Here is a 115343-nt window from a genome sequence, read left to right on the forward strand (position 1 = left end):
GGGAGATTCGGAGGTTGGCTGAGTGAGACCCTTTTCAAAATCTGCGGAGAAACCCCCGATGAAAGCCCTCACATGGCAGAGCAGGGGTAAAATCTCCTGCGAGACCGTCCCCGATCCCAAGATCGAGCATGGCCGCGACGTCATCATCAAGGTGACCGCTTGCGCGATCTGCGGCTCCGACCTCCACCTCATGGGCGGCTTCATGCCCACGATGGAGTGTGGCGACGTCCTCGGCCACGAGACCATGGGCGAGGTCATCGAGGTCGGACGCGACAACCAGAAGCTCAAGGTCGGCGACCGCATCGTGGTGCCCTTCACCATCTGCTGCGGCGAGTGTCGGCAGTGCAAATGGGGCAACTGGAGCTGCTGCGAGCGCACCAACCCGAACGGCAAGCTGCAGGCGGAAACCTACGGCTATCCGCTCGCCGGCCTGTTCGGGTTCTCGCACATCACGGGGGGCTTCGCCGGTGGGCAGGCCGAGTACCTGCGGGTGCCCTACGCCGATGTCGGCCCCATCGTGGTGCCGGAGGGGCTCACCGACGAGCAGGTGCTGTTCCTCAGCGACATCTTCCCGACGGCCTACCAGGCCGCCGAGCACTGCGACATCGGCCCGGAAGACACGGTGGCGATCTGGGGCTGCGGTCCGGTCGGCGTGCTCGCGGTCAAGTGCTGCCTGATGCTGGGCGCCAAGCGCGTCATTGCCATCGACAGCGTCCCCGAGCGCCTGGCTCTCGCGCGGCAGGCGGGTGCCGAGACCATCGATCTGGCCACCGAGAACATCCAGGACACGCTCATGGAGATGACCCACGGCCTGGGTCCCGACTCGGTCATCGAGGCGGTCGGCATGGAGTCCCACGGCGCCGACACGACGCTGCAGAAGGTCTCCTCCGCCATCATGGAGCACACCGTCAGCCTGGAGCGCCCCTTCGCGCTGAACCAGGCGATCCTGGCCTGCCGTCCCGGCGGCAACGTCTCGATGCCGGGCGTCTTCGCCGGTCCGGTCGGTCCCGTCGCCCTGGGCGTCCTGATGAACAAGGGGCTGACCCTGAAGACAGGCCAGACTCACATGGTGCGCTACATGAAACCGCTGATGGAGCGCATCCAGAACGGTGACATCGATCCGTCCTTCATCATCAGCCATCGCTCCAGCAACCTGGAGGACGGCCCGGCCCTGTACGAGATGTTCCGGGACAAGAAGGACAACTGCACCAAGGTCGTGTTCAAGCCGCACGGTTGAGCAGCCATCGACGGGGCCGGAGCGCCGACGCCATGCGTGCCGGTCCCGAACCAATAAGAACAAGCGGAAGGAAACCGAATGCCGAACTCCACCTTCGATGAGCGCAACATCACGTGGCGGACGTTGGATTGGCTCCCGCACATCGCGTTTTTCGTCTACAAAGTCGACGAGGAGAACCGCATCGTCGACGTCGTGTTCAAGTTCGCGGCGAACCAGCGGGTGATGCTCCATCGGCACAAGTGCCCCTACGTCACCCTCGTGATGCAGGGCGAGCTTCGGTTCTACGGTGAGACTGGCGAGCCGAAAGAAGTTCGCCCCACCGGCAGCTTCGTCTCCGGCGCAGCGAACGGCGAACCGCACATGGAAGGCGGCGGCGATCAGGACGCCATCGTGTTTTTCAGCAACCGCAACATCGAGGACGCGCTCTACGAGTTCCTCGATGAGAGCGGAAACCCGGTCCAGGTCCTTGGTATCGCGGACTTCAAGGCTCAGCTCGAAGACCAGATTGCGACGGGAACGTTTGCGAAGGTCGCGGCCCGAGCGGCGTAGACGTCTCCCCCGTGAAGGGTCCGGCGCTGCGGTCGAGGGGCCAGCGGACAGGCTGCCCATATGGATGGCGTGGCCTGTCCTGCAGCGGGCCGAGAAATCATGCGGGCGAGCGGCTGGCCCGAGGTGTCGGCCTTGCGCGCCTTGGTGCCAACCAGGGTGCGCCTGGTGTTTGGCCGAGCGGGGCTATCGGCTGAGAACGTCGAAGCGTGGGGCCGCGGCGTTCGCGAGGCGGATCCACCGCATCCCCATCGGAGGGGCCGATCCGGGAATCTCGTAGCGCCTGCGCGCTCGGAAGGCCGGTGCGGTGACGGGCCTGTTCAGCGATGCGGCCGACCTGCTTCGGGCCGCAGGCGATGCGGCGGTGGATTCCGGCGGAGGGACCGACACGCCGCGGAGGCCTTCGCTGTGCGGATGGCACATTCCGACGGTCGGCAACGGACGGGGCAGACCTTTATGGACAAGGCCTTTATCGACCAGGCCATCATCGTCATGGCATGGGCGGGGCTGCCGCAATGGAGCCGGTGACCGCAGGCCGCCAGACACCTTTCACGAGGGGGATCGGCGCCGGCACGCCAGGAAGACACGCGCGCCGGATGCGAAGCTCGAACAGCTTCGCGGTCAGCTCGAAGAATTCCTTCTCTTCCTGCACCACATCGCAGGAAACCTCGATCGCATCCAAGATATCGCGGATAAGCTGGGAAATTTCTCCTTCACTTTTTTCAATTTGGCGATCCAAGTCCCAGGCCCGATCTGCGTTGTTCATGCTGATCTCCCATGCCTCGCCAATCGATCAACGTCGAGCCAAATCACCCCACTGTTCGCGTGAGCGTTTCACAGTTTTTGGACGGAAGGAACTGCAATTTTTGCAGATCAGCAAAGTGGGTGAACAGCGGCTGACACTGAAACATAGATCAATTTTGAGGCGCAGAGATGATCTGCCGTGGATAGTGCCTCAAGATGCAGCCGACGAGCACTTGCTCAACTCGGTGATGTATCGTTCGCGACATACACCTGACACGTAAGCGGCGCGGCTTTCGCCCCGCCACTGACCGTCCGAGATCCTGCAAGGGGCCGCTCGAGCCGACAGGCCAATCGTTAAAGAGGACCCGCTCCGGTCAAGAGTCGGCGCGGATCACCGAAGGCAGATCGGTGGGTTCGAGCCGTTACAGGCCCAGGAAGGCGTTGGCCGAGCCGACGATGGTGAAGACGAGCCCACCCGCGAAGACGGCGATCATGGCGTAGGAGAAGCCTCTCAGCAGCATGCCGGTGTCCCCCCTTCCCGCGATCAGCAGCGGTTCCCGCCCGAGGTCTGGCCGTATTGCTGGGTGGGGAAGTTCTGCTGGTTGGCGTTGCCCTCGGCGGCCGAGCTCATCGCACAACGATCGGGATTGCGCGGCGGCGCGAAGCGGCGGCCGTCCAGAGATCCGGTGGTCTCAACGTCGTAGGGCGCGAACGTGGTGTAACGAGAGGGGCTGTCGTAAGCGATCGCGGACGAAATCGAGGCAACGCCAATGACAAGGGCGGCGGCGAGGGCGGCGATACGGATCTTCATTGAGACCGACGCGCGCCTTTACAGCACGAACCAAGTCACCGGATCATTTCTATTTGTCTGAAAGAAATGTAGGGAGCCCTTGTCATTCTCGACGTGCCAGGAGACACGTGATGCGCCGGATGAAACACGGATGAGGGACATCTGGTTTCGGCTCTTGTGGTACGGACCGTGAAAAAGATTGTCTAAAGGCCTGCTTTCGAACAAGGTAGACCAGCGCCGGTGTTCGGGCCGATCGTGGTTCAGGTGGCAGGGCTGGCGGAAGTCCGCGAGGTTTCCAGGCCCTTGGTTCGCCGTGTCGTGATCGCGATGCCCGGTGGCCAAGACCCCGCGCGTGGTTCGGACGGTATCCGACGCGCATGTGGGATCGCGATCCCGGTCCGTCTCATCCACCATGAGACTGCGGTTCTATTTTCCCGACAGAAACGAGGCGTCTCGACGTTGCTCGAACCACGCCTCGCGAGGATGCCGGGAAAACGACCGCATCCGAGACACGTCAATAAATAAGACCAATGCCTGACTCGGACGGCTTGCAAACGCTCGCTGGCTGCAGACGGAACGTCAGGACCTAGCATTCCCGAAATCGACCGGCATGCTGTGCGACGATCACATTGCAATGATGTCGGGGATTGTGTTCTAAGCTACGGCGCAACCTTTCCGGTCGAGGCTGCTTAGGTCGACATACTGAGCGCGGGGCATGGCCCAGGAGGGCACATGCTCAATCCGTTCATCCAGAAGCTCGGACGCCGCTTTGCACTCTCCGAGTCTGACGAGCAGGCTCTCAGGAGCGCGAGCGCACACCTTCGTGGGGTTCACGCCCGCACCACCCTCATCTCGGAGGGGGACGTGCCGGATCACGTCCACCTCATCCAGAGTGGGTTTGCCTGCCGCTACAAGGTTCTTCCCGGCGGCGGACGGTCGATCGTCGCCTTTCTGATCCCCGGAGACTTCTGCGACCTGAACGTCTCGATCCTCGGCGCGATGGACCACTGCATCGGAACGATCAGTTCCTGCGACGTGGTGCGGATCCCTCGCTCGGTCGTGAACGATCTCACCGCACGTCACCCGGCCTTGAACCGCGCCCTGCAGTGGGCTGGCCTGGTCGACGAGGCGATCCTCCGGGAGTGGCTGGTTTGCATGGGTCGGCGTTCGGCCGACCGGCAAGTCGCGCATCTGTTCTGTGAGCTCCTGATCCGTCTGCAGACGGTCGGGCTCGCCACGGACAACAGCTACCCGTTCCCTCTCACCCAGCTCGACCTCGGTGATGCCATGGGGCTCTCGAACGTGCACATCAACCGTGTGCTGCAGGAGTTGCGGGGCCTGGGGCTGGTCATCATCAAGGAGCGGCGGGTGACCCTACCGAACGTTGCCGCCATCCAGGGCTATGCGGGCTTCAATCCGAACTACCTTCACCTGCACCCGAAGGCCCCCCCCGCACCCGGCGTTGTAGGGCGTCAGCGGCATCCTCAGGGACAAGACGTCACACCCATTTGTTAAATCTTTGGTCGGGCGCGTGGCCTATGCTGCACCGTATCGCGGCCATGTTGTCCCGGCCTTCCGCGCCTGTGAGACCCCGTGTGCTCCCGCCTGCTGCGCGTGGAGAACGCCGTGCCTCGCTACTTCTTCGATATTCACGACGGCAAGACGACGCGCGATGACGAGGGCATGGACCTTCGCGGCCCTGAGGAGGCAGCTCAGTATGCCAAATCGGTCCTGCCGGGGATCGTCGCACACGAGGTCCCCAAGGATGGCGAACACCAGGCCTTCTCGGTGCTCGTGACGGACGAGGACGGGCATCCGATCTACTCGGCCGCCATGACCTACACGGGCACCTGGCTGATCCGATGAACAGGGTCTCGCACGCCGAGTGAAACGCCGTGCCACGCCGCAGCGGTGTACGACGCCCACGGCGATCCGGTGCTGAAGGAGCCCGTTTTCGCCTCCAGGCGACGCGGAACAAGGCATGAGCCCTTGCCGAGGTCGGCCGCCGACCTGGGGGACAGCCTGCGGCGCGTTCATCCGATCGGATCGCTCCATCCCTCTCGATCTGCGCCGAGGGACAGTCGCGGCCGCGCATCCTGTCGCAGAAACATCAGTCGATCATCCAGCCTCCCCGACAGAGAAATTTGAAACAAACAACACCGGCATCGTATCGCGTTCGTCATGCATGACCTTGCACGCGAAACGCCGCCCGTCCGCCTGTGTTGGTGGAGTGAAGCGCTGCGGTCTCGCGCATCGGGTGCTGAGACGAAGCATTGATTGAACCACGCAGCAAACGCCGGCGTCGACTTGATCTTTCGTTTGGCAGAGTCTCTATTTCTTCTTTCAGCCCGCGCTGGCAATCGCTTTAGAACTCTCCGGCCAACCCCGCGCGGACACCCTGCTGATTGGCCTGGCTGTAGCTGTAGCCGGCCGTCAGCGCGATCGGGATCGTGGTATCCAGCCGATGCGCCAGCCCGACTCCTCCGGCCCACTCGCCCCGGAACGTGGCGCCGTTGAGCGTCCAGCTTGTCTTGCCGGGCTGCGACGGCATGGAGGCCGAGGTCATCGCCATGGCGGCAGCGATGCCTTGGCGCGCTTCGCGCCGCGTTGCCGTGGCGTACTGGCCGATGCCGTTGATCTGCGCCCCCAGGGTCTCAACCTGGTTCGCCAAGCCTGCGATATGGCCAGGTCCATAGTCGGAGGTCGCCAGGTTGCCGGCGGCATCGGCGGTCACGAACGCGGTGGCGCCCGTCTGGACCGCCCTGCTCTGCGAAGAGCCGACCCCGGCCAAGGTGTAGCTGCTGCGCTGCGAGCCGATGGCGATCTGATTGGCCCGAGCCGTGGCGACACCCGCACCGATCGCGATGGCATTGTCCTGCTTCGCCACGGCCCCCCGTCCCAGGGCGATCGCGTCGGAGCCTTGCGCGCTCGCATTCATCCCGACGGCCGTGGCGCCCGCGCCAGCGGCATTTGCCGAGCGGCCAAGGGCCGTGCTGTTCTCCGCCGTCGCGCTGGCGAAGGCACCGAAGGCCGAGGCTTCGTTCCCGCTGGCCAGCGTGTTGTAGCCGACGGCCGTGGTCGGGTCCGCGATCGCCCGTGCCCCGTAGCCGATGGCCGTCGATCCATCCCAGGTCGCCTGAGCCGCCGTGCCGATGGCGGTGGTCGCGGCAGCCATCGCCTGGCTGCCTTGTCCGAAGGCTGCGCTGTCGGCGCCGCTGGCGAGGCTGCTCGCACCGACGGCCGTCGTCCGGTCCCCTGCCGCCGCGCTGTCATGGCCGATGCTGGTCGTGCCTTCGCCCCGTGAGGTGGTCATGGAGCCCACGGCAACGCTCGCGACCCCCACGGCCATGGCCCCGTAACCGCTGGCATAGGCATCGGCGCCGGAGGCGACCGGCTTGACCGCGCCACGGGTGTTGTTCGACCGGACCGGGAAGTCCTGAAGCTTGGCTTCGACGGCCTGCGCCGTCGTGTTGAGCTGGCCAAGGTTGACCGCATCACCCGCGGCCTTGCCGTCGGCGACGCCGCTGACCTGCCGCGGCCCCTCCGTGCCGGACACGCTGACGACGATTCCACCGGCCTGTGCCGCGACGGTGACGGCTCCCCCCGAGCCCGTCGGCGACAGGCTCACCGAACCGCCGGAGGTGCTGGATTGGAGAGAGGCCATCTGCTGCGCCACCGCCCCGATGTCCGTGGCGTTGCGGGCCAAAGCCGTATCGACGGCGCTGAGGGCGCTGCCGACATCGGTGTAGGTGCTGCCGCGAATGCTGTAGCTCGGCCGGGTCCAGCCACCGACGGCATCGAAGCGCGCCCCGCCCCCCAGCATGCCGGCAAGCTGGGTGTTCGTGGCAAAGAGCTGCCCGCCGTTGATCGCATCGGTGGAACCGCTGCCGAGGCCGCCCCCGGCGACATTGACGATGCGCCGCTCGGCGCCGACGCGTCCGATCGAGAGCGTGTCCGCCTGATCCGCAAGCGCGCCGTTGCCCAGCGCAACGGCGCGCGCTGCCGTGACCGTCGCCCCCTGGCCGAGCGCGAGGGCATCACGGGCCGTCACGGACGGCGCCGCGAGGCCGGACGGGTTGCTCGTGGCCAGCGGCAGATCGCCGATGCGGGCGCCGACCCCCGTCACCGCCGCATCCAGCTGGGCGAGCGTGACGGCATCGTTGCCGGCGGTTCCCGCGGCCAGCCCCCTCAGCGTCCGGGTGCCCTGCGAACCCGTGAGATCGACGACGTTGCCGCCCGTCCCTGCGGCCACCGTGATGCCGCCGCTGGCCCCGTGCTGTTGCACGAGACCGATCGCGCCATCGTCCAGGCTGCCGCGCAGGGCGGTCAGCGACGTCGAGAGCGCGCTCACCTGCTGGTTCGTGCTGTAGAGCTGGCCGCCATTGACCGCGTCGGTCGACCCCGAGGCGAGCGTGCCGCCGGCCAGGTTCACGATGCGGCGCTCGGCTCCGGGAGCACCGACCGAGACCGTATCCGCCTGCGTCGCGACCGAGCCGCTGCCGAGCGCCACCGAGCGCGCCGCGCCCGCCGCGGCACCGTAGCCCAGTGCAACCGCATCGCCCCCGGTCGCCGCGGCGATCGGCAGACCGGACTGGCCGTTGATGGCGACGCCTGGGGAACTTCCCGTGCTCACGTTCGTCAGGGCCGCGCTGAGCTGGCCGACATTGACGGCATCGTTGGCGCTCAGGCCGGCGGCCACACCGGTGACGCGCCGATCGCCCGCACGCCCCGACAGGCTGATCTGGGTCCCGTTCGTGGTCGCACCGACGCTGAGATCACGGCTCGCCGGATCCTGCTGAACGAGTCCGAGGGTGCCGTCGGCGAGGCCGGTCTGCAGGCTGGAGAGCCCCGCCGACACGCCCGTCAGATGGGTCGTGTTCGCGGTCACCTGCCCCTGGAGGTTCGTGACCGTGATGGCATTGGCCGCGCCGGCGCGCTGGAGGGCCGCGATCCCGGTGCTGTTTCCCTCCGTTCGGGCATCGAGGGCGCCGATGGCGCCCGAGACGGTGCCATAGCCGAGCCCGGCCACCGTGAAGGTCGGACCCGTGAAGGTTCCGGTGGCCGGATCGAAGGCCGCGCCCCCACCCAGAGCTTGACCGACGCCCGTCAGGCCTCCCTGCACGCCCGTGAGCCGTCCGGTGGTCGCCGCCAGGGCTTCGTTCGTGGCATGGAGCTGCCGTCCGGTGACGGCGTCGCTCGAGGCGGCCGTCAACGCCCCATCGCTGACGTTGACGATGCGGCGGGTCGCTCCGGCCGCGCCGACGGACAGGGTATCGGCGCCATCGGCAATCGAGCCGGCGCCGAGGGCGATGCTGCGCGCGCCCGTGGCCTGTGCGCCGTAGCCGACACCGACCGCGTCACGGCCCGTCGCCAGCGGCAGGGCGCCACCCGAGAGATTGTCGCTCGCGAGCGCCGGCGCTCCACCCCCACCGAGGCCGGCCACGAGGGTATTGAGCTGAGCCAGATTGACGGCGTCATTGGCGCCCGTTGCAGCGGCCACGCCGGTCACACGGCGATCGGCACCCCGCCCCCCGACGCTGACGAGGCTCCCGCCGGTATCGCCGGCAACCGTGACGGTTCCTGCGGCACCGGTCTGCTGGACGAGGCCGACGCTGCCGTTGGCCAGCCCGATCTGCAGGTTGGCGAGGCTGTTCGCGGTGCTGGCGACGCCGTTCGCGTTCGTCGTGGTTTGGGCCTGAAGCGTGTTCAGGTTCGCTGTGGCGCTGGCGATCTCGCTCGTCTGGGCATTCACCTGGCCCTGGAGACCGGCGAGACCCACCGTGTTGCCCGCAACCGCCTGGTTCGTCGCGTGGAGCTGCCCACCGTTGATGGCGTCCGTCGAGTTGGCCGCGACGGTGCCGGCCGCCATGCCCGAGACCTGACGGGGTCCCGAGGTCCCGGCCAGGCTGATCCGGCCCCCATCGGTGCCACTGCCGACCGAGATGTCGCGGGTGATCGCGTTCTGCTGGACGAGACCGATCGTTCCCGTCTGGACGCCGACGCGCAGGCTGGTGAGGTCGCCGGCCGTGTTCGTGAGGGACGTCGCCGTCGTGCCCAGCTGCCCCTGCAAGGTCCCCAGCGAGGCATTGAGGGTGGCGACCGTACTCGTGAGCTGGCCCTGCACGCTGGTGATGGCCGCGGTGTTGCCCGCAAGAGCCTGGTTCGCGGCGTTGAGCTGCGCGCCGTTCACCGCATCGGTCGAGCCCGCACTCACGGACCCCGACGCGACACCGCTGAGCTGGCGCGCACCGAGGGTTCCGGCGATGCTCACGCGCGTGCCATCCGTCGCAGCGCCCAGGGTCAGGGTGCGGCTGGTCGGATCCTGGCTGAGGAGCCCCAGGGAACTGCTGCCCACGACGGTCTGCAGGCTGGCGAGGCCGGCGCTGTTCGATGCCAGTTGCTGGTTGGTGGCGTAGAGTTGCGCCCCGTTGACGGCATCCGTCGAACCATTGGCGACGAGACCGGGCGCCAAGCCATGGATTCCGACGGCGCCGAGCATGCCGCCCTTGCTGAGATCGATCGAGGCGGTCGCCGCGCCGCCGCTTCCCGGGACGTACTGGACCGAAAGGGTGTCGAGCGCCCCGAGCGCCCCGCCGACGGATGCGTGCGAGGTCCCGCCGATGCTGTAGCTCGGAGCCTGATAGCTGCCCGTGACCGGATCGAAGCCGGCGCCGCCGCCCAGGGATGACGCGAGGGTCTGGCCGGACGCGCGCAGCTGGGTGAGATTGACGGCATCGTTGCCGTTGAGCCCGGCACTCACGCCCGTCACCCGACGGTCTCCGCTCACCCCCGAGAGGCTCAGCAGCGTCCCGTCGGTCCCCTTGCCGATCGTCACCGTGCGCGTGACGGCATCCTGCTGGACATAGCTGGGCAGGCCCGTGACCTGGTTCTGCAGGCTCTGCAGACCGGCAGCCGTGCTGGTGATCGCCGCGGTGTTGCCGGCCACCCGAAGGTCGAGCGCGCCGAGGGCCTCGCCGACGTTGTTGAAGGAACTGCCCTGGACGGTGAAGCTCGGCGCCGTGAAGAGCCCGGTGGTGGCGTCGAACTTGGCGCCCCCTCCGAGTCCGCTGGCGAGATTGCCGCCGACACTGGAGAGCTGCCGCAGATTGACGGCGTCGGTGGGCTTCGTCCCGCCGGCGACGTTGATGATCTGCCGCTCCGCGCCGGCATCGCCGATCGAGACGGCACCGCTGGTGGAGGCGACCGTGGTCCCGCTGAAGCTCTCGACGGCGCCGCCGAGTCCGGGTCGGTTGGCGACGGATCCGCTGCCGAGGGCGACCGCACCTGCCGCGCCGACGGTCGTTCGCGCCCCCAGGGCGAGGGCGGCGACCGCCGTGCTGTGCGCGTCGGTGCCGAGGGCAATGCCATCATCGGCGCTGACGCTCCCGCGCAGACCGATCGCGAGGGCTTGGTTCGCCGTGACGGTGGCGCTCGAGCCCAGCGCGATCGCGTTGGTCTTGCCTGCGGCCGTGACGGAGCCGCTCCCCAGTGCGACCGATGTGACGTCGCCCGCGCTCGCCGCGCTCCCGGTCAGGCTGCCGAGACCGGTGATGCGGCCGCCACCGATCGCCAGGCCCTTGCTGGAATCGAGGGTCAGGCTGGATGCGCTGAGATTGCAGCCCGCGGGACTGTTGGCGCTGATGAGATTGCCGTTGGCGTCGAGGACACCGACGCGCAGGGTCACATCCGACAGGGGTGCGATGACCCCTTGATTGATGTTGTCGACCAGGCCGGTCAGCGTCGTGCCCACCGCACCGAGCAGCCCCCCCGACGCGATCGGCGTGGGGGACGTGAGATGTGGCAATCGAACGCCGAGTCCGGCGCAGACATCGACCAGGGACGTCGACTGCGCCTGCGCAGATGTGGCGCACAGCAGAGCGATCAAGCTTGTCGATGAGAGGACCGACCCTCGCCAAGAGCCGAGAAGTGCGGTCCGAAAGGCACGTTTCGGGCTCGCACAGCCCGAACGATTTGAACTGATCCACATCATCGCCTGAACCATCGACCGTGATATGATCAATGTTAATAACTCAAGTGGTTAATGGAGTTATAATTCGAGGCGGGGGTCTAAACTATTCGTTCCGGCGTCGAAGGGACTGGTAAGTTTGCAACAGGCAGTCGCTTGTCCTTAGCAAATCTTCATCAGAACGATGTGCGCTGCCTACTAGAAGAGCGCGCTTCAAGCATGGCCGTTGACTGATTTGCGCGCCGAGATTGACCGATTTGTATATTCCAGAAACATCCAAAGAGAGCTATGAAATCAGCCAATGACTCCTGGCTATGAAAACTAAATAAACGATGGCAAATATTCGTCTTGATATAGCCAAGCTGTAATCGTATTTCAGATTAAATTCGGATATTTTGTTTTCAGCTGCCATCGAGTCCCGAGAAGTAAAGTCTAACGGATACTCTAACTGAAATATATATCCTAATATCAAAAAAACGTGATCATGACAATTTGTAATAGTACGGCGTGATTGAGCGTTGTCTTGCTGTTTTCCAATAAAATGTATTTATGCATCCGACCCCGCCGGGACCTTCGCTTCCAGTCGCATGTCCAACCCTCTCGTCCAGAAGCTCGAACACCGCTTTGACCTCTCCGGGGCCGACAGGGCCTGCCTGGAGGGGCTGAAAGCCCATATCGTGTCGGTCCGCGCGCGCAGCAGCATCATCCGGCACGGCGATGCGCCGGATCACGCCCACATCATCCACAGTGGGTTTGCCTGCCGCTACAAAGCCCTGGCCGATGGCGGTCGGTTGATCTTGAGCTTCCTCATTCCCGGAGACATCTGCGATTTCAATGCGCAGGTTCTAGGACCGATGGATTATTCGGTTCGCGCCTTGAGCGACTGCGAAATCATCAAAATCCCACTCAAGGACTTCAATGATCTGACCGCGACCAAGCCGAACCTCGATCACGGCTTTCGCTGGATCAGTCTCATAGACGAGAGCATCTTGCGCGAGTGGCTCGTGCTGGCAAAGTGTCGTTCGGCGGAAAAACAAGTCGCTCATCTGTTCTGTGAATTGCTCGCCCGCCTCGGGGCGGTCGGTCTCACGGAAGGCGATAGATATGGTCTTCCTTTGACGCAAGCCGATATCGGTGACGCAACCGGTCTTTCGACGGTCCATGTCAATCGCATGCTTCAGAGACTGAGGGTCGAAAAACTCGTCGAATTCAAAAACAGGCAAGTCGACATATTAAATCTAAAAGCACTTAAAGATTTTGCAGAGTTCGATGACCAATATCTTCATCTTCGACAGAGACTAGCGCTCATATAGGATTGCCTTGTCGCATCGAAATACCTTCTTTTTTCGAAAGACGGCTTATATCCAAATTTTTATGCGGTCCTTTCAGCGTGGAGGACAATTTCGCATCCAGCCCTGGCGTAGGCTCCGACGAGACCTATGTGCTCCTACCGGATACATCCGGAGGTCCCAGTGCCCCGATACTTCTTTGACACGCATGATCGTGTGATGACGCGCGATGAAGACGGAACGGAACTTGCCGGTCCTGCCGAGGCAGCCCAGGAGGCGAAGAAGTTACTGCCTCTCATCGCAGCCGGTGCGGTGCCGGCAGATGGAGAACGTCAAGCCTTCACGGTGATGGTGACGGATGAGGAAGGTCGTCCGATCTACTCGGCCGCCTTATCGTATGTCGGAACGTGGCTTGTTCGGTGAGGGATCGCAGCCTGCAGGGCCGAGAAGCGCACCGCAGCGGGCGGTCGCGAGGCGGGTGCCGAACCGAAAGCCAAGGAGCGCAGCACGGCCGACGAGGTGCCCGTCCGCGTAGGGGGTTGGCGCTTCAGGATTGAGGTCGGGATCCGGGATGCCTGTCGGCCAGGCTGAGCAGGTCGCCTTCGCCAATGTAAGGAGGTTGCGGGCGCTGGAGATCATGGCCCATTCGCCCCGAACCTGGGCGAACCCGCGCAGCAGGAACTGCCGGACGCTTCTGGCTTGCTGGATTGGTCCGAAAACCGGCTCGACGACCTGCCTTCTCGGGCGGTCGCGGCTCCGGCGGCCAGCGCGCTTCAGGCGTGCGGCCATGGCGCGGAGAGGTTCGACCCGTTGGCAAAGCCGGCATCGCCCGAGACCTCGCGCGGCTTCCGACCGAGATGAGCGCGGACCGCTTCGACGGCGATCCCGCCGTCGCGGTCCTGAAAGCGTACGGGCCTCGGCGATCGCCGTCGAGCAGGAGCGCCACCATCGTACCGGGATGGTCGGGCGGGTCGCCGCGCTCCTCGGTATGGGTGTCGCGGATGGCCGAGAGGTCGAGGGCTTCTCGCCCCGTGTCGCGCTCGAAATGCGCCCTCGGCCCAGGCGGCACGAACTCAATGCGGCGACGGCGGCAGAAGCCGGCCCTGATCGACATTCCACGCCCGAAGCATCTTGGCCTTGGGCCCCGTGAATCACCGCAAAGCGCAGCCATCGAGAGGATTACTCGGGCAGGCTTCCAGGTGGCAAAACTGTCCGCCTTTGGCCTCTGCCAATTTATCCATCGATGAATGGTCCGAATGCATTTGAGGATCGCCTTTTTCCAAGAACAGGCATCCGCGCGCCCCGATCGTCTGGGTCGATGACATCCGTGTTAATGGTCGGATTCATGGCGGGCACTTCCCCGGGCGAAAGTTCCGTTGCCTGCCGCATGTAAGCCGCGTGTCGATCAGAGCAATCGCACTTCGAATGAGCAGGGCATAGAGCTTGCTGATTACGTTTTGAGATGATTTCGAGTGTAGGGTAGGCTGGCTCGCTAACCTACGCTGTCAATGTTCTTTTAAGCGCAGGCGTTTAAGCGATGGGCGACTATCGCATAGGATACGCCGGTGCTTGGACGTCTCAGAGTTGCAGCGACGATCGTCGGGCTCTGCTCGATTTTGACCATCACGCAGGCGCAGGCGGAGGAGCGCGTCCTCAGGCTCGGCTTCCTCTTCGCCCAGAGTTCGCAGCTCGGAGCAGGGGCCGAGCGCTTCTCCAAGGAAGTCGCCAAGCGCACCGGCAACGCGTATCGCGTCGAGCTGTATCCGAACGGCGCGGTCGGTGGCGAAGTCGAGATGGCGGAGGAGCTCCGCCTCGGGCACCTCGATATGGCCTTCATCACGAGTGCGCCCTTCTCCAGCATCATCCCGGAATTCGGGATCTTCGACATCCCGTTCCTGTTTCGCGATGCGGGCCATGCGCACGCCGTCTTCGACGGCGCGGTCGGGCAGGATTACCTGAAGAGGTTCCAGCAAAAGGGCATGATCGCGCTCGCCTGGGGCGAGAACGGCATGCGCCACATCACCAACTCCAAGCACCCGGTCACCAATCCCGAGGACCTGAAAGGCCTCTCGATGCGGGTGCCGCAGTCGGACATCATGCTCACGGGCTTTCGAAGCCTCGGCGTGAAGGCGGAGCCGCTGGCCTTCCCGGCCCTCTACGGCGCTCTGCAATCCGGGCAGTTCGACGGGCAGGAGAACCCGATCGCGGTGATCTCGGCCTCCCATTTCAACAAGGTTCAGAAGCACCTGACCCTGAGCGGCCACGTTTACTCCTGGGCCGTCATGGTCATGTCGAAGACGGCCTGGGATTCCCTGGACCCTGCCGAACAGAAGGCCTTCACCGAGGCGGCCCGGGCCGCCGGCCAGGTGTCCCGCGAGGCGGCCGGGCGCGCCGAACGGGAGGGCGTGGACGAACTGCGCAAGGCCGGGATGAACGTGGTCGCCTCGGTCGATCGCGCCGCCTTCGAACAGAGCCTGCAATCCGTGACCGCCGGATTCAGCGCCAAGTTCGGCGCCGAGACGATCCGCCAGATCAAGTCCATCCGCTGACGCTTTCGAGGCTCCCGCTCATGTTCACGCTCCGCCTCGACCGCCTCTCGGTCTCTCAGCGCATCCTGGCCGGCTTCGCCGTGGTGCTGCTGCTCCTCACCATCTCCGCCCTGACGACCTTCCGCAGCGTCAGCGTGCTCAACGCGGAGATCGAGAGCACCCGCTCCCGCATGCAGGCCGCCGAGGAGGCCAGCGCTTTCGAACTGCTCCTCAACGGGGTGCGGCGCCTGGTGCTCAACTACATGCGCACGGAACAGGGCGACATGCTGAGCGACCTGAAGACCGGTCTCGGCGCCCTGAGGGCTGACAGCGGCGGCCAACCCTCGGGCAGCCAGGATGCGGCGATCAGAAGTCGGGCCCTCGACTACGTCACCGGCACCGACGCACTCGTCGGCGCGATGCAGAAGCGGAAAGCCGCCCTCGGGGATCTGGTCAAGCTCGGTGCAGCGCTCTCCAACGCCGGTTACGCGATGGCGCAGCTCGCCGCGCAGGAACCGGGTCTCGCCGCCGCGACCTTCCGCGCCGACCGGGCCCTTCAGGCCGGCATGAGCGCGGTCTATCTTTTCCGCTCCAGCAACAATCCGGCGGATGCCAGCACGGCCACGGTCGAGTTCGGCCGCTACACCCGGGAACTCCTGGCCCTGTCCCGGCTCGACGAAGCCGGCCTGCTCCAAGCCTCGCTCAAAGTCGCGAACGGGAAGGTCGCAGCCTTCAAGGCGGCCCTCGACGGTGTCCTGCAGGGCGCCGGCGAGGTCGAGGTGGCGTATCAGAACCTGAAGCAGACGGGCGACGCGTTGATCGGCCTGGGCAAGGAGACCCGTGAGCGGGCGGTCCGGGAACAGCAGCAGATCATGGCGGTGATGACCGCGGATGCCAGCCAGCTGAGCCAGCTTGTCATCGGGATCGGTGGCGTGGCCCTGGTGATCGGCGGGCTCCTCGCATGGCGTGTCGGCCGCGGCGTGTCCGGGCCGGTGGCGGCCATGACCGGCGCGATGCAGCGCCTGGCCGCCGGAGACCATGGCGTGGCTGTTCCGGGTTCCCACCGGTCCGACGAGCTCGGTGCCATGGCGCGGGCCGTCCAGGTCTTCAAGGACGCACTCATCGCCAAGGAGCAGGCTGACGCCGCGGCAGCCGAGGAGGCGGATGCGAAGATGCGACGCGCCGACCATCTCGACGCCCTGACGAAGGCGTTCGAGGCGAATGTCTCCGTTCTCACGCAGGGTCTGGCCGGTGCTTCCACCGAGATGGAGGCCACGGCCCAGGGCATGGCAGGCACCGCGGAGCAGACGACCCGGCAATCCGGCACGGCGATGCGGGCCGCCGAACACACCTCCGCGAATGTGCAGACCGTCGCTGCGGCCACGGAGGAAATGTCCGCATCCATCCAGGAAATCACGCAGCAGGCCGGTCAGTCGGCCCGCATCGCGCAGCAGGCAGCTGATGAGGCTCGCCGCACGGACGGACTGGTCCGGCAACTCGCCAGTGCCGCCGAGCGGATCGAGACCGTCGTCGCGATGATCAACAAGATCGCAGGGCACACGAACCTCCTCGCCCTGAATGCCACCATCGAGGCGGCTCGGGCAGGCGAGGCCGGACGGGGCTTTGCCGTGGTCGCGTCCGAGGTGAAGGAACTTGCCGGTCAAACCACGCGCGCGACGGAGGAGATCGCGGGGCAGATTGCGTCCATCCAGGGCGTCACCCAGGCCTCCGTCGCGGCCATCCAGGCCATCGGCAGCACGATCGGGCAGATGGCGGCGGCCTCGAACGCCATCGCGGCTGCCATGGAGCAGCAGGGCGCCGCGACCCAGGAGATTGCCCGAAACGTGCAGCAGGCGGCGAACGGGACCGGCCAGGTCGTCGGTAGCATCAACGATGTGCGCCTGGGCGCCGACTCGACGGGCAGTGCCGCGGCGCAGGTGCTCGGCGCCGCGCAGGAACTCTCCCATCATTCGGAGAGCCTCCGTCACGAGGTCGGAACGTTCCTGATGGCGGTGAAGGCGGCCTGAGGCCCCCCGAAGGCGTCGAACGTTCGAAAGCGTCACATCGGACCGGCTCTTTCGAACGCGACGATCGGTTCAACGCGAACTTGTGAAGGGCGAACACCGCTCGGATGTGGACCGCCGACCCGAGCGGCGGGTTTCCCTGCAACTCCTGAAACAAGGCGGTGCCGTGCCCGATTGGCTGGAACACACGATCTGGTGGCAGGTCTTCCCGCTCGGCTTCGTCGGAGCCGAATCCGAGACCGTCGAGGGCGCTCCCGTCGTGCATCGCCTGGGCCATGTCCAGGCCTGGCTCGACTATGCCGTCGACCTCGGCGCCACGGGGCTGGCCCTCGGACCGGTCTTCGCCGCCTCGACCCATGGCTACGACACGATCGACCCCTTCCGGGTCGATCCGCGGCTCGGCGACGAGGCGGATCTCGTCGCCTTGATCGAGGCCGCCCATGCGCGGGGCCTGCGCGTGCTTCTCGACGGCGTCTTCAACCATGTCGGCCGCGACCATCCCGCCTTCGCCGAGGTTCTGGCGCAAGGGCCGCAGGCGCCCAGGGCCGCGTGGTTCCGGCTGTCCTGGCCCCGGGGCACCGATCCGGGCACGGCGCCGGACTACGCCTGCTTCGAGGGACACCGGCAGCTCGTGACGTTGAACCACGACGCACCCGCCGTAGCCGATTACGTCGTCTCCGTCATGACGCATTGGCTCGCCCTGGGGGTGGATGGCTGGCGCCTCGATGCGGCCTACGCCGTGCCCCGGCGCTTCTGGTCCGACGTCCTGGCGCGTGTGCGGTCGGTCCATCCGGACGCCTACCTCGTCGGCGAGGTCATCCACGGGGATTATGCCGCCATCGTGCGCGACACTGGCCTGGATGCGGTGACCCAGTACGAGCTCTGGAAAGCCATCTGGAGCGCCCTCAACGACCGCAACCTGTTCGAACTGGCCCATGCGCTCGACCGCCACAACGGCTTCCTCGACGCCTTCGTGCCGCTGACCTTCGTGGGCAACCACGACGTCACGCGGATCGCGAGCCGCCTCGCCGACGAGCGCCACCTCCCCCAGGCCCTCGCGATCCTGCTGGTCTGCGGCGGCACACCCTCGATCTATGCGGGCGACGAGCAGGCCTTCCGCGGCGTGAAGGAGGAGCGTGTCGGCGGGGACGATGCGATCCGGCCGGCTTTCCCGGACACGCTTGAGGGGCTCGCCCCCTATGGCTGGCCGATCTACCGTCTGCACCAGACCCTGATCGCCCTGCGGCACCGGCATCCCTGGCTGCACCGCGCCCGCACGCGGACGCTCCACCTGACCAACGAACAGCTCGTGCTCGCGGTGGGTGGCGGAACCCAGCACCTCCTCCTCGCCCTGAACCTCGCCGAGGCCGGCCTGCTCCTGCCGGCGCCGAATGCGCGCATCGTCGAGGCCGGGGAGGCGTCGCTGGCAGCGCCCGGAACGCCGGATGCGCGGGTGAGCCTCGGCCCCCAGGGCTGGGCCGTCCTGGCGATTTGATCTTTGCCGTTCGACAGCCTGGCGTCGCCCAGGACCGGGGGGAACGTGTCGTGAGCACAAAAGAATCCCTCTCGACCCAGAGGGATTCCCGAGGACATCGCGTCCTTCGCGAGGATGACGGTTCGCTGCCAGCGTCAGCGTTCGGCGCGGTCAGCGGCTCGAAGGCGCGTGTCGCGCGACAGCATGCGAAGCTCCCTGTTCCCGCTGGTCGCCCCGACGTCAGCCATGCCGAGTCCGCCCTCGAACAGGCCCGTGACGGCCGCGTGTCGGAGTTCGTGGAGGCGATGGTCGTTGCTGCCCGCGCGCTCGCGCAGGCGCATCCAGGTCTGCTCAGGGCCACCCACGCGCATCGGGAAGAGGCGTTCCGTCGGAAGGGAACGTTCGGCTCGGAGTGTCAGGAGGGCGCTCACGGCACGCGGCGCCAGCGGAACGTGACGCGTGTCGCCGTCCTTGGTCAGAGCGCGGGGTGCAACGCGCTGAACCAGGTCTACGTCGCACCAACGGAGCGACAGACGTTCGCCTCGGCGCTTCGCCGTCGCGATGGCGACGAGGCTCAGCGACTGGAAGCCGGGTGTGCGTAAGACAACGGCACAGAGGCGCCGAAGAGCAATCCATCGGACGAAGACGGATCGGTTCAGGGCAGCGGTTTTGCCTGATCGGACCTTCGTAGCGGCGTTCGATAGGAAGACGACGTGCTTCGCTGCAGCCAAGCTCAGGCCAGCAGGCCTCGGTGCGAGCGAGTGCCCCTGCTGAATAAACCCGTTGTACGCAAGAGGCTTCGGAGTAGGATCAGGAGAAGATCGGTTCTGCGATAGCCTCAATCAGCCACTCGATAATCTGGAGACGCCCCGTGTCCAAGCTGTTTGAAGAACGGGAACGCGCAGCAGAAATGCTTTTTGTTCGTGCGGAAGAAGCGCGATTTATGATGCACTGCCAAGGGGTTAGATCGCTGGCAGCCTATGCGGCACAAAAGCTTGGTATCGATGGGCAGGGTGCAGGTGCATATGCCCAAGAGTTACTGGGCGCATCGGTGCAGGGCCTGCGAGGCGACGCCTTGGTGGAGCGCGTGCAGGCGGACTTAGCGTCGAATGGCATCATCGTGGACCTCGCTGAGCTCCGCCGAGAACTTGCGCGGTCAACCGCCCAAGGCATCTACGACGTTGGTCCTGCAGCCAGAGGAGAGGCACTACCGCATTCATCCAGAGCAGGGGTTGACCCCTCACCGAGATAAGTCACAGCCAAGCCGGACCTGGATACAGAACGATCGCTGCTTCGTTGCCGTGGAAGAGTGAGTCAGACGCCGGCAATATCGTCGGGGTCATTTAGAGCAGCACGCGCGATTGCCTCACGCTAGAACGCCGCTGCCAGAGAACGGCGGACCGGAAGAGGCTGCCCTCTTGATGCAGCAGCAGCGCAGAACTCAATGAGTTCAGGGTCGGGCATGACCACGATCCCGAAGCCGGCGTGGAACGGGCCGGCGTCGAACACGCGCATGGCTATAGCGAGCCCCTCAGGAGCCGACGCTTCGAGACCTTCATCGACCAACCAGAGCCGCAGCCCCGCGACGAGTAAGTCGTCTAACCAAACCCCTGCAGCGTCGTGCCAGCCCGTAACCTGGAAGATCGAGAACGAAGCCGCAGCCATCCGTCGAGCGATCTCGTGGTCGCCGAGATCCAGATGGACAGCCCCGTCCTGGAGGAACCAGTCGTAGACGCGCCTACCGCGCTGATTCGGCTCCATGAGGGCGATGTCGCACAGCATGTCGAACACTGTGCCATCGTCGCGCTGCTTTTGGTCCCACAGATCGAGGTGCTTGGCCGCCCGATCGAAGTCAGGCTTGCGGCAGCAGCTCACGGCTTGGCGGAGCACAGACTGGATCGAAGCTCGGATGAGGTAATACTGCGCGAGGACGGCCTCGCGGGATGCAACCGACTGCGTTCCGTCCACACGGGTTCTCCACGCGCCTGACGGCAACGTGCCGTGAGCGTAGCCCGACGTCTACCGGCAGCGGGTGCAGCGAAAAGCGGAGACATCAGCCGCTCAGCGATCGTGCTTCCGTCACTGAGATTGCTGATCGTAGTGGCGGAGAGGGGGGGATTCGAACCCCCGATGCCCTTGCAGGCATGCCGCATTTCGAGTGCGGTGCATTCAACCGCTCTGCCACCTCTCCGCGAAGGCGCCTCGATGAGACGGGGGGTCACTAGCACGAGTGCTCCGGCTTTCACAAGCGGGGATCGCGGGAAAGCGTGACCGAGGAGAAGACGAGGGAGCCGGCGGTGTCGCGGTTCGGATGCGCCGGGGTCTTCAGCGTTGCTTAACCGGGGCGGTGCGACGGTCTGCGGGACGCGAATCGGAAACCCGTCGGCGACGCCTTGGACGCCGTACGGGGATTGACAGGATCGGGAAGCCCAGGGATGGCATTGGACGCCGCCACTGCCGTCATCGCCGTCCTGGCCGGCTCCGCGCCCCTGCATCTCATCCGCGTCCTGGCCCCCCTCGGCTGCGTGATCCGCCCCGTCAGCGGCCTGCCCCAGGATCTCGCGACCGATCGCGGCCCTCTGCCGGCCTGCGACCTGATCGTCGTCGAGGCGGGCGCCCAGGAGTCCTGCGCAGTGCTCGCGCTGATCGCACGGGTGCGCGGCCTGGGGGCGCAGGCTCGGACGCCCATCCTGCTGATCGCGGCCGACGATGCGCCACCGGTCCGGCGCGCGGCCGCGGCCGCCGGGGCCACCGATCTCATGGCGTATCCGGTCGATCCCTTCGATCTGCGGACCCGGGTTGGCAACCTGATCGAACTCGCCCTCGCCCGCCGGGCCGCCGAGCACCAGGGCCGGCTGGCGGCCCACACCGTCGAGCGGGCCGTCGTCGAGGCCGCAGCCCGGGAGCGGGAGATCATCCGCCGCCTGATGCTGGCCGCGGAGTTCCGCGACGACCAGGCGGGGGGCCACCTGACCCGCGTCGCCGGCTGCGCCATCGCGATCGCCGAGGGCCTCGGCCTCCCGGAGCAGGAGGCGAACGACATCGCCTTCGCGTCGACCATGCACGACATCGGCAAGATCAGCATCCCGGACCATATCCTGATGAAGCCGGGCGCCCTCACCGAGGCCGAGCGCGAGGAGATGAAGCAGCATGCCATGCGGGGCTACCGCATGCTCCATGACAGCCCGTCCCACCTGCTGCAGCTCGCCTCCGACATCGCCCTCACCCATCACGAGCGCTGGGACGGCGAAGGCTACCCCCAGGGCTTGAGGAACACCGAGATTCCCCTGGCCGGCCGGATCATCGCGGTGGCCGACGTGTTCGACGCCCTCATCTCCGAGCGGGTCTACAAGAAGGCCTGGTCCCTGGAGCGGGCTCGCCAGCACATCGAGGCACAGGCCGGGACGCATTTCGATCCCGACTGCGTCGCCGCCTTCGTCTCGCGGTGGACCGACATTGTCGGCCTGATCGCGGAGCATCCGCCCGAGAACGCGGCCGCCTGACCCCGGCCGGACGCCGCGGATCCCGGCTCAGCCGGCGAGACATCACCGGATCCAGAGGGCGACAGAAGGCCGGGATCCTGTTACCGCTGCGGCGAAACAGGCATATACTAGAGGCATCTACGTCCGCTATCCTCGATTGTCCGCAGGGGCGGTCCCCGTCGTCTTGCTGGGACGCCGCGGTCGCGGGCTTCGGGATTTCAGTGGCATGGCATGCATGATGGACGCTTCCCGCGAGACAACCGCGCCCCTCACCGATCCGCTGCTCCTCGACAACCAGCTCTGCTACGCCCTCTACGCGGCCGCCCACCGGATGACGAAGTCCTACCGCCCGATGCTGGAGCGGATGGGCCTGACCTACCCGCAATACCTCGTCCTCCTGGTGCTGTGGGAGACCGACGGCATCACGGTTTCGGAGATCGGGCGGCGCCTGCGCCTGGATTCCGGCACCCTGACCCCTGTCCTGAAACGCCTGGAGGTGGCGGGCTTCCTCGTCCGGAGCCGACGGCGCTCCGATGAGCGCGAGGTCGAGATCGCGCTCACGCCGCGCGGACAGGGGCTCCGGGCCGAGGCGGCCGCCGTGCGAGAATCCGTGATGTGCCAGCTCAACATGTCGGAGCCGGAGGTGCAGGCCATGCGGGCGGACCTGAACGCCCTGATCGAGAACCTCAGTGCGGCCGGGTAACGGACCGGAGCGCCGGCCCCGCACCCCGCCGAGCCGCCGAGCCGCCGAGCCCGGCTTCGGACGCCGCCGCTCCCTGGAAGGCCGGGAATTTTGCCGGATAAGTTTTTCTTGAACCGAACGGGACAGTGCCGTTAAGGCGGTGCTGTCGAGCGCGCGATGCCGCGGACAAGCCCTCGTTCACAACCTGTGCGGGATTGAGCGTATCGTGGATTCCCACCGACCGGTTCAGCAGGCCATCGCGACCCCGTCCCCGGTTCCGACGAACGGATTCCCCGGGCCATGCCCGTCGATCGCTGGCGTGTCCGGGCCAGGACGCATCAGGGTCGAACTTGCCGGTCGGTCCGGCGTTTCCGACCGATGAGTGCGCATGCGGGCGAAGCGGATCTGGCCCCGCGACGGCAGGTTGGTGTTCTGCCGTTCCGGCGAATGCCCGATGGCGGCTTCATGATCATGCTCATCACCTCGCGGGAGAGCCGGCGCTGGGTGATTCCGAAGGGCTGGCCGATGAAGGGGCGCAAGCCCTACGACGCCGCCGCCCGGGAAGCCTACGAGGAAGCCGGCCTCCTCGGCACCGTCGGCAAGCGTCCCCTCGGCTTCTACCTCTACGAGAAGCGCCTGAAGAGCCGCGATGCGGTCCTGTGCCAGGTGAAGGTGTTTCCCCTTGAGGTGCGCAAGCAGCTCAAGCACTGGCCGGAGCGCCATCAGCGCGAGGATCGCTGGTTCAAGCCGTCCGAGGCGGCCGACGCCGTGGCGGAGGCGGGGCTCGCCGCGATCATCCGTGCCGCCTGCAAGCGGGAAACCGGCGCCCTCGCCTGAGACGGGCGGGCGACGTCCCCGCCGCGCCCGTGGGAATTCGGCCACCGACCCGAGAGAAACCGACACAATTCGCTGCGATGCGATTGCCAAGGGGATGATGATCGGCTAATTGCCCGTCCGTCCGGTTCGCACGGCCCTCGCCGCAACCCAGGACGTTTAGCTGCTGTAGCTCAGTGGTAGAGCACCTCATTGGTAATGAGGAGGTCGACAGTTCAATCCTGTCCAGCAGCACCATTATTCTCCAACAAAAACAGCGCGTTCGGGGTGATGGTGCCGACTGCCGCCCGGTCGGGCTTTTTGTCTGGGCAGCACGCGGGCGGTCCAGGTTCGGAACGCGGTTTTCGCACCCTTGCGTCAGCCGCCCGCACGCCCCGTACGACCCTGCTATCGGCCGTTCGAAGCCCCCCGACCGGCAGCGGACGGCGAAAGCGGACACGGGGCGAAGCAGGGTGTAGGACCGTGCATGGGTCTGGAACCGCCGGCCTCGGAGCATTCCCATGAAACGCGCGACCCTATCGCTGATGGCCATCAGCCTGTTCATGGCGGCGCATGCGAGCGCGCAGAGCCTTCAGCCTCCATCCGATGGCCCGAGCACGCGCGAAGCGCCACGCACGAAGCGTGAGCGTGATCTCGGCCTGGACGGGAAGCCACGCGGGCAAAGAGAACTGTCGGCTCCGGACCGGGACGGGTACTCCACCGAGGAGCCCGATGACGAGGAGGACGACGATCTCGGGGAGGCCCTCCGTGGGGCTCAGCCCGCCGAGCCGCAGGCCCGTTGATCGTCTGCGGACCGCATGCGCTCTCCGATCCTCGCCCTGGTACTTGCCGTCGCGATCACTCCCGCCGCCCGCGCTGAGCCGGCATCGACCCTGGCCGGGCTGTGGCAGGCACTCGGCTCGTGTTCGCAGTCGGTGGGGGGCCCGGCAGGCTCGGCCGGCTCAGAGGTCACGGTGCTGCTCAGCATCAGGCGTGATGGCAGCCTCCAGGGGCAACCGCGGATCACGCACGCGAAGCTTACGGGCGACGATGCGGCTCAGAAAGAGTTCCTCGCTGGCGTACTCGGGAGCATCGCGCGGTGTTTCCCGCTCTCGATCACGGACGGTCTCGGCGGTGCCGTCGCGGGGCGCCCCCTTAGCCTGAGGGTCATGAACCGAGCGAGGGAGCGCGGCGCCTGAAACGTTGCCGCATGCACAAGCTTTGCCGACAGCCGCGAAGAGAAGCCGGGCGATGATATCGTAACCATGTCACGCCGCGCATATCGCTATGGAAATCGCCTGCCGCATTGCGGCAGCCTGGGCAGCAAGTCTGGACTGCGGAAGATGCTTCGATACGGCCTCCGGCAGCGGGAGGGCGAAATGGGAAGCGACGTTGAGGCCGATGTCGTGATCGGCTTTCATGCCGCAGCGTATCCGGCATTCGCCAGATCCGAAGCAAAGCGTTCTGAGCGAAACGCAGACGCGCAGGATCCATCTGCCTTACGGTCGCTCGGAGCAGCGCATTCGTCTGGCAGCCCGTCAGCTCCCGCGGATCGTCATGTCCGCGCCGTCGGCAGCTCACTACCCTGCGTCGCCTGGATGTGCGCGTTCAGGAGGTTGTCCGTCCGGTCCGAACCGAGGACGCTGGAATCGCGGCGGAGGGTCTGCTCTCCCGCACGATGGCCGTGTCCCTGTTCCCGAACGGGCTCGGGCAGACCCAGCCGCGCCTCGTCTCCCTCGCGGGGGACACCCTTCCCCCGGGCACCGCGTCGCCGATCGGCTCCGGCGGCCGGGAGATCGCCTACCACCTGAGACAGGGCGCCGCTGCCGCAGCTGCCGGCCGTTCGGGCCTGCGTCGCCACGCAAGGCCCCTTGTGGGCGATGATCCGGGGCGATTTGTCGGAACGCCGCGACGGGGTACTCTCTCGCCAGGGAGATACGCCGATGACCGCCTCAACGACGGCCGCCAGGGCCGCGCCATCGATCTATGACCGGGACCTCGACCGGAACCCGGCGAATTACCAGCCGCTGACGCCCCTGAGCTACCTCGACCGGTCGGCGCGGGTCTTCCCGGATCACTGTGCGGTGATCCACGGCCCCCTGCGGCGCAGCTATGCCGAGCTCTACGCGCGCTGCCGCCGCCTCGGGGCGGCCCTCGCGGCACGCGGCATCGGGCGCGGCGACACCGTCGCGGTCGTTCTTGCCAACACGCCCGAGATGATCGAGGTCCATTACGGGGTGCCGATGACCGGCGCCGTGCTGAACACCCTGAACACCCGCCTGGACGCCGCCGGTCTCGCCTTCTGCCTCGACCACGGCGAGGCCAAGGTGCTGATCACCGACCGGGAATTCTCGAAGGTTGTGGCCCCGGCGCTGGCCCAGGCCCGGGTCAAGCCCCTGGTGATCGACGTCGACGATCCGGAATTCACCGGCCCCGGCACGGCGGTCGGCAGCCTCGGCTACGAGGCCCTGCTGACGGAGGGCGACCCGGCCTGGGACTGGGCGATGCCCGGCGACGAGTGGGACGCGATCTCGCTGAACTACACGTCGGGCACCACCGGCGACCCGAAGGGCGTGGTCTACCACCATCGCGGCGCCGCCCTGCTCTGCCTCGGCAACGTCATCACGGGCAACCTCGGGCAGCACCCGGTCTATCTCTGGACCCTGCCGATGTTCCACTGCAACGGCTGGTGCTTTCCCTGGACCCTCTCGGTGGTCGCCGGCACCCATGTCTGCCTGCGCCAGGTCCGGGCCGGCGCGCTCTTTGCGGCATTGGCCGAGCACGGCGTCACGCATCTGTGCGGCGCGCCGATCGTGATGCAACTCCTCTTGAACGCGCCCGCGGCGGAGCGCCGCCCCCTGCCCCGGCGGGTCGCCTTCCTGACGGCGGCCGCGCCGCCGCCCCAGGCGGTTCTCGGCGCCATGGGGGCCGCCGGCTTCGACGTCACCCACCTGTACGGTCTCACCGAGACCTACGGCCCGGCCGTGGTGAATGCCTGGCACCGGGACTGGGACGCCCTCGACGACGAGGTCCGCGCCGCCAGGATGGCGCGCCAGGGCGTGCGCTATCCCGTGCTCGAGGGCTTCGACATCCGCGATCCCGAGACCTGCGAATCCGTGCCCGCCGACGGCGAGACGATGGGCGAGGCGATGTTCCGCGGCAACGTGGTGATGCGCGGCTACCTGAAGAACCCGAGGGCGACGCAGGCCGCCTTCGCGGGCGGCTGGTTCCGCTCCGGCGACCTCGGGGTCAAGCATCCGGACGGCTACATCCAGCTCAAGGATCGTTCGAAGGACATCATCATCTCGGGCGGTGAGAACATCTCCTCCATCGAGGTGGAGGACGCCCTGTTCCGCCACCCCGCCGTCTCCGCCGCCGCGGTCGTGGCCCGCCCCGACGCGAAGTGGGGTGAGACCCCGATGGCGTTCGTCGAGCTGAAGCCCGATGCCACCGTGGAGGCTGACGTCCTCATCGCCTGGTGCCGCGAGCGGCTGGCCGGCTACAAGCTCCCGCGCCACATCGTGTTCGGAGAGTTGCCGAAGACCTCGACCGGCAAGGTGCAAAAGTACCTGCTGCGGGAACGGGCGAAGGAGACGTGAGCGGGCGACGGCCCCGCCCGTCGCCCGCTCACGGTGGGGCCGCGAACCTGCGATGGACCAGAGCCGCTTCATCCGTCGTCAGGCTGTAGAGCGTCTCGATCGTCCGATCGAGATTGGAGCGAACCTCTCGGAAGCGCTCGATCGCCTCCGCCCGGACCTTCACGCTGGGATTGGCATTGAGGCGCGCACCCAGCTGCATCAGGTGTCCGACCTGGGCGACGATCGCAGCGTGCGTCCGCGCCTCGCCGGCATCTCCGAGGTCGAGCAACTTGATCGGCAGGGCGGCGAGTTCGTTCGTTCCGACATTGTTGTTGGAGCTGGTCAGCTGGAATCGCCATTGCAGCAGCCGGCTGTTCAGGCAGGCGAGGATGTATTCCGGGGACAGATCGCAGGTCGGTGCGACGACGACCGCGTTGGTCGAATCGGCGAAGTACCAGCCCGGCTCCGAGAGGGTCGCGACGATCCGATGCCGCTCGTCGACGCCGGTGATCCTCTGGGTCGCGATGCGCCGGACGCCGACGGCATCCGGCGTGATGTGGGCCTGCTCGTAGCGCGCACGGTCGAACCATTCGACGCGCCCCTGGCTCAGGGTGCGATGGATCGCGTAGGCGGAGACCTCCACGCCCTTCAGGAGCCTGCTGTGTCGGGGATCGTCCGTGATGTAGGCGCGGTAGATCGTCTGGTTGATCTCGCCGCGGGCGATCCGAATCCCCGCGATTCCGTCGAGGCGCGCGACCGAGTTCGCCTGATGCAGCTTCTTGGCCAGCTCCCATGAGGCCTGATCGGTGATCGGGATCGGCAGGCCCAGGGGATCGATGGCCGCCAGTTCGCTCCGTCGCATCGTGACGTCCCGGGAGGGATCGTCGAACGACGCCCGGGGATAGACGTGGAGGCTGATGCGCGGGTTGTGCTTGCGCCGGGACGGCGGGCGCTTGCGGCCTCCGACGACCACCGTCGACAGCTTGGCATCGTAGAAGACGCGATGCTGGCGGATGTCCTTCTGGGGAAAGGCCCGCGCGTTCAGCTCGTCGACCTGATCCAGGACCGCGAGGCGCGTCGTCTTGCAGCTGAAGTCGGCGAGCAGCGCCATGGGCACGATCATGCCCAGGGAACCGTTGTGCCTGACGAGCTGCAGGCTCTGGATCAGGAAGAACCGGAACAGGTTCAGCTTGCCGCCCTTCGCGGCGTCCAGTCGGTCCGTCCGGGCGAGGTAGGCGCGGAAGACGTCGTGGGGCCAGGAGGCTGCGCCGCGCTCCTTCTCGATGACGTCGTAGGGCGGATTGCCGATGACCGCGTCGAACCAGCCGCGGGCACGGACCTCCGGAAACGACAGCTCCCAAGAGAACGGTTTCGCCTCGGTGATCCGCAGGCCGGCCGGCAGAAGCGCGTAGGCATCCTGTCCGACGAGGCTGTTTCCGACATGGATGTTGCCGGTCAGGTCCGGAAGAAACGTCTCGTTCGGGAACAGTACCCTCTGCCGCCCCAGGGTGGATTGGGTCTCGCCCTCGAGGATCTTGAGATAGATCGACATCTCCGAGACTTCGGTGGCCTGGCGATCGATATCGACGCCGAAGATACAATCCTTGGCGATGCGCTTCTTCAGCTCGCTGGTCAGCTTCAGGTCGCCATGGGCGTCGAGATAGACGGATTTGCCGTCCCGCTTGTCCACGTTGAGATGGTAATAGTGGATATGCGCCTGAAAGAGCTTTTCCAGTGCACGGATCAGGAAGGTTCCGGACCCGCAGGCCGGATCGAGGATCCGGATGCGACGCATCTGTTCCGGCGTCTTGCCGTCGAGGAGCGGCGCCAGGGCGCCGTCGACGATGTGGGCGACGATGTGCTCGGGCGTGTAGAAGACGCCGCCCTGCTTCCGGATCTCGGGCTTCGGGGTGACGTTCCCCTGTTCGTCGATGACCGAACCGAGGAAGCGCTCGTAGACCGACCCCAGGATCTCGATCGGTAGGGTGCTGAAGAGATAGGGCGACTCGTCACCGGCCAGATGATCGATGAAATCGGCGAGCCATCGGTCATCGACCACGCAGGACTCGACGAAGTGGGCCGGCGCTCCGGCCCGTCCATAGAGCCCGCCGTTGAAGGCCGCCCGCATGTTCGCCTGGTTGCCGACGATCACGGTCCAAAGCTCGCCCTTCCGGAGTCCGTGCCGTTCCCAGAGCGCCAACGCCTGCCGGAGCGTCTGGAAGGTATCGATGTCGCGGTCCTCGCAGACCCTCTGAAAGATGAGGCGATCGAGGATCACCTGGACGGCCTCGTTGATCGACTCCACGTCCCAGTGCAGGGCTGCGTTGTGCCGGATCAGGGACTTGGCCAGCCGGGCGCGCTCGCCTTCGAGGTATTGCAGGAAATCGGTATCGACGGCCCGGTTGCGGTCCGGCTTGATCAGCCAGAGTTGCCGGTCGGTCCGGGAGGTGACCTTGGGCAGGTTCTGGATGAAGGCTTCCAGGGATCCGGCCGCGACGGCTTGCCGTGACAGCAGGTCCCAGATCTTGGGCGCCGCATCCCGGTAATCCTGGTAGCAGAGGCGCCAGCCCGGCACGACGCTGAACGGCTTCTCCCGACTCGGCTTCCCCCCGACGACGAACAGGTTCAACTCGTCGAAATTCGTCGTCAGGCCGATCCAGAGACGCAGGTTGTAAACGTAGTTCTGCAGCTGGAACCGGTGGTTCTCCAGCTTCTCGGGAAACTTCTTCGCCTCGCAGACGAAGCGATCGAAGCCGCCGATCCGGAAGACGTAATCCGCCTTGCCGTTGATGACGCCGTCATAGGCCCTGTACTCGACCCGCACGTCGCGCATGAAGGGCGGGTCGTCCTTTGTGTTCCTGACGTCCCAGCCCAGGGCCTCGAAGAACGGATCGAGGTACTCGTTCCGCAGCGAGTACTCGTCCAGCCCCTTGCGATATTCCGGACGATACTTCGCGAAGCGCTGGCACAACCGGTCCAGGACGACGAGAAACTGATCGAACTCGCGGCCTCGCTGCAGGTCCATCCGATACACTCCAACGCTTGCGCATCCATCTCGACCGCGTGCTCCGGCGTCATCCGATCGCCGGACCGGCACCGGGGCGAAGACGGACAGGCCCGGCCGCCTGCCGGGCCTGTCCGCACGGCATTGCGGAGCACCACAGCGCGGGCGCCCGCGACTCGCGTCCGAACGGACCGGGCAGACCCGAAGAGGCCGGTCTCCGACCGGGGCGGGATCGAGGTCGTTGCAGGGGCCACCTGGGGAAGGCTGCAGGGCGGGGGCGATCGAAAGCGGGAACGCTGAACATGATCCAACCTAACGTTGGTAATAAATATATTCTAGGTATTATTTTGCGATCCTGAGGCGCCGCCGAGGGCGCGAGAGGCGGGACGGAAAAACGAAAAAAGGCCGGGCTTTCGCCCGGCCTCCCATCGTCTGTGCTTGAGAAGGGTGTGCGTGCTTAGGCGACGCCGCCCGAGCGCTCGAAGCGCTTGCGCTCATTGGGGTCGAGGTAGGTCTTGCGCAGGCGGATCGACTTCGGCGTGACCTCCATCAGCTCGTCGTCCTGGATCCAGGCGAGCGAGCGCTCCAGGGTCATGCGGATCGGCGGCGTCAGGCGCACGGCCTCGTCCTTCGAGGTGGTGCGGATGTTGGTGAGCTTCTTACCCTTGAGCACGTTCACCTCGAGATCGTTCTCGCGGTTGTGCTCGCCGATGATCATGCCCTGGTAAACCTTGGCGCCGGGCTCGATCATCATCGGGCCGCGATCCTCAAGGTTCCACATGGCGTAGGCCACGGCCTCGCCCTTGTCGTTGGAGATCAGCACGCCGTTGCGGCGGCCGGGCATCTCGCCCTTGTAGGGTTCGTAGGCCTTGAACAGACGGTTCATGATCGCGGTGCCGCGCGTATCGGTCATGAGCTCACCCTGGTAGCCGATGAGGCCGCGGGTGGGCGCATGGAAGACGAGGCGCAGGCGGGAGCCGCCCGACGGCTTCATCTCGATCATCTCGGCCTTGCGCTCGGACATCTTCTGCACGACGACGCCGGAATACTCCTCGTCGACGTCGACCACGACCTCCTCGACCGGCTCGAGGACGTTGTCGTTCTCGTCCTTGGAGAGCACCACGCGGGGACGCGAGACGGCGATCTCGAAGCCCTCGCGGCGCATGGTCTCGATCAGGATGGCGAGCTGGAGTTCGCCGCGGCCCGAGACGAAGAACGAATCCTTGTCGGCCGCCTCCTCGATCTTAAGCGTGACGTTGCCCTCGGCCTCCTTGAACAGGCGGTCGCGGATCATGCGGCTCGTGACCTTATCGCCCTCGGTTCCGGCCAGCGGCGAATCATTGACGATGAAGGACATGGTGACGGTGGGCGGATCGATCGGCTGGGCCTGGATCGGGGTCTCGACCTGCGGATCGCAGAAGGTGTCGGCCACGGTGCCCTTCACGAGGCCCGCGATGGAGACGATGTCGCCGGCCTCGCCCACATCGATGGGCGCGCGCTCCAGGCCGCGGAAGGCCAGGATCTTCGAGACGCGACCGGTCTCCACGAGCTTGCCCGTGCGGTCCATGACCTTGATGGCCTGGTTCGGCTTCACGGTGCCGGACGCGATGCGGCCGGTGATGATGCGGCCGAGGAACGGGTTGGCCTCCAGCAGGGTGCCGAGCATCCGGAACGGACCCTCCTCGACCTTGGCCTGGGGCACGTGTTCGAGCACGAGGTCGAACAGCGGGGCGAGGCCCTCGCTCTGGTCGCCGTCGGGCGCCGTCGCCATCCAGCCGGCGCGGCCGGACCCGTAGAGGATCGGGAAGTCGAGCTGCTCGTCGGTGGCGTCCAAGGCCGCGAAGAGGTCGAACACCTCGTTCACCACTTCGGTGATGCGGGCGTCCGGACGGTCGACCTTGTTGATCGCCACGATCGGCTTCAGGCCGATCTTGAGGGCCTTGCCGACCACGAACTTGGTCTGGGGCATCGGGCCCTCGGCCGCGTCGACGAGCACGATCACGCCGTCGACCATCGAGAGGATGCGCTCCACCTCGCCGCCGAAATCGGCGTGACCGGGGGTGTCCACGACGTTGACGCGGGTGTCCTTCCAGACGACCGAGGTCGCCTTGGCCAGGATGGTGATGCCGCGCTCCTTCTCGAGATCGTTCGAGTCCATGGCGCGTTCCTCGACGCGCTGGTTCTCGCGGAACGATCCGGACTGCGACAGCAGCTTGTCGACGAGCGTCGTCTTGCCGTGGTCGACGTGGGCGATGATGGCGATGTTGCGAAGCTTCATAGGGTATCCGGAAGCGAGAAGAGCCCGTCACGCGACGGGCCGCAGGAATGCGGCCGGCTGCGCCGGGTCACGGGATCGAGCTATCGCGTCGCAATATAAGGTGTGAGGCTCCGGGGCAAGGGGCGACCGCCGTCGGACCAAGCATGCCCCACCCCCGTCAGGCGCGGGCGGCCTCCAGGCGCAGGGCCCGACCCCGGTAGCGGCCAAGCGTGGTGACGCATACGAACGAGATCGCCGCGAGCGTGGTGCCGAAGGCGGCGATGGGCCACCAATGGCCCTGGAAGCGCTCGGCCAGGAGGGTGCCGATGATCGGGGTCAGGCCGCCCGCGATCGCGCCGCAGACCTGGTAAGCGACGGAGATTGCCGTGTAGCGCACCCGCGTGGGGAAGGCGCCGGCCACGTAGCCGGCGATGACCGCGTAGAAGGTGGCGCTGCCGAGCACGTTGAGGGCAAGGCCGAGCATCAGGGCGGGGACGGAGCCGAGATCGACCAGGAGGAACAGGGGATAGGGCGCCAGCATCGCCCAGATCAGGGTGCCCTGGAGGAACAGGCGCTCGTTGCGAATCGCCTCGGCGATCCGCGCGCCCACCGGCGTCATCACGAACTGGACGCAGACCGCCACCAGCAGCGCGTCGAGGATCGTTGCCCGGGGCAGGCCGAGATACTGGGTCGTGTAGGTGATCATGAAGGTGTTGAAGAGGTAGACCGATCCGATCGCGAAGGTGTTGGCGCCCGCCGCCAGGGCGAGCGGCGTCAGGCTGGTGGCCAGAACCTCGCGGATCGGGGCCTGGGCCGGGGCGGCCGTCCGGCTCGCGGCGTCTCGATCCTCCTGGAAGTCGGGTGATTCGCCGACGCCGAGGCGGATGAACAGGCCGACAAAGAGCAGCACGACGCTGACGAGGAAGGGCAGGCGCCAGCCCCAGGCGAGGAAGCTCTCCCTGTCCATCAGGCCGGCGAGGCGGAAGGCCAGCAGCGACAGGATCTGCCCGGCCGGGCTGCCGAGCTGGGCGAAAGAGGCGAAGAAGGTCGAGCGCCCCTTTGGGGCATGCTCGGCGGCGAGCAGCACCGCCCCGCCCCACTCGCCGCCGACCGCGATGCCCTGCAGGATGCGCAGGACCACGAGGGCGAGGGGCGCCCAGATGCCGATGCTGGCATAGGTCGGCAGCAGACCGATGCCGGTGGTGGCCAGGCCCATCATCACCAGGGTGACCACCAGCGCCTTCTTGCGCCCGAGCCGGTCACCGACATGTCCGAAGACCAGCCCGCCGAGGGGCCGGGCGAAGAAGCCGACCGCGAAGGTGCCGAAGGCCGCCAGGGTCGCCACGAAGGGCGTCGCCTCGGCGAAGAACAGCGGCCCGAACACCAGGGCGGCGGCCGTGCCGTAGATGAAGAAGTCGTACCACTCGATCGTAGTGCCGACGAAGGCCGCGACGGCGGCCCGGGCCGGCTGGCGCGGCGCGGACTCTGGAATCGAAGGTTCGGACATGCGGTGGTCTCCCGGGCGATCGAGCGGGGCGGAGGGACGGTCCAGCAAGCCCCGGACCGCCCCGCACGCAATGGGGCACACGGTCGAGCCCGATGCCCCGCTCCAACCGATACGCGCCGGGCCCGGCCGCTACTTCGCCGCCACCGGCCGCACGGACCAGGTGGCCCAGTAGACGGGGCGGCCGAACACGCTGGACGCGTTCGCGCCGCCCGGCCCCGGCGCGAGCCGGTCGAGCCAGGTCAGGAAGCCGGCCTTGGCGCGGTAGTTCGTCGGGGTCGCGAGGTTGCCGTACCGGTCCGTCATCCAGAAATGCTGGCCGCGCCCGAAACGGCCCGACCCGTCGCCGCCCGAGCGCAGGCCGAGATAAGCGGTGGAGCGCATGATCGCCTGCGGCTCCGAGAACCAGGTCAGGCCCGCGAGCGAGCCCGGCGCGAGGTCGGCGGTGTACTGCACGCAGATGTCGGCCACGGGACCGTCCATGGTGTTGGCGGGGCGGTTGCAGCGATAGGCCGCCACCCAGCGGTCCATGTCCCGGGCCTTGGCCACCCGCACCAGGCTCTGGGCCGGCAGCGGCTCGGCGACGGTCCGGGCCGGCGACCAGACGCGGTCGGCGGTGAGATCCCGGCTGGTGCGCAGGTAGAGGCCCATTCGCCGGTTCGCCGCCGGCTCGTTGCAGTCCGAGGGCAGCACGTCGGTGTAGTAGTAGTGGTAGACTTGATCGACCACGCTGATCGCGCCGACCAGATCGGTGCGGTCGAAGCCCTGCCCGGCGCAGTTGCCGATGAGCGCCGCCCCGGTCTCGTCGAGGACGGCGCTGGGGCTCGGCGCCTCGGGCGTCCGCGACCGGCCGCGGCGGGAGCGTGCTTCCGGACGGTCCCCGCCGAACGGCGTCCAGACCGTGCCCGCCTCCGTGCGGCCGCGGATGTCGAAGCTGGCGAAGTCCAGCGTGCGGGCCTGGAGCAGCGCGTGCCGGTTGCCGGCCTCGGTGGGCACCGCCGCGAGGAAGAACACGTAGCTGTAGGCATCCCCGCCCCAGGCGCGCCCCGCCACCGTCATCGGATGCCGGGCCGCGATGCCCTCGCCGGCCGGCTCGGGCGCCGGGGCCGGTGCGGGTTCGGCCCGGCGACGGCCGCGGCGGCGTCCGCGCTCCTGGGCGCCGGCGCCCTCCTGGCTGCGGGCGACTTCGCGGGCCATTTCCCACAGGCGCCCCTGGGTCGGCGGCATCGTGGTGGCGAGTTGCTCCGGCATCGCCCCGGAGCGGACCGAGCCGCCGTCGAGGGGGTCGGTGGCACGGCGCGGCGCGCAGGCCCCGTCCGCAGCGCCGCGCCGGGATTTCTTGGCGATCAGGGGCGTCTCGGCCTGGTACACGGCCTGGAGCGGTCCGGTGCCGGGCGTCGTGCGGATCACCTGCACGCCGCTGGCGGATTCACAGGCCGGGGGCGCGAAGAACACCCCTTCGGCCTCGCTCCCCCGGCAGATCTCCAGGGTGCCGCCGCCGGTGACGTAGCAACTCGTATCGGTGGTCTGCGCGCCGGCAGGGCTTGCCGCGAACCCCAGGAGAAGCGGCAGAAACGCCGACGGGACGACCCGCGGGCGAGCCGGCTGACGGGGAACGCCGGAGGGCGCAGCGAGGGGGAAGGTCCGCGGATGTGTCACGGTGGAGAGGGTTAGCGTAGCCCCGCGGTTCGACAAGGCTTCGCCGGGGCGCCATCCACACCGTCGGTCCTCACATTTCCGCGCAGGGTCGCCGGGTCAGCCAGCGTCCCGGGCCTCCGTCCCGCACCACTCGGCGATGAACAGGGCCATCGCGGTGGTGATCCGCTGCACGGAGGCGAGGCTGACGCGCTCGTCGAAGCCGTGGATGTTCTGGCTGATCGGGCCGTAGCAGAGCGCCGGCACCCGGTCGTAGAGGGCGTAGACCCGGGTATCGAGATAGCTCGGCGACATGAAGCTCTGTAGGTCCGCGCCGGTTGCGGTCCGGTGTGCCCGGCCGAGCGCCGCCTCGGCCTCCGATCCCTCCGCCAGGGCGTAGCCCTCGGCGAAGAAGCCGTCGAAGCTGACGCGGGGCGGCGTGTTCGACAGGAAGGCGTCGTCCCGGGCGAAATCGCCGATCGCCTGCTCCACCGCGCGGGCGGCCTCCGCCGCCGAAACGCCCGGATAGAGGGCGATGCGGCAGTCGATCCGGCACCAGGCCGGCACCGAGGAGGCCCAGTCGCCGCCCGCGATCCGGCCGACATTGAGGTTGATGGCGTCGGGCTGGTCGGCGAAGTGGGGATGGGCCGCCTTCTCGGCGTTCCAGCGCGCCTCGAGGGCCCGCAGGGCGCCGATCACCCGATAGGTGGCGTCGATGGCGTTGGCGCCGGCGCCCATCTCGCGGACATGGACCGGACGGCCGCGGACCTCGACGGTGAACCACAGCACCCCGACATTGGCGCGCACGAGTTTCTCGTCTTCGGGCTCGGGGACCAGCACGGCATCGGCGCGGTAGCCGCGCAGATGGGTCATCAGGGCGCCGTTGCCGGTGGATTCCTCCTCGACCACGGATTGCAGGGTGACGGTGGCCGCGGGCTGAAGGCCGATCCGGGCCAGCGCGTCGAGAGCGAACAGGTTGGCGGCGTGGCCCGCCTTCATGTCGGCCGCCCCCCTGCCGTACATCCAGTCGCCGTCAATGACGGGCTCGAAGGGCGGATGGGTCCAGAGATCCGCGGGGCCGGGCGGTACCACGTCGACATGGGCCTGGAGGATCAGCGAGCGCCCGGTCTCGGCCCGCGGCCGATGGATGCCCACGACGAGGGGCGCCTGCGAATGCGCCTCCGACATCGCCGCCCCGCCCGGATGGGCGGCAAGGGCGGCCCCGTCCATGGTGAAGCGGTCGATGGCATAGCCGCGGGCGCGGAAGGCCCGGAAGACGAAATCCTGGATCGCGTGCTCCGCGCCCCGCGTCGACCCGAACCGCACCAGGGCCTGGGTGTGGGCGACCTGCTCGGGAAATCCTGCCGCGACGGCCTCGGCGATGCGGGCGGCAAGGGCGGGATCGAGGGGCATCGGCGCTCCGGCGCTGGCGAGGGGTGCGGCCAGGATAGCGGTGCCGGCCGGTTCAGGCGAGCAGCGCCGCCGCCAGCGCCACGGGCAGGGCAAGCAGCGCCGCCGGGCGGATCCAGGCCGGGCGGTAGGACACCAGCCCGACCACCAGGAGCGCCGCGCCGGTGAGCGAGCCGATCCACTGCACAGGGCCGAAATTCCAGTCCGAGGTGACCACGGCGGCCGCGAAGGAGGCCGCGATGGCGGCCCAGCCGGCGAGCCGCAGCGCCCCGGCGCGGGTCCGCGTCTGGCTGCGCCCGGCGATGGCCCGGTGGTGGCGGTCCATGGCGAGGCAGAGGGCCGCCAGCCCGGCGAAGCTGAGGGCGAGGTTGAGGGCGATGGAGAGCGGCGTCATGCTTCGGCGAAACCTTCGGGCACCCGGGCCGGACCGGGGCGTGCGGCCTGCCGGCGCGCCTCGTAGTCGGAAACCTTGCGCGCCCCGAGGGCCAGGGCGAGGCCCAGCCCCAGCATGGCGGCGTCGAAGGCCAGGAAATCCAGGCCGCGATCCGTGGTCAGCGCGCCGACCACCGGCACGGCGCCGAACAGGAAGCCGGCGGCGAGGCCCAGCTCGGTCCAGGCCCTGCGGTGCGGGCGAAGCAGGGACACGAAGGCAGCCAGCGCCCAGGCGCCGAAGAAGACGCTTCCCTCCCAGGTCGCCCGGTGGGCGAGGTCGACGGGCAGCAGCCGGTTGCCGAGGAGAAACGCCGCCATGCCGATGGGCAGGCCGAGGATCGTCCCGAGGTTGAGGCCGCGCACCAGGCGCAGGCCGAAGCCCGGCGCCTCGCCCGCCTTCGGCGCCCGGGCGACGGTCCAGAGGACGAGGCCCGTGGCGATGGTGGCCGAGCCGAGCAGGCCGCAGAGGAAGAACAGTGCCCGCAGGGCCGTGCTGGCGAAATGCGCCTCGTGCAGGCCCATGAAGCTGGTGAAGACCTGGGCGGCCGGCTTCAAGGGCTCGACCCGCTCGACGACGGTCCCGGAGGTGGCGTCGAAGGCGATCTGCGGATGCTGGTGGGCGAGGCCGTGGGGCTCCTCGAAGACGGCGACCACGGTGGCGTTGGCATCGCCCGGATTGTTGACGATGACCATCTCGAGGGGTTCCGACACCTCGCCCTGAGCCCGGGCCAGCAGCGGCGCCAGCGGCACGGCCTCGCCGGGTCGGCCGGCGGCCGGGCGCCAGGTCGTGGTCTGGGCCGCCTCGACGTAGAAGCGCAGGTCGTCGCCCTTGTAGGCCGCCGTCACGCCCCAGGGCATGTACATCACGCCGAGGGTCACGATCCCCGTATAGGTGATCATCAGGTGGAACGGCAGGGCTAGGACGCCGGTGACGTTGTGGGCGTCGAGCCAGCCGCGCTGGGCCGACTTGTCCCGCCGGAAGGTGAAGAAATCGGCGAAGATGCGTCGATGCGTGACGATGCCGGAGATCAGGGCGATGAGAAGAATCATCGCCGCGGCGCCGACGATCCAGCGGCCGAGGACCGGCATCATCTGGAGCTCGTAATGAAAGCGATAGAAGAAGTCGCCGCCCTGGGTGTCGCGTGCCTTGGTGGGCGCGCCGGTCTCGACGTCGAGCATGGCCTGCCCGAGGGAAGCCTCCAGGCTGTCCATCCAGTAGACGGCGATCATCGGCCGGTCCGGCTGCGGCACGGAGACGTACCAGGCCATGGCCTTCGGCGCATGGGCCTTCAGGTAGGCAACGCCGCGCTCGGCGGCCGGAACCGGATCGGAGGGACCGGCGTGCAACTCCGGGCGCATCCAGAGCGAGAGGTCTGCGCGGTAATAGGTGGCGGTGCCGGTGACGAACACGGCGAACATCACCCACCCGGTGACGAGCCCGGCCCAGGTGTGGAGCCAGGCCATAGACTGGCGAAATCCCTGTCTCATGCGGGCGGTCCCATCGCGACGCCGTCGAGGGCCAGCCAGAGGCCGAGGCCCACCAGCGCGATCGGAAGCCCGAGGCCCAGAGCGGCGCGCAGCAGGGTCCGGGCGGTGAAGACCCAGATCACGGCGCCGGCCAGGATGGCGAAGCTGATCAGGGTCGCGGTGGCCACCGCCTCGGAGCGCACCATCGGCAGGGTCAGCGACAGGAACGCCGTCGCGAGCCCGGCCAGGGCGTATCCGCCGAAGGCCGCCAGCCCCACGCGTGCCGCCACCGCGGAGCGGTAGCGCCAGCCACGTCGCAAGCGGGCCCTGTCGAGGGGACCGGAAATCTCCGTCACGGGCAAACCCTTCGAGACTTACACGGGCGACACCGGTGCGGAGACAGGCCCCGCAACGGCAGGCAAGATCGGCAATCCCGGCCGGGACAAAGCGCCGGCCGAGTCCCCAACGCGTGAGGATCACCCCCGCTATAGCGATCCTGGTCTTGGGCTCGCAAACCCTATGTTATGGAATCATTCCAATTCGACTTTGGGATGCTGCGTCGCGCCTGCGGCAACGTCGCGGTTCGCGCGCCGGCGCGACGGCGCGCAGGACGGTGGCGGCGCGCGGAATTCGTGTTGACGGGCCGCAGGTCGCGCCCTGTGCAACCGGACCGCGGGTTAGGATAAGGTGACGGCCAGCGTCCGCTTCCCGCCCACACCGCCCGAGAACAAGACACCCGATCGTGACCGCAAGCTCCCCCCGTCCCCCGATCCGCTTCCGCGGCCGCTCGTTCATGGCCCTGGTGCTCGCCCCGGTGCTGCCCGTCTCGGACTGGCTCGACGAGCTCGACGCGCTGGCCCGGCGCTCGCCGGCCTTCTTCGTGGGTCGCCCCGTCATCCTCGACGTGGCCGGGCTCGGGCTCGAGCGGGAGGCCCTCGTCGCCCTGGTGGCCGACCTCGCCGCCCGCGACGTGGCCGTGATGGGCATCGAGGGGGCCGATCCGGGCCAGCTCGGGGCCGGCCTGCCCCCGCCCCCGGCGGGCGGGCGCCCGGTCGATGCGGTCCCGACCCCGGAAGCGACGGCGGATGCCGCGCCGGTCGTGCCGTCCGCGCCGGCTCCGTTCCGCTCGCTGATCCTCGATGCGCCCGTGCGCTCCGGGCAGACGATCCTGCACCTGGAGGGCGACATCACCGTGATGGGCTCTGTGGCCTCCGGGGCCGAGGTGATCGCGGGCGGCTCGCTCCACGTCTACGGCGCCCTGCGCGGCCGGGCGATCGCGGGGGCGGCCGGCAACCCGGAGGCGCGCATCACCTGCCGCCGGTTCGAGCCGGAACTCATCGCCATTGACGGGCTCTACCGCACCGCCGACGACCTCGGCCCGGTCCAGCGCGGGTTGCCCGCCCAGGTCCGTCTCGAGGGCGACGCCATCAAGGTGGCCGGTCTGGACTAGGCCCTACCGGCCCGTCCAGGCCGGGGGACGCTTGGCGAGGAACGCCTCCATGCCCTCGCGGAAATCCGCGCTGGTGTAGCAGAGGCGGATCAGGTCGTCGCCGGGACGCTCGTCGCCCGCATCGTCCGCGTCCTGAAGGCGGCGCAGGCCCTCCTTGGTCGCCCGCAGGGTGAGCGGCGCGTGACCGGCCACCAGGGTCGCAAGCTCCGTGGCGCGGGCCGCCAGGGCCTCGGCATCGACCACGACCTCGCCGACGAGCCCGATGGCCAGGGCCTCCTCGGCCCCGACGAGGCGGGCGGTGAAGATCATGTCCTTGACCCGCGCCGGCCCGATCAGGGCGGAGAGCCGCCGCAGGTTGCCCAGCGAGAGGCAGTTGCCCAGGGTCCGGGCGATGGGAAAGCCCAGGCGGGCGTCGCGGGTGGCCAGCCGCAGGTCGCAGGCCGCCGCGATGGCAGCGCCTCCGCCCGTGCAGGCGCCGGCGATCGCCGCGATGGTGGGCACGGACAGGCGCTCCAGCGCGCCCATCACCCGGTCCATGAAGCGCTCGTAGTCGATCGCGTCCTGCGCGCTCGCGAAGCTCCGGAACTGGGCGATGTCGGTGCCGGCCGCGAAGGCCTTCTCGCCCGCACCCGTGATGACCAGGGCCTTGACGCTCCCGTCCGCCTCGAGGCGCGCACAGGCGTCGATCAGGCCCTGGTACATCCCGAAGGTGAGCGCGTTGCGCGCCTGCGGCCGGTTGAGGGTGAGACGCGCGATGCCGCCCTCGACCGTGAAGAGGAGTTCGTCGATCTGGGTCATGCGGGGTCCCTGGGCGCCGGGCGCGGATGCGTGCCCCTTCCTCTCGCCCATCGGGGCCGGGCGGAGCAAGCGGCCGGCCCCCTTCCCGCCTCAGAACACGGACGGCACGAACATCCCGGGCGGCACCGGGTGGCGGGTGTAGTCGTCGTGGCGCTCGCGGTCCGGCAGGTGCACGGGCGGATGCGCGACGTCGCCGTAGGGGATCTGCGTCAGGAGGTGGCTGATGCAGTTGAGGCGGGCGCGCTTCTTGTCGACCGCCTCGACCACCCACCAGGGCGCCTCGGGGATGTGCGTCCGGGCCAGCATGTCCTCCTTCGCCTTGGTGTAGTCCTCCCAGCGGCGGCGGGACTGCACGTCCATCGGCGAGAGCTTCCACTGCTTCAGCGGATCGTGGATGCGCATCTGGAAGCGGAAGGCCTGCTCCTCGTCGGTGATCGAGAACCAGTACTTGAGCACGCTGATCCCGGAGCGGGTCAGCATGCGCTCAAATTCGGGTACGGAGCGGAAGAATTCCTCCACCTCGTCGGGCGAGCAGAACCCCATCACGCGCTCGACGCCGGCGCGGTTGTACCAGGAGCGGTCGAACAGCACGATCTCGCCGCCGGCCGGCAGGTGGGCGACGTAACGCTGAAAGTACCACTGGGTGCGCTCGCGCTCGTTCGGGGCGGGCAGCGCCGTGACGCGGCAGACGCGCGGGTTGAGCCGTTGGGTGATGCGCTTGATCACGCCGCCCTTGCCGGCGGAGTCGCGGCCCTCGAAGATCACCACGACGCGCAGCTTGTGGGCCTGGACCCAGTCCTGCAGGCGCACCAGCTCGTGCTGCAGGCGGAACAGCTCGCGGAAATAGACCTTGCGGTCGAGGCCGGGCGGACGGGCGGGCTGCCCGAGTCCGTCGGCCAGGCGCTCGAGGCGCTCGTCCTCCATCTCGAGCTCGAGTTCCTCGTCGAAATCGTCGGCGACCTCTCGGCGGATCGCCTCGATCTGCGCTGCCCGCTGTCCGCCGTCCATGTGGAAGCCCCGTCCCCGCCGAATTGCCGGCCGCGCTTAGACCACGGCATCATGACAGACTTGATACGACGTGAGGGGCCGGCGACGGTCCGAGGGAACGGGGACCGCACATCGCGGGTTGAACGACAAGCTGCGCCATTTCGCGGGCCGCGAGCCCGGCTCGCCCGGCGCCCCACACATCTAGAGGGTCCACCCATGAGCCTGATCGGACGCATCGTCACCAAGCTCCTCGGCAACGAGGATCGTCCCGTGGTCCGCGACGACCGCAACTACGATTCCGGCACGCCGCTCGGCCGCCTGGTGACCAAGATCCTGCGGAAGTAAGAGCGCTCTCCGGGCGGCCGAGGCCGCCCGGTTTCCAAAGCCCTGGGCGGCTGAGTCCGCCCGGCTCCGGACTGTGCTCGCGGCTCAGGCCGCCCGGCGCTTGGCCTTCTTCTCGCGTCCCTGGCCCGGCGCACGCTGGCCGGCCCGGGTCCGGTCGAGCACGAATTTCGCGTAATCGTCCATGTCGCCCGCAAAGGGCTTGACCGTGTTGTCGGCCGCCAGCCACAGTCGATCCGCCACCAGCTCCATCAGCGAGCGGTCGTGGGTGATGAGGATGACCGCCCCGCCGTAATCGTTCAGCGCGTCGAGGAGCGCCCTCCGGCTGTCGATGTCGAGATGGTTGGTCGGTTCGTCGAGGATGAGCAGGTGCGGCGCCTGCATCGCCACGAGGTTGAGCAGCAGGCGCGCCCGCTCGCCGCCCGAGAGCGCGTCCACCGTCGTCTCCTGCTTGTCGAAGGCAAGGCCGAAGCTTGCGAGCTTGGCGCGCCGGGCCGACTCGCTGTCGTCGGGGCGCTCGCGCCGGATGATCGCGAGCGGCGTGTCCTTCGGGTCGAGGGCCTCGATCTGGTGCTGGTGGAACCAGCCGACCTGCACGCGCCCTTCCCGCACCATGCGCCCGTCCCGCACCGCGAGGGCGCCCGCCGCCATCTTGGCGAAGGTCGACTTGCCCGCGCCGTTGACCCCCAGCAATCCGATGCGGTCGTCGACGTCGAGGGTCAGGTTGAGGTCGCGCAGCACCGGCGCGTCGTCGCCATACGCGATGGTGGCGTCGGTGAGGTGCATCAGGGGCGGAGCCAGCGGCCGCTTCGGCGAGGGCAGGTGGAACGGTGCCACGTGCTCCTCGATGGTGGTGGCGATCGGCTCCAGCTTGGCGAGGCGCTTGACGCGGGACTGCGCCTGGGCGGCCTTCGAGGCCTTCGCCTTGAAACGATCGATGAAGCTCTGCAGGTGCGCGCGCTCCGCCTCCTGCTTCTGCTTGGTCGAGGCCTGGAGACGGGCCTTCTCGGCCCGGCGCTTCTCGAAGTCGTCGTAGCCGCCGGTGTAGAGTTCGAGCTTGCCGCCGGCCACGTGCAGGATCGCGTCCACCGAGTTGTTCAGGAGCTCGCGGTCGTGGCTGATGATCAGGGCCGAGTGCGGGTAGCGCTTCAGGCGCGCCTCCAGCCAGAGGGCGCCCTCGAGATCGAGGTAGTTGGTGGGCTCGTCGAGGAGCAGCATGTCCGGCTCGGCGAAGAGCGCGGCGGCCAGGGCCACGCGCATGCGCCAGCCGCCGGAGAATTCCGCCATCGGCCGGGTGAGGTCCTCCACGGAGAAGCCGAGGCCGGCGAGGATCTCGCCGGCGCGCGCCGGGGCCCGGTCGGCGTCGATCTCGATGAGGCGGGCATAGATCTCGCCCAGGCGCTCGGGCGCGGCGGTCTCGAGCTCGGCGTTCAGGGCCTCGCGCTCCACGTCGGCGGCCAGGATCGTATCGATCAGGCTGACGGGGGTCGCGGGGTGTTCCTGATCGACGGAGGCGACGCGGGCGGTCTTCGGCAGCAGGATGGCGCCCCCGTCCGGCTGCAGTTCACCCAGGATGATCTTGAAGAGCGTCGACTTGCCGACGCCGTTGCGGCCGACGAGCCCGACCTTGGCGCCGGGCGGCACCGCGACGCTGGCGCGATCGAAGAAGCGCCGGCCCCAGGCGCTGAAGGTGAGGTCGTCGATCTGAATCATGCGGGGGGCTCGTCGGGGGCGGGGGCACCGGACGGACCCGGACGCGGGCCGGACCCTATCGCACCGCACCATCCGGCGCGAGGGGTGCGGCACGCAACCAGCCCCCTCGCCCCACGCGCCTCGGGTCGTGCCCGGGCGGGAAACGACCCGGGCGCCGGCCTATTGCGCGGCCACCACCGAGGCCTTCACCAGCGGCGCCACGGGCACGCTCTTGCGCCAGAACGTGCCGGTGCGGCCGGTCTCGTAGCCGGTCTCGTACAGGCTGCGCATGTAGCCGGTGTCGAAGCCGCGGGCCGTGGAGGTGTTGGGCGCGGATTCGTCGATGTAGGCGAGGTTGAAGCCGATGCCGTTGTTGCGGGTGAAGGCATAGGTCGAGGCCAGGGTGGCGCGGCTGCGGGCTCGGCTCGCCGTGGTGAACGCGCGCTCGACGATGGAGAGCGTGTTGTTCTGGGCGAGGTCGAATTCCGGCTCCAGGCGCCCGTTGATGATGACGTAGATGTCCGACTTGGCGCCCGCCTTGAACCGGCCGTCGCGCAGCAGGAACGATTGCGGGAGGGTGAAGACCGGCGTCACCACGGAGCCGTCGACATGCATCTCCTGGAAGGTGCGCTGCGCCGCCTGGACGTCGATGAGCTGCGGCGGGAACACCGCCGGGATGCTGGCCGATGCGGTGAGCACGTCGGTGAAGAGGTCGAGGGCGGCGGGGCCGCCGCTGGTGGCGATGGCACCCATGTTCCAGATCACGGCGCGCTGGGCATCGAGGTTCGTCGTCACCACGAGGAGGCGACGGCCCTTGGCATGCTGGGCGGCGACCGCCGCCAGGAGGTCCGGCGTCACGTAGCGCCGCACGAGGTCCCGCAGGCGCCCGTCCCCGAACAGGCCCGAGCCGAACAGCACGTTGGCAAAGCTCGGCGACTGGACCAGAGTCGAGGCGACGCCACTGGTGTAGATGTCCTTCAGGATGGCGTCGTATTCCGGCCCGACGAAGGCGAAGGGCGCGATCAGGGCACCGGTGGAGACGCCGGAGACCAGGGAGAATTCCGGGCGCTTGCCGGACTCGGTCCAGCCGTTCAGCAGGCCGGCGCCGTAGGCCCCGTCGCCACCACCGCCGGACAGGGCGAGGTAGGCGAACGGAACCCTGCTGTTCTGGGGGCGCGCCGACATCTCGGTGAAGGTCTTCTCCGAGGCATCCGCATAGGCGCGGACGTTCGGATCGAGCCCTGGCAGGACCGCGCCGGCCGCCTCGCTCGCCGTGTAGGGCGTGCGCGGCGTGCTGCCACAGGCCGCGACTTGGCCCGCAACGAGCAGGGCCAGGAACCCCCGGGTCCAACGGCGACGACGCAGGTTCGACATGTCCACAGCCAAGTCCACAGCTTCAATCCCGGAGCCCGACCCCGGCACGACCCTAGCACGGAAAATGAGCTTGGCCGTTGCCGTGTTCCGGCTACGCTTCGCGACGCTGGACCGGTGTGGCATTCGGGCAGCAGCCGCGCGATCCCACGGGATCGTGCGGAAGCATGTCGACGGCCGGAGCCTCCGCGGCCCGGCCCGACATCAAATGAACTTCCTGCGCACACGTCCGTTGGAGCACCATACGGTGACGGTTGACCGTTGCGGTCACGACCCGACGTCCAGTTTCCCTCGCGAAACCTGCTTTCGCCGACCGGTCGCGCTCACGCGGAGCGGCCGTGCCGCCCGCATGTGCCGTCGATGGTCCTGACGATGACGGCGTGAGCAGGACAGTCCCAGGGATCGGTGGCGCGAGGAGGCAGAGGCGATGGAACGAGACGACGCGTGGCACCTGACGGGCGATCTGATGGTCGAGCACGGCAAGGGCGATCCGTTCGCCGCCGCCATCCGGGCCACCCGCATGCCCATGATCGTCACGGACCCGCGCCGCGACGACAATCCGATCGTCTTCGTCAACGATGCCTTCCTGCGCCTCACCGGCTACGAGCGCGGCGAGATCATGGGGCGCAACTGCCGCTTCCTGCAGGGCCCCGACACCGACCCGAACGCGATCCAGCAGCTCCGCGAGGCCGTGGGTGCCCGGCGCGACATTTCCGTCGACATCCTGAACTATCGCAAGGACGGCACCTCGTTCTGGAACGCCCTCTACATGAGTCCGGTCATCACCAAGGGTGGTGACCTGCACTACTTCTTCGCCTCGCAGCTCGACGTCACCGACCGGGTCGACGCGCAGATGCGGACGCAGAACGAGAAGGAGCACTTCGAGCGCGAGGTCGCCAAGCGGACGCGCGAGCTGTCGGACGCCCTGGCGGCCAAGACCATGCTCGTGCACGAGGTCGACCACCGGGTGAAGAACAATCTCCAGATGGTGGCCTCGCTCCTCACGATGCAGACCCGGAGCATCTCGGACCCCACGGCGCGCGAGGCGATGAAGTCGATGCTGACCCGGGTCGAGGCCCTGGGAACGGTGCACAAGCGCCTCTACCAGTCCCATGACGTCGAACGCTTCGACGTGGCCGAGTTCGCCCGCGAGCTCGCCACGGACCTCGTGCGCGGCTCCGGCCGATCCGAGATCAGCCTGCACCTTGACCTGGAGCCCGTGGAGGTCCCGGTGGAGAAGGCACCGCCCGTGGCGCTGATGATGAACGAGCTCATCACCAACGCGCTGAAGCACGCCTTCCCCAGCAACCGGCCGGGACGCCTCTCGATCCGGGTCCAGCCCGATGGACGCTACTTCGGCATCCGGATCATCGACGACGGCATCGGCATGCCCCAGGAGGTCGTCGGCACGCGCTCCTTCGGCAAGCGCCTGATCGAGAGCTTGGCGCGCCAGCTGAATGCCAGTATCGCCTGGCAACCGGGCGATCCCGGAACGTCGATCGACATTCGCCTCCCGCGCGAATCCCCGGGCGCCAAGGACAGCACGTGAGCGAACCCCTCCGGGTACTGATCGCGGAAGACGAGGCGCTCATTCTGATGCAGCTGGAATTCCTCGTGGAGGATGCCGGCCACGTCGTCCTCGGCAGCGCGGCGACCGCCGCGGAGGCGATCGGGATCGCCCGCGAGGTGCGGCCGGATCTCGTTTTCGTCGACCTCCAGCTGCGCGGCGGCTCGTCCGGCATCGACATCGTCCGGGCGTTGCGGGACGATGCCGCCATGATCCTGGTCTTCGTCACCGCCAATGCCCAGCACCTGCCCGAGGGATTCGAAGGGGCTGCCGGCGTGATCGCCAAGCCCTTCACTGAGGCGGTTATCTTCGACACCCTGGCGTATTTCAGCGAGTGCGTGCACGCGCCGCCGCCGCGCTCCCCCCTGCCCCTCGGCCTACGCCTCGCGCCCGCCTATCGCGACGCCCTCGGCGTCTAGGCCGGCTCAGCGGTAGCCGGCCGCCTGCAGCTCGAACAGCTCGGCGTAGCGGCCACCCAGCGCCTGCAGCTCCGCATGACTGCCCGATTCGATGACCCGACCACCGGCAAGGACCAGGATGCGGTCCGCCATGCGCACCGTGGAGAAGCGGTGCGAGATCAGCACCGCCGTGCGCCCGTGGCTCAATTCGCGGAAGCGCTGGAAGACCTCGAACTCGGCCCGGGCATCGAGGGCGGCGGTGGGCTCGTCGAGGATCAGGATCTCGGCTTCGCGCATGTAGGCGCGGGCGATGGCGATCTTCTGCCACTCGCCCCCCGACAGGTCGACGCCCTCGGCGAAGCGCTTGCCCAGCGGCTGGTCGTACTGGAGGGGCAGCCGGCCGATGACGCCGTCGGCGAGGCTGCGCCCGGCCGCACGGGCGATCCGGTCGGGGTCGTCGCGCGCCTCGATGCGGCCCACGGCCACGTTCTCGCGGGCGGTGAAGCTGAAGCGCACGAAATCCTGGAAGATCACGCCGATGCGGCCGCGCAGGTCCTCGAGGTCGTAGGCGGAGAGGGGCCGACCGTCGAGGAGCACGCGGCCCTCCGTCGGGTCGTAGAGCCGGGTGAGCAGCTTGACGATGGTGGTCTTACCGGCGCCGTTCTCCCCCACCAGGGCCAGCACCTCTCCGGCCGCGAGGTGGAAGCTGAGGTCGCGCACCGCCCAGGTGTCGGTGCCGGGATAGCGGAATCCCACCGCCTCGAAGACGATTCCGCTCCGGATCGGACGCGGCAGGGGCGCCGGGTTCGCGGGTGAGCGGATCGCCGGCACCACGGCGAAGAACGAGAACAGATCGTCGAGATACTGTGCCTGGGCGGCGATCTGTGAGAAGCCGAGGAGCAGCCCCTCGATCAGGCCGCGCAGGCGCTGGAAGGAGCCCGCCAGGAAGGCGAGGTCGCCGATGGAGAACTGGCCCGCGGCGGTGCGCCAGACGATGGTGGCGTAGGCGAGATAGTAGGCCAGCGTGCCTAGGGCCGCGAAGGCCCCGCCCCAGCCGGCGCGGCGCAGCGCCAGGGCTCGGTTGTCGGCCACGAGCTTGGACGCCAGCCCCCGGTAGCGCTCGGCGATGTAGCCGTTCAGCCCGAACAGCTTGACCTCTTTGGCGGATTCCACGCTCGCCCCGAGGAAGCGCAGGTAGTCGATCTCGCGCCGCTCGGGCGTCCGGGTCCAGGCCAGCCGATAGCCCTCGCGGTTGAAGTAGGTCTCGTTGAGGAAGGCCGGCACCAGGGCGACCACGAGCAGCAGGATCAGCCCGGGCGCGAAGGCCACGAGGCCCAGCGCGAAGGCCGCGAGGGTGATGAGATCCTGCCCTTGACCGAAGAGCTGGAACAGGAGGTTCGAGCGGCCGGTGACCTGACGGCGGGCCCGCTCGAGGCGGTCCTGCTCCGCGCTGTCCTCGAACTGCTCGAGGTCGAGCTCGGCGGCGTGCCGCATCAGCTTCAGGGTGGCGGACGTGCCGTAGAGGTCGGCCACGAGGCCGTCGACCAGGGTGCTGGCCCGCCCGAGGAGGTCGGCGAGGATGGCGAGGCCGAACTCCGCCGCAACCAGCACGGCGAGGTGCCGCAGGGCGGGATCGGACAGCCAGGCCTCGGGCCCGAGGCCGCCCGGATGCGGCCGGCCATGCTCGGCCACGATCGCGTCGAGGATGAGCTTGGCGAGGTAGAGCATCGCCACGGGCAGGCTCGCCCGCGCCAGACGCAGGCCGAGGCTTACCACGAGCAGGCGGGGGCTCGCGGCATAGACGAGGCGCGCCAGGGCCGGGAGGTGGCGCAGGGCGCCGAGGCGCGCGGAGAGGACGGTCAGAGGGGAGAGACGGTCGGGCATCGGCCGGGACCATGACCGGGAGCGGCACCTCCGTCGATGCCGCAGACGCCGCACCCAGTCGCGCAGATGTCAGCGCGGGACCGACCAACGTCTTCAAGCTCTTGAGGACAGGCGATTCGCCGGCGAGACTTCACTTTATCGCCTATGTTAGGCGTTCATCCTCTTCTCAGGCGCGAGGCCGCCCTCACAATGCTCAGCGGTTCAGCGGTCCTGCGGGTCGGCATTCTCATCGTGGTGGCAGCCGTCCTGGCCGGGATCATCCAAATGCTGCGTCCGCAGGACAGCGGAACGCCGGAGACGCCCATCACCCGGACGGCCCCGGAGACCGGGGCCGCCGGAACCCAGGCGGCGGTGCCGCCGGCCGCGACGCGGCCCGTCTCCCCGGTGGCGCCGGCGCCCCTGCCGCAGGCCGTGCCCGCCCCGGCGCCACAAGCCGCCGTGCCGCCGACGCCCGCGCCCGCACCGAATGCGCCCCTGCCGGTGCCCGCGCCGACGGCGCCGTCGCCCCATTCGCCAGCGCCGAGCGACCCGGCGCCGGCCCTCCCGGACCTCGGGACCGCCTCCCGCCCGACGCCCCCGTCGGCCGGCGAGGAGGCCATCGACACCGCCGCCGAGACGGCCGGGCCGAGGGGCGTCGCGATCGTCGACCTCAACACCGGAACCGTCGCCGAGCTGAACGGCCTCCGGGGCGGCGGCATGATCGGGCGCGCCATCGTGCAGAAGCGGCCCTACGCCTCCGTCGGCGAGCTCCTGTCGAAGCGCGTCCTCAGCCGGGCGGTCTATGAGCGGATCAAGGATCAGGTCACGGTGCGCTGAGCCCCGTTTCGGGTAGCGCGCCACGCGCCGTCTGCCTAAGATACCCCTCCGGCACGCCGGAAAATCGCTTCGATCACCAGGGACGAGCCATGTTTGCGCAAGCCGGGGGCGTTACCTTTCGCGAGGATCTCGGCGTCGAGGAGACCACCGAGACCGACAACATCGTCCGGTGGGACGGCGAGAAGCTCTACGTGGAGCACGACATCTATCACAACGGCCAGCTGGTCCACCGCAAGTACCGCAAGAACGTCAGCGAGGCGGTGGCCCGGGCGCTGCAGACGCTGATCAACCGCGCGCAGCAATAGGCGGCCGGATCCCTGCGCGGGCGCCTCCGGCGCCGGCGCGCTACTTTCCGATCCAGTCGTGCCCCGCCACCACGGCCTCCACGGTGCGGGTCCAGGTGCCGGGCTGGTCCGTGGACCCGGTTCCGAGCGCGCACTGCACCATGACGCTGTCGCTCCAACGCCCGTACTTGTAGCCCACCGCCGGCAAGAGCCCGACGCGGACGAAGCCGCAGGCTTCGTGGAGGCGCAGGGACGCCTCGTTCTGGGCGTCGATGTAACCGATCATCTGCCGGTAGCCGCCCGCCGCGCAGGCCTCGATCAGCGCCGGCAGCAGGCGCCGGCCGATCCCCGCGTTCAGGTGCGCGTGGTGGACGTAGATCGAGTGCTTGAGGGTGTAGCGATAGGCGGGACGCTTGCGGAACGGCACCGCGTAGGCGTAGCCCGCCACGATCCCGTCGCGGTCGGCCACGAGGTGCGGCAGGCGCTTCTTGCGCATGGCCTTCCGACGCTTCTTCAGGTCGTCGGGATGGAGCGGGTCCTCCTCGAAATCCCCGACATCGCCGACGCCGCGCCGGATGTGGTGGGCGTAGATGTCCACCATGTCCGGCACGTCGGCATCCGACGAGGGCCGGATGACGAGGTCGGGATCGCTCTCGGCCACGCCCGCCATCAGCGCCCCTCGCGCATGACGCGGGGCTCTCGCATGACATACGTGTGGAACCGGATCGTGCCGTCCGGATCGACGTCGCGGAACACGCCCTGGATCTCGGCCTCGAAGCCCGGGAACAGGTTCGCGGAGCGCTCGAACATCTTGAAATAGTCCAGCATGGGTTTGGCCCGCTCGTCCAATCGCTCGCCCGGCAGCACCGTGCCGATGCCCGGCGGGTAGACCAGAAGCAAGGTCGTCGCCACGCGGCCCTCGGCTTCGGCGATCGGCACGTAATCGACGTTGTTGCGGGTGAGCTGCTGGACCGCCTCCTTCGGCGTCATCACCATCTCGGGCAGGTGCCCCGGCTCGAACTGCTTGCGCTGGAGCGTGCTGGTGCCGTGCTCGCGATGGAAGGCGTGGAAGTCGGCGCACAGGTCGCGCAGGCGCACGCCCTTGTAGCGGTTGGGCCGGCGCCGGACGAATTCGGGCATCGCCTCCTCCAACGGCACGTTGTCGTCGTGCAGGCGCTTGAAGGCGACCAGCCCCGAGATCAGCGTGCCGGCCTTCGAGGATTCGACGCCCGGCGTCAGCAGGAAGAGCAGCGAGTTGAGGTCGTTCTTCTCCGGCACGATGCGGTTTTCCCGCAGGTACTGCGCCACGATCGGCGCCGGCACCCCGTGCGCGGCATATTCCCCGGTGTGCCGGTTGAAACCCGGGGTCAGCACGGTGAGCTTGTTGGGGTCGGTCATGGCGTAGTCGGGCGCCACGTGGGTGAAGCCGTGCCAGTCGGCGCCGGGTGTCAGTTCCCAGTACTTCACGTTGCCGGCGAGTTCGTCCGTCGACAGGCTTTCCCACGGCACCTTGCCGTCCGGTCCCTCGACCGCGTCCGGCACGAAGGGATCGAAGAACCAGCGCTTGAGCGGATCGCCCTCCTTCTCCTCGAACTCGCGGCGGATAGCGCGGACCTTCTTGCGCCACTCGATGCCGAGGCGGATCGTGTCGTCCCACAGGACGACGCCGGAGCGCCCCTTCATCATCTGCGCGCCGACGTCGAGGGAGGCGAACAGGGGGTAGAACGGCGAGGTCGAGGCGTGGACCAGGAAGGTCTCGTTGAAGCGCCGGTGCTCGATGCGCCGGGTCTGGCCGCGGATATGGCTGTCCTTGGTGTGGATCTGCGAGGCCTGGGAGAAGCTCGCCAATTGCTTGTGGGTCGATTGCGTGGCGATGATGCCCGGCGAGGTCTCGTCGAGGCCCTTCAAGCCCATCGCGAAGCGGCCGGCGAAGAGCGGGTGGAACTTCATGAAGCCCGCCCAGGCCTCGTCGAAGAGGATGTAGTCGCAGAGATGCCCGATCTTATCGAGGATCATCTGCGCGTTGTAGATCGTGCCGTCATAGGTGCACTGCTCGACCACCGCGACGCGGAACGGCCGCTCGCGCCGCCAGGCCTCCGTGTCGGTGATCAGCGGGTTGGTGCGGATCTTCTCGCGGATGCGCGTCTCGTCCAGGGCCTCGTGGTACATCGGGCCGATCAGGCCGTAGGCGTTGCGGTCGGTCTCCAGGAAGACCGGGATCGCACCGCCGAGGAACAGCGCGCCGTGATGCGCGGCCTTGTGGTTGTTGCGGTCGAACAGCACGAGGTCGCCCTCGGCGACCAGGGCCGAGAGCACGATCTTGTTGGAGGCCGAGGTGCCGTTCAGGACGAAGTAGGTCTTCTCCGCCCCGAAGATGACGGCCGCCTCCTTCTGCGCCTTCAGGGCCGGGCCCTCGTGGACGAGGAGATCGCCGAGATCGAGCACCGAGTTGTCGAGGTCGTCGCGGAACACCGCCTCGCCGAGATGCTCGACGAAAATCCGCCCGATCGGCGAGCGGTTGTAGAAGATGCCGCCGTTGTGGCCCGGGCAGGTCCAGAGCTGGTTGCCCTGCTCGGCGTAATCCACCAGCGCGCCGAAGAACGGCGTCTTCAGGGTCTCGGCATACTGCTTCACGCGGCTCACCAGGCCGCGGGCGATGTAGTCCGGGGTTTCTTCCGCCAGGAAGATGTAGCCGTCGATGAAGTCCAGCACCTCGACCGGGATATCCTCCAGGCGCTTGCGGCGGACCATGATGACGATGGGCATCTCCAGCCCGCGCTTGCGCATCAGGTTGATGAGGGCCGCCGCCTTGCCGTCGAGGCCACGCTTGCCCCAGTCCACCACCATGCAGCCGATGGCCGAATCGGTCTGGACCGCGATGGCCGCATCCTCGACGCGGCGGGCCCGCACCACCTCGAAGCCGAGCTTCTCCACGGAGCCGATGATCTGCTGGACGCGCACGCCCTCGAGATCGTCCGGGTCGAAGTTCGGCGCACACATCAGGACGGTGAAGCGGCGAAAGAAGTCCATGCGGAAAAGGCTCCCAGGGGCGTTTGGCGCACCGTTCGCGACGGGACGTGACGCTTCGATGACGATCTTGCGGCAGTCGCGGTGTTTTCAGGCACGCCCCGCCGCGACAGAGAGCCGGCTTACGATCCGCCGCGCCGTTTGACGAGCCCGCGCGGGCGGATCACGCCGTGGATCGCCGGCGCCGCGAGGCCGCAGATCGCGAGGGCGCGGAGCGAGCCGTTCTCGATTTCGCCGATGAACAGCCCCTCGATGGTCGGGCCGAATACGCCGGTGACCCGGGTCGGCGGCGAGACCGGCGCGGTGCGGATCGACAGGGTGACGAGCGGGCGCTTGGTCTCGGCGGCGTTTCACCCGGCGATCTCGTCCCGCGGCAGGCGCGAGCGCCCGGAGAGGACCGGCCGGGCGCGGCGGAGCGAGTCGAGGCGCAGGAAGACCGTACTCAGGCCCGCGAGTTGGCAGTGCTGGCGCACGGATCGCCGGCGGATCGGGGCTGGGGATCGTCGGCGTGGTCCTCGTCGAGTTTCCGGCTCTCAATGGCGTCGAGCGCGTCCGGGAACCGCCGCGCGGAGGCGTCGAGGGAGACGGCGAGGTTCGCAACGAACGTCTCCAGGAGCCCCGCCGGATCGGATCCGCGCCCCCGGCCAATACCGCGTCGCGGGTGGCTTCCGCCGCGGTCGTGGCGTGGCGCCGCCCGCTCAAAAGGAGATGTGGGCGAGCACGCAGAGCGGCCGCCCAGCCGGCTCGTCTTCGATCCAGCCGCCGCATTCGCGCTCTCGGTCGGCGATCACGAGATCGGGATGCAAGACAGAGGAAGCACAGAGGAAGCCGTCTGCGACGGACTCCGGCAGGCGGCGATCAGCATCCAGCAGCCGTCCGTGCCCCTCGGCGTCGACCATGAGCGCGAAGAGCAGGCACGGCGGAGCGGTGGCGTCGGTGGAGAGGCAGTGCATGCGGGCAGCCCTGTTGCCGGCAAATCGCCGAACGTCGCGAGGGCGAATCGCAAGCCTGGGCGACACCGTCATGCCAAGGTGTTCTTCGCTGTTCTGGACGAATCGCGGGGAGCCGGTGGTCAACTAAAGCGAGCAGCGTTCGCGAAGGATCGGCCTATGCCCCAGGATGCGGATACCGTCCATCGAATTTCAATCATCACTAGGAGGAGTGAAGCCAATCATTCTTTACCACCTTCCCCGAATACATGCGCTAGCAGATTTAAGCAGAAGATACGCAATGAATGTTATGAACGGGATCGTGACGATGTAGAACCGGTCGACGTAGATGGAGATCGGAGCAGCGCACCCCTTCGTTGGAACGACCTTGAGCGATCGACCCTCTTTGAGTTGGAGATAGTGACTCTCTGAACCTAACCTAGTATAGACGTTGCAGAGCACTCTTTCTGGGGAATTCGGCTTGTCGAAGATGAGCAGGCCAAAAACACTTCCCTTTCGAATTTCTGATTTGACGATCTGCGCATCTATTTTCGGGTTATTTCGGATAATATATTCCGTACGCAGACCATTAACGACGCCAACGACTAAAAATCCCATTCGAAAAACGCCAATTAGGACAGCGAAAGCGAGACAGACACGCTGTAATGCTGTGAGTTGTTTTGCTCTATCCATCTAAGATTTGGCTCTATCGGCGCGGCAGCTTTAGTGTGGGCGAAAAATATGATCCGGCTGCCGATATGACCTGACGGCTCAAAGTACCATGCCAATATTCAGGCTGAGGCGTTATGGATACGCATTGGGGGTAAAAACTCCACTGCCGAGACGAGGGCCAGAGCCGAGGACGATCCTCAGCGGGCTTTAGCAATCAGCCGAACCGGACCCCGAGGCTTTTTCCGTAGTCAGGATCGGGACACATCCCACGTCCCTTCATGCAGACACGTGAGAAAGTCATCAACACGCGACGCCCGGTGGATGGCCACTTGTTCGCCCGCGACAAACGCCCCGGCATCGGGCTTGCTCCGCGCAAGGCAGAACAGCAGGGCGGCATGGTCGAGAAGCTTTTTCACGCGGGCGCGAGCCTCGCCCTGCTGCTGGCGGTCGCGGTTCTGTTCTCCACCCACCGGCGGGCGATCTCGCCCCGGGTGGTGCTCTCGGCCCTGGCGCTGCAGGTGGCGCTGGGGGCCCTGGTGCTGTTCGTCCCGGCGGGCCGCACCGGCCTCGCCGCGGCGGCGTCCTTCGTCCAGACCGTGCTGAACTACGGCGACCGGGGCACCGCGTTCCTGTTCGGCGGCCTCGTCGAGCCGCGGATGGTCGAATTGTTCGGCGGCAGCGGCTTCATCCTGGCCCTGCGCATCCTGCCGCAGATCCTCTACGTCTCGGCGCTGATCGCGGTGCTCTACCATTTCGGGGTGATGCAGGCGGCCGCGCGCGGCATCGGCGCCGTGCTGCGGCGGCTGATCGGCACCTCGCCGATCGAGACCTTCTCGGCGGTGATCACCATCGCCATCGGCCAGAGCGAGATCGCCGTCGCCCTGCGGCCATTCCTGCTGGCGCTGACCTCGGCCGAACTGTTCGCCGTGATGTCGAGCGGGGCCGCCTCCACGGCGGGCACGATTCTGGCCGGCTACGCGGCTTTGGGCGTTCCGATGGAGTATCTGCTTGCGGCGAGCGTCATGGCGGTGCCGGGCGGCCTGCTCTACGCCAAGATCCTGATGCCGACGACGGAGCCCACGCGGGTGACGACCACACGGGTGACATTCGGCGAGGCGCGGGCTGTCAACGTGATCGAGGCCGCGGCCGACGGCACCCAGAAGGGGCTGGCCGTGGCGGTCTCGGTGGGGGCGATGCTGATCGCCTTCACGGGGCTGATCGCCCTGCTGAACGGGTTCATGGGCTGGGCCGGTGGCCTCGCGGGCTATCCCGCCCTGAGCCTGGAGGGCCTCCTCGGCGCGGTGTTCGCGCCCCTGGCCTGGCTGATGGGCGTGCCCTGGGACCAGGCCGGCCTCGTCGGCGGAGCGCTCGGTCAGAAGATCGCCTTCAACGAGTTCCTGGCCTACGCGCAGCTCTCGCCGGTCCTGAAGGCGGGCAGCCTCGATCCGCGCACGGCCGCGATCCTGTGCTTCGCGCTCTGCGGCTTCGCCAACCTGACCTCGGTGGCGATCCAGCTCGCGAGCCTCGCCAGCCTCGCGCCCGAGCGCAGGGCGGAGATCGCCCGCTTCGGCCTGCGCGCGATCCTGGCCGGCACCCTGTCCAACCTGACGAGCGCGACGCTCGCCGGGTTGTTCATCGGGGCCTGACGGCTGTGCCGGCCGGGATGCTTGCGCGGAGGGTCATGCGGCGGCGAGTTTCGCCGCCTTGACCTTCGCGGGGCCGGCCTTGGCGACGGCCGTGAGCGGCAGCTCGATATCGATGTCGAGGGTCGACATGTCCTGGCCGCGGTCGAGGCGGATCTGGACCTTGTCGCTGTTGACCTCGACGTGCTTGGCGATGACCGCGAGGATCTCCTCGCGCAGCACCATCACGAGATCGGAGCCGCCGACCCCCGCCCGTTCATGGGCGAGGATGAGTTGCAGGCGGTCGCGGGCGACCGGCGCCGAACCGCGCCGGTTGAACATGTTGAGGAGGCTCATGCTGCCCTCCGGGTGAAGAGTTTGTCGAGGAAGGACTTCTTGTCGGTGGGGACCGACATCGGGACCGCATCGCCGTTGAGGCGGCGCACGGCGTCGGTGTAGGCGCGGGCCGGGGCGCAGAGCGGGTTGTTCAGGGTCACCGGGCAACCGACGTTGGAGGCGCGCAGGACTTCCATGCTCTCCGGAATGATGGCGAGCAGCGGGATCGAGAGGATCTCGAGCACGTCCTCGATCTTGAGCATGTCGCCGCGATCGGCCCGGGCAGGGTCGTAGCGGGTGAGGATCAGGTGCTTCTCCATGGTCTCGCCGCGCTCGGCCTTGAGGGTCTTGGAGTCGAGCAGGCCGATGATCCGGTCGGAGTCGCGCACCGAGGAGACCTCGGGGTTGGTGACCACCACCGCCACATCCGCATGGCGCATGGCCAGCGTGGCGCCGCGCTCGATGCCGGCCGGGGAGTCGCAGATCACCCAGTCGAACTTCTCGCGCAGCTCGTCCATGACGCGGGCGACGCCCTCGTCGGTGAGCGCATCCTTGTCGCGGGTCTGCGAGGCGGGCAGCAGGTGGAGCTTGTCCAGGCGCTTGTCGCGGATGAGGGCCTGGTTGAGCTTGGCGTCGCCGTTGACCACGTTGATGAGGTCGTAGACGACGCGCCGCTCGGCGCCCATCACGAGGTCGAGGTTGCGCAGGCCGACATCGAAGTCGACCACCGCCACGCTCTTGCCGGCCTGCGCGAGCGCCGCGCCGAGGGCCGCCGTCGTCGTCGTCTTGCCGACGCCGCCCTTGCCTGATGTCACGACCAGAATTTTGGCCATATGAGCTGTCTCCTCAATCCAAGGATGCGAATTTGATGGCGCCGCCATCGAGCCAGATTTGCACGGCCTTGCCGCGCAAGTGGTTGCCCATCTCCTCGGCCGTACGGACGAGGCGGTCGATGCCGAGAAGCTCGGGCTCGAACTTGCGGCAGCAGATGCGGGCGCGGGGGTTGCGGGCGGCGCCGGCGATGGCCCGGCCGCGCAGCGCGCCGTAGACGTGGATGGAGCCGCCGGCGAGGATCTCCGCGCCGGAGGAGACCGACCCCATGACGGTGACGTCGCCGGTGGGGTGGACGATGGATTGCCCGGACCGGACCGAGCCCTCGATGGTGAGGGACGTCGTGGCCGGCTCGGGCGGTGCCGGCGGCACCGCGGGCTCCGGCTCCGGCTGGGCCGGAATCTCGATCGTGTTCGAGGGCCGTCCCTGGACGAGGAGCGGCGGGCGCCCCGGTCCGAGGAGAGACACGTCCGTACCCTCGATGCCGAGGATGCGGATCTGCCGGCTGCCGAGTTCGGCGAGCAGGCTGTCGAGGTCCGGCGCGGCGGGCGCCAGCGCCGCCACGTCGAGGATCAGGGCGCGCCCGTCGAACAGGGTCGGCGAGCGCTGGAGCGCCTCGTCCAGATCGGCGAGCCAATCGGGAAGCGGTGTCTCCGGGGCCAGCACCAAGGACTTGAAGGCGCGGCCACGAAGCTGAACGGGTCTGCGGGGAGGGCTTGTGTCAGTCACGGGCTCTCGCGATTCCTTACCAGACCATTGATGCCCGGTATGGTTACCGCTTCGTTAACAACCCGTGTTCAAAGGATTAAAGGCGCGCATTTTCCTCTGATCCGATGATCCAGGGATGGGGCACGCGAACAAGCATCGGCCCCGGACGGCGCGCGCGACGGCCTGGGGCCTGTCGCACGCCCCCTCCGGGGCCGGGTCCGGGTGTAAGGGTCGTAGCCCGAGCGACGCCCGCCGTCACCGCGTGGTGGGCAGCAGCCAGTTCGGCAGCCACATGGCGATGCCGGGGACGAGGCAGAGGATCAGGATCGCCACCGCCATCAGGATGACGAAAGGCAGCGTGCCCCAGATGATGTCCTTCAGCGGGATGTCGGGGGCGATGTTCTTGATGACGAAGATGTTCAGGCCCACGGGCGGGTGGATCAAGCCCATCTCCATGGTGATGGTCATCACGACGCCGAACCAGACGAGGTCGAACCCGGCCGCCTTCAGGGGCGGCAGGATGATCGGCGCCGTCATCAGGATGATCGAGACCGGGGGCAGGAAGAAGCCGAGCAGGATCACGAGGCCGAGGATCGTCACCAGCAGCACCCAGGGGGAGAGCTGCATCGCCACGATCGCGGCCGCCGCCGACTGCGAGATGTGCAGGTAGCTCATCACGTAGGCGTACAGGAGCGACATGCCGATGATCAGCATCAGCATGGTCGATTCCCGCAGGGTCGCGGTGAGGATCGGGCTGACGTCGCGCGGGCGCCAGACGCCATAGATGACGGCGATCAGGCCCAGCGCCAGGAGGCCGCCGAGGCCCGCCGTCTCGGACGGGGTGGCGTAGCCGCCGTAGAGCGCCACCATCACGCCCGTGAGCAGGATCACGAAGGGCAGCACCCGCGGCAGCGTCGAGAAGCGCTGACGCATGCTGTAGGTGTCCTCCGCGAGGATCGCCGAAGCGGTGCCGTTCCGTTCGTAGGCGACCTTCGCGGCGGCGTATTCCGCGCGGAACCGGTAGACCGACCAGGCCGCGAACAGGCCGACCAGGAGCAGGCCCGGTCCGATGCCGGCGAGGAACAGGCGTCCCAGCGACTGCTCGGCCGCCACCGCGTAGAGGATCATGGTGATCGAGGGCGGCAGCAGGATGCCGAGGGTACCGCCCGCCGCGATGATGCCGGCGGCGAAGCCCGGCGAGTAGCCGCGCTTGCGCATCTCCGGGATGCCGGCCGAGCCGATGGCCGAGCAGGTGGCCGGGCTCGACCCCGCCATGGCGGCGAAGAGCGCACAGGCGAACACGTTGGCGATGCCGAGGCCGCCGGGGATGCGGTGCATCCAGGCGTGCATGGCCGAATAGAGGTCCTGGCCGGCCTTGGACCGCCCGATCGCCGCGCCCTTCAGAATGAAGAGCGGGATCGACAGCAGGGTGATCGAGGCCATCTCCTCGTAAACGTTCTGCGCCACCGTATCGAGGGAGGCGCCCGGCATGAAGACATACATGAAGGCCAGGGCGACGAAGCCCAGGGCGAAGGCGATGGGGATGCCGGCGAGCATCGCGCTCAGGGTGGCCCCCGCATAGAGGAAGCCGATGGCCGCGACGCTCATGGATGCCTCCCGGTGACCTTCGTGTCCGGCACGGTGTTGGCGAGGGGATCGCCGAGGGGCCGCGTGCCCGTCGGTGTGGCGCCGGACTGCCCCGCTGCATCGCGGTTGAGATCGGCCCCGAGGCCGATCTTGGGGTTCGCCCAGCCTGCCTTCTCGGCGCCGTAGAGGATCTCCTCAACGATCTGCAGGGCGAATTGGAGGCCCAGCAGGGTCATGCCGATCGCCATCAGGATGTAGGGGATCCAGAGCGGCGGCCCCCAGCTCGACTGCGACACCTGCCCGTCGACCCAGGCCTCATGAAGCAGGGTCCAGCTTTTCCAGGCGAAGAACGTCACGAAGACGAAGCTGATCACGTCCGCCACCAGGAGGCGGGCGCGGTTGACCCGCGGCGAGAGCAGGCCGGTCAGCGCCTCGATGGCCACGTGGCCGCGCTTGGCCTGCACGGCGGCGGCCGAGAAGAAGGTGGCGCCAACGATGAGGAACACCGCCATCTCGTCCTGCCAGTCGGTGGGCTCATGCAGGACGTAGCGGATGACGACGCTGTAGCTGAGGACCAGGCAGGCGCAGACGAGCGCGATGCCGCCCAGCAGCATGATGACGTGATTGACGCCCTTCAGGGCCCGGTCGATGGTGCCGAGGAGCCCCGGAACCCGGGGCTCTGCCGTCGTGTGCGTCGCGGCGGCGGCCGAGGCCGCGTCGAAGGCGTGGCTCACGACACCTGCTCCGCCAGCTTGAGGAGCTCGGCGCAGCCGGCCGACTTACCGGCGAAGTCCTTCCAGGCGGTATCCCGGGCGATGTCACGCCACTGGCCCAGGGTCTTCTCGTCGAGGTTCTGGACCTTCGCGCCGGCCTTGGCGAAGATCTCCTCGACCTTGGTGTCGTCCGCCTTGGCCCCGGCCTGCCCGAACGGCTCGAGCTCGGCGCCGATGGTCATGATCAGGTCCTGCTGGTCCTTGGGCAGGCGCTCGAAGGCGAGCTTCGACATCATCAGCGGCTCCAGCATGAACCAGTAGGAGCGCTCGCGGCCCGAGGTCAGGGCCTTGCCCAACTCTTCCAGGCGGAACGAGATCAGGCTGGTGGACGAGGTGATGACCGCGTCGCAGGCGCCCGTCTGCATGGCGGCGTAGGACTCGCTCGAAGGAATGGAGAGCGTGGCGGCGCCGGCCTGCTTCATCATCAGGTCCATCTCGCGCGACCCGCCCCGGACCTTGAGGCCCTTGGCGTCGGCCGGCGCGTAGAGGGGACGCTCCCGGCTGGCGACGCCGCCCGCCTGCCAGACCCAGGAAACGAGGATAATGCCCTTCGCGTCGAGGATCTCGGTGAGCTTGCGGCCCACCGGCGCCTTCTTCCAGGCGATGGCCTGCTCGTAGGAGCTCACCAGCGCCGGCATCAGCCCGATGTTCAGCTCCGGCACCTCGCCGCCCGCGTAGGGCGAGGGGTAGAGCGAGAGGTCGAGGGCGCCCTTCCGCATGGCCGCGAACTGGGCGTTCGTCTTCATCAGCGACGAACCCGGATAGACCTGCACCTCGAGGGCGCCCTTCGAACGCTCGGCCAGGGCCATCGCGAACTTGCGGCACATGCGATCGCGGAAGTCGCCCTCGTCGATGGTGCCGCCGGGGAACTGGTGGGAGAGCTTCAGGGTGGTGGCAGCCTGGGCCCGCGAGCCCAGGGACAGGATGGCTGGGGCGGCGAGGCCGCCGGCAACGAGGGCACGGCGTGTCAGCATCATGGCGTGTCTCTCCCTAGGCCGGACCCCGGCCGCTCGTTTTTGCAGCGCAGCATTTATACTGCACCGCGTGTTCGTTATACATGAAACGACGCCTTGTATATTTTGTCAACGCGATTGAATAATGGTGGACGCCTGATTTTTACGAGTCGGCGGGATTAGGACGGGCCGGGATCTCAGCGCATGAACCAATCGCGCCGCCTCAGGCAGACCATCGAGACCGAGATCGTGGACGGTCGCCTCGCCATCGGCGCGCGCCTGGACGAGACGGAACTCGCGGAGCGATTCGGGGTCTCGCGCACGCCGATCCGCGAGGCGCTGCTGCAACTGGCGATGACGGGCCTCGTGGAGATCAAGCCCCGGCGCGGGGCCATCGTCAGCGCCCCCGACCCGCAGCTCCTGATCGCGATGTTCGAGACCATGGCGGAGATCGAGGCCTCCTGCGGGCGGCTGGCGGCGCGCCGGCTCATCCCCGACGACGAGGCCGCCCTCAAGGCGGCCCTGACGGCCTGCGCCGCCTCGGCCGCGGCCGGCGACCCCGAGACCTATTACGCGGAGAACTACATCTTCCACACGGTGGTGTACCGGGCCTGCCGGAACGGGTTCCTGGAGGAGCAGGCGCGCCAGCTGCACCGGCGGCTGGCGCCCTTCCGCCGACTCCAGCTTCGCGCCCGCAACCGCCTCGGCCAGTCCCTGGCCGAGCACGACGCCATCGTGGCCGCCATCGTGTCGGGCGACGAGACCGCGGCTTCCGACCGGCTGCGGGCGCACGTCATCGTCCAGGGCGACCGCTTCTCGGATCTCGTGGCGGGTCTGCGCTCGATCAACGCCGCGGCCTGACCCTTCGCGGAGGGCCTCGCGCGGATCGCCGCCCGGGGCGACGACACAACCGATGGATGTCGTGGGGCGAAGGGCAAGTCAATCTTAAGGGAGGCCCGCTAATCGAGGAACGCTCTTTCTCGCCAAGCAGCGGTCACCGGCTTTCCCCATGCGCCTCTCTCTCAAGTCGACGCTGATCGGCCTTTTCGGTCTACTGGCGCTCATCACCACCGGGCAGGGCCTCGTCTCGTTGGCGAAGATGGATGCCATCGGCGACCGCATCACGGTCCTGTCCGACAACGCCCTCCCCTCCGTCGATGCCGCCCATGCCATGAACGCCCTGGTGATGCGGATCCGGCTCTGGCAGTTCCGCTACGTCATCGCCGACACCGCCGAGGAGCGCACCAACAGCGTCGCGCAGGCCGCGACCCTGGCCACGGACCTGGAGACCCGGCGCGCGGCCTACGGGACCCTGGTGAGTTCCCGCGCCGAGGGCGCCCTCTACGACGAGGTCAGCGCCAAGCTCGCCCAGATGGGCCAGGATTGGACCCAGCTCCGGGCCATCGACCCCGCCCGGCGCGACGAGGTCCTGACCCTGTTCCGGGGGCCGATGAACGCCAACTATCTCGCCACCAGCGCCAGCATGCGCAAGCTCGTGACGCTCAACGGCGAGGCCGGCGAGGCCGCCAAGGCGGCGGCGCGGGCGGAACAGGCGAGCGCCGTGCGGACCACCCAGGTCACGCTCGGGCTCTCCGTCCTCATGGCACTGGCCGCCATGGCCCACACGATTCGCGGCATCACACGGCCGCTGGGCGCGATGACGGCGGCCATGCGGCGCGTGGCGGACGGCGAGGCCGAGACCGAGATCCCCAGCGTCGGCCGCCAGGACGAGATCGGCGCCATGGCCGACACCCTCGAGACCTTCCGGGCCAACCTCCTGCGCAGCCGCGTCCTCGAGGAGGAGACCCGCCTCGCCCGCGCCGGCGCCGAGGCGCAGCGCAAGGCCGCGATGCGCGAGATGGCCGACGGGTTCGAGGGCGCCGTCGGCGGGATCCTCGACCGGGTGACCGCGGCGGCGGGCCAGTTGCGCGGCACGGCCCAGAGCATGGCGACCACCGCCTCCGAGACCGCCCAGCAATCCGGCACGGTCGCGGCGGCGGCGGATCAGGCGGCCTCCAATGTCGGCATGGTGGCGGCCGCCGCCGAGGAACTCGGGGCCTCGGTCCAGGAAATCGGGCGCCAGGTCGACGGCTCCACGGACCTCGCCCAGCGGGCGGTGGACGAGGCCGCCCGGACCGCGTCGCAGGTCCAGGAACTCAGCGCCGCCGCCGCGCGGATCGGCGACGTCGTCGCCATGATCTCGACCATCGCGGGCCAGACCAACCTGCTGGCCCTCAACGCCACCATCGAGGCGGCGCGGGCCGGGGAGGCCGGTCGCGGCTTCGCCGTGGTGGCGGCCGAGGTGAAGGAACTCGCCAACCAGACGGCGCGGGCCACCGAGGAGATCAGCGGCCAGATCGGCCGCATCCAGGGGTCCACCGGCCAGGCCGTGACCGCGATCGAGGGCATCAGCGGGCGGATCCGCGAGATCAGCCACGTGGCGACCTCGATCGCGGCGGCGGTGGAGGAGCAGGGCGCGGCCACCCAGGAGATCGTGCGCAACGTCAGCGAGGCCGCCACCGGCACCGGCGAGGTCACGACCAACATCGCCGGGGTCGCCGGAGCGGCCGAGGCGACCGGCGCCGCCGCGTCCCAGGTCCTGGCCTCGGCCTCCGAGCTCTCGCACGAAGCGGAGCACCTCGCCCAGGAACTGGCACGCTTCCTCGGCACGGTTCGCGCGGCTTAATCAAATAGAATGTCCCCGCGGGCAATCACTCCAGATCCTCGCGCGGACTCTTTACTTTCCTCGGTTTCGATCGTCCAATAACCCTTGCGGGGCGTACGGAAACGGTCTTGCGAGGGAGGGAACGATGATGACCCGACATCTTCTCGGTGCGGCTCTGGCCGCGTGCCTCGTCCTGCCGGTGGCGGCCCGCGCCGACACCGCCGCCACGGCCGGGCGCAGCGCCGCCGAAACCTGGGACAAGACCTACAACAGCGGCGACATGGACGCCCTGGGCACGCTCTACGCCCCGGACGCGCTGGTGATCCCGAAGGGCGCGGCGATCTCGGGACCGAGCGAGATCAAGACGTTCTTCTCGGGGCTGAAGGCAAAGGGCTTCGACGATCACCGGATCACCGTCCAGTCCGCGCGGGAGACAGGCGACGTCCTGGTGCTGTCCGGGCGCTGGGAGATGAACGGCCCCGGCGAGGGCGGAGCCCGAAAGAAGTTCGAGGGCAACTGGATCAACGTGATGGAGCGCCGCCCCGACGGCTGGCGCACCGTGCTGCACACCTGGAACTAGCGCTCGGAGCGGCGCCGCCCGCGCCCCCCGGCGGATGGCCGGCCGGGACGGGCTGGCGCGAGGACGGATGGCGGCTCAGGCCGCCGACCCGGCCGCCTCGCGGCTGGCGGCGCCGAAATTCTCGGCGATCACCGGGGTCCGGGCCCGGATGTGGGCGCGCATGAGCAGGGCGAGCGCTTCGCCGTCGCGGGCGCGCAGCAGCGTGATCATCCGCTCGTGCTCGGCCACCGACTGCGCCCACTGCTCCGGCGTCTGATGCACGGCGTAGCGCGAGCGCTGGATGCGACCCGAGAGGCTGTCGTAGATGCCCCCGAGGGTGGCGTTGCGGCTGGCCCGCATGATGGCCTCGTGGATCTCCCGGTTGAGGGCGAAGTAGACCCCCTCCTCGCCGGCGCGCCAGGCGGCCACCATGGCCTCGTGGTCGCGGGAGATGCCGTCGATCTCCGCATCGGTGATGATGCGGCAGGCGAGATCGGCGGCGGTGGCCTCCAGGCCGGCAATGACCTCGATCATCTCCTCGATCTCGGACTGCGACAGGCTGGCGACGCGGGCGCCGCGATTGGGCAGCAACTCGAGAAGCCCCTCGGTGGCGAGGATCTTGATCGCCTCGCGCAGGGGCGTGCGGGAGATGCCGAAGCGTTCGGTCAATTCGCTTTCGTTGATCCGCGCCCGCGGCTCCAGCTCACCCGAGCGGATCAGGTCGCGCATTCGGTCGACGACCTCATCGTGCAGATAGCGCCGGTTGATGCCGAGGCCCGGTTCGATCTTGTTCATGGGTCCACGACGTCTGGAAGAGGAATGAAAAATACTCCCTCTGGTAATGCGTCGACTGAGACCTGTCGAGGGAGTGCGGAACTATAGCCCGGTTCCGCGCACAGGCCTCCGGCGAAAGCCAGGCGACCCCACCGGGATGACGGATCCGCGGGTCTTCGAGCCGCCTGCGGCCTCACCCGACACCACCCCGCCCTGATCGGCGGGGGCGTCTCTCAGCGAAGCTCCTCGTGCCAGGTCCGGCCGTCGCGCTCGATCAACGCGATGGCGGCGGTGGGACCCCAGCTTCCGGCGGGATAGGGGCGCGGCGGCTCGGGCCGGTCGGCCCAGGCCTTCAGGAGGGAATCGGCCCAGGCCCAGGCGACCTCGACCTCGTCGCGGCGCATGAACAGCGTGGCGTTGCCGCGCACCACGTCCATGAGCAGGCGCTCGTAGGCATCGGGGTAGCGCTGCTTGAAGGTCTCCTCGAAGGAGATGTCGAGGTTGGTCGGCCGCAGCCGCATCCCGCCCGGACCCGGATCCTTGGTCATGACTTCGAGCTTGATCCCCTCTTCCGGCTGGAGCCGGATGACGAGGCGGTTGGGCTCGCGCCCGAAGGATTCCGCCGGGAAGATCGAGAACGGCGAGGCGCGGAACTGCACCACGATCTCGGACAGCTTCCGCGGCAGGCGCTTGCCGGTGCGCAGGTAGAACGGCACGCCGGCCCAGCGCCAGGACTGAACCTCGAGTTTCAGGGCGACGAAGGTCTCGGTCCGGCTGTCGACGTCTCCGCCGAGATCGGTGCGGTAGCCGTCCACCGGCTGGCTGCCGACGGCGCCGGCCGAGTACTGGCCGCGCACCGTCACGCTCTGCACGTCGTGCGGCGTGATGGGCTTCAGGGCCCGCAGGACCTTCAGCTTCTCGTCGCGCACCGAATTGGCGTCGAGGGAGAGCGGACTCTCCATCGCCATCAGGCAGAGGAGCTGCAGCATATGGTTCTGGACCATGTCGCGCAGCGCGCCCGAGGTGTCGTAGTACCCCGCGCGGCCCTCGACTCCGACGGTCTCGCCCACCGTGATCTGGACGTGGTCGATGACGTCGGCCGTCCAGAGCCGCTCGAAGATGGTGTTGGCAAAGCGCAGGGCTAGCAGGTTCTGCACTGTCTCCTTGCCGAGATAGTGGTCGATGCGGAAGATCTGCTCCTCGGGAAACACCGTGCCGACCGCATCGTTGATGGCGCGAGCCGACTTCAGGTCCTTGCCGATGGGCTTCTCCAGCACGACGCGGGACTTCTCGCCGATCAGGCCGTGCTTGGCGAGATTCTGGCAGATCGAGCCGTAGAGGTCGGGTGAGGTGGCGAGGTAGTAGGGCCGCACCTGGTCCGGGCGCTCGGCGAGCTTGGCGGCCAGATCCTCCCAGCCCTCGTCGCCGGCTCCGTCGACCGCGACGTAATCGAGGTGGTCCAGGAAGGCGGCGAGCTTGTCCTCGCCGATGTCGCCGGCCGGAACGAAGCGCTTGATGGCGTCGCGGGCGCGCTCGCGGAAGGCCTCGGTGGTCATCTCCGAACGCGAGGCGCCGATGATCCGGCTCGTCTCCGGAATCTGTCCGTCCATGAAGCGGTAGAACAGGGCCGGCAGCAGCTTGCGCGTGGTCAGGTCGCCGGTGGCGCCGAAGACGACGCAATCGAAGGAGGCGACGGGGATAATGGTGGCCAAGTGCGGCTCCCGTTCGGTTTGCAAGTCAGGCGGTTCGCGGGTCGGCAAGTCGGCTGGCGAGTCGATTTGCGGGTCGCGACGAATCGCCCCCGGTGTGTCGGCTTCCCCGCGACGCTATGCAAGGCACCCGCCACCCGAGGGGCGTGCGGGAGGGCCCCCCTCCCCGCGCCCGGTCACGATCCGGCGAAACGCGTGAACGCCGCTCCATGGTTCGGATGCCAGCGGGACAGCGCCGGCCGGTTCTCGATGATGTCCCCGGCCGCCCAGGCGATCCGCTTCTCGTCCTGTGCCCGGGTGGTCTCGTTGTCTGGACACAGGATGTAGAAGTCGCCCCGGGCCAGTCCGGCCATCAGGGCATCCACGGTCTCGTCCGGCGTCCAGGCGCCGGCGGGCTTCTCGCTGACCCCGCGGGCCCGCGTCAGCCCGGTATAGACGAATCCCGGGATGAGCAGGTGCGCGCTGACGCGGACGCCCTCGCGTTCGCGCAGGTCGTGGGCCAGGGCCTCGGTGACGACCTTCACCCCCGCCTTCGAGACATTGTAGGGCGTGTTGCCGGGCGGCGTGGTGATGCCCTGCTTCGAGCCCGTGACCACGATGGCGCCAGGCTCGGTCCCGGCGATCATCGCCGGTGCGAAGGCCTGGATGCCGTTGATGACGCCCCACAGATTGGTGTCGAGGATGTGCGCCCACGTCTCGGGGTCCGAGAACAGCCGTCCCCCGGCCTCGATCCCGGCATTCAGCATGACCACGGCCGGCGGCCCCTCCGCACAGGCCGCCGCGCCCAGGGCCGCGACGGCCTCGGGCCGGGCCACGTCCGTGGCCATCGCGTGGACGGACGCCGCCGTCCCCCCGCGCGCGACCTCGGCGCGGGCCGAGTCCAGCGCCGCGCCCGGCAGGTCGGCGAGCCAGACCCGCATGCCCGCCGCGGCGAAGCGCCGGGCGGCCGCCAGCCCGATGCCGCTCGCCGCCCCGGTGACGACGGCGGTCCGCCCCGCCTGAATTGCCGGATGGTTGTTCATGGCCGCTGCTCCTCTGCCGTTCCGGGGCGGGAGTTAGGGCGCGCGCCGGCCCCCGTCACGGCACGGCAGGAGATTGGTAACCGTCTGTGCGCATGGTCGGGGAGACATTCCACTCGAAAGGTTCGCGATGCTTTCGCGCCACAGGACCGTCGCCCTCCGCCCGCACCGCCTCCGCGCGGGCCTGTCGCCCCTGGCCCTCCTCTGGGTGCTGGGCGGCGCCGCCACGGCTCAAGTCTCCGGCGCGCCGGAAGCCCCCGCGCCCGCGAAGGCTCCGAAGATCGAGAGCCTCACCACCACCGCTCCGGCGACGCCCGCCGTCCAGGCGATCGCACCGGGCGCAGCCGAGGCCACCGCCGCCCCGGCTGCCGCCCAGGCCCGGAAGTCGCGCGAGCTGCCGCCGCTGGTGGTGGCCCGGGTCTCCGCCGACCCGGTGCCGACCCTCAGTCCAGCGACGTTCCTCGACACCCTGCGGATGGCCGACCGCTATCAGGCCATGGTGGATGCCGGCGGCTGGACCGCGCTGCCCGCCGACCTCGTGGTCAAGCCCGGCGCCGGCCATCCGGCCATCCCGGCCCTGCGCAAGCATCTCGCGCTCGTGGGCGACCTGGCTGCCGATGCCCCGATGAACGACCAGCTCGACGCCACCCTGGTGGCGGCCGTGAAGGCGTTCCAGGCCCGCCACGGCCTGCCCGAGACCGGGCTGATCGGCCGCCAGACGGTGGCGGCACTCAACGTGCCGGCGGCCACCCGCCAGCGCCAGCTCGCCGCCTCCGCCGCGCGCCAGATCGGCTCGAACTTCGCCTATGGCGACCGCTACGTGGTCGTAAACATCCCCTCCGCCACGGTGGAGGCCGTGGACCACGGGGTCGTGGTGCGCCGCTATGTGGCGGTGGTCGGCAAGCCCGACAAGGCGACGCCGCGGATCGAGGCCCGCATCACCGACGTGAACCTCAATCCGACCTGGACCCTGCCGGTCTCCATCATCAAGAAGGAGATCATTCCGAAGATGCGCAAGGATCCCGGCTACCTCGCCCGGGAGCGCATCCGCATCCTCGGTCCCGGTGGCGTCGAGGTCGACCCTACCGCGATCGACTGGTCGAGCGAGAAGGCGGCCAACTACACCCTGCGGCAGGATTCCGGCCTGGACAATTCCCTGGGTCAGGTGCGCATCGACATGCCGAACAAGCAGGCGGTCTACATGCACGACACGCCGTCGAAATCGTTGTTCGCCCGCGAGGTGCGGTTCCATTCCCATGGCTGCGTGCGCGTCGCGCAGGTGAAGGAGCTCGCCGGCTGGCTGCTCGAGGGCACGCCCGGCCCCAACGGTCCCGGCTCGACCTGGGGCCCGATCGAGATCGAGACCAGCATCGCCACCAACGAGCGCCTCGACATCAAGCTGCCGAAGCAGATCCCCGTGACCTTCGTGTATCTCACCGGTTACGCCACCCCGGACGGCCGCGCTCATTTCCGGGACGACATCTACGGGATCGACAGCCCTGCGGTGCCGATGCCGGACGTGGCGGCGACGGGTACGATCGCGCCGCCGACCGCTCCCAAGTCGGCGGCCGTGCCCGCGACGCCGAAGGCGTCCAGCACCGGGTCCGCATCCGCCCGGACTCCCGGCGACAAGCCATCCCTTGCCAAGCCATCCCTTGCCAAGCCGGTTCAGGCTGCGCCGGTCCCACCCAAGCCCGTGCCGAAGGTGATCGCGGATAAGGGAGCCGTGCCCGGCGCGGCCCCGGCTCAGAGCCCCGGCAAGGCAGCTGCGCCCAGGCCGACGAATACCGGCGCCGAGAAGACGGCAGGCGATTTAGTCCCCCCGGGATCGATCCCCAGCCGCGCGGCGCTTCCCCCCACGGATTGAGCCCAAGCCGACCGTTCCCCTATCGCAAGGGCTCGCCCGGCGCGATGGGGGGCGCCTTCCTCCGGTCCGCCCCGGCCACCTGTCGTGGCCCGTCCGCTCGGACGCTCTCGGGAGACGACGCGCGGCTGACAAGACCCGGGATCGCCATCAATTGAATGGTATCATCTTGCGAGCGCGTTCCGACGGGGGCCGTGCGAGGAGACGGATCACCCAGGGTCCGGCGGAACGCGCGGAGCAGCGTCGCAGAGCGAGGTGGCGAGCCTCCTGCCTGGCACCTGGCCATGGCGGGTCTCGTGGGTTGTGTCTCGACGTGCCAGCGGCCTTGATCGAGGGCGTACCGCGCGTGGCAAGGTGCGTCGGACGAGGCGCCTCAGAGAAGCGTGACCTTGCCGTTGCCGATGTCATAGAAGCCGCCGACGACCTTCACCTGCCCGCGGGCGACGCGGTCCGAGAGGATCGGCCCGGCCTGCTGGAGACGCCGGACGTTGTGCCGGACATTCTGGGCGATCGCCTCGGCAAGGGGATCCGGTGCTCGCGCTTTCTCGGCCAAGTCGACCGCCGGCCGGATCGCGTCGATCAGCATCGGCAGATGGCCCGGAAGCACGACGTTCGTCTTCATGACCTCAATCGTCGCTTTGACGGCACCGCAATCGGAATGGCCCAGCACGAGGATCAGCGGCGCGCCCAGCACCGCCACGCCGTATTCGAGGCTGGCGAGGCTGTCGGTGTTGACGAAATTGCCCGCGACCCGGACGACAAACAGGTCCCCGGGTCCCTGATCGAAGACGAAATCCGGTGCGACTCGGGCATCGGCGCAGCCGACCACGCAGGCGATCGGATGCTGTGCGGCGACCCTCGCCGCTCGGCCGGCGGAAAAGTCCCTGTTCGACGGCGTATTCGCTGCGTAGCGCCCGTTGCCTTCCAGCAGGCGCGCGAGAGCCGCGTCGGGCGTCATGACGTTCGACCCCGAGACCTCCGCGGCCGCTCCGGGTGCCGCCGGCATGGCGAGCGCGCCGGCAGCGACGGCGGTCAGCAAGGTGCGGCGTGAGACATGAGATGCATGCTGATCACACACGGTCGCAATTCCTAGTCGAAAGACTTATGCCTAATCATCTCAGGGTTGTATCACGCCGGTTTTCCGTCGCCAAGTCCGAACTCCGCAGGAAGTTCGGGACGTGACAGGGCTCACGGGTCAGCGCTGACCGACCGCTCTGATAGACCGCAGGGCAGGCAGGCTGGACGCTGCTGTTCGCGCGGGTTGGTGGGCTCGGGTCGAGGCCCGTTCTCCGCGAGCTATGGGGATTTCCGGTGACGGAGGTGGTCAGGCGGCGCGGTGATCTGGGTTCGCTGCGACCTCGGTCCCGTCGCGGACGACGACGCCAGCCACAACCTTCGGCACCGGGTTCTCGCCCTCAGCCAAGCTGGACCCCGTCCTGAACGACCGCGAGCAGCCGCGCGTCGCCGTGATCGTCAACGGCCTGAGCGCGGTGAACATCGACGCGGATCTGGTGCGAGGCGGCCATCCGGACCGCCCTTCGACGTCCGCCCGATCGACCCGGGGCCGGGGCGCCTTCGAGGCCGCCCCCTATCGCGGAAGGCCCGATCCGTTCCCGGTCCGGCAGCGGGGCGCCTGAACGGCGCCCCCGTCCGGTCGCCCGCGACGGAGCGACCGGACGGGTCGGCGATCAGGAATCGAGGCCGCCGTCCTCGTCGATGTCGACCAGGAACACGATGTCGGCATCCTCCTCGTCCTCGTCGTCCGCCTCGTCGTCGTTCGAGGCCTCGGCATGGCGGGCATCCGGCTCGTAGGGCTCGTCCTCCTCGGAATCGTCCTCGGCGAGGGCGTCCTCGAAGATCTCGATCTCCTCCTCGGTGGCCGCCCGGACCTTGAGCGGGGAGGTGCCGTTCCACAGCACCTTGCCGTCGCTCTTCATGGTCTGGATGTCGTCCTTGAAGCCATCGCAGGTGAAGAGGTCGTTGGCGACCTCCTCGGAGCCGTTGATGACCGCGATGGCCACGCCATCGATCTCGAGTGTGAACATCGCGAATCCTTGTTGTCTGCAGCCTCGGGGCCGCCGTCCGTGTAGGGGCGAACGGGGCGAAGGCCAAGGCCCGGACGGGCGGGGGTTGGTTTGCGGTGGGTGGCCGGGCCTCAGGCCCCGCCGCTCGCCCGGGCGATGGCGCGCTTGACCACGCCCTGCACGTCGGGATTGGACAGGAACAGGTCGTGGTTGATGAGGCCGCCGCCGTAGTCGGAGGCGTCGGCCACGCGGACCCCGAGGGCTTCCAGGCGCTCGCGATCCGCCGCGCCGGCGCGCACGATGCCCCCCGCGATGGCCCCGGAGAGCTCGAGGGCGCGGTCGTTCGTCGACGAGATCACCGTGATCTTGTGCACGTCCGGCCCCATCCGCTCCACCGCGCTGGTGAAGAGGTCGATGTCGATGTCGGGGGCGGCCAGCACCACCGCGCCGATGCGGGCCATGGCGGCCTCGCCGGCCTCGGCCCGCAGCATGCGCAGGGTCTCCAGGGTCAGCAGCGTCCCCATGGAATGCGCGACAATGTTGATGCGCCCGCCCGAGGGGGAGTTCGCCAGCGCCTTCAGCAGGTCCTCGAAGCCGTCGCGCGACCACAGGGCGCTCTCGCGGTCGTAGCCGTAATCGAAGGTGGCGGCCGCCGAGGGCCAGGTGAACAGGGCCGAGGCGCCGCGGAAGCGGATGCCGTCGGAAAGCTTGGCCGCACTCAGGGCCGCCGACTGGAAGCTCTCGCGGTAGCCGTGGACGTAGATCAGCACGTCGCGCCCCAGCGCCGCCTGGGCGAAGGCGGCGGCCGCCCCCGCGCCGGTCTCGACCTGCGGCACCGCCGTCACCGCCCAGTCGCCCGTCACCACGGAGGAGACCTTGCCGATCAGCGAGCGGTCGGGCGCCGACAGCCGCACCTCGGCGAAGCTGAGGCCCCGGCCGCGCTCGGAGGTGAAGTAGGGGCTCTTCGGCGGCGAGCCGACGGGCTTGCGCGTGGTGGCCACCAGCAGCACCGGGCTGACGTCGAGGGCCGACTGGCGCTCCGGCGCGCCGCCCCCGACCGCATCGGTGACGAGGCCGTCGGCGACGCAGCCGGCCAGCCCGGGCGTCAGGCCGGCCACCCCCGAGAGGGCGGCGAAGCGCAGCAGCGCGCGACGGGTGGGAGGCTGGGATCGGATCATGGGTCGGAGCTCGGGTCGGATCATGTCGTGCAAGGCGGCCCTGAACGTGGTGGCCCCGGGACGGGCGCAGCGCGTCAGTATCCTGTCGATCAGGATCGTGACCATGGCGGGGCGGAGGCGTGGCCGTGGCGATGTGGATTGCGGGCAGAGGCAGGGCTGTGGCCCCGGACCCACATTGCGGCACGCCCCCGGTTCACGCCGGTTTGCGGGGGAAGCGCCCGCGCGCCGGGCCGCCCCCCTCGACGAAACCGGGCCGGACCGGCAAAGAAGACAACCATGGCCGCCTCCCCCGCACCCGCCCTCGACATCGATGCCCTGCGCGAGCGGCTGCTCGCCGGAGACCGCGCCGCCCTGGCGCGGGCGATCACGCTGGCCGAATCGAAGCGGCCCGATCATCGGGCGGCGGCGCGCGGCCTCATCGACGCGGTGCTGCCGCAGACCGGCACGGCGATCCGCGTCGGCATCACCGGCGTGCCCGGCGTCGGCAAGTCGACCACCATCGACGCGCTCGGCGCCAACCTGACGGCGGCCGGCCACAAGGTGGCGGTGCTGGCCGTCGACCCCTCCTCGACGCGCACCGGCGGCTCGATCCTCGGCGACAAGACCCGGATGGCGCGCCTCGCCCTCGACCCCAACGCCTTCATCCGGCCCTCCCCCTCCTCCGGCACCCTGGGGGGCGTCGCGGCCAAGACCCGCGAGACCATGCTGCTCTGCGAGGCGGCGGGCTTCGACGTCATCCTGGTGGAGACCGTCGGCGTCGGCCAATCCGAGACGGCGGTGGCGGACCTGACCGACTTCTTCCTCGTCCTGATGTTGCCGGGAGCCGGCGACGAGCTCCAGGGCATCAAGAAGGGCATCCTCGAACTCGCCGACATGATCGCGGTGAACAAGGCCGACGACGGCGAGGGCGAGCGCCGGGCCAGCGCAGCCGCCTCGGAATACCGCGCCGCCCTGCACATCCTCTCGGCGCCGAGTTCGACCTGGACGCCCCCGGTGGTCACGATCTCGGGCCTGAACAACAAGGGCCTCGACGGCCTGTGGGAGCGGATCGTCGACCATCGCAACAAGCTCACCGCCACGGGCGAGATCGCCGCGAAGCGCCGGGCCCAGGACGTGAAGTGGATGTGGGCCCTCGTGCACGAGCGCCTGCATCAGCGCCTCGTCGGCTCGGCCGAGGTGCGCCGCCGGACGGCGGAGGCCGAGGCTTCGGTGGGGCGCGGGGACGCCTCGCCCGCCGCCGGGGCGGAGGCCATCGCCACCCTGATCGGCCTCTGATCCGCATGACGGGACCGCTGCTGGTCACCGGCTTCGGTCCGTTTCCCGGCGTGCCGCGCAATCCGAGCGCGGCCCTGGCTCGGCGCATCGGTGCCCTCGCGCGCCCGAAGCTGGGCGGCATTCCAGTGCGCGTGCTGATCCTGTGCACCACCTATGCGGCGATCCCCGACAGGCTGGCGCCGGCCCTGGCCGAAGCGCCGGCCGCGATCCTCATGCTCGGCGTCGCGACCCGCGCCAAGCGGGTCCGGGTGGAGATGCAGGGCCGCAACCGCACGAGCCGGCTCTTTCCCGATGCCTCCGGCCGGACCGCGTCGCGCCTGACCCTGGAGCGGGATGGTCCGCCCGCGCGCCGCTCGCCCGCGGCGGCCTCCGCGCTCGCGACGCTGCGCGGGCACGGGATCGCGGCGGTCCCCTCGCGGGATGCGGGGCGCTACCTCTGCAACGCCAGCTATTTTCGCGCCTTACGCGAATCACCCCCGGCGCTGTTCGTGCACATCCCGCTCCCGCCCCGGACGCAGCGGCCCGCGAAGGCACCCGTGCGGCCGCGGCGCGAGGCCCCCGGGGAGCGTCTCGCCCGGGCCTGCGCGGAGGTCGCGCGCCGCCTGGTGATCCGCGGCCGGGCGCGCGGCTGAGGGGCGTGCGACAGGGCCCTTTGCCGGCGCGGGAAGATTTTCACCCCCGGCATGGGTCTCCTTCGCGCCGTCGGGCGTTCTGTGAACGTCGGATGCGGGCGCCCCGACCCGGACGGGCGGTCCGCATCATCCACGTTCAGGAGAGAGACCATGGTCGATACGGATCGCATCGTCGGCGCCGCCAAGGAGTTCGGCGGTAAGGTTCAGGGCGCCGCGGGAGACCTCGCCGGTTCCTCGCGCACCTCGGCCGAGGGTCGCTACCGCGAGGCCGAGGGCCGCGCGCAGGACATCTACGGACAGGCCAAGGACACCCTGCGCGACGTCGCGGACAACGTGTCGGATTACGCTGGCGACGCCTACGAGCGCGGCGGCACCTACCTGCGCGACGGCAGCCGGGTGGTGGGTCACCGCGTGGAGGAGAACCCGTTCATCGCCCTCGTGATCGCGGGCGCCGTCGGCTACGGCCTCGCCCTGCTGCTGCACGGGCGCCGCTGAGCCTCAGTCCATCGGTCGCCCCCGCCGCCGCGTTCGGCGGAAGGGGCGGCCTCGCAGAACCGCGCTACTGCGCGGTCCAGCCGCCATCCATGGCCATGTTGGCGCCGGTGATCTGGCTCGCCGCATCCGAGGCCAGGAACACGGCCAGGGCCGCCACCTGGTCGATGGTGACGAATTCCTTCGTGGGCTGCGCCTTGAGCAGCACCTCGTTGATGACCTCGTCCTCGGTCATGCCCCGGGCCTTCATGGTGTCGGGGATCTGGCTCTCGACGAGCGGCGTCCAGACATAGCCCGGCGAGATGCAGTTCACCGTGATGCCGTGCGTGGCGAGTTCGAGGGCCGCGGCCTTGGACAGGCCGACGAGGCCGTGCTTGGCCGCCACGTAGGCGGACTTGAAGGGCGAGGCGACCATGGAGTGCGCCGAGGCCGTGTTGATGATCCGGCCCCAGCCGCGCTGCTTCATGCCGGGGATCGCGGCGCGCATGGTGTAGAAGGCCGAGGACAGGTTCAGGCTCATGATCTGCTCCCACTTCTCCGGCGGGAAGTCCTCGATCGGCGAGACGTGTTGGACGCCGGCGTTGTTCACGAGCACGTCCACGGAGCCGTAGGTCTCCTCCGCCAGTCGGATCAGCCCCGCGATCTCGCCGGGCTTGGTCAGGTCGGCCGGCGAATGGGCGGCCTTCACGCCGAACTCGGATTCGATCCCGGACCGCGCCGCCTCGATGTCCTCGGGCTTGCCGAAGCCGTTGAGGACGATGTTGGCGCCCTCCTTGGCGAAGGCGCGCGCGCAGGCCAGGCCGATGCCGCTGGTGGAGCCCGTGACGACGGCGGTCTTGGATTTCAGGATCATGGAAGCCTCCTAGGGGCACTCTTCGACGCGGGGGATCCTAGCGCGTCCGACAGGCGCGCGGTCGAACAAAGCCTGAGCGCGGGGTCCGGCACGACGCGCGACATCGGGTCGATCAGGCGAGATAATCGTGCAGCACCTGCCCGTAGGGCAATGTGAAGTCCACGACCATGTGCCGGCCGCCGACGATGCGGCGGACGGGCAGGTCGGCTACCCGGCAGTTCACGTGCGGAATCAGGTGAAGGCGAGCCTCCCCCTCCCAGGCGCCGTGGACGGTGATGTCCTCCAGGCGGTAGCCGACGAGCTGCGCGACCTTCGGGCCGCCGTCGACATCCGGGAGCAGCTTGAGGTTGACGTTGAGCTTGCCCAGGCCCTGCTTCACCGCGGCGAGATCGTGCTCCAGGCTCCGGTGCTTGTAGGTCATGGTGCCCATCGCGACCCGCTCGTCGTCGTAGTGCAGCGTCCCCGTGAGGGTGTCCTTGGTGAGCCTGAGGCGGGGCACGCCCCACTTCTTCGGGAAGCCCCAGATCTCGCGCCCGGCCGTGATCGGCGGCTCGTCGTCGAGGTACATCTGGATCGAGACGTTGCAGGGCTCGCCGTCGAAGGTGGCGAGAGCGCCCGAGCCGCTCTCCTCGTAATCGCCGAACCCGGAGGAATCCGGCATCTTCATCCACTCGTAATAGACGCGATTGTCCGGATGCGGCTCCAGGGGCTCGGGCAGCGCCCGGCGCAGGGCGTCCGCATCGGTCTCGTAGGTCACGATCAGGTATTCGCGCCGGAGGAAGCGAAACGGCCCGCGCGGATAGCTCGGGCTGAAGGCGGGCATCGAGGGCATCTCGAGGATCTCGTCGCGGGTCACGGGCTCGTCTCCCTGGGGGTGAAGGGCGTTCAGTCCTGCGCGTCGCGGGTCAGGTCGAGCACGCAGATTCCGCTCGCGTCGGGCCGGCGGTCGCGCCAGGCCGGCGCGCGCAGGGACCGGCGCAGGTCGCCGAGCCCCGCGGCCCAGTGCTCCAGCATGGTCGCGCGCGAGAACTCATAATCCTTCGAATTCCCCTCGTAGGCCTTGCGACGATAGATCAGCTGCAGGATCGTCACGACGTTGTCGTGACTGATCCGTCGCAGAAACGCGGCATCGGGGTCGTCGCGCCATTCGGGCGGCAGCTTGCCCAGGAGGCTGCGCGTGGCGGCCTTGGCCTTGCGGATCTCCAGGCTCATGTCGGTGTTGAGCCGGGTCCGGCTGGAGAAGCGGATATCCTTCTCGCGCTCGGCCGCGTCGATCAGGGTCCGGGGCATCGCTCCGCGCGCGGAGAACAGGTCCACCTGGAACACCACGAGGTCGCGCCGGCGCTCCTCGTCGAGGACGTATTGCAGCGGCGTGTTCGAGACGATGCCGCCGTCCCAGTAGGGCTCGCCCGCGATGGTGACCGGCGGGAAGCCCGGGGGCAGGGCACCGGAGGCCATGATGTGCTCGGGCGTGATGCGGTCGCACCGGGTGTCGAAGTAGGCGAAGTTTCCGGTGCGTACGTTGACGGCACCGACGCTGAGGCGGGTCGCCCCCCCGTTGATCAGGTCGAAATCCACGAAGCGCTCGAGGGACGCCCGGAGCGGGGTCGTCTCGTAGTAGCTCAGCGCCTCCGGCGCGCCGGCCGGATAGAAGCTGGCGGGAGGAAAGCGGAGGTTGAAGAAGCCGGGCACCCCGAAGGCGGCGACCCAGCCGGCACTGGCCTCGTTGAAGGCCGCCCGCGCCCGCTCCCCGGGAAACCAGGGAACCCCGGTCACCCCCGAGGAGACCAGCTCCCAGAAGGCTCTCATCCGCTCCACGCGACGCTCCGGCGGGTTTCCGGCGATCAGCGCCGCGTTGATGGCTCCGATGGAGATGCCCGCGACCCAATCCACGGCGTGGTCCTGGGCGGCCAGCGCTTCGTAGATGCCGGCCTGGTAGGCGCCGAGCGCCCCGCCGCCCTGGAGCACGAGAACCTTCGTTTCGCCGCTGGGACATGCCGTCACGACCGGCCCTCTCCTATCCGGACCACACCCCGCCTCGGGGGATCCCGGGAGGCGTCCCGCCCACGGTCCGCCCAAACCCAATCCACGGTTGCCGTAAGCGTGCGGTACCACCATGACGCAAGGCCTGGGCGACGACCATCCCTCGGGTGGGACGAAGCGGCCCGGTTGTCAGGCCCTCGGCCTGCGCGCTCGGGCGCCCGGGTGCGGCGGCCGGCGGTGACGACCCGGCACGATTCGCATCCGAGCTTCTCGGCTCGACCGACGGACTCCCGGCCGAAACGCGCCGGCGGGACACGCGGTCGAGCCTCGCCCCGGTCCCGTGGACGGTTGACAGGCGCAGTTCCTTCGCCAACACCCCCCGCCCAGTCGCGGCTTTTCCCGCACGCCCTCCGCCGCAATCGTCCCTGACCCGGCCGCCCCGCGCGCGATGGCGACGAACAAGGATCCCTGACCCATGTCGGTGACGCGCTCCTATCTCGACTTCGAGAAGCCGGTGGCCGAGCTCGAATCCAAGCTGGAGGAGCTGAAGACCATGGCCGCCCGCGATGGCGCGGTCTCGATCAGCGAAGAGGTCGGGCGCCTGGAGGCCAAGGCCGCCGCCGCCCTCTCGGACATCTATGCCGGCCTGACGCCCTGGCAGAAGACCCAGGTCGCGCGCCACCCGCAGCGGCCCCACTTCATCGATTACTGCGCCGGCCTGATCTCGGATTTCAGCCCGCTCGCCGGGGACCGCGCCTTCGGCGAGGACCAGGCCATCGTCGGCGGCTTCGGACGCTTCCGCGGCCGTCCGGTCTGCGTGCTGGGCCAGGAGAAGGGCTCCACCACCGAGACCCGCCTGCGGCACAATTTCGGCATGGCCAAGCCCGAGGGTTACCGCAAGGCCGTACGCCTGATGGAGCTCGCCGACCGCTTCGGCCTGCCCGTGCTGGCCTTCGTCGACACCGCAGGCGCCTTTCCGGGCATCGAGGCGGAGGAGCGTGGACAGGCCGAGGCCATCGCCCGCTCGACGGAGGCCTGCCTCGCCCTCGGTGTGCCGAATGTCGCGGTGGTCATCGGCGAGGGCGGCTCGGGGGGCGCCATCGCGCTCGCCACCGCCAACCGGGTGCTCATGCTTGAGCACGCCATCTACGGCGTGATCTCGCCGGAAGGCGCGGCCTCGATCCTGTGGCGCGACCAGGGTCGCGCGGCGGACGCCGCCACCGCCATGAAGATCACCGCGCAGGACCTGCTGCGCCTCGGCATCATCGACGGCATCGTGCCCGAAGCGACCGGCGGGGCCCATCGCGGGCGCGACGCCGCGATCGCGGCGACGGGGGCCGCCATCGAGGCCGCCCTGGTGGATTTCCAGGGCCTCGGCCCGGACGAGATCCGGGACCGGCGCGCGGCGAAGTTCCTGGAGATCGGTCGCAAGCTCTGAGAGTGCGACACTGCGCCGCAGATGCGTGCGGGAACCAAACCTCCCAATGCGTCCGTTGCGCCCGCCAAGGTTTCGCCACACCGACGCTTGGCGGATCGGCGGCGAAAAACCTGTGAAATCAATCCTCTTTCCGTCGGCACGCTCCGCGCTGCATCAAATGCGGCGAGATCGGGTCGACGGGCCGATGATGTCCGCAATCCACATCCCGCCCGGGCCACGAAGGCGGTCTCCTTGCGGTAACAACCGGGTAAGTTTAACGACGCTAAGGAGTTGGGGAGTGGCATGCCACGGGCGCGAGCCCGGGGCTGCGTGACTGAGGATAGGTTCCCCATGGCTATGCGCCCGCTCGTGGCCGCCGGTTTCGCTCTGCTCGCCCTGTCGCTCGGCGCTTGCCAGGACGGTTCGATGGGCGGTGGCGTTCCGCTGCGGGCCCTGGCCCCGGTGCCGCCGAAGACCCTTGCGCTGATGGCCCAGAAGGGCATGTCGCAGAGCGATCCCATCCTGATCCGCGCCTACAAGCGGGAAGCGGAGATGGAGGTGTGGAAGCGCGGCACCAACGGCCAGTACGCCCTCCTCAAGACCTTCCCGATCTGCCGCTGGTCGGGCCAGCTCGGCCCGAAGACCAAGCAGGGCGACCGCCAGGCGCCCGAGGGCTTCTACACCGTGACGCCGGGCCAGATGAACCCGAACTCGTCCTACTACCTCTCGTTCGACACCGGCTATCCGAACGCCTACGACCGGGCGAACGGGCGCACCGGCAACTACATCATGGTGCACGGCACCTGCTCGTCGTCGGGCTGCTTTGCCATGACCGACGAGTCGATGGGCGAGATCTACGCCCTGGCGCGGGATTCCTTCGCGGGCGGCCAGCGCGCGTTCCAGTTCCAATCGTACCCGTTCCGGATGACGGCGGCCAACATCGCCAAGTTCCGCAACGACCCCAACGCGCCGTTCTGGAAGAACCTCAAGGAAGGCTCGGACTACTTCGAGGCCCTGCGTGACGAGCCGCGGGTCGGCCTGTGCGGAACGAAGTACGTCTTCGGCGGCGCCGACGCGGCGGCCGGCTCCTGCACGCCGCGGGTCGAGCCCCAGGTGGCGGAGAAGCGCGAGCGCGACAATCGCGAGATCGCCGACCTGATCGCCAAGGGCACGCCCGCCACCCGCCTCGTCTACGACGACGGCAGCCAGAACCCGGTGTTCCGCGGTCAGCAGACGCCCGCCAACACCCTGACCTTCGCGAGCCTGGGCAAGGCGCCCCCCGAGCCCGAACTGCCCTACGATCCGAAGGACTACGCTCAGCACAAGCTCGGCGACGTCAGCCGCCCCGAGAGCCTGGCCGCCGGCGAGCGCGAGATCGAGGTCGACGCCAAGGGCCGCCCGGTGATGATGGCCGCGGCCGCCCCGATCCCCACCAAGGCGGCCGCCGCGAACCTCGCCCGGAAGGGCACCGCCCCGGCGGCCAAGCCCGAGCCCGTGGTGGCCGAGCCGGCCAAGCCCGCCCGCGTGATGGTGGCCGACGCCGAGGGCGATCCGGCCGCCTACAAGAAGCTCTTCAGCAACGTGTTCAGCAACGGCGCGCCCGCGACACCGGCCACCGACGCCGCCACCGTCCCGGCCGTGGCCGTGGCCGTGGCCGCGGCGGTGCCGGAGCCCATCGCCGCCAAACCTGCGCCCAAGCACGCCCCCGCGAAGGCGGCACACGCCGCGCCCGCCCCGGCCAAGGGCGGCAAGCCGGACGAGGAGAAGGCGGCGAAGCCGGTCCACAAGACCGCATCGGCCGCCGCGACCGCCTCGCCGAAGACCACCGGCTCCACCACGCCCAAGAGCTCCCCCACGCCCAAGGATTGAAGGCGAGGAACCGAGGCGGGCCGGGCCGCCCCGCCTCAGCGCGTGCCAAGGAGCATGGCGCCGAAGCCGAGGAAGATCCCGCCGGTGATCCGGTCGAAGGCCCGCCGGAGCGCCGGGCGGGTCAGGGATGCGGCGAGCCGGCGGCCGCCGAGGGCGTAGACCCCGTACCAGAACAGCTCCGCCCCCGCGAAGGTGACGATCAGGATCGCGAATTGCGGGGCCTGCGGCCGTGCCGGCTCGACGAATTGCGGCAGGAAGGCGCTGGCGAACAGGAGGAGCTTGGGATTGCTCAGGCCGATCAGCAGCCCGTCGCGGTAGAGACGCCCCAGCCTGACCGGCGCAGGGCTCCCCGTGTGCCCGGGGACGTCCAGCGCCCCGTCCCGCCCGCGCCAGGCCCGGATGCCGAGCCCCACGAGATAGGCGACGCCGGCATAGCGCAGGCCATCGAACAGGACCGGCGACGCCAGGAGGACGGCGCTCAGTCCCGCCGCGGAGGCCACCAGCACAAGGACCACGGCGCTCAGGCACCCGGCCATGGCGGCGAGGCTGCGACGCAGGCCGACGCGGACGCTGCGCGCCAGGATGTGCAGCATGTTCGGCCCCGGCGTGCCGGACAGGAGGAAGACGGCGCCGAAGAACAGCCACCAGGTCTGTAAGGTCACGGCCGGGCTCCCGGATCGAACGCGCACGCCCTGGTGCGCTCCGGCAGCCTCTTAGCAGACCGCGTCCGGGGCCGCGCCCGGCCGGGAGGCGGGGCAGCCCGGCGCGCAACGAAAAAGGGCCCCGCGAGGGACCCTTCTCCAGATCAGTCAGATCGGTCGACCGATCACATCCGGCGCATCATGCGACGGTGCATCATCCGGCGCTCCATGTGACGGCGCATCATGCGGCGCTCCATGCGACGGTGCATCATGCGACGCTCCATCCGGCGCTCCATGCGCATCTGCACGGTGGACACGGTCTCGGGGGCGGTCACGCCCAGCGGGGCACCCGGTGCGGCCGAGGCGGAGGTGGCGAGGCTGGCACCGCCGAGCGAGGCGAGCACGGCGAAGGCAAGGGTCAGTTTCCTCACGTGAAGACTCCCATTCTCATTTGTCCGAGCGCGGCACCCGGTTTGTTCTCTCGCACCCGAGGCCGAGAAACTCGTGTCGCGCACCGGAGTGAGCGGCAGGCCCCGTTCCGGCCCGCCGCTGACAACACCTGAGTCAGAGATTCGTTTCCTCGAAAGCCCGCACCCACTCAGCACAAATTCCGGAGCGGACGATATCGTCGAGGGTAAATTCTACCACCGGGATCGGCATCATCCGACTCTTGATCAGGTGGATCACCGTGCGCAGGCCAGACGTCTCGCGTAAGTCCGTCTGGGACACGTCGCCGTTGATGATCACCTGGCAATCGTCACCGATGCGGGTGAGGAACATCTTGATCTCGGCGGTGGTGGTATTCTGGGCCTCGTCGAGGATCACGAGGCAGTTCTTGAAGGTGCGTCCACGCATGACCTCGAAGGGCACCACCTCGATGTCGCCGGTCTTCACCGCGATCTCGAAGGAGGCCTCGCCCATGCGCTCCTTCATGGTCTCCGTAAGGGGAGCGACCCAGGGGGCGATCTTCTCTTCCAACGTTCCGGGAAAGAAGCCGAGGGAGCGGCCAGAGGGCACGTTCGGCCGGGTGATGATCACCTTGGCGATGCGGCGCTGGCGGAGCTGGTCGGCGGCGCGGGTCCCGGCGATGAAGGTCTTGCCGGTGCCGGCGGGGCCGAGGACGATCACCTGCTTGTGAAGGGCCAGGGCGTCGAGGTACTGCGCCTGCCGGTCGGTGAGGGGCTGGATCGGACTTAGGTTGCGTTCTTCGTCGAAGCGGGTCTTGTGCAGCCGGACCGGACGGTCCTCAACGAGTTCAAGTCGTGCGCGGCGTCTCTTCATCGATCAACACTCCAACCGGACTTGCCAACCTGGATTTAATCTGAGCCTGACTTGCTGAACTTGCTTCGCATCACTTTCGATTGATCCCGTTTCGGCGATCCTTTCGACTTCGCCCGCTTCACAGCCAATCCGGAGACCGCCCTCAAGTTCCGGACGGGTCCCTCAAGGCTGTGGATTCCCGATACGGTCCCGATGACCGCAGGACTGTGCGTTGCACGCACCATGCCGCGCCGGGCGCGACAGGGGCGTGACATCCACTATTCTTCGGAATGATGTAAAAAGTCTGCGTCGATGCTGCGCTGCGGGAGCCGATCCGCCGCGGCGGTCGATTGCCCTGGGCTGTGTCGCAAAAGACGCAGTCCGCATCCGCCCGACGTCCTCCGCAGCCCCCGCGTCCCGCGATCAGGCCGCCTGGATGAAGCTGTCGAGGACCATCTTCCGGCCGGCCTTGTCGAAATCAACGGTCAGCTTGTTGCCGTCCACACCCGCGACGGTGCCCGGGCCGAACTTGGTGTGGAACACCCGCATGTCGACGCTGAAAGCGGAGGGCGCACCCGTCGATTTGGCGATGAGCTCGCCCTCGATCTGGCGCGGGCCGCCCCGACTGGCCGGCGAACGGTTGCCGACCCCGTAGCCGTTGGCGTTTCCGGACTGCGCCGTATTGGCCTGGGCCCGCTGCCAGCCGGGCGTGCCGTAGGACGAGCCGAAGGGCGCCGGGTTCCGGTCGAAGCGCGAGGCCCCGGCCGCGAAGTGGGCGGGGGCATCGATCACGTCGACGCTGTCCTCGGGCAACTCGTCGATGAAGCGGCTCGGCACCGTGGAGGACCACAGGCCGTGGATACGCCGGTTGACGGCGAAGGACAGCTTGGCGCGCTTGCGGGCCCGGGTCAGGCCGACATGGGCGAGGCGGCGCTCCTCCTCCAGCCCGGCGCGGCCGCTCTCGTCGAGCGCCCGCTGGTTCGGAAACAGGCCATCCTCCCAGCCCGGCAGGAAGACGGTGTCGAATTCCAGGCCCTTGGCGGCGTGGAGGGTCATCAGCGAGACCCGGTCGGCCCCCTCCTGCTCGCTGGCCTCCATGACCAGCGAGACGTGCTCGAGGAAGGCGGCAAGGTCCGGGAACTCCTCCATGGAGCGGACGAACTCCTTGAGGTTCTCCAGGCGTCCGGCGGCGTCGGCCGACTTCTCCTTCTGCCACATCTCGGTGTAGCCGGATTCCTCCAGGATGGTCTGCGCCACCTCCGAATGCGGCTGGGTTCCCACCAGCCGGGCCCAGCGTGAGAAGCTCTCGACCAGGGCGCGGACGCCGGACCGGGCGCGGGGCTTCAGCTCGTCGGTCTCCACGACGAGGCGGGCCGCCTGGAGCAGCGGCACCCGCTCGGCCCGGGCATAGGCGTGCAGCGCCTGCAGGGTGGCGTCGCCGAGGCCTCGCTTGGGCGTGTTGAAGATGCGCTCGAAGGCGAGGTCGTCGGAGGGGTTGGCGGTGACGCGCAGATAGGCGAGCGCGTCGCGGATCTCGGCCCGCTCGTAGAAGCGCGGGCCGCCGATGACCCGGTAGGGCAGGCCGAGCTGGACGAACCGGTCCTCGATCTCGCGCATCTGGGCCGAGATGCGCACCAGCACGGCGATCTCCGAGAGGGGATGCTGCTGGGCCTGGAGACTCTCGATGGCTTCCGCCACCTGGCGGGCCTCCTCCTCCGAATCCCAGGCGCCCGACACCGTCACCTTCTCGCCGGCGACGTCCTCGGTGCGCAGGGTCTTGCCGAGGCGGCCCTCGTTCCTGGCGATGAGGCCGGAGGCGGCGGCGAGGATATGGCCGGTGGAGCGGTAGTTGCGCTCCAGGCGGACCACCACGGCGCCGGGAAAGTCGTGCTCGAAGCGCAGGATGTTGTCGACCTCGGCGCCACGCCAGCCGTAGATCGACTGGTCGTCGTCGCCCACGCAGGCGACGTTGCGGTGGCCCTGCGCCAGCAGGCGCAGCCAGAGGTACTGGGCGACGTTGGTGTCCTGGTACTCGTCCACGAGGATGTAGCGGAAGCGCTGCTGGTAGTTTTCCAGCACGTCGGGGTTCTCGCGCCAGAGCTTGAGGCAGAGCAGCAGCAGGTCGCCGAAATCGGCGGCGTTGAGGGTCAGGAGCCGGGCCTGATAGGCGGCATAGAGCGCCCCGCCCTTGCCGAAGGCGAAGGCCTGGGCCTCGCCGGGCGGCACCTGCTCGGGCAGGAGGCCGCGATTCTTCCAGCCGTCGATGGCAGAGGACAGGGCGCGCGCGGGCCAGCGCTTCTCGTCGATGTTCTGATCGACGATGACCTGCTTCATCAGCCGCAGCTGGTCGTCCATCCCGAGAATCGTGAAGTCGGAGCGCAGGCCCACCAGTTCGGCGTGCCGGCGCAGGATCTTGGTGCCGATGGAATGGAAGGTGCCGAGCCAGGGCATGCCCTCGCCGGCCGGCCCGATGAGCCCGCCGATGCGGTGCTTCATCTCGCGGGCGGCCTTGTTGGTGAAGGTCACCGAGAGGATGTCGAAGGGCCGCGCCTTGGCCGTCGCGATCAGGTGGGCGATGCGCGTCGTCAGCACCCGTGTCTTGCCGGTGCCGGCCCCGGCCAGCACGAGCACCGGCCCGTCCGTCGCCTCGACGGCGCGGCGCTGCTCGGCGTTCAGCCCTTCGAGGTAGGGCGAGCCCTGCGGCCGGAGGGAGGCCATGGCACGGGCGGCGATGGAGGTCGGGGCGGCGTCGGAGGCGGATGCGCCGGCCGCGTCGAAGCGTTGAGTCATCGCGCATCCCTGGACCAAAACGCGAACGGCGTCGAGGGTCGCCCGCGTTTCCGGAGTGGCCCGGCCTCCGCCTCGACGGTCTCCGAGGCTCCATCTCGGAAGCACCTCGTATCCCGGAGAGTGTCGGATCGGCGATTAAATTCATCCGAAAATCGGATGAGGAATTTCCGCCAGCCCGGGCCAGGACTATGTCTCGACGGGATGGGTGAGGCGCGGCGATGGGCGAGCTCTATCAGTCGGGGAGCATCATCATTCGGTTCTATGTCAACGATCATCTGCCGCCGCATTTCCACATCCTGACACCGGATGACGAGGCTCTCGTGGAGATTGCCACCCTCCGACTGTTGGCCGGCGCCCTGCCGGGCAAGATCGAGCGCGAGGCCCTGGCCTGGGCCGCCGAGAACCGCGCCGCCGTCGCGGCCGAATGGAATCGGACCAACGCCCGCTTCCCGATTGCCTGAGGAGGTTGCCGTGAACGATCCCCTGCCCCGCATCTCAACCGTCATCGCCACGGGTCCCACCGGCCTCGGCGTGATGTGGCGCGACGACCGGTCCGACCGCGTGGACCTCGCCGGATGGATCGCCACCGGCGGTGAGATCCTGTCGCCTCTGAACGATCCGGCCCTGTTCGCGACGGTCCGGCTCGGAGATCACGGGACCTCTGTGGAATGGGGCAGCGAGGACGGGGACCTCGCCATCGATGCGCATCATCTCAGGCTGATCGCGGACGAACAGCGGCGGTTCGGCCGCGCGGAGGTGACTGCGTGGCAGACAGCCGCCGGACTGTCGAACCAGGAATCCGCGGATTTCCTCGGCCTCTCGCTGAGCACGTGGAACGCCTACAAGGCGGGCATCAGCGCGGTGCCGACTCCCGTTGCGATGGCGTGTCGGGCGGCCCTGCGCGACCCGATCCTGCTCGACGCCCATTACCGGCCGCGCAAGCGGGGCCGCCCGCGCCGCGTGGGCGCACCCAGCGCGGCGTAGGGTGGCGCGGTCCGCCGAGCAGAGACCGCGACACACTGAGACTCCGGCGGCCAAGGACGGAAGAGGACGGAAACCCGCAACCTCCCGTCGCTGCCGACGATCGATGCGGCAGTCTCACGCAGCGTCGCAGAACCTTCGAAAACCGGAACCCGCCTTCCCACCGGCAGGTCGTCTCACCAGATCACGACATCACAGTGCACCTGACAAGGACGCCGCCATGCGTAGCTCCCCCGCCCTTCTCGCCGGCCTCGCGCTCCTCGCCGCCGGTCCGGCCCTCGCCCAGGTCTCGTCGCGGGGCGTCGACAGCCTGAATGCCACCAACGAGCGCCTGTCCAACCGCAGCGAACTCCGGGGCATCGAGCAGCGCCAGCAATTCGACACCAACCAGACGCGCCTGCAGATCCAGCGCGGCGACCTGTTCCGGCCGAGCGCCCCCCCCGCCCCGATCGTCGTTCCGGGCCGTCGCTGAGCCGCGGCCCCGGGGCGCCGGACGCGGCGCGCCGGCCCTGGCGCGCGCGGGCGTTCCCTGTGCTATGTCCGCCGACGGAGCGGGGCCCGACCCGGGTGACGAGGCGGAACAGAGACGGTGCGTGACATCCTGACCGCGCTGGCGGGCGCCGTCATCCTGCTCCTCGTCGCGGCGCTCGCCGTCCCGCCCTTCGTGGCCTGGGAGGGCTATCGCGGGACGATCGACCGGACGATCGCGCGCTCCCTCGGGGTCGCGGCTCAGACCGAGGGCCGTATCGGTGTCCGGCTCCTGCCCTCGCCGCGCCTCAAGCTCGATCGCCTGCGGCTGGGGTCCGGGGCCGGCGTCGCGCAGAAGCCAGCCCTCGACCAGCCCCAGCTCGACCTGCAGTGGATCAAGGCCGAGATCGCCCTGGCGCCCCTGCTGAAGGGCGAGATCCTGTTCACCGAGACGCGGGTCGGCCGGGCGGAGGTCAAGCTCCCCGTCACCGATGGCGAGGCGATGCTCCTGCCCACGCGCGGGCTGTCGGCGGCCCTGCGGCGCGACCTCGCCATCGAGGACCTGTCGATCCGGCAGTTCGTGCTGACGACCCAGGTGCTCGCGACGGGCCGGACCGAGCAGTTCTACGCCGAGGCCCTTCAGGTCTCCGCGCCCGCCCTCGTCGGCCCCTGGCGGGCCGAAGGCACGAGCCGGGGCGTCCCCTTCCGGGTCTCGACCGGTGAGCTCGGGCCCGACGGCGTCAACGTGAAGATCGCGGGCGGCGGCGACACGCAGCCCCGCTTCGAGGCCGATGCCCGCATCGGCCTCGCACCCGCCGGCACGGCGACGGGCGGACGGCGCCTGACCTCGGCGGTGGCCGAAGGCAGCGCCCGGATCGTCGTCGGGCCGCCGGTCCAGGCGGCGGGCGCCTATCTGCCCTTCTCCCTTGCCGGCAAATTCAAGGGGCGCGGCCTGACGGCCCGATTCACCGACGTCGCCCTGGAGATCGATCCCGGCGGCCAGGCCCTGCGCCTGGGCGGCTCGGGTCAGCTCGACCTGAAGCAGTGGCGCGGCGCCCTGGCGCTCTCCGCCCGTCGCCTCGACCTCGACGCCTTCCTGACCTCGGCGGCCGGACAGGCGCTGATCGCCCGCGGCCTGCCGAACACCGGCGGCCGCAACGGCCTCGGACTGCCGATCATGGTGGACCTGGACCTCGCGGCGGAGAGCCTGGCCCTCGGCCTCGACGAGTGGACGGGGCTGGCCGCCAGCGGCACCCTCGACCGCACCGGCGGCGTGGTGCTGCGCCGCCTCGATGTCACCGCGCCGGGCGCCACGGCCCTGGGCGCCAGCGGTGAGATCGACACCGAGACCGGCCTGCGCTTCACCGGGCGCCTGTCCCTCGACACGCCGGCCTCCGACGGGTTCGGCCGCTACCTGCGGCGCCTCGGGCTCGAAGGCCCGGCCGCGGCGGTGATGGACGGTCGTCCGGTGCAGGTGAATACCGACCTCTCGGTGGCCGCCGGCACGGTGTCCCTGCGCAACCTGCGCCTCGGGCTCGGCGAGGCCCGCATCACCGGCAATGCCCGCTACACGGCGGCCGAGGGACCGGCGCGCGGCCGCTTCGATGCACAGCTCGCCGCGCATGGCATCGACATCGCCGCCCTGCCGGTGCTGAGCGGCACCCTCGCGGACCTGCGGGGCCACGATGTCGGGATCACGCTCCAGGCCCGGGACGTGCGCTACGGGCCCGCCGGCGCTCATTCGGGCAACGGCACCATCGCGGCGAGCATCCAGTCGGACGGCCCGAGCCTCGTGGTCGACAGCCTCGCCATCACCGACCTGGCCGGCGCCAATGCCAAGCTCTCGGGCCGGATCAGCCCGGACGGCACGGGCCGGATCGCCGGGCAGGTCTCGGCGGCGGTGGCCGCCCCCCTGTTCGCGCTCCTCGACCGGGTCTGGGTGGCGGAGGCCCGCCGGGTCCCGGCCTTCCTGCGAAACGGGGCCCTCGACCTCGCGGTCAACCTCGAGCGGGATGCGGGCGCGGCCGACACCCTGCGGGTCGGCGCCAAGGGCGACGCAGCGGGCGGCACCCTCGACCTCGACCTCCTGAGCCGGGCGGGCCGCATCGACACCCTCGACCTCACCATCGCGACGGCGAACGCGGCCCCCTGGTTCGGGCGCACCGATGTCCCGGCCCTGCGCCGGCCCGGATACCTGCGCATCGCCGGCGTACCCGCCCCGTCCGACGGCACCGCGTCTCCCGGGGGGCTCGCCCTGCGCCTGAGCGGGACGGTCGCCGACATCACCGTCGCGACGGTGCAGCCGATCCTCCTCGACGCCGCCGAGCCCCTGCCGCGAGCCGGCGCGCTTCAGTTCGCCCTGCCCGATCTCGCGCCGCTCCTCACCCTGGCGGGCAGCGCCGTGCCGATCCCCGGGCCGCTGCCGGCCGATCTCGGTCTGCGCCTGTCGCGGGCCGGCCCGGACCTGCGCCTGGGCGTCGTCGGCCGGATCGCCGGCCAGCCCGTCTCGGCCGACCTCACCCGCACGGCCGAGGGCGCGATCGGCGGCAGCGCGTCCCTGACCCGCCTCGCCCTGCCGCTGCTGGCCAGTGCCACGATCCTGCCGACCGAGGCCCCGCGCGGACCCGGCCAGAGCCCCGCGAGCACGCGGTTCGCGCCGGTTCCGGCCGGCCGGCCGGCGGTCTCCCTCGGCCTCCGGGTCGACAGCCTCGACCTCGGGCGCGGGCTCACGGCGACCGGCGCGACCCTCGGCGTCACCCTGGACGGCGAGACCCTGACCCTGCGTGACCTCGACGCGACCCTCGCCGGTGGACGCATCGCGGGACGCGCGACCTCGACACGTCAGGGCGGCGCCGCCGCGCTCTCCGGCGAGGGCCAGATCACCGATGCGGCGATCCCCGGCTTGGTCGGCCCGGGGCCGGTGGACGGTCGGGTCTCCGCCCAGCTCCGCTTCGGCAGTTCGGGCGAGAGCCTGACCGGATTGATGAACAACCTCGGCGGCAGCGGCACCCTCACGCTCACCGGCCTCAGCCTGCCGGGGGCCGATCCGGCCGGTCTCGATCGGGCGCTGACACGGGCGCTCGCGGAGGACGATCCCCTGCGGGAAGGCCGCCTGCAGGCCCTCGCGGCCGAGGAGCTCGGCGCGGGCCCGCTCACCGTGAAGGGGCCGGTCTCGAGCCCGGCGAGCCTCGTCGGCGGTACCTTGCGGGCCGGCCCGCTGACCTTGCCCCTCGGATCCGCGCGCTGGAGCGGGACTCTCGGCGTCGACCTGCGGGACGCGCGCATCGATGCGCGCGGGTCTCTCCTCGCCGGCCAGGCGCCCAAGGGCTGGAGCGGGGCGAACCCCTCGATCCAGCTCGGCTTCAGCGGTCCGATCCGAAACCCTGAGCGCAGCATCGACGCCGGACCGGTGACCAACGGGCTCGCCGCCCTGGTGCTCCAGCGCGAACTCGAGAAAATCGAGCTGTTCGAAGCCGACCAGAGCGAGCGCCAGCGCCGCCGCGCCCGCATCGAGATGGACAGGGCCCGCGCCCTCGCCATCAAGGCCGCGGCGGACAAGCTGGCGGCCGAGAAAGCGGCCTCCGAGGACGCCGCCCGCCAGGCGCGTCTGCGGGCACAGCAAGCGGCCCAGCAGGAGGCCGAAAGGGCCGCCGAAGAGGCGGCGCGCCGCCAGCGCAGCGAGCCGGAGCCGCCCCGGGACCGGGACCGGGACCGGGACCGGGACCGGGACCGGGACCGGGAGGGTACGCCCCCGGGCCCCTAGCGGAAGGGGTGGGCGGTACCGTTCTACATGAAGATCAGTTCGTTGATCTGACCGGCCAAGTCGGCATCGTAGGACCAGTTCGACTTCCCCACCAGATCGCTGGTGCGGAGCACATCGCGGGGAACGCCCCCTGGACCCTCGGCCATCAGGGTGTCGTTCTTGAACAGGCGCATGTAGCCCCCGTCGTCCACACTGGCCTGCCATCGGGCCGTTTCGCCTTCCACGATCGCATCGTAGGCGGTGATCCGGTAGGTTTCCGACCCCGCGATGATCTCGAAGGCCATGTCGTCACTCGTCCAGGCTTGACCGAGCCAGACGTTGTCCTCCCAGGCCCCGTTGCCGGTGTCGAAGATGCGCTGGTAACTGCCACCGGCCAGATCGTCGAAGCGGGCTTCGGCGAACACCTTGAAGGCGCCCTCGATCTCTGGGATCCCTTTGTACGCGGTGACCTCCAGGTCGCTGACCTTGCCCGCCAGCGGGGCATCGATGGACCAGGGGGATTTGCCGACGAACTCATTGGTCCGTTCGATGTCCTTCGGCACGACGCCCTGCCCCTCGGCCAGGATCGTACCGTCCTTGAACAGGCGCATCCAGCCCGCCTCGTTGACGCTGGTCGTCCAGGACGCCTCCTGTCCCTCCACGATCGCATTCCTGGCAATCAGGGTTCCCTCCCTGCTCCCGTTCTGGATCGTGAACTGCATGTCATTCGACGTCCCGATCTGGCCGAGGAAGACGTTGTCGCCACTCGTTCCGTTGCCCAGGTCGTAGACCCGCTGCCAGGGACCCGCATCGAGATCGTCGAACCGGACCTTGGCGGTGGCCGAGAAGGCGCCGTGAAGATCGGCGACTCCGTCCGCCTTGAAGCTCAGGTCGTAGACGGTGCCCATGAGGTCCGTGTCGTATGACCAGTTGGACTTGCCCACGAGGTCGCTCGTACGGACGATGTCGCGGGGGACCTCACCCTGCCCCTGCGCCAGGAGGACCCCGTCCTTGGACAGGCTCATGCGCCCGTTGGGGTCCACGGCAGCCGTCCAGCGCGCCTCGACCCCCTGCACGATCGCATCCTTGGCCACGATGCGATGCACGCCGGAGCCGGCATAGATCTCGAAGCCCATGTCGCGGCTGCTGCCGACCTGGCCGAGCCAGATGTTATCGCTCCACGCTCCGTTTCCGGTGTCGAAGACGCGCTGATGGCTGCCGCCGGCGAGGTTATCGAAGCGCACCAGGGCGCTCGCCACGAAGCCGCCGTCGATCTCCGGGATGTCGGCCACGAAGGCTTCGTCGGAGGTGTCCGTCAACAGCATCTCGAACCGGCTCTTGGAGTCGGTCCCGATGGGGCCGAAGCGTGCCCGGAGGTGAGCCAACAAACCCTTCACATCAAGTTCGACGTCGCCGATGCGCAGGGATTCGATCCCCGTGAGGATGTCGACCTCGCCGCTGGCGATGTTCTTGATCCTGAGGGCGCCGCCCCTGCTGGTGGCATCGTAGATGACGGCAAAGTCGGCGGGGTTACCGGAATACGTCGCCCGGTCGCGGCCCTCGCCGCCATCGAGGGTGTCGTACCCCCACCCCCCATCCAGGATATCGTCGCCCGCACCACCGATCAGCATATCGTTGCCGCCGCTGCCGAACAGGCTGTCGTCGCCGGTCCCCCCGTCGATCCGATCGTCGCCCCACCCGCCATCGACCCAGTCGTCCCCACCAAAGGCAAAGAATTCCTCGTTCGGGTAGTCGAGCCCGATCCGGTCAGCCCGCTCGGTGGCGATCGGCATGCCCATATCCTGGAAGATCGCGAGATCGAGATCCGTGATCGCCGCACGGCTGCCCATAGAAGACCAGGGATCCATCAGATCCTCTCGACCGGCGACATGGGAGCGGGAGTCGTCGAGCGGGATCGAGCGGCCGTTCGAAGCCTGAACGTTGGGCCCAGAGAACTCGTTGTTCCCGTTGGACCATGTGGCCGGAAGGTCGACGAATCCCAGGGCATGCCCGAATTCATGCTGGAACAGCGAATAGGCATCGATTTTATCCCACGGAACAGAGGCCGCACCTGTCGGATCGTAAAACAAGCTGTCGAGCCGGTGCTCGCCCAAGGTCACCTTCCCGTCCGGAGCGCCTCCATTTCCGTCCCAACCCAAGCGCGCCTTGTGAATGGCTGCCGAGAAGCGTCCGTCCCAGGTTCCGTTCGGACCCCCGTTCGCGAGATAATTCCCACCTCCGACGTTGCCGATTGCGACGGTGAGGTCGATCGTGCCGTTGCCCTGGATATACTTGCCCCAACCATCGGCGGCAGCTTGCGCAGTGGCTAGGATGAGGTCCGCTCGCCCGCCGGCTTGGCTCCGGGACCAATCGTCGGCCCATGTCACTGAAATTCTCGTCATGCACACCCCCTCGGGACACAACCAAAAGTTGCCTCACGGGAGAATACCGACCAGGGATGCGGCGGATCTTACAAGGATCAATAAAGTTGCGCGGTTCGAAGCAATTCGGGGCGGGATTTCGTCCCGCCCCTCGATCTGGCTCGACCCTTCGCCCGCGTACGCCTCTCAGGCCCTGCCGACGGCCAGCAGGGCGAAGGCCTGGATCAGGCCGACCTCCTCCAGGCGATCGAAGCGCCCGGCGGCGCCCCCATGCCCCGCCTCCATGTTGATGCGCAGGAGGATCGGGCCACCGCCCGTCATGGTCGCCCGCAGGCGCGCGACCCACTTCGCCGGCTCCCAGTAGGTCACGCGCGGGTCGGTCAGGCCACCGAGCGCCAGGATCGCCGGATAGGCCTTGGCCGCCACGTTGTCATAGGGCGAGTAGGCCAGGATCGTCTCGAAGGCCGCGAGGCTCTCGCGCGGGTTTCCCCATTCCGGCCATTCGGGCGGCGTCAGCGGCAGTTCACCATCGAGCATGGTGTTCAGCACGTCGACGAAGGGCACGTCGGCCACGATGCCGGCAAACAGCTCCGGCGCGAGGTTGGCGACCGCCCCCATCAGCATGCCGCCGGCCGAGCCGCCATGGGCCACGATGCGGCCCTGGGCGGTATAATCGGCTTCGATCAGAGCGCGGGCACAGGCAACGAAATCCGAGAAGGTGTTGGGCTTCTTCTCGCGCTTGCCATCGAGGTACCAGCGCCAGCCCTTCTCGGTCCCGCCACGCACGTGGGCGATGGCGTAGACGAAGCCGCGGTCGACCAGCGACAGCAGGTTGGTGCGGAAGGCGGCCGGCATCAGCGTCCCGTAGGAGCCGTAGCCGTAGAGCAGCAGCGGGGCGGTACCGTCGAGCGGGCAATCGCGCCGGTGTAGCAGCGAGATCGGCACGGTCTCGCCGTCCGCCGCCGTGGCGAACAGGCGCCGGGTGATGTAGTCCGCCGGGTTGTGGCCGCTGGGCACGGTCTGACGCTTGCGCAACTGCCGGGCCCGGGTGACGCAGTCGTAATCGTAGGTCTCCGCCGGCGTCGTCATCGACGAGTAGGTGAAGCGGATCACCGCCGTCTCGAACTCGTGCCCCGGCTGCAGGCCGAGGGAATAGGCCTCCTCGGCGAAGGCCACCACGTGCTCGTTGCCCTTGGTGTCGCGCACGACGATCCGCGGGCGTGCATTCTCGATCTCGAGGCGCACGAGATGATCGGCGATCACGTGCTGGTGACGAATCATCACGCCGGGACGGTGGGCGATGACGTCGGTCCAGTTCTCGCGACCGGGAGCCTCCACCCGGGCGGTGACGATCTTGAAGTCCTCGGCTCCGTCGGCATTCGTGAGGATGAAGAGGTGGTTGGCCCAGTTCTCGACCGAGTAGATCAGCAGCGGCTCGCGCGGCTGCACCACGGTGAGCGTACCCTCCCCCGTCCGACGGTCGAGGAGATGAACCTCGGACGTTTCGTGGTCGCTGGCCGTCACCACCACGTAGTCGCCCGATTGCGTCTCCTCGATATGGACGAAGAAGCCGGAATCGGCCTCCTCGTAGACGAGGGTATCGGCGTCCTGCGCGGTGCCGAGACGATGGCGCATCACTCGCGCGGGCCGGTGGTTGTCGTCGACGGCGACGTAGAAGAAGGCTCGGGAATCGGCGGTCCAGACCACCTCCCCGGTGGTCGCCTCGACGCGATCCGTCAGCTCGGAGCCCGTCTCCAAATCACGCACCCGGATGCTGTGCAGTTCCGAGCCCTTGGTGTCGGCGCTCCAGGCGAGCAACCGGTGGTCATCGGAATGGACCGCTGCGGCGATCTCGAAGAAGGTCAGCCCTTCACCTTCGCGATCACCATCGATGAGGATGACCTCCCCCTCTTCCGGCCCCCCGCCGGCCGCCGTCTCAGCGCCCTGCCCGGGGATCACCACGACGGTACGCGGCCGCCGACACACCAGCGGATACTGTCCGCCCTCGCGATGGCGGGTGTAGTAGGCATAGGGGCCGTCAGGCTCGGGCACGCTGCTGTCGTCCTCCCGGATCCGAGCACGCATCTCGGCGACGAGGGTTTTGCGCAGCGCAGTGGTGTTCGCGAGCGCGGCGTCCGAATAGGCGTTCTCACCTGCCAGATGCTCCCGGATATCGGCGGGCAGGGCCGCCGGATCCTTAAGGACATCCCGCCAGTTTTCAGCCTTCAGCCAAGCATAGTCGTCGCGGATCACATGGCCGTGGACTTCGTAGGTGTGCGGGCGCACTTCCGCGACCGGAGCGGTGGCTGAAACCGAAAGGCTTGTTGATTGGGAGGCCATCGCAAAAAATCCTGGCGCAGGGTCGAGACACGGAGACGCGTCGCTCCATATTGCCGTGCCATGTGGCGCGAGCGTGAGCTGCAAGCAAGCGCGTGGGGAGTGCGGGACATGGAACGAGGGATGCGGCCGCTGCTGCGGCAATCTGTCCGACGGTCTCTCGGGGGCTCATGCTCGGACGCCTGGATGAAGATCCCGAGAATTCGGCAAGGTTGAAATATTGTTCGCAACAGTTGCTTGACGTTATCGAACTGCGCACGCCCGTCTTGCGATGTCATTGCGAATAGCATATCAAGAAATCGTAGCGGGCGAAGTTGCTGCGCATTCTATAGCGCATGCAGGACAGACGGTGACGCCGCGGGTTCGATCCGCGGAACGAGCGAGCATCGGCGCGAAGGCGGTCGAGTTGCTTGCGTACCCTATTCACTGCATCGCGTCAGGAGAGCTCTTCCGATTATGACCGACATCGAACACTCCGCGGATTATGTCGAACTGACCGTCGACATCGTTTCGGCTTATGTGAGCAACAACCCGGTGCCTCCCGGCGAACTGGCTCAGTTGATCACGCGCATTCATGGGGCACTGACCCAGATTGCCAGCGGCCAGATCGAGGCCAGGACGCCTGCCGCGCCGCTTCAGCCCGCAATCTCCGTGAAGAAGTCGGTGACGGCCGATCACATCATCTGTCTCGAAGACGGACGGACCTTCAAGTCGTTGAAGCGCCACCTGCGCGCCAAGTACGACATGAGCCCCGAGCAATACCGCGCCAAGTGGGGCCTGCCGCCCGACTACCCGATGGTTGCTCCGAACTACGCCAAGGCGCGTTCGGACCTCGCGAAGGCGATCGGTCTCGGACAGACCCGCAGCGGGAACTACGACGAAGCGGCTTGAGGCTACGACCACTCCGGAGCACCCGTGGTCTCCGGAGCCCGTCTCCATTGGCAAAAAGGCCTCGATCGCGTCGCGACCGGCCCCAACCACCCCGAACCGGGACGGGCTGACGAGCGGTCGGCAAAATGGCCGTCAAGACTTGAACTAGGATATTTTTCCCGTACTGTCGGCGTTCTGGCGCGTGCCGCCGCTGTCCTGAGTATTGGAACAAACCATGAACATTGATCGGACTGCCCCGTCGATCGGTGCCGTGCGTCCGGCCCGGGAGTATGGCGCCCACCCTCTGCACGCCCGTTGCGGGAACGAGGTGTTGAGCCCCAATGCCCGGCGTCTTCTCAACGCCCTCGCGCAGGAAGGCGCTTACGCGCTGCCCGATCCCACCAAGACCGAGGAATGGATCGTCCGGGAGGGCGGCACCGGCATCTCCGTCGGCGGCGGTCGCTTCGGGCGAAGCGCGGGCGCCGAATTGCTGGCCCGGGATCTCGCGGAATGCGGCTCGGGACGCCGGGCCCGCCTGACGATCAGCCCGGCCGGACGGGCGCGGTTGCGCCGGGAAGCGGCCGGCCCGCAGACACCCTATCTCGCCCAGCATCTCGACCTCGTGAGCAGCCTCGTCGCGCCGGACCGGCCGGTCCGCGATGCTTCCGAGAGCCCCCTGGCCTGGATGGCGCGGCGGCGGGATCGCGACGGCACGCCTCTCATCGACGCAGCCTGCTTCGAGGCGGGGGAACGCCTGCGCCGGGACCTGACCGGAGCCGCGCTGATGCCGCGGATGGGTCAGGATTGGAGCGGCGTAAAGGTCGATGGATCAGGTCCGCGGGATCCGGCCGCCGGCTCCGACGCGATGCTGGCCGCACGCCAGCGGGTCCGGGCGGCCCTCGATGCCGTCGGCAGCGACCTGTCCGGCCTGCTGATCGACCTGTGCGGCTTCCTCAAGGGCCTGGAGCGGATCGAGGCGGAGCGACGCTGGCCGGCCCGCTCGGCGAAGGTGGTGGCGCGGATCGCCCTGGCGCGCCTGGCCGAACATTATGGGCTGGAGCGCGCGGCGGTCGGGCCGGACCGTGCCCGGTCGCGCCTGTGGCGGGAAGCCTCGGTGCAAGCGGCGCGGCGGGGCTGATCGGTTCTTGGCGGGGGCCGTTCAGGCGGCTGTCAGGCGGATCGCATCCCGGTGGATGCGCTCCGCCATGGCCCGGACGCCGTTGGAACGCTTCGAGGTCAGATGGGCCCCGAGCCCGATCTCCTTGAAGGTTTGGAAGACGTCGACCTTGGCGATGTCCTCCGGCGCCTTGCCGTCGTGAAGGGCCATGACGAGGGCGATCAACCCCTTGGTGATCACCGAATCGCTGGTCCCCCGCAGGTGCAGGCGGGGCGGGGTCTCGGCGCGATCGATATGGGCGTCGACCCAGACTTGGCTCTCGCAGCCATGGACCCGGTTCTCCTCGGTCAGCAACTCCTCCGGGAACGGCGGCAGGGCACGCCCGAGTTCGATCAGATACTCGTAGCGGTCCGGGCCCTCATCGAGGATGCCGAAATTGTCGATGATCGTCGCAATATCTGGAAGCATGGGTGGGGGAACGGCTCCTGTGCGGCGGCACCCCTGCGCATATAGTTCATGCCGGCGCCAATGCGATCCTCAGGACGGCTGCGCCAGGACCTCGGGGAGTTGCAGCGCCAGGGGTTCGGCGGCCGTACCGATGCCCCGAACGGCGATCTCGGCCTGCGAAGCATAGGCGGCGATCAGGCGAGGGCCGAGATTCGGCACCTCGAGCTTGCCGGGGGCGGCGCCCTCTCCCGCTCCGGAGACGATGCTGAGGCGCACGGGACCGCCCGCCGCCGCGTCGATCTGGATCGCGATGGTGCAGGCGACCGTCTCGGCGGTGGTGTCGAGGCATTCCGACACAACCTCGGCGACGATCATCCCGAGGGCATTGGCGGTGCGCGGCTCGACGAGGCTGGTGCCATGGCCGCCGACGGTGACGCCGATGCGCCCCGCCCGGCGCAACTGGCCAAGGCCGGAGGCGAGCCGGTGCAGGTAGTCGCGCAGGTCGATGGAGGCGATGTGGGGTGCCTCGTGAAGGTGCTGCTGCACGAGGGCGATGGCGCGGACCCGTTGACCGAGCGCCTCGAAGCTGCCTCGGCAGGGGGCCGGCGCGGCACGGCCGTAGAGACCGATCAGGCTGACCATCACCTGGAGGTTGTTGCGCACCCGATGGTAGACCTCGGCGAGGAGCGCCTCCTTCTCCACCAGCGCGCGCTCGGAATGCTCCTCGGCATGCTTGCGGTCGGTGATGTCGAAGCAGGTGCCGAGAAATCCGACGAAATCGCCGTTCTCGCGCAAGGGCTTGGCGGTATCGAGCAGCCACCGGTAGGCGCCGTCGTGCCGGCGCAGGCGGAACTCGGACGTGAATGGTTCCTGCGCAGCGAACGCCTTGGCTACGATGGCGGCGTGGCGCTCGAGGTCGTCGGGATGAAGGCCGCGACGCCAGCCGTGGCCGAGTTCCTCCTCGACCGAGCGGCCCGTGAAGGCGAGCCAGGATTCGTTGTGATGGACGGCGGCCCCCTGGGGATCGGCACGCCACATCATCAGGGGCACGAAATCGGCGAAACGCCGGAACTCGCCGCACCCCATAACACTCACCGATGCCGCCTCGGTCGACGGTGTGTCCGCGGCCATGATGTCTCGATCCACCCGTTCCAAACACCGGCCCCGTCCGAGCCAGCGCCGGTCAACGTGCCGGGCATGGGCCCGTTCCGATCCTACGTTGTGATGGGGGGCCGCCATCCGCTGCCGGCATGGATGCCGCGGGACGGCGGCGCCGTCAGAGCATGCTGGGCAGGATCCGGTCGGGCGGCCGATGCCCGTCCATGAAGGTCTTGATGTTGATGATGACCTTCTCGCCCATGTCGACGCGGCTCTCGTGGGTGGCCGAGCCCATGTGGGGCAGGAGCACGACCTTGCCGGCGCGGGCGAGCTTGACGAGGCGGGGGCTCACCGCCGGCTCCTGCTCGAACACGTCGAGGCCGGCGCCGGAGATGTCGCCGGCCTCGATCAGGCGGGCGAGGGCGGTCTCGTCGATGACCTCGCCGCGGGCGGTATTCACCACCACGGCCTCGGGCTTGAGGAGCTTGAGGCGGCGGGCCGAGAGCAGGTGGTAGGTGGCCGGCGTGTGCGGACAGTTCACCGACACGATGTCGACGCGGGCCAGCATCTGGTCGAGGGATTCCCAGTAGGTCGCGTCGAGGTCGCGCTCGATCTGCGCGGGAACGCGCCTGCGGTTGTGATAGTGGATCTGCAGGCCGAAGGCCTTGGCCCGACGGGCCAGGGCCTGGCCGATCCGGCCCATTCCGACGATGCCGAGGCGCTTGCCGGTGATTCGGCGGCCGAGCATCCAGGTCGGCGACCAGCCGGTGGTCCAGGCGTCGTCCGGGATGATCCGGGCGCCCTCGGTGACCCGGCGGGCCACGGCGAGGATCAGCGCCATGGTCATGTCGGCGGTGTCCTCGGTGAGGACGCCGGGGGTGTTGGTGACGGTGATGCCGCGCTCCAGGGCCGCGGCGACGTCGATGTGGTCGACGCCGTTGCCGAAGTTGGCGATCAGCCGCAGGTTCGGGCCGGCCTGGGCGAGGAGTCCCGAATCGATCTCGTCGGTCACCGTCGGGACCAGGACGTCGGCCTCGCGCACGGCCGCCATCAGGGCGTCGGGCGCCATCGGGGCATCGTCGGTGTTGAGTCGGATCTCGAAGAGCTCGCGCATGCGCGCCTCCACGACCTCGGGCAGACGCCGCGTGACGACCACGAGCGGCTTGCGCTTCAACGACGACATGCACCCTCCCCGCGAACGGTGTCGGCCAGCCCCGATCCGACCCGGCCGGTCTCCGGCGCGATCTCCGATGCGGGGGCGACACCGCCGGCTTACCGCGCGTTAACCACGCACCGGTCAAGACATTCGAGACGACCGGGCCGACGGCCGGAAGGCCACGACCCCAGGGTCCCCTCGACCCTAGGGCCTCTCTACCAGAGAGGCCGCGGAACACAATGCACGCCGGGGCCGGCCGCCACCCTTCGGCTCGCACCGGACAGCGTGAAGGATCACCGGACGATGCGCGCGCCTGCCCTGCTCCTCACCCTCGCGACCCTGCTGTCGGCCGGCGCCGCCGCGGCCGCCCCGGCGTCGGGGGCCGGCCCCGACGTCGCCCTCGGGCCGGTGACGAAGCTGCCCCTGCCGCGCTACGCCAGTCTGAAGACCGACCGGGTCAACCTGCGCGAGGGCCCCTCGAAGGACCACCGCACCCTCTGGGTGTTCCAGCGGGCCGGCCTGCCCGTCGAGATCGTGGCCGAGTTCGAGACCTGGCGCCGCATCCGCGATTCGGAGGGCACCGAGGGCTGGGTGCTACACTCGCTGCTCTCGGGCCGGCGCACCTCCATCGTCACCGCCGGCAAGGGGGGCGACAAGGCCCCGGTGCCGCTCTACGCCAAGGCCGAGGAGGCCTCCGGCGAGGAAGCCCGCCTCCAGGCCGGCGTCATCGGCAGCGTCAAGACCTGCACCGGCGCCTGGTGCCGGATCATCGTGGCGCTGCCCCAGCGGCGCGGCGACGTGGACGGCTACATCCGCCAGGACCGGCTCTGGGGCGTTTATCCCAACGAGAAGGTCGAGTAGGCCGCCCCCGTCGGCGACGGGCGCCCCTCACGATTGGCGCATGAAGGTGTCGGGCGTCCCCGTGCCGTCGGTGACGAAGCGGATGTCGCGCGGCTCGCGCCGGGGCGTGTCGACGGAGAGGAACACCATCGGCTGCTCGAGGATCTCGGGGACCGCGTGCACCACCCCGCGCTTGAAGAACACCAGCTTGCCGGGGCCGACCTCCACCGGCGCCTCGTCGCCGAATGTCATCAGGCAGCGCCCGGACAGCACGTAGAGGTACTCGTCGCAGGAGGCGTGGCTGTGCGGCGGCGTCGGGTGGTAGACCCGGAACACCCGGGCGCTGGCCGCCGGATCGTCGGTGAAGCGGTGATCCGCCACCATGGTGTCGGAGGTCTCGGGCAGGCGCGCGGCCTGCTCCGCCACGTCGAAGACGCCGTGCGCCGTCAGGCTGTCCGTACTCATCGCATGCGTATCCTTGATTTTGCCGGTTGTCTCGCAGCCCCGGCAGAGTAGCGGGAAACGCTGCCGCCGGGGAGCCGGTCCAGGGCGGCCCCCTCGGGCCCGGAAACCGCGCGCGGCGCGGCTCAGCCCGCCCACCGGATCGTGTTGCGGCCGGCCTCCTTGGCCTCGTACAAGGCGCGATCGGCCCGCCGCGCCAGGTCCTCGTAGCTCTCGCCCGACCGGGCGGCGGCGATTCCCATGCTGAGGCTGAGGGACGCCACCGGCTGGCCGCCCAAGGCCAGCGGTGCGTTCTCCACGGCCGCCCGGACGCGCTCGCCGACGCCCCTGGCGAGGTCGAGATCGCTGTGGGGCAGGAGGATCATGAACTCGTCGCCGCCGAGCCGGCCGACCCGGTCCCCGGCGCGGACATGCGACGACACCAGGGCGGCGAAGTGCCGGAGCGCCTGGTCGCCGGCCTGGTGGCCCCAGCGGTCGTTGATCTGCTTGAAATGATCGAAATCCACGGCGATCAGGCTCAGGGAACCCGGCGCCTCCGCGCGCAGCCAGCGCCGGGCCTCGGCCTCGAAGCCCCGGCGATTGAGGGTCCCGGTCAGGGCGTCGGTGATCGCCGAGGCGGTCATCTCCTGGCCGTGCGCGGCCAGGGCCGCGGTGAGGCGGGCCCGGGCGGTCACCTCGGCGGCGACCGGCAGGCAGGTCACGAGCGTCACGGCCAGGAAGGCCTGGAAAGCCTGGGCCTGCGTCGCCGCGTCGGCGGCGATTAGGATCATCGGCCCGCGCCCCTGCATCGTGGCGATCCCCCCGATGACCGCGACCAGCATCACGGCAGCCTCCACGCCGAGGCGTCCGACCCGGAACGTGACGAGCATCAGCGGAGGAAAGATCGCGAAGAGCAGGGGCCGCGTCGCCAGGAAGAAGACGCCGTAGGCGACGAGGCCCACCAGGACCAGCAGCGCGGCCGAAAGGCCTCGTTCGCGCCAGGTCTTCCGGGCGAAGCCGTCCACGAAGTCGCCCCGGACGACCGTGGAGAGGAAGGGTGTGAAGACCAGGAGGCCGAGGCCGTCGCTGGCGACCCAGGTGGCGAAAGCCTTGGGCAAGGGTTCGCCGTACAGGGCGAAGGCCGTCAGGCTGCCGGGAACGGCGCTCACCGCGGGCGCCACCAGGCCCGCCACCAGGATGAAGCGCAGGACGGCGCCCGTCGTGTGCAGGATGCCCTCCCGCTCGCCCGATCGCCGCAGGAGGGAGACGGCCAAGCCGACCTCGATGAGATTGGCGAGGCCGTAGAGGATCGCTCCTGCAGAGGCCCCCCGGGTGATCAGGTTGGCGGCGACGCCGGCCACGAAGCCCGCGCTCAGCACCGCGCCCCAGCGCGGCCGCTCCTGCGCGAGCAGGAGGGCCACGAGGATCGCGTTGGCCGGCCAGATGGTGGCGATGTCGCGTCCGTTGCTCGTCAGATGGATCGTCAAAGCGGCGGCTGCGAAGTACGAGATCGCCGCGAGGAACCAGATCCCCACGATCGGATGCCCAATCAGTCTGACTAAGTCTCTGATGATCATGCCTAAATCTAAGGCTTGTCAGATTAATTATCAGTTAAATCCGATAAAACTCGACTAAAGGCTGAATTCATGACTGTAGTTCCATCGTGGATCTGCGTATCAACCCGGATCATCCCGGAGCGTCGCGGTTTGCCGGCGAGGCCGGCGGTCGCGGCTCTGCGGGCCGCCACGGCCGATCACCCGGCCTTTTAGACCCTGCGCAAGCCGCCCCGATCGCGTGCGCGAATCCGGATCGGCGCGTCCACCGCCCGGTGCAGGGTCGGCCTGCGCCGGTGCTTCATGCACGCCCCCTCTCCGGGAGATGGGCTTGTCCGGGCACGACGCAGGCGGGCGCGCATGATGTCCTGTTCCCTCCGATGCGTCGTCGCGCATCGCTGTCCACTCGGAAGACTTCCGATCATCTTGTTGGGCGAGCAGGATGATTCGTCTTAACAAAGGACTGATGACGAAATTGTGATTTCGTCTTGGATGATGCCATTCAGGTCTTTTCGGGGGCTCTCGAAACGTCGGCGTCCCACCAATGCCCTCCTTTCGATCATGTCCGTTTGCCGGCACGGATCGCTCGCCGGACGCCGCGGTGACGTCCGCGCGTCTCGATGTCCGGGCGGCGACGAAGCTCAGGATCGAACCAATCCGGCCGCTTCAACGCCTGATCCCGGGGGAACATCCGGTCGTTGCCGGCCGAGGCCGGAATGGAGCGCGGGCCGTCCCGCCGCGCGATGCCCGGGACCGGGGAGCGCCGGGCGGTTCCATCGACCCGGGATCGGGTCGTAATCGGGCGTCTGCCCTCTTCGCGACCGGCAGAATCCCACCATCGCGCGACGATGAATAAAGTCCATGAATAGGATTTTATGTTTGACAGCGCGACGCTCCTGGGGTATCAACAGGGCACGCTCAGGAAGTGTGAGTGGCACGGGAGACGGCGATGGCGAAGCTCGTGCCGATCGTCGCCTCGATCCGGGGGGCCGTCGAGGCGGCCATGAGGGACACCACGCGCCCCGTCACCGCCATCGCGGCCGAGACCGGGGTGCGGGTCACCACCATCCGGACCTGGAACAAGCGCTTCGGCTGGCGCCCCGCGGCGGCGACGGCCTCCACGGCCTTCACCCCCGCGCGCTGGAAGCCGGCGCGGCGGGCGGCGGTGGCCCGGCTCTACCGGGAGGACTGGATCGACATCGGCGACCTCGCCCAGGCCCTGGGCGTCGCCCGGCACCGGGCCGAGGCCCTGTTCGCCCAGTGCGGCCTGGAGGGGCGCCGGCCCGGCGAGGTCGGGCGCGCCCTGGGGCTGGACGCCGATCCCCGCCGGATGCGGGCAGCGCTCCGGGCGCAGATCGCCCGGCAGATCCTGCATTTCGACGCGGCCCTGAACGGGGCGGCGGGCGCTCCGGCCTTCGACAGCGCCCGGGTCCTGCGGGATCTCGGCGGCCTGAAGCGCCTTCTCGACGAGACGACCGACGACGGGGCGGGGGGAAGCGATGGGGCAGGCTCCGGCGACCACGACGCGACCGCCCGCGACGGGGCGGGCGACGACCTGCCCGCCCTGCGCGCGGAGATCGCGCGGCGCGCTGCGGCACTCGGCGGCGAGCGGGCGGATGCCGGCCCTGCTGGCGAGCCTGCCGCCGCCCCTGATCCGGGCCCTGGCGACTGACTGGCTGCTGGCGGCGCGGGACGACCAGCTTCCGCCCTGCCCGGCCCTGCCGGACTGGACCACCTGGGCGGTGATCGGCGGGCGCGGGGCGGGCAAGACCCGCACCGGGGCCGAGTGGGTCCGCGCCCTGGCCCTGGGCGACCCGGCCTTCACCGCCCGGCCGGTGGGGCGGATCGCCCTCGTGGGCGAGACCTTCGCGGACGTGCGCGACGTCATGGTGGAGGGGCCCTCCGGCCTCCTCGGCCTGGCCGGGCAACGGCCGCGCTGGTCGCCCTCCCGCCGGCGCCTAGACTGGGACAACGGCGCGGTCGGCCTCGCCTTCTCGGCCGAGGAGCCGGATTCCCTGCGCGGGCCCCAGTTCGGCGCGGCCTGGTCGGACGAGATCGCCAAGTGGCGCTACGCCGAAGCCGCCTGGGACATGATCCAGTTCGGCCTGCGCCTGGGGCACCGCCCGCGGGGCCTCGTCACCACCACGCCCCGGCCGATCCCGCTGCTGCGGCGGATCCTCGCCGACCCGCGCACCGTGGTCAGCCGGGCGCGCACCGCCGACAACGCGGCGAACCTCGCCCCGGCCTTCCTCGAGGCGGTGGTGGGCCGCTACGCCGGCACCCGGCTGGGGCGCCAGGAGCTCGACGGCGAGCTGATCGCGGACCGGGCCGACGCCCTCTGGAGCCGCGACCGCCTGGAGGCGGCCCGCGTCCCGGCGGCGCCGGAGGCCCTGCGCCGCATCGTCGTGGCGGTGGACCCGCCGGCCTCCTCGAAGGCCGGGGCGGATGCCTGCGGGATCGTCGCCGCCGGCCTCGACGCCGCCGGCCACGCCTACGTGCTGGCCGACGCCACCTTGGGCCGGGCCGCCCCCGAGGCCTGGGCCGCGACGGCGCTGGCGCTCTACCACCGTCTCGCGGCCGACAGCCTCGTGGTCGAGGTCAACCAGGGGGGCGAGATGGCCACCGCCGTCCTGCACCAGGTCGACGCCGCCGTGCCGGTGACCCCCGTGCGGGCGACGCGCGGCAAGTACCTGCGGGCCGAGCCGGTCTCGATGCTCTACGCACAGGGCCGCGTCCACCATGTCGGCGCCCTGCCGGCGCTGGAGGACGAGCTCTGCGACTTCGGGCCGGACGGCCTGTCCTCCGGCGCCTCGCCGGACCGCCTCGACTCCCTGGTCTGGGCCCTGACGCATCTCCTCCTGCGCAGCGGCCCCGAGCCGCGCATCCGGCGGCTCTGACGCCCCGTCCACACCGACGCTTCCGCGAGGCCCCGATGGCGAACCTCCTCTCCCGGCTCGTACGCCGTGCCGCGCCCGCGGCCCCCGACAGCAAGGCGGCGCCCCTCGCGGGCCTCGGCGTCGCCTTCTACGGCGAGGGCCCGGCCTCCTGGACGCCGCGGGACATCGGGGCGCTGGCCCGCGCGGGCTTCCAGAGGAACGCCATCGTGCACCGGGCCGTGCGGCTGGTGGCCGAGGCCGCCGCCGCCCTGCCCCTCGGGCTGGCGGGGACGTCCGCCGCAGGGCCGCACCCTCTGGCGGCGCTGCTGGCCCGGCCGAACCCGCGCCAGGGCGGCGCGGCCCTGCTCGAATCGCTCTACGGGCACTTGATGGTCTCCGGCAACGCCTACCTCCAGGCCACGGGCCTCGACGGCGTGCCCCGCGAGCTCCACGCCCTGCGGCCCGACCGGATGCGGGTGGTGCCCGGCCCCGACGGCTGGCCGGCGGCCTACGACTACGCGGTGGGCGGCCGCACCCTGCGCTTCGACCAGGGCGCGGACGGCGTGGCCCCGATCCTCCACCTCACCCTGTTCCACCCCACCGACGACCATTACGGCCTCTCGCCGATGGAGGCGGCGGCGGTGGCCCTCGACATCCACAACGCGGCGGGGGCCTGGAACAAGGCGCTCCTCGACAACGCCGCCCGGCCCTCCGGCGCCCTGGTCTTCGCCACCGCCGCCGGCTCCACCTTGAGCGACGCGCAGTTCACCCGGCTCAAGGGCGAGCTCGAGGCGAACTACCAGGGCGCCGGCAATGCCGGGCGGCCCCTGCTGCTGGAGGGCGGGCTCGACTGGAAGCCCCTGGCGCTCTCGCCCAAGGACATGGATTTCGTCGAGGCCAAGAGCGGGGCCGCCCGCGAGATCGCCCTCGCCTTCGGGGTGCCGCCCCTGCTGCTGGGCCTGCCCGGCGACAACACCCACGCCAACTACGCCGAGGCCAACCGCGCCTTCTACCGCCAGACCGTGATCCCCTTGGTGCGCCGCACCGCCGAGGCCCTGGCCCACTGGCTGGAGCCGGCCTTCGGCCCCGCCCGCCTGGAGCCCGACCTCGACGCCATCGAGGCCCTGGCCCCCGAGCGCGAGAGCCTGTGGCGCCGGGTCCAGGCCGCCGACTTCCTCACCGAGGCGGAGAAGCGCGAGGCGGTGGGCTACGGGCCGCGCTGAGGTCGGACGGTCCGCCGGCCCAAGCCCGCCGGCCGAAGCCGCAGATCCCGTGTCTCAGGTCCCGTCCAAAGCCGGAGGGTTCGTCTCGGACTGGCCGGCCGGCCGCACCTGCGCCGACCCGGAACAGCGGACGAACGCCACGGGATAAGCCGGAACGTGCCGATCCTCGGAGACGAAGACGGCGCCCTCGGCGTTTGCCTGGGCGATGAGCAGGTGATCCCACGGATCCCCGTGGTGGCGCGGAAGGTCACCGAGGGCCAGCAGATGCGCCGGGGCGATCCCGATGATGTCGAAGCCCTGGTCCCGCACCGCGTCGAGGATCCTGTCGAGGTCGGCCTTCAGCTTTCCGACCCGCACCTTCACCTGGATCTCCCAGAGGGACGCGACCGAGACAAGCACGTCGTTGGCAGGGTCCGCGATCATGTCCTGGGCGGCCTGGCCGAGTCTCGGGTCCGCGAGCAGCCACCAGAGCAGGGCGTGCGTATCGAGAAGAAGCCTCATTCCCCCCGGCTTTCCGAATTCGCGCCCTCCAAATCTTCGCCCTCCAAATCTTCGCCCACCAGATCTTCGCCCACCATGGCGGCCAGCAGCTCAGGAGGCAGGACATCGAAATCCGGTGCCATCTCGATCTGCCCGCGCAGGGTGCCGGGCCGGCGCAGACGGGACGGTGGGGGCGGCTGCACGATCGCGATCACCTCGTTGTGGGCGGTCACCGCGAAGGATGCGCCGTGGCGCACCTGCCGCATGAAGCCGGCGAAGTTGCCGCGAAACTCGCGCATGCCGACCTTTCGCGGCGGCTCTGGTGAAGCCTCGTCGTCCTGGGCCATGACCCGCCTCCATTGTGCACACACGATGTGTACACAGCGGAAAGAAGCGGTCAACGCGAACCACCCCGGTCCGTCGCACCGGTGCTCACACCACCCCCCGTCCCCTCGCAGGGTCCTGCTCGCGGCGGCTCGAAGGATAGGCCGGAGCCGGCCGTCTCCCTCTCAAACCACGCGGCGGAGTTTCCCATGGACGGCCATTTCACCGGCTATGCCAGCCTGTTCGGCGTGCCCGATCTCGGGCGCGACGTGGTGGCGCCGGGCGCCTTCGGGCAGAGCCTCGCGACGCGGGGCGTCGCGGGGGTGCGGATGCTCTGGCAGCACGATCCGGCCGAGCCGGTGGGGCGCTGGCTCGCCCTGCGCGAGGATGCCCGCGGCCTGCGGGTGGCGGGCCAGCTCAACCTCGCGGTCCAGCGCGCCCGCGAGCTCGACGCGCTGCTCGGCGCGGGCGGCCTCGACGGGCTCTCGATCGGGTTCCGCACGGTGCGGGCGCAGCCCCAGCGCGGCGGCCTGCGCCGGCTCGAGGCGATCGACCTCTGGGAGATCTCCCTGGTCACCTTTCCGCTCCAGGCGGGCGCGCGGATCGCCGCCCCGGCCCAGGCGGGCCTCGCCCCGGCTCGGGCCGCCGCCCTGGCGCAGGACATCCGGGCTCTCGCCCACCGCATGGCGCCGCCCCGGCGCGCGGCTTCCCCCTCCACCCGGCCCGGGCCCCGGCCCGCCGCCATCCTGCCCGCCCGCTCCGCGAGGTTCGCATGACCGTCCCCGTCCCGTCCGAGACCCACGCCGCCGCCCCGCGCGCCCCCGAGATGAAGGGCGCCTGGCCGCCCCTGGAGGACAAGGCCGCGGGCCGTGCCTCGAACGATCCGGCCCCGTCCGACCCGGCGGTGGGCACCGCCATGGCCGAGCTCGCCCGCGCCTTCGAGGCGTTCAAGGAGACCAACGACGCGCGCCTGGCCGCCATCGAGGGCCGCGCTCCGGGCGACGTGCTCACCGAGGAGAAGCTCGCCCGCATCGACGCCGCCCTCGATACGGCGCGCACCCGCCTCGACCGCCTCACCCTCGACGGCCGCCGCCCGCCGTTGGGAAGTGGCGCGCCCCTGGGCCAGGGCGGGCCGGCGCCGCGCGACGGGGCCAGCCTCGAGCACAAGGCGGCCTTCGACCTCTACGTCCGGTCCGGCGAGAGCGGCGGCCTCAAGCGGCTCGAGGCGAAGGCCCTCTCGGCGGGGTCCGGCCCGGATGGCGGCTACCTCGTGCCGGCCGAGGTCGAGCGCATGGTGCTGACCCGCCTCGCCGCCCTGTCGCCGATCCGGTCGCTGGCCACGGTCCGGGTCATCTCCGGCGGGCAGTACAAGCGCGCGGTCTCGGTGCGCGACGCGGTCTCGGGCTGGGTCGCCGAGACGGCGCCGCGACCGCAGACCGACTCGCCGGTCCTGTCCGAGCTGACCTTCCCGGCCATGGAGCTCTACGCCATGCCGGCGGCGACGCAGACGCTCCTCGACGACGCCGTCGTGGACATCGATGCCTGGCTCGCCGACGAGGTCGAATCGGCCTTCGCCGAGCAGGAGGGCACGGCCTTCGTCACCGGCAACGGGGTCAGCCGCCCGCGCGGCTTCCTGACCTACGAGCTCGTGGCGAACACCGCCTGGGTGCCGGGCAAGATCGGAACCGTCGCGACGGGCGTGTCGGGCGGCTTCGCGGCCGCGAACCCGTCCGACGTGCTGTTCGATCTCGTCTACGCCCTGCGGGCGGGCTACCGGCAGAACGCCACCTTCGTGATGAACCGGCGCCTGCAGAGCACGATCCGCAAGTTCAAGGACGCCGACGGCAACTACCTGTGGCAGCCGCCCCTGGCCGCCGACCGCGCGGCCACCCTCCTGGGCTTCCCCGTGGCCGAGGCGGAGGCGATGCCCAACGCGGGCGCCAACAGCCTCTCCCTCGCCTTCGGCGATTTCCGCCGCGGCTACCTCGTGGTGGACCGCGCCGGCCTGCGGGTGCTGCGCGACCCCTATTCGGCCAAGCCCTACGTGCTGTTCTACACCACCAAGCGCGTCGGCGGCGGCGTCCAGGACTTCGACGCCATCAAGCTCCTGTCCTTCGGGGCGTGAGCCCGACACCCCCGGGCCCCCGGGCCCGGGGGTGCCTTGCGGACGCGCAAAACCTGTTGATGGCGTATCACAACCTCAAGTTTGTTTCGGTGCGCGGCGATCTGATCGGAACCAACCTCTTCCGTCGATGCTTGAACCGCTTCAAAATCAACCTGAAGTTTCTAAGGCGGGCAGAATGAATCTGGATGGAGCCGAGAACGCCAAGGCCGAGGTCTTCCTTCGGGCGTTCCGCTATCGCGAGGTGGCGCGCGCGGCCCTGGACGCCGCACCGACCTTCGCGCCCCTGCCGGGGACCCAGGCCCATGCCGACATCCTCCAGGCCCGCCGCGAGCGGAGTTTCGACCCCAAGGAGAAGATCGCCGTCGGCATCCTGAAGACGAAATCCGACGACCGCCGGACCTCCGCCCTGAAGGTCGGACTGTTCCTCCAGCACAAGAAGCTGCTCCACCATCCCGTCGTCGAGGCAGCACAACGCATCGCGAAGGGCGAGATCGAGATTCGGATCACGGGCCGGGTGAGGCACCGGGGCACGGCGGTGAGCCCGTGCCGCCCCCTGCGCGCGGGCCATTCCATCGGCCACCCACGCATCACGGCAGGCACGATCGGCTGCTTCGGCATCAACCGCGACGGACACATCGGCATTTTGTCGAACAACCACGTGCTGGCCAACACCAACCGGGCCCGGATCGGCGACATCATCCTGCAGCCCGGCCGGGCCGATGGCGGCCAGGTGCGCAATACCGAACACCACGTCGCCAAGCTCGAAGCGTTTGTGCCGATCGATTTCGATCCGACGGCTTCGAACCTCGTCGATTGCGCCTTCGCCCGCCTCATCCCGGGGTGCAACTGCGTTCCCCACCGTATTGACGGGATCGCCACCGGTGGCGGCGGCTGGGACATCGGCGACGTCGAGGACCTTCTGCTCGAACAGACCCCGGTAAAGAAGGTCGGCCGGACCACGGATCTGAGGGAGGGCCGAGTGGCAGCGATCGACGTCGACAACATCCAGGTCCAGATGATCACTGGCGCCCGCCCGCGGTTCGCGATCTTCAACCGTCAGATCGTGATCGACGGCACGGACCGGCCGTTCTCGCAGGGAGGCGACAGTGGGGCGCTGATCTGTACGGATGACGGGCGCCCCGCGGCACTTCTGTTTGCGGGCACTGACCGTGGCGGTGCGAATGGGTACGGCATCACTTATGCAAACCCGATCCAGACCGTCCTTGATGCCCTCGAAGTCGAGATCTACACTCAGGTGGCAGGAGCGTGACATGAGTGACCGGCGGGAAAAGCTGCGCGCGACGAAACGGGCGGCGCTGGCAGCCAAGGACGCATTCGTCAGCCAGTACGCAGCCGGTCGCGGCGACCGCGCCGTCGGGCTCGGCTTGAACCGTCAGGGGGACGATTGGACCGTCAAGGTCTTCGCCCAATCGGCGCTGGCGGCGCGAGAATTACCGGACCATTTCGGCGATTTCGACGTCGAGGTTCAGATTACCGGGCCGGCCTCCACGACTTAGACAAGCGCCTCGGCCCGGCTCGGCCTACCGCCGGCCCGGCTTGGCCATCCAGTCCGACCGGGTCGCGCCGATGGCGGCGCCGGAGGGCATGCGGGCGAAGTCGGCCGCGCGGGCGTTGATCCAGCCGGCATGCTCGCCGGTGGGCGTCACGGCGGTGAAGCCGCCGCAGGCGGTGCGGGCCTTCCGGTCCTGGCGCATGGCGCCGCTGGACCAGCTCACCACGCCGACGATCTGGTAGCCGCCGGGACCGCCGCGCAGGATCGGGCCGCCGGAATCGCCCAGGCAGGCACCGGCCCCCGCCGTCTCGGCCATGCGGCGGCGGTCGGTGACCACCGTGACCCGGTTGGCGACCTGCAGCGAGCCGATGGAGACGAGGTGGGCCTGGCGCAGGGTCCGGGCGGTGTTGCGCCGGTTCTCCGCGACCACGCCGAAGCCCGCGATGTCGACGGCGTCGCCGGTGTTGATGGCGCCGCCGCGGGGATCGAGGGGCTGGAAATCGCCGCTCAGGGGCTCGGCGAGCTTGATGACCGCGAGGTCGATGCCCGGCTGGTCCTCCGGCGTGGTGCCGGGCACGAAGTCGGGATGCATGGCGAAGGCGATGGCGTTGATGCGGCGCGAGCGGAACGCCCGGTCGACCGCCACCACGCTGTAGCCGGCCTGATGCATGACGCAGTGGGCGGCGGTGAGCACGAGGTCGCGGGCGATGAGCGTGCCCGAGCAGATCTCGCCCTGGGTGCTCTCGATCCGCACCACCGAGGCGCGCAGGCCGTTGGGATCGCGCGAGACCTCGCCGTTGATCACCGCGGAGGCCGGCAGGGGCGCCAGCGCGCCGAGGGCCGCCGCCAGCACCGTCGCTCCGATCCGGAGGCGGGTGGGACGGGTCGTGTGGCGCACAGCCTTGCTGGGGGCAGCCTTGCGCAGCGCGGTCGGCAACATCGTGTCTCTCCCGCGTCCGGCGATGTTCTGGACGAGAACGGCGTGGAGCCTATCGGAAGGCAATGGCTCGGCCAAGCTCTGGTTCCGCGGACCTTTCGTCATCCGCAGACCCGTTCAGACGCCGGACCAGCGCGCGGCGCTGCCCCAGCCCGACAGGGTCCGGTCGATCCAGTCGCGCTGCGGCCCGAGGAGGACGCCCTGGGAGACGCCGCCGCAGGCCTTGCCGGCGGCCCAGGCGGAGACCGCGAGGACGGCGGGCCCCGCGCCGATCGGCCCGCCGGAATCGCCCTGGCAGGCGCTGGCGCCGCCGGGACCGGCCCCGAGCCAGACCAGGAGGCGGCTCGGTCCGTGGGGCTCGATCACGCCGAGCTCGACGCTGCGGTAGGTCCCGGTGCTGCGGGCATCCCCGGCGGCGGCGACGCCGTAGCCGGACAGGGTCAGGCGCTCGCCCGCCCGCGGCAGCGCGGCGCTGAGGGCGGCCGGCACGAAGCGGCCCGGCAAGGGGGCGGCCAGGCGCACCAGGGCGAGGTCGACCGAGCGGCGGCGCCCCGCCACCGCACCCGCATCGTAGCCCGGATGGAGCGCGCGGGCCGTGATCTCGGCCAGCACCGGCGCGCCGGCCGCGTCCTTGTAATGCACCCGGTGCTCGGCCCGGGCCGCCACGCAGTGGCCGGCGGTGAGCACCGCGTCCGCCGCCACGACGATGCCGGTGCAGACGCCGCCGTTCGAGGACAGCACCATCACGGCCGAGCCCGCCGCCTCGGGGGCGGGGCGGCCGCCCACCACGGCGCCGGCCGGCCCCGAGGCCGGCGGTCCCAGCACGGCCAGCAGCACCGGAAGCCCCAGCAGGGCCGGGGCCCCGCGCCGCGCCGCGCGGCGGGTCCGGCCAGCGTTGCGCGCCATCGGGATCCCTTTCCTGGACGGCCCCCACACGGAGACGACGATGACCCCGATACGCGTCGACGATGCCCGCGTCGAGCCGGTGACGCTGGCGGAGATGCGCGGCGTCCTGCGCCTGGACCCGGACGATGGCGGGGCCGAGAATCCCCTGGTGGAGCGCCTGATCGCGGCGGCCCGGGCGCAGGTGGAGGTGGCCACCCGGCGCATCCTGGCGCCGGGGCGCTACCGCGTGATGCTCACGGCCTGGCCCGGCGACGGCTGGCTGCCCCTGCCGCTCAGCCCCCTCGTGGCCGTGGCGCGGACGGGCCTCGTCGATCCCGGCGGCACCGTCACCGACCTCGCCGCCGGGCTCGTCCGGCCCGGCGCGGACGGGATCGAGGCGCCCGGCCTCGTCATCGACCCGGCGGTGCCGGCCCTCGACCGGCGCGCCGCCCTGATCGAAGTCGACGCGGGCTACGGCGGCGCCGGGCCGCCGCTGCCGCCGGCCCTGGCCCAGGCGATCCGGCTCCTCGTGGCCCACGCCTTCGAGCATCGCGGCGACGGGGCCGGCGACGACGTCCCGCCGCCCGCCCTTGCCGCCCTGGTCGCGCCGCTGCGGCGGCTGCGCCTGTAGCGCGCCCCGTCCCGGAGATCGCCGC

General features: G+C 69.2%; 99 protein-coding genes, 2 tRNA genes and 3 pseudogenes. 49 read left to right on the plus strand and 55 right to left on the minus strand.

The features are described from left to right. The first annotated feature begins 58 nt into the window (after positions 1-58). Positions 59-1237 carry a zinc-dependent alcohol dehydrogenase gene (locus tag ASG51_RS17885; RefSeq protein WP_056216243.1) on the plus strand — a complete coding sequence of 393 codons (1179 nt, stop codon included), beginning with the start codon at positions 59-61 and terminating at the stop codon, positions 1235-1237. 78 nt (positions 1238-1315) lie between these two features. Continuing rightward, complete coding sequence (locus ASG51_RS17890; RefSeq protein ID WP_056277575.1) at positions 1316-1786, plus strand: hypothetical protein; 471 nt, start codon at positions 1316-1318, stop codon at positions 1784-1786. A 487-nt stretch (positions 1787-2273) separates the two neighbouring features. On the opposite strand, the gene ASG51_RS17895 is transcribed toward ASG51_RS17890, so the two are convergent. The 3 genes and pseudogenes from ASG51_RS17895 to ASG51_RS25200 all read right to left on the minus strand — a co-directional run. Further along, the gene (locus ASG51_RS17895) at positions 2274-2549 is read right to left on the minus strand and encodes a hypothetical protein (protein WP_156389779.1); all 276 of its coding nucleotides are present in this window, start codon (positions 2547-2549) and stop codon (positions 2274-2276) included. Between the two features lie 522 nt (positions 2550-3071). Next, positions 3072-3338 (minus strand): hypothetical protein, encoded by a 267-nt coding sequence (locus ASG51_RS17900; protein WP_056277569.1) that lies wholly within the window; start codon positions 3336-3338, stop codon positions 3072-3074. Between the two features lie 159 nt (positions 3339-3497). After that, positions 3498-3680, minus strand: a pseudogene (locus ASG51_RS25200) (hypothetical protein); the annotation flags it as partial. A 369-nt stretch (positions 3681-4049) separates the two neighbouring features. On the opposite strand from ASG51_RS25200, the gene ASG51_RS17905 reads away from it, so the two are divergent. Continuing rightward, positions 4050-4832, plus strand: coding sequence for a Crp/Fnr family transcriptional regulator (locus ASG51_RS17905; RefSeq protein WP_056277567.1), 783 nt, complete (start codon positions 4050-4052; stop codon positions 4830-4832). 78 nt (positions 4833-4910) lie between these two features. Continuing rightward, positions 4911-5183 (plus strand): hypothetical protein, encoded by a 273-nt coding sequence (locus ASG51_RS17910; RefSeq protein ID WP_244479885.1) that lies wholly within the window; start codon positions 4911-4913, stop codon positions 5181-5183. Positions 5184-5682: 499 nt separating this feature from the next. Here ASG51_RS17910 and ASG51_RS17915 read toward each other — a convergent pair whose 3' ends face one another. Next, positions 5683-11121, minus strand: a complete 5439-nt coding sequence (locus ASG51_RS17915) for a hypothetical protein (protein WP_162245251.1) — start codon at positions 11119-11121, stop codon at positions 5683-5685. A gap of 749 nt (positions 11122-11870) precedes the next feature. On the opposite strand from ASG51_RS17915, the gene ASG51_RS17920 reads away from it, so the two are divergent. Both ASG51_RS17920 and ASG51_RS23615 read left to right on the plus strand, forming a co-directional pair. After that, positions 11871-12596: a Crp/Fnr family transcriptional regulator gene (locus tag ASG51_RS17920; RefSeq protein WP_056382230.1), complete on the plus strand. Its 726-nt coding sequence runs from the start codon at positions 11871-11873 to the stop codon at positions 12594-12596. Positions 12597-12791: 195 nt separating this feature from the next. After that, positions 12792-12995, plus strand: a complete 204-nt coding sequence (locus ASG51_RS23615; RefSeq protein ID WP_347379760.1) for a hypothetical protein — start codon at positions 12792-12794, stop codon at positions 12993-12995. Between the two features lie 174 nt (positions 12996-13169). Here the strand turns inward: ASG51_RS23615 and ASG51_RS23620 are convergent. Beyond that, a pseudogene (locus ASG51_RS23620) lies at positions 13170-13702 on the minus strand (transposase); the annotation flags it as partial. A 435-nt stretch (positions 13703-14137) separates the two neighbouring features. Between ASG51_RS23620 and ASG51_RS17925 the strand changes: the two are divergent. From ASG51_RS17925 to ASG51_RS23630, 5 genes are all read left to right on the plus strand, one after another. Then, positions 14138-15121: a DctP family TRAP transporter solute-binding subunit gene (locus ASG51_RS17925; protein ID WP_056277557.1), complete on the plus strand. Its 984-nt coding sequence runs from the start codon at positions 14138-14140 to the stop codon at positions 15119-15121. Positions 15122-15141: 20 nt separating this feature from the next. Beyond that, a complete protein-coding gene (locus tag ASG51_RS17930; protein ID WP_056382232.1) occupies positions 15142-17127 on the plus strand; it encodes a HAMP domain-containing methyl-accepting chemotaxis protein in 1986 nt (661 codons plus the stop codon). Positions 17128-17290: 163 nt separating this feature from the next. Then, positions 17291-18619, plus strand: a complete 1329-nt coding sequence (locus ASG51_RS17935; RefSeq protein WP_056382371.1) for an alpha-amylase family protein — start codon at positions 17291-17293, stop codon at positions 18617-18619. Positions 18620-18669: 50 nt separating this feature from the next. Then, entirely contained in the window at positions 18670-19200 is a 531-nt protein-coding gene (locus tag ASG51_RS25205; RefSeq protein ID WP_244480188.1) for a hypothetical protein, read from the plus strand. Positions 19201-19469: 269 nt separating this feature from the next. Further along, positions 19470-19850, plus strand: a complete 381-nt coding sequence (locus tag ASG51_RS23630) for a DUF1476 domain-containing protein (protein WP_244480189.1) — start codon at positions 19470-19472, stop codon at positions 19848-19850. Positions 19851-19969: 119 nt separating this feature from the next. Here the strand turns inward: ASG51_RS23630 and ASG51_RS17945 are convergent, their stop codons facing one another. Both ASG51_RS17945 and ASG51_RS17950 read right to left on the minus strand, forming a co-directional pair. Beyond that, a complete protein-coding gene (locus ASG51_RS17945) occupies positions 19970-20566 on the minus strand; it encodes a hypothetical protein (RefSeq protein WP_056382236.1) in 597 nt (198 codons plus the stop codon). Between the two features lie 133 nt (positions 20567-20699). After that, a tRNA-Ser gene (locus ASG51_RS17950) sits at positions 20700-20789 on the minus strand. 244 nt (positions 20790-21033) lie between these two features. Between ASG51_RS17950 and ASG51_RS17955 the strand changes: the two genes are divergently transcribed. The 5 genes from ASG51_RS17955 (at position 21034) to ASG51_RS17975 (ending at position 24378) form a co-directional block, all read left to right on the plus strand. Continuing rightward, entirely contained in the window at positions 21034-22101 is a 1068-nt protein-coding gene (locus ASG51_RS17955) for an HD domain-containing phosphohydrolase (RefSeq protein ID WP_056382238.1), read from the plus strand. Between the two features lie 217 nt (positions 22102-22318). After that, positions 22319-22783 carry a MarR family transcriptional regulator gene (locus tag ASG51_RS17960; protein ID WP_200917550.1) on the plus strand — a complete coding sequence of 155 codons (465 nt, stop codon included), beginning with the start codon at positions 22319-22321 and terminating at the stop codon, positions 22781-22783. A gap of 357 nt (positions 22784-23140) precedes the next feature. Further along, positions 23141-23599 (plus strand): NUDIX hydrolase, encoded by a 459-nt coding sequence (locus ASG51_RS17965; protein WP_056212083.1) that lies wholly within the window; start codon positions 23141-23143, stop codon positions 23597-23599. Between the two features lie 159 nt (positions 23600-23758). Then, positions 23759-23833 (plus strand) — tRNA-Thr (locus tag ASG51_RS17970). Between the two features lie 263 nt (positions 23834-24096). Next, positions 24097-24378, plus strand: a complete 282-nt coding sequence (locus ASG51_RS17975; protein ID WP_056382239.1) for a hypothetical protein — start codon at positions 24097-24099, stop codon at positions 24376-24378. A 465-nt stretch (positions 24379-24843) separates the two neighbouring features. Here ASG51_RS17975 and ASG51_RS24335 read toward each other — a convergent pair whose 3' ends face one another. Further along, on the minus strand, positions 24844-24996 hold the full coding sequence (locus tag ASG51_RS24335; protein ID WP_156389780.1) for a hypothetical protein: 153 nt from the start codon (positions 24994-24996) through the stop codon (positions 24844-24846). Positions 24997-25518: 522 nt separating this feature from the next. Here ASG51_RS24335 and ASG51_RS17985 point away from each other — a divergent pair. Then, complete coding sequence (locus ASG51_RS17985; protein ID WP_056382244.1) at positions 25519-27174, plus strand: acyl-CoA synthetase; 1656 nt, start codon at positions 25519-25521, stop codon at positions 27172-27174. A 28-nt stretch (positions 27175-27202) separates the two neighbouring features. Here ASG51_RS17985 and ASG51_RS17990 read toward each other — a convergent pair whose 3' ends face one another. From ASG51_RS17990 to ASG51_RS18025, 8 genes are all read right to left on the minus strand, one after another. Then, the gene (locus ASG51_RS17990) at positions 27203-30178 is read right to left on the minus strand and encodes an N-6 DNA methylase (RefSeq protein ID WP_056382246.1); all 2976 of its coding nucleotides are present in this window, start codon (positions 30176-30178) and stop codon (positions 27203-27205) included. Between the two features lie 436 nt (positions 30179-30614). Beyond that, positions 30615-32435 carry a translational GTPase TypA gene (gene typA / locus ASG51_RS17995; protein WP_056212074.1) on the minus strand — a complete coding sequence of 607 codons (1821 nt, stop codon included), beginning with the start codon at positions 32433-32435 and terminating at the stop codon, positions 30615-30617. A gap of 157 nt (positions 32436-32592) precedes the next feature. Then, positions 32593-33921 (minus strand): MFS transporter, encoded by a 1329-nt coding sequence (locus ASG51_RS18000; RefSeq protein ID WP_056382248.1) that lies wholly within the window; start codon positions 33919-33921, stop codon positions 32593-32595. A gap of 129 nt (positions 33922-34050) precedes the next feature. Next, complete coding sequence (locus ASG51_RS18005; RefSeq protein WP_082501483.1) at positions 34051-35577, minus strand: hypothetical protein; 1527 nt, start codon at positions 35575-35577, stop codon at positions 34051-34053. A gap of 96 nt (positions 35578-35673) precedes the next feature. After that, positions 35674-36966: an ArgE/DapE family deacylase gene (locus ASG51_RS18010; protein WP_056382250.1), complete on the minus strand. Its 1293-nt coding sequence runs from the start codon at positions 36964-36966 to the stop codon at positions 35674-35676. 52 nt (positions 36967-37018) lie between these two features. Beyond that, entirely contained in the window at positions 37019-37357 is a 339-nt protein-coding gene (locus ASG51_RS18015) for a DUF3325 domain-containing protein (RefSeq protein ID WP_056212070.1), read from the minus strand. Next, positions 37354-38883 (minus strand): PepSY-associated TM helix domain-containing protein, encoded by a 1530-nt coding sequence (locus ASG51_RS18020; RefSeq protein WP_056382252.1) that lies wholly within the window; start codon positions 38881-38883, stop codon positions 37354-37356. The genes ASG51_RS18015 and ASG51_RS18020 overlap by 4 nt, the downstream gene beginning before the upstream one ends. Further along, positions 38880-39209 (minus strand): iron transporter, encoded by a 330-nt coding sequence (locus tag ASG51_RS18025; protein WP_244480194.1) that lies wholly within the window; start codon positions 39207-39209, stop codon positions 38880-38882. The genes ASG51_RS18020 and ASG51_RS18025 overlap by 4 nt, the downstream gene beginning before the upstream one ends. A 446-nt stretch (positions 39210-39655) precedes the next feature. Here ASG51_RS18025 and minC (ASG51_RS18030) point away from each other — a divergent pair, with 446 nt between their 5' ends. Then, the gene (gene minC, locus ASG51_RS18030) at positions 39656-40312 is read left to right on the plus strand and encodes a septum site-determining protein MinC (protein WP_056382254.1); all 657 of its coding nucleotides are present in this window, start codon (positions 39656-39658) and stop codon (positions 40310-40312) included. A gap of 3 nt (positions 40313-40315) precedes the next feature. Here the strand turns inward: minC (ASG51_RS18030) and ASG51_RS18035 are convergent, their stop codons facing one another. Together ASG51_RS18035 and ppk2 are read right to left on the minus strand one after the other, a co-directional pair. After that, complete coding sequence (locus ASG51_RS18035) at positions 40316-41110, minus strand: enoyl-CoA hydratase/isomerase family protein (protein WP_056382256.1); 795 nt, start codon at positions 41108-41110, stop codon at positions 40316-40318. A gap of 90 nt (positions 41111-41200) precedes the next feature. Further along, positions 41201-42118 (minus strand): polyphosphate kinase 2, encoded by a 918-nt coding sequence (gene ppk2 / locus ASG51_RS18040; protein ID WP_056382257.1) that lies wholly within the window; start codon positions 42116-42118, stop codon positions 41201-41203. Positions 42119-42313: 195 nt separating this feature from the next. Here ppk2 and ASG51_RS18045 point away from each other — a divergent pair, with 195 nt between their 5' ends. Continuing rightward, on the plus strand, positions 42314-42442 hold the full coding sequence (locus ASG51_RS18045) for a hypothetical protein (protein WP_055945825.1): 129 nt from the start codon (positions 42314-42316) through the stop codon (positions 42440-42442). An 84-nt stretch (positions 42443-42526) separates the two neighbouring features. Here the strand turns inward: ASG51_RS18045 and ASG51_RS18050 are convergent, their stop codons facing one another. Together ASG51_RS18050 and ASG51_RS18055 are read right to left on the minus strand one after the other, a co-directional pair. Next, complete coding sequence (locus ASG51_RS18050; RefSeq protein WP_056277513.1) at positions 42527-44152, minus strand: ABC-F family ATP-binding cassette domain-containing protein; 1626 nt, start codon at positions 44150-44152, stop codon at positions 42527-42529. Between the two features lie 159 nt (positions 44153-44311). Next, the gene (locus tag ASG51_RS18055) at positions 44312-45505 is read right to left on the minus strand and encodes a patatin-like phospholipase family protein (protein WP_056382260.1); all 1194 of its coding nucleotides are present in this window, start codon (positions 45503-45505) and stop codon (positions 44312-44314) included. A 424-nt stretch (positions 45506-45929) separates the two neighbouring features. Here ASG51_RS18055 and ASG51_RS25390 point away from each other — a divergent pair, with 424 nt between their 5' ends. Then, entirely contained in the window at positions 45930-47051 is a 1122-nt protein-coding gene (locus ASG51_RS25390; protein ID WP_056382263.1) for a histidine kinase dimerization/phosphoacceptor domain -containing protein, read from the plus strand. After that, positions 47048-47488, plus strand: coding sequence for a response regulator (locus ASG51_RS18065; protein ID WP_056212054.1), 441 nt, complete (start codon positions 47048-47050; stop codon positions 47486-47488). Before ASG51_RS25390 ends, ASG51_RS18065 begins: the two co-directional genes overlap by 4 nt. A 6-nt stretch (positions 47489-47494) precedes the next feature. On the opposite strand, the gene ASG51_RS18070 is transcribed toward ASG51_RS18065, so the two are convergent. Continuing rightward, complete coding sequence (locus ASG51_RS18070; RefSeq protein WP_056382265.1) at positions 47495-49351, minus strand: ABC transporter ATP-binding protein; 1857 nt, start codon at positions 49349-49351, stop codon at positions 47495-47497. Positions 49352-49540: 189 nt separating this feature from the next. Between ASG51_RS18070 and ASG51_RS18075 the strand changes: the two genes are divergently transcribed. Both ASG51_RS18075 and ASG51_RS18080 read left to right on the plus strand, forming a co-directional pair. Further along, on the plus strand, positions 49541-50167 hold the full coding sequence (locus ASG51_RS18075) for a helix-hairpin-helix domain-containing protein (protein ID WP_056212050.1): 627 nt from the start codon (positions 49541-49543) through the stop codon (positions 50165-50167). Between the two features lie 89 nt (positions 50168-50256). Further along, the gene (locus ASG51_RS18080; protein ID WP_056212048.1) at positions 50257-50472 is read left to right on the plus strand and encodes a hypothetical protein; all 216 of its coding nucleotides are present in this window, start codon (positions 50257-50259) and stop codon (positions 50470-50472) included. 40 nt (positions 50473-50512) lie between these two features. On the opposite strand, the gene ASG51_RS18085 is transcribed toward ASG51_RS18080, so the two are convergent. The 4 genes from ASG51_RS18085 to ASG51_RS18095 form a co-directional block, all read right to left on the minus strand. Next, the gene (locus ASG51_RS18085) at positions 50513-51121 is read right to left on the minus strand and encodes a GNAT family N-acetyltransferase (RefSeq protein ID WP_056212046.1); all 609 of its coding nucleotides are present in this window, start codon (positions 51119-51121) and stop codon (positions 50513-50515) included. Then, positions 51121-53481 (minus strand): Orn/Lys/Arg decarboxylase N-terminal domain-containing protein, encoded by a 2361-nt coding sequence (locus tag ASG51_RS18090; RefSeq protein WP_056382267.1) that lies wholly within the window; start codon positions 53479-53481, stop codon positions 51121-51123. The genes ASG51_RS18085 and ASG51_RS18090 overlap by 1 nt, the downstream gene beginning before the upstream one ends. Positions 53482-53828: 347 nt before the next feature. Beyond that, positions 53829-53951, minus strand: a complete 123-nt coding sequence (locus ASG51_RS25395) for a hypothetical protein (protein ID WP_277996215.1) — start codon at positions 53949-53951, stop codon at positions 53829-53831. 225 nt (positions 53952-54176) lie between these two features. Next, the gene (locus ASG51_RS18095) at positions 54177-54503 is read right to left on the minus strand and encodes a hypothetical protein (protein ID WP_156389781.1); all 327 of its coding nucleotides are present in this window, start codon (positions 54501-54503) and stop codon (positions 54177-54179) included. 971 nt (positions 54504-55474) lie between these two features. Between ASG51_RS18095 and ASG51_RS18100 the strand changes: the two genes are divergently transcribed. After that, positions 55475-56725 (plus strand): nucleoside transporter C-terminal domain-containing protein, encoded by a 1251-nt coding sequence (locus tag ASG51_RS18100; RefSeq protein WP_056382375.1) that lies wholly within the window; start codon positions 55475-55477, stop codon positions 56723-56725. Positions 56726-56758: 33 nt separating this feature from the next. Here the strand turns inward: ASG51_RS18100 and minE are convergent, their stop codons facing one another. The 6 genes from minE to dctP form a co-directional block, all read right to left on the minus strand. After that, a complete protein-coding gene (gene minE / locus ASG51_RS18105) occupies positions 56759-57058 on the minus strand; it encodes a cell division topological specificity factor MinE (RefSeq protein ID WP_056212040.1) in 300 nt (99 codons plus the stop codon). Beyond that, a complete protein-coding gene (gene minD, locus ASG51_RS18110; protein WP_056212038.1) occupies positions 57055-57870 on the minus strand; it encodes a septum site-determining protein MinD in 816 nt (271 codons plus the stop codon). The genes minE and minD overlap by 4 nt, the downstream gene beginning before the upstream one ends. A gap of 13 nt (positions 57871-57883) precedes the next feature. After that, positions 57884-58597, minus strand: coding sequence for a septum site-determining protein MinC (gene minC / locus ASG51_RS18115; protein ID WP_056382269.1), 714 nt, complete (start codon positions 58595-58597; stop codon positions 57884-57886). Between the two features lie 234 nt (positions 58598-58831). Then, a complete protein-coding gene (locus ASG51_RS18120; protein WP_056212034.1) occupies positions 58832-60184 on the minus strand; it encodes a TRAP transporter large permease in 1353 nt (450 codons plus the stop codon). Further along, entirely contained in the window at positions 60181-60897 is a 717-nt protein-coding gene (locus ASG51_RS18125; RefSeq protein ID WP_056382271.1) for a TRAP transporter small permease, read from the minus strand. The genes ASG51_RS18120 and ASG51_RS18125 overlap by 4 nt, the downstream gene beginning before the upstream one ends. Then, positions 60894-61913 (minus strand): TRAP transporter substrate-binding protein DctP, encoded by a 1020-nt coding sequence (gene dctP, locus ASG51_RS18130; protein ID WP_056212030.1) that lies wholly within the window; start codon positions 61911-61913, stop codon positions 60894-60896. The genes ASG51_RS18125 and dctP overlap by 4 nt, the downstream gene beginning before the upstream one ends. A gap of 180 nt (positions 61914-62093) precedes the next feature. Here dctP and ASG51_RS18135 point away from each other — a divergent pair, with 180 nt between their 5' ends. The 3 genes from ASG51_RS18135 to ASG51_RS18145 all read left to right on the plus strand — a co-directional run bounded on the left by ASG51_RS18135 (position 62094) and on the right by ASG51_RS18145 (position 65134). Beyond that, entirely contained in the window at positions 62094-62750 is a 657-nt protein-coding gene (locus tag ASG51_RS18135) for a GntR family transcriptional regulator (RefSeq protein ID WP_056382273.1), read from the plus strand. A 148-nt stretch (positions 62751-62898) separates the two neighbouring features. Beyond that, positions 62899-64575 carry a methyl-accepting chemotaxis protein gene (locus ASG51_RS18140; protein WP_056382275.1) on the plus strand — a complete coding sequence of 559 codons (1677 nt, stop codon included), beginning with the start codon at positions 62899-62901 and terminating at the stop codon, positions 64573-64575. Positions 64576-64699: 124 nt separating this feature from the next. Continuing rightward, positions 64700-65134, plus strand: a complete 435-nt coding sequence (locus ASG51_RS18145; RefSeq protein ID WP_056277485.1) for a nuclear transport factor 2 family protein — start codon at positions 64700-64702, stop codon at positions 65132-65134. Positions 65135-65209: 75 nt separating this feature from the next. Here ASG51_RS18145 and ASG51_RS18150 read toward each other — a convergent pair whose 3' ends face one another. The 3 genes from ASG51_RS18150 to ASG51_RS18160 form a co-directional block, all read right to left on the minus strand. Then, positions 65210-65908: a GntR family transcriptional regulator gene (locus ASG51_RS18150; RefSeq protein ID WP_056212020.1), complete on the minus strand. Its 699-nt coding sequence runs from the start codon at positions 65906-65908 to the stop codon at positions 65210-65212. Between the two features lie 212 nt (positions 65909-66120). Beyond that, on the minus strand, positions 66121-67599 hold the full coding sequence (gene zwf, locus ASG51_RS18155) for a glucose-6-phosphate dehydrogenase (RefSeq protein WP_056277483.1): 1479 nt from the start codon (positions 67597-67599) through the stop codon (positions 66121-66123). A gap of 173 nt (positions 67600-67772) precedes the next feature. Further along, a complete protein-coding gene (locus tag ASG51_RS18160; protein ID WP_056382277.1) occupies positions 67773-68618 on the minus strand; it encodes an SDR family NAD(P)-dependent oxidoreductase in 846 nt (281 codons plus the stop codon). Positions 68619-68745: 127 nt separating this feature from the next. Between ASG51_RS18160 and ASG51_RS18165 the strand changes: the two genes are divergently transcribed. Continuing rightward, entirely contained in the window at positions 68746-70482 is a 1737-nt protein-coding gene (locus ASG51_RS18165) for a L,D-transpeptidase family protein (protein ID WP_082514099.1), read from the plus strand. 370 nt (positions 70483-70852) lie between these two features. On the opposite strand, the gene ASG51_RS18170 is transcribed toward ASG51_RS18165, so the two are convergent. Next, entirely contained in the window at positions 70853-71557 is a 705-nt protein-coding gene (locus ASG51_RS18170) for a carbonic anhydrase (RefSeq protein WP_056382279.1), read from the minus strand. 346 nt (positions 71558-71903) lie between these two features. On the opposite strand from ASG51_RS18170, the pseudogene ASG51_RS25220 reads away from it, so the two are divergent. Beyond that, positions 71904-72002, plus strand: a pseudogene (locus ASG51_RS25220) (GTP-binding protein); the annotation flags it as partial. A gap of 165 nt (positions 72003-72167) precedes the next feature. On the opposite strand, the gene ASG51_RS18175 reads toward ASG51_RS25220, so the two are convergent. Both ASG51_RS18175 and ASG51_RS18180 read right to left on the minus strand, forming a co-directional pair. Next, positions 72168-72524: a hypothetical protein gene (locus ASG51_RS18175; protein ID WP_056212012.1), complete on the minus strand. Its 357-nt coding sequence runs from the start codon at positions 72522-72524 to the stop codon at positions 72168-72170. Positions 72525-72634: 110 nt separating this feature from the next. Then, a complete protein-coding gene (locus tag ASG51_RS18180; RefSeq protein WP_056212010.1) occupies positions 72635-73681 on the minus strand; it encodes an alpha/beta hydrolase in 1047 nt (348 codons plus the stop codon). A 276-nt stretch (positions 73682-73957) separates the two neighbouring features. Between ASG51_RS18180 and meaB the strand changes: the two genes are divergently transcribed. The 3 genes from meaB to ASG51_RS18195 all read left to right on the plus strand — a co-directional run bounded on the left by meaB (position 73958) and on the right by ASG51_RS18195 (position 76083). Continuing rightward, complete coding sequence (gene meaB / locus ASG51_RS18185; protein ID WP_056212008.1) at positions 73958-74956, plus strand: methylmalonyl Co-A mutase-associated GTPase MeaB; 999 nt, start codon at positions 73958-73960, stop codon at positions 74954-74956. Positions 74957-74961: 5 nt separating this feature from the next. After that, positions 74962-75588, plus strand: coding sequence for a peptidase C15 (locus ASG51_RS18190; protein WP_056382281.1), 627 nt, complete (start codon positions 74962-74964; stop codon positions 75586-75588). A 150-nt stretch (positions 75589-75738) separates the two neighbouring features. After that, positions 75739-76083, plus strand: coding sequence for a CsbD family protein (locus ASG51_RS18195; RefSeq protein WP_056277469.1), 345 nt, complete (start codon positions 75739-75741; stop codon positions 76081-76083). Between the two features lie 64 nt (positions 76084-76147). Here the strand turns inward: ASG51_RS18195 and ASG51_RS18200 are convergent, their stop codons facing one another. From ASG51_RS18200 to ASG51_RS18210, 3 genes are all read right to left on the minus strand, one after another. Beyond that, positions 76148-76933 (minus strand): 3-hydroxybutyrate dehydrogenase, encoded by a 786-nt coding sequence (locus ASG51_RS18200; protein WP_056382283.1) that lies wholly within the window; start codon positions 76931-76933, stop codon positions 76148-76150. Between the two features lie 112 nt (positions 76934-77045). Next, complete coding sequence (locus ASG51_RS18205) at positions 77046-77789, minus strand: acetoacetate decarboxylase (protein ID WP_056382285.1); 744 nt, start codon at positions 77787-77789, stop codon at positions 77046-77048. A gap of 29 nt (positions 77790-77818) precedes the next feature. Continuing rightward, the gene (locus ASG51_RS18210) at positions 77819-78937 is read right to left on the minus strand and encodes a patatin-like phospholipase family protein (RefSeq protein WP_056382287.1); all 1119 of its coding nucleotides are present in this window, start codon (positions 78935-78937) and stop codon (positions 77819-77821) included. Between the two features lie 454 nt (positions 78938-79391). Between ASG51_RS18210 and ASG51_RS18215 the strand changes: the two genes are divergently transcribed. Both ASG51_RS18215 and ASG51_RS18220 read left to right on the plus strand, forming a co-directional pair. Continuing rightward, positions 79392-80354 (plus strand): acetyl-CoA carboxylase carboxyltransferase subunit alpha, encoded by a 963-nt coding sequence (locus tag ASG51_RS18215; RefSeq protein WP_056382289.1) that lies wholly within the window; start codon positions 79392-79394, stop codon positions 80352-80354. A 330-nt stretch (positions 80355-80684) separates the two neighbouring features. Then, positions 80685-82202, plus strand: coding sequence for a murein L,D-transpeptidase family protein (locus ASG51_RS18220; RefSeq protein WP_156389783.1), 1518 nt, complete (start codon positions 80685-80687; stop codon positions 82200-82202). A 35-nt stretch (positions 82203-82237) separates the two neighbouring features. On the opposite strand, the gene ASG51_RS18225 is transcribed toward ASG51_RS18220, so the two are convergent. The 4 genes from ASG51_RS18225 to ASG51_RS18240 all read right to left on the minus strand — a co-directional run bounded on the left by ASG51_RS18225 (position 82238) and on the right by ASG51_RS18240 (position 86893). Beyond that, positions 82238-82864 (minus strand): LysE family translocator, encoded by a 627-nt coding sequence (locus ASG51_RS18225; protein ID WP_056382290.1) that lies wholly within the window; start codon positions 82862-82864, stop codon positions 82238-82240. 164 nt (positions 82865-83028) lie between these two features. Further along, a complete protein-coding gene (locus tag ASG51_RS18230; RefSeq protein ID WP_056211991.1) occupies positions 83029-83274 on the minus strand; it encodes a hypothetical protein in 246 nt (81 codons plus the stop codon). Between the two features lie 133 nt (positions 83275-83407). Then, on the minus strand, positions 83408-84124 hold the full coding sequence (locus tag ASG51_RS18235) for a PhoH family protein (protein ID WP_056382292.1): 717 nt from the start codon (positions 84122-84124) through the stop codon (positions 83408-83410). Positions 84125-84526: 402 nt separating this feature from the next. Next, positions 84527-86893 carry a UvrD-helicase domain-containing protein gene (locus ASG51_RS18240; RefSeq protein ID WP_056382294.1) on the minus strand — a complete coding sequence of 789 codons (2367 nt, stop codon included), beginning with the start codon at positions 86891-86893 and terminating at the stop codon, positions 84527-84529. Positions 86894-87111: 218 nt separating this feature from the next. Between ASG51_RS18240 and ASG51_RS18245 the strand changes: the two genes are divergently transcribed. From ASG51_RS18245 to ASG51_RS18260, 4 genes are all read left to right on the plus strand, one after another. Further along, positions 87112-87354: a DUF4160 domain-containing protein gene (locus tag ASG51_RS18245; RefSeq protein ID WP_056382297.1), complete on the plus strand. Its 243-nt coding sequence runs from the start codon at positions 87112-87114 to the stop codon at positions 87352-87354. Between the two features lie 10 nt (positions 87355-87364). Then, positions 87365-87877, plus strand: a complete 513-nt coding sequence (locus ASG51_RS18250) for a DUF2442 domain-containing protein (protein WP_056382298.1) — start codon at positions 87365-87367, stop codon at positions 87875-87877. Between the two features lie 217 nt (positions 87878-88094). After that, a complete protein-coding gene (locus tag ASG51_RS18255; RefSeq protein WP_056211983.1) occupies positions 88095-88346 on the plus strand; it encodes a hypothetical protein in 252 nt (83 codons plus the stop codon). Between the two features lie 117 nt (positions 88347-88463). After that, complete coding sequence (locus ASG51_RS18260) at positions 88464-92105, plus strand: AsmA family protein (RefSeq protein WP_082514102.1); 3642 nt, start codon at positions 88464-88466, stop codon at positions 92103-92105. Positions 92106-92128: 23 nt separating this feature from the next. On the opposite strand, the gene ASG51_RS18265 is transcribed toward ASG51_RS18260, so the two are convergent. Both ASG51_RS18265 and ASG51_RS18270 read right to left on the minus strand, forming a co-directional pair. After that, the gene (locus tag ASG51_RS18265) at positions 92129-94486 is read right to left on the minus strand and encodes a calcium-binding protein (RefSeq protein ID WP_056277444.1); all 2358 of its coding nucleotides are present in this window, start codon (positions 94484-94486) and stop codon (positions 92129-92131) included. A 165-nt stretch (positions 94487-94651) separates the two neighbouring features. Next, positions 94652-96805 carry a S9 family peptidase gene (locus ASG51_RS18270; protein WP_056382301.1) on the minus strand — a complete coding sequence of 718 codons (2154 nt, stop codon included), beginning with the start codon at positions 96803-96805 and terminating at the stop codon, positions 94652-94654. 453 nt (positions 96806-97258) lie between these two features. Between ASG51_RS18270 and ASG51_RS18275 the strand changes: the two genes are divergently transcribed. Then, the gene (locus ASG51_RS18275) at positions 97259-97693 is read left to right on the plus strand and encodes a MucR family transcriptional regulator (RefSeq protein ID WP_056382303.1); all 435 of its coding nucleotides are present in this window, start codon (positions 97259-97261) and stop codon (positions 97691-97693) included. A 310-nt stretch (positions 97694-98003) separates the two neighbouring features. Beyond that, positions 98004-98810 carry a DUF6456 domain-containing protein gene (locus ASG51_RS18280; protein ID WP_244480190.1) on the plus strand — a complete coding sequence of 269 codons (807 nt, stop codon included), beginning with the start codon at positions 98004-98006 and terminating at the stop codon, positions 98808-98810. Between the two features lie 21 nt (positions 98811-98831). Here ASG51_RS18280 and ASG51_RS18285 read toward each other — a convergent pair whose 3' ends face one another. From ASG51_RS18285 to ASG51_RS18295, 3 genes are all read right to left on the minus strand, one after another. Further along, positions 98832-99257, minus strand: a complete 426-nt coding sequence (locus ASG51_RS18285; protein ID WP_056211975.1) for a SufE family protein — start codon at positions 99255-99257, stop codon at positions 98832-98834. 69 nt (positions 99258-99326) lie between these two features. Beyond that, complete coding sequence (locus ASG51_RS18290; RefSeq protein WP_056211972.1) at positions 99327-100367, minus strand: PAS domain S-box protein; 1041 nt, start codon at positions 100365-100367, stop codon at positions 99327-99329. Between the two features lie 145 nt (positions 100368-100512). Continuing rightward, positions 100513-101517 carry a D-glycerate dehydrogenase gene (locus tag ASG51_RS18295; RefSeq protein ID WP_056211971.1) on the minus strand — a complete coding sequence of 335 codons (1005 nt, stop codon included), beginning with the start codon at positions 101515-101517 and terminating at the stop codon, positions 100513-100515. A gap of 276 nt (positions 101518-101793) precedes the next feature. Here ASG51_RS18295 and ASG51_RS18300 point away from each other — a divergent pair, with 276 nt between their 5' ends. After that, positions 101794-102351 carry an SH3 domain-containing protein gene (locus tag ASG51_RS18300; protein WP_056211969.1) on the plus strand — a complete coding sequence of 186 codons (558 nt, stop codon included), beginning with the start codon at positions 101794-101796 and terminating at the stop codon, positions 102349-102351. A 27-nt stretch (positions 102352-102378) separates the two neighbouring features. Here the strand turns inward: ASG51_RS18300 and ASG51_RS18305 are convergent, their stop codons facing one another. Together ASG51_RS18305 and ASG51_RS18310 are read right to left on the minus strand one after the other, a co-directional pair. Next, a complete protein-coding gene (locus ASG51_RS18305) occupies positions 102379-102795 on the minus strand; it encodes a cupin domain-containing protein (protein ID WP_056211967.1) in 417 nt (138 codons plus the stop codon). Positions 102796-102917: 122 nt separating this feature from the next. Further along, complete coding sequence (locus ASG51_RS18310) at positions 102918-104306, minus strand: GGDEF domain-containing protein (protein WP_200927250.1); 1389 nt, start codon at positions 104304-104306, stop codon at positions 102918-102920. A gap of 967 nt (positions 104307-105273) precedes the next feature. On the opposite strand from ASG51_RS18310, the gene ASG51_RS18315 reads away from it, so the two are divergent. Genes ASG51_RS18315 through ASG51_RS18325 form a run of 3 tightly spaced genes read left to right on the plus strand, consistent with a single transcriptional unit; the run spans position 105274 to position 108423 of the window. Beyond that, positions 105274-105996 (plus strand): hypothetical protein, encoded by a 723-nt coding sequence (locus ASG51_RS18315; RefSeq protein ID WP_056211963.1) that lies wholly within the window; start codon positions 105274-105276, stop codon positions 105994-105996. Continuing rightward, entirely contained in the window at positions 105941-107221 is a 1281-nt protein-coding gene (locus tag ASG51_RS18320) for a terminase family protein (protein ID WP_056382305.1), read from the plus strand. The genes ASG51_RS18315 and ASG51_RS18320 overlap by 56 nt, the downstream gene beginning before the upstream one ends. Before the next feature lie 35 nt (positions 107222-107256). Then, complete coding sequence (locus ASG51_RS18325; RefSeq protein ID WP_056211958.1) at positions 107257-108423, plus strand: phage portal protein; 1167 nt, start codon at positions 107257-107259, stop codon at positions 108421-108423. Positions 108424-108477: 54 nt separating this feature from the next. Here ASG51_RS18325 and ASG51_RS18330 read toward each other — a convergent pair whose 3' ends face one another. After that, positions 108478-108924 (minus strand): type II toxin-antitoxin system VapC family toxin, encoded by a 447-nt coding sequence (locus ASG51_RS18330; protein WP_056277432.1) that lies wholly within the window; start codon positions 108922-108924, stop codon positions 108478-108480. After that, positions 108921-109250 carry a prevent-host-death protein gene (locus ASG51_RS18335; protein WP_244480191.1) on the minus strand — a complete coding sequence of 110 codons (330 nt, stop codon included), beginning with the start codon at positions 109248-109250 and terminating at the stop codon, positions 108921-108923. The genes ASG51_RS18330 and ASG51_RS18335 overlap by 4 nt, the downstream gene beginning before the upstream one ends. A 186-nt stretch (positions 109251-109436) precedes the next feature. Between ASG51_RS18335 and ASG51_RS18340 the strand changes: the two genes are divergently transcribed. The 4 genes from ASG51_RS18340 (at position 109437) to ASG51_RS18355 (ending at position 112869) form a co-directional block, all read left to right on the plus strand. Continuing rightward, the gene (locus tag ASG51_RS18340) at positions 109437-110003 is read left to right on the plus strand and encodes an HK97 family phage prohead protease (protein ID WP_056277429.1); all 567 of its coding nucleotides are present in this window, start codon (positions 109437-109439) and stop codon (positions 110001-110003) included. 140 nt (positions 110004-110143) lie between these two features. Beyond that, complete coding sequence (locus ASG51_RS18345) at positions 110144-111352, plus strand: phage major capsid protein (RefSeq protein WP_244476514.1); 1209 nt, start codon at positions 110144-110146, stop codon at positions 111350-111352. Positions 111353-111383: 31 nt separating this feature from the next. Next, positions 111384-112622 (plus strand): hypothetical protein, encoded by a 1239-nt coding sequence (locus tag ASG51_RS18350; RefSeq protein ID WP_156389784.1) that lies wholly within the window; start codon positions 111384-111386, stop codon positions 112620-112622. Position 112623: 1 nt separating this feature from the next. Next, positions 112624-112869 (plus strand): hypothetical protein, encoded by a 246-nt coding sequence (locus tag ASG51_RS18355; RefSeq protein ID WP_056382310.1) that lies wholly within the window; start codon positions 112624-112626, stop codon positions 112867-112869. 24 nt (positions 112870-112893) lie between these two features. Here ASG51_RS18355 and ASG51_RS18360 read toward each other — a convergent pair whose 3' ends face one another. Together ASG51_RS18360 and ASG51_RS18365 are read right to left on the minus strand one after the other, a co-directional pair. Then, a complete protein-coding gene (locus ASG51_RS18360; protein WP_082501477.1) occupies positions 112894-113805 on the minus strand; it encodes a trypsin-like serine protease in 912 nt (303 codons plus the stop codon). Between the two features lie 114 nt (positions 113806-113919). Next, positions 113920-114708, minus strand: coding sequence for a S1 family peptidase (locus ASG51_RS18365; RefSeq protein ID WP_082487288.1), 789 nt, complete (start codon positions 114706-114708; stop codon positions 113920-113922). Between the two features lie 40 nt (positions 114709-114748). Between ASG51_RS18365 and ASG51_RS18370 the strand changes: the two genes are divergently transcribed. Further along, complete coding sequence (locus ASG51_RS18370; protein WP_056382312.1) at positions 114749-115318, plus strand: hypothetical protein; 570 nt, start codon at positions 114749-114751, stop codon at positions 115316-115318. Positions 115319-115343: the final 25 nt, after the last annotated feature.

The sequence above is a fragment of the Methylobacterium sp. Leaf465 genome (genome assembly GCF_001424705.1).
Classification (GTDB): Bacteria; Pseudomonadota; Alphaproteobacteria; order Rhizobiales; family Beijerinckiaceae; genus Methylobacterium.

Bases quoted from the DNA above. Each gene is read 5' to 3' on its own strand.
- ASG51_RS17955 (WP_056382238.1), top strand. From the start codon at position 21,034: ATGGCATTGGACGCCGCCACTGCCGTCATCGCCGTCCTGGCCGGCTCC.
- ASG51_RS18320 (WP_056382305.1), top strand. From the start codon at position 105,941: ATGCCGGCCCTGCTGGCGAGCCTGCCGCCGCCCCTGATCCGGGCCCTG.
- ASG51_RS18085 (WP_056212046.1), bottom strand. From the start codon at position 51,121: ATGGCGGGCGTGGCCGAGAGCGATCCCGACCTCGTCATCCGGCCCTCG.
- ASG51_RS17890 (WP_056277575.1), top strand. From the start codon at position 1,316: ATGCCGAACTCCACCTTCGATGAGCGCAACATCACGTGGCGGACGTTG.
- ASG51_RS18285 (WP_056211975.1), bottom strand. From the start codon at position 99,257: ATGCTTCCAGATATTGCGACGATCATCGACAATTTCGGCATCCTCGAT.
- ASG51_RS18150 (WP_056212020.1), bottom strand. From the start codon at position 65,908: ATGAACAAGATCGAACCGGGCCTCGGCATCAACCGGCGCTATCTGCAC.
- ASG51_RS17920 (WP_056382230.1), top strand. From the start codon at position 11,871: ATGTCCAACCCTCTCGTCCAGAAGCTCGAACACCGCTTTGACCTCTCC.
- ASG51_RS18145 (WP_056277485.1), top strand. From the start codon at position 64,700: ATGATGACCCGACATCTTCTCGGTGCGGCTCTGGCCGCGTGCCTCGTC.
- ASG51_RS17905 (WP_056277567.1), top strand. From the start codon at position 4,050: ATGCTCAATCCGTTCATCCAGAAGCTCGGACGCCGCTTTGCACTCTCC.
- ASG51_RS18080 (WP_056212048.1), top strand. From the start codon at position 50,257: ATGTTTGCGCAAGCCGGGGGCGTTACCTTTCGCGAGGATCTCGGCGTC.
- ASG51_RS18015 (WP_056212070.1), bottom strand. From the start codon at position 37,357: ATGACGCCGCTCTCCATCGCCCTCAACCTCGCCCTCAGCTTCGCCGGG.
- ASG51_RS17960 (WP_200917550.1), top strand. From the start codon at position 22,319: ATGGACGCTTCCCGCGAGACAACCGCGCCCCTCACCGATCCGCTGCTC.
- ASG51_RS18355 (WP_056382310.1), top strand. From the start codon at position 112,624: ATGAGTGACCGGCGGGAAAAGCTGCGCGCGACGAAACGGGCGGCGCTG.
- ASG51_RS18335 (WP_244480191.1), bottom strand. From the start codon at position 109,250: ATGGCCCAGGACGACGAGGCTTCACCAGAGCCGCCGCGAAAGGTCGGC.
- ASG51_RS18050 (WP_056277513.1), bottom strand. From the start codon at position 44,152: ATGATTCAGATCGACGACCTCACCTTCAGCGCCTGGGGCCGGCGCTTC.
- ASG51_RS18195 (WP_056277469.1), top strand. From the start codon at position 75,739: ATGGTCGATACGGATCGCATCGTCGGCGCCGCCAAGGAGTTCGGCGGT.
- ASG51_RS18265 (WP_056277444.1), bottom strand. From the start codon at position 94,486: ATGACGAGAATTTCAGTGACATGGGCCGACGATTGGTCCCGGAGCCAA.
- ASG51_RS18075 (WP_056212050.1), top strand. From the start codon at position 49,541: ATGCTCAGCGGTTCAGCGGTCCTGCGGGTCGGCATTCTCATCGTGGTG.
- ASG51_RS18365 (WP_082487288.1), bottom strand. From the start codon at position 114,708: ATGGCGCGCAACGCTGGCCGGACCCGCCGCGCGGCGCGGCGCGGGGCC.
- ASG51_RS18235 (WP_056382292.1), bottom strand. From the start codon at position 84,124: ATGAAGAGACGCCGCGCACGACTTGAACTCGTTGAGGACCGTCCGGTC.
- ASG51_RS18100 (WP_056382375.1), top strand. From the start codon at position 55,475: ATGGTCGAGAAGCTTTTTCACGCGGGCGCGAGCCTCGCCCTGCTGCTG.
- ASG51_RS18300 (WP_056211969.1), top strand. From the start codon at position 101,794: ATGCGCGCGCCTGCCCTGCTCCTCACCCTCGCGACCCTGCTGTCGGCC.
- minC (WP_056382254.1), top strand. From the start codon at position 39,656: ATGGCCCTGGTGCTCGCCCCGGTGCTGCCCGTCTCGGACTGGCTCGAC.
- ASG51_RS18180 (WP_056212010.1), bottom strand. From the start codon at position 73,681: ATGATCCGATCCCAGCCTCCCACCCGTCGCGCGCTGCTGCGCTTCGCC.
- ASG51_RS18220 (WP_156389783.1), top strand. From the start codon at position 80,685: ATGGCTATGCGCCCGCTCGTGGCCGCCGGTTTCGCTCTGCTCGCCCTG.
- ASG51_RS17885 (WP_056216243.1), top strand. From the start codon at position 59: ATGAAAGCCCTCACATGGCAGAGCAGGGGTAAAATCTCCTGCGAGACC.
- ASG51_RS18035 (WP_056382256.1), bottom strand. From the start codon at position 41,110: ATGACCCAGATCGACGAACTCCTCTTCACGGTCGAGGGCGGCATCGCG.
- ASG51_RS18315 (WP_056211963.1), top strand. From the start codon at position 105,274: ATGGCGAAGCTCGTGCCGATCGTCGCCTCGATCCGGGGGGCCGTCGAG.
- ASG51_RS18070 (WP_056382265.1), bottom strand. From the start codon at position 49,351: ATGCCCGACCGTCTCTCCCCTCTGACCGTCCTCTCCGCGCGCCTCGGC.
- ASG51_RS17930 (WP_056382232.1), top strand. From the start codon at position 15,142: ATGTTCACGCTCCGCCTCGACCGCCTCTCGGTCTCTCAGCGCATCCTG.
- ASG51_RS18295 (WP_056211971.1), bottom strand. From the start codon at position 101,517: ATGTCGTCGTTGAAGCGCAAGCCGCTCGTGGTCGTCACGCGGCGTCTG.
- ASG51_RS17895 (WP_156389779.1), bottom strand. From the start codon at position 2,549: ATGAACAACGCAGATCGGGCCTGGGACTTGGATCGCCAAATTGAAAAA.
- ASG51_RS17985 (WP_056382244.1), top strand. From the start codon at position 25,519: ATGACCGCCTCAACGACGGCCGCCAGGGCCGCGCCATCGATCTATGAC.
- ASG51_RS18120 (WP_056212034.1), bottom strand. From the start codon at position 60,184: ATGAGCGTCGCGGCCATCGGCTTCCTCTATGCGGGGGCCACCCTGAGC.
- ASG51_RS18020 (WP_056382252.1), bottom strand. From the start codon at position 38,883: ATGAGACAGGGATTTCGCCAGTCTATGGCCTGGCTCCACACCTGGGCC.
- ASG51_RS18270 (WP_056382301.1), bottom strand. From the start codon at position 96,805: ATGGCCTCCCAATCAACAAGCCTTTCGGTTTCAGCCACCGCTCCGGTC.
- ASG51_RS18255 (WP_056211983.1), top strand. From the start codon at position 88,095: ATGCGTAGCTCCCCCGCCCTTCTCGCCGGCCTCGCGCTCCTCGCCGCC.
- ASG51_RS18135 (WP_056382273.1), top strand. From the start codon at position 62,094: ATGAACCAATCGCGCCGCCTCAGGCAGACCATCGAGACCGAGATCGTG.
- ASG51_RS18240 (WP_056382294.1), bottom strand. From the start codon at position 86,893: ATGACTCAACGCTTCGACGCGGCCGGCGCATCCGCCTCCGACGCCGCC.
- ASG51_RS23615 (WP_347379760.1), top strand. From the start codon at position 12,792: ATGACGCGCGATGAAGACGGAACGGAACTTGCCGGTCCTGCCGAGGCA.
- ASG51_RS17900 (WP_056277569.1), bottom strand. From the start codon at position 3,338: ATGAAGATCCGTATCGCCGCCCTCGCCGCCGCCCTTGTCATTGGCGTT.
- ASG51_RS18200 (WP_056382283.1), bottom strand. From the start codon at position 76,933: ATGATCCTGAAATCCAAGACCGCCGTCGTCACGGGCTCCACCAGCGGC.
- ASG51_RS18275 (WP_056382303.1), top strand. From the start codon at position 97,259: ATGACCGACATCGAACACTCCGCGGATTATGTCGAACTGACCGTCGAC.
- ASG51_RS18055 (WP_056382260.1), bottom strand. From the start codon at position 45,505: ATGTCGAACCTGCGTCGTCGCCGTTGGACCCGGGGGTTCCTGGCCCTG.
- ASG51_RS17965 (WP_056212083.1), top strand. From the start codon at position 23,141: ATGAGTGCGCATGCGGGCGAAGCGGATCTGGCCCCGCGACGGCAGGTT.
- ASG51_RS24335 (WP_156389780.1), bottom strand. From the start codon at position 24,996: ATGAAAGCCGATCACGACATCGGCCTCAACGTCGCTTCCCATTTCGCC.
- ASG51_RS18165 (WP_082514099.1), top strand. From the start codon at position 68,746: ATGCTTTCGCGCCACAGGACCGTCGCCCTCCGCCCGCACCGCCTCCGC.
- ASG51_RS18010 (WP_056382250.1), bottom strand. From the start codon at position 36,966: ATGCCCCTCGATCCCGCCCTTGCCGCCCGCATCGCCGAGGCCGTCGCG.
- ASG51_RS17990 (WP_056382246.1), bottom strand. From the start codon at position 30,178: ATGGACCTGCAGCGAGGCCGCGAGTTCGATCAGTTTCTCGTCGTCCTG.
- ASG51_RS18215 (WP_056382289.1), top strand. From the start codon at position 79,392: ATGTCGGTGACGCGCTCCTATCTCGACTTCGAGAAGCCGGTGGCCGAG.
- ASG51_RS18330 (WP_056277432.1), bottom strand. From the start codon at position 108,924: ATGAGGCTTCTTCTCGATACGCACGCCCTGCTCTGGTGGCTGCTCGCG.
- ASG51_RS18325 (WP_056211958.1), top strand. From the start codon at position 107,257: ATGGCGAACCTCCTCTCCCGGCTCGTACGCCGTGCCGCGCCCGCGGCC.
- ppk2 (WP_056382257.1), bottom strand. From the start codon at position 42,118: ATGGACGGCGGACAGCGGGCAGCGCAGATCGAGGCGATCCGCCGAGAG.
- ASG51_RS18190 (WP_056382281.1), top strand. From the start codon at position 74,962: ATGACGGGACCGCTGCTGGTCACCGGCTTCGGTCCGTTTCCCGGCGTG.
- ASG51_RS18290 (WP_056211972.1), bottom strand. From the start codon at position 100,367: ATGGCCGCGGACACACCGTCGACCGAGGCGGCATCGGTGAGTGTTATG.
- ASG51_RS18345 (WP_244476514.1), top strand. From the start codon at position 110,144: ATGGCCGAGCTCGCCCGCGCCTTCGAGGCGTTCAAGGAGACCAACGAC.
- ASG51_RS18045 (WP_055945825.1), top strand. From the start codon at position 42,314: ATGAGCCTGATCGGACGCATCGTCACCAAGCTCCTCGGCAACGAGGAT.
- ASG51_RS17975 (WP_056382239.1), top strand. From the start codon at position 24,097: ATGAAACGCGCGACCCTATCGCTGATGGCCATCAGCCTGTTCATGGCG.
- ASG51_RS18305 (WP_056211967.1), bottom strand. From the start codon at position 102,795: ATGAGTACGGACAGCCTGACGGCGCACGGCGTCTTCGACGTGGCGGAG.
- ASG51_RS18340 (WP_056277429.1), top strand. From the start codon at position 109,437: ATGGACGGCCATTTCACCGGCTATGCCAGCCTGTTCGGCGTGCCCGAT.
- minD (WP_056212038.1), bottom strand. From the start codon at position 57,870: ATGGCCAAAATTCTGGTCGTGACATCAGGCAAGGGCGGCGTCGGCAAG.
- meaB (WP_056212008.1), top strand. From the start codon at position 73,958: ATGGCCGCCTCCCCCGCACCCGCCCTCGACATCGATGCCCTGCGCGAG.
- ASG51_RS18160 (WP_056382277.1), bottom strand. From the start codon at position 68,618: ATGAACAACCATCCGGCAATTCAGGCGGGGCGGACCGCCGTCGTCACC.
- ASG51_RS18095 (WP_156389781.1), bottom strand. From the start codon at position 54,503: ATGACGGTGTCGCCCAGGCTTGCGATTCGCCCTCGCGACGTTCGGCGA.
- ASG51_RS18140 (WP_056382275.1), top strand. From the start codon at position 62,899: ATGCGCCTCTCTCTCAAGTCGACGCTGATCGGCCTTTTCGGTCTACTG.
- ASG51_RS25390 (WP_056382263.1), top strand. From the start codon at position 45,930: ATGGAACGAGACGACGCGTGGCACCTGACGGGCGATCTGATGGTCGAG.
- ASG51_RS18175 (WP_056212012.1), bottom strand. From the start codon at position 72,524: ATGTTCACACTCGAGATCGATGGCGTGGCCATCGCGGTCATCAACGGC.
- ASG51_RS18370 (WP_056382312.1), top strand. From the start codon at position 114,749: ATGACCCCGATACGCGTCGACGATGCCCGCGTCGAGCCGGTGACGCTG.
- ASG51_RS18090 (WP_056382267.1), bottom strand. From the start codon at position 53,481: ATGGACTTCTTTCGCCGCTTCACCGTCCTGATGTGTGCGCCGAACTTC.
- typA (WP_056212074.1), bottom strand. From the start codon at position 32,435: ATGAAGCTTCGCAACATCGCCATCATCGCCCACGTCGACCACGGCAAG.
- ASG51_RS18245 (WP_056382297.1), top strand. From the start codon at position 87,112: ATGGGCGAGCTCTATCAGTCGGGGAGCATCATCATTCGGTTCTATGTC.
- dctP (WP_056212030.1), bottom strand. From the start codon at position 61,913: ATGATGCTGACACGCCGTGCCCTCGTTGCCGGCGGCCTCGCCGCCCCA.
- ASG51_RS18000 (WP_056382248.1), bottom strand. From the start codon at position 33,921: ATGTCCGAACCTTCGATTCCAGAGTCCGCGCCGCGCCAGCCGGCCCGG.
- minE (WP_056212040.1), bottom strand. From the start codon at position 57,058: ATGAGCCTCCTCAACATGTTCAACCGGCGCGGTTCGGCGCCGGTCGCC.
- ASG51_RS18360 (WP_082501477.1), bottom strand. From the start codon at position 113,805: ATGTTGCCGACCGCGCTGCGCAAGGCTGCCCCCAGCAAGGCTGTGCGC.